105 protein-coding genes, 5 tRNA genes, 3 pseudogenes, 1 riboswitch and 1 other annotated feature (1 of these 115 running past the window's edge) are annotated in these 115,343 nt (G+C 51.7%); of the genes and pseudogenes, 64 read left to right on the plus strand and 49 right to left on the minus strand.

The window, feature by feature from the left end; translation table 11 throughout:
- Window positions 1-520: 520 nt before the first annotated feature.
- Both ompC and QQZ17_RS17040 read left to right on the plus strand, forming a co-directional pair.
- Window positions 521-1,708, plus strand: a complete 1,188-nt coding sequence (gene ompC / locus QQZ17_RS17035) for a porin OmpC (RefSeq protein WP_152403934.1) — start codon at window positions 521-523, stop codon at window positions 1,706-1,708.
- 588 nt (window positions 1,709-2,296) lie between these two features.
- Window positions 2,297-5,140 carry an autotransporter outer membrane beta-barrel domain-containing protein gene (locus tag QQZ17_RS17040; RefSeq protein WP_152403932.1) on the plus strand — a complete coding sequence of 948 codons (2,844 nt, stop codon included), beginning with the start codon at window positions 2,297-2,299 and terminating at the stop codon, window positions 5,138-5,140.
- A 452-nt stretch (window positions 5,141-5,592) separates the two neighbouring features.
- Here QQZ17_RS17040 and QQZ17_RS17045 read toward each other — a convergent pair.
- Window positions 5,593-5,682: transfer RNA gene (locus tag QQZ17_RS17045), tRNA-Ser, on the minus strand.
- A 93-nt stretch (window positions 5,683-5,775) separates the two neighbouring features.
- Between QQZ17_RS17045 and mtfA the strand changes: the two genes are divergently transcribed.
- Window positions 5,776-6,573, plus strand: a complete 798-nt coding sequence (gene mtfA, locus QQZ17_RS17050) for a DgsA anti-repressor MtfA (RefSeq protein WP_152403930.1) — start codon at window positions 5,776-5,778, stop codon at window positions 6,571-6,573.
- Window positions 6,574-6,673: 100 nt separating this feature from the next.
- Window positions 6,674-6,749 (plus strand) — tRNA-Asn (locus QQZ17_RS17055).
- A 36-nt stretch (window positions 6,750-6,785) separates the two neighbouring features.
- On the opposite strand, the gene cbl is transcribed toward QQZ17_RS17055, so the two are convergent.
- Both cbl and nac read right to left on the minus strand, forming a co-directional pair.
- Entirely contained in the window at window positions 6,786-7,736 is a 951-nt protein-coding gene (gene cbl, locus QQZ17_RS17060; protein WP_152403891.1) for an HTH-type transcriptional regulator Cbl, read from the minus strand.
- Between the two features lie 101 nt (window positions 7,737-7,837).
- Window positions 7,838-8,755 (minus strand): nitrogen assimilation transcriptional regulator NAC, encoded by a 918-nt coding sequence (gene nac / locus QQZ17_RS17065; protein ID WP_152403889.1) that lies wholly within the window; start codon window positions 8,753-8,755, stop codon window positions 7,838-7,840.
- 327 nt (window positions 8,756-9,082) lie between these two features.
- On the opposite strand from nac, the gene QQZ17_RS17070 reads away from it, so the two are divergent.
- Window positions 9,083-9,158, plus strand: a tRNA-Asn gene (locus QQZ17_RS17070).
- A gap of 161 nt (window positions 9,159-9,319) precedes the next feature.
- Entirely contained in the window at window positions 9,320-10,573 is a 1,254-nt protein-coding gene (locus QQZ17_RS17075) for a tyrosine-type recombinase/integrase (RefSeq protein ID WP_060617310.1), read from the plus strand.
- A 250-nt stretch (window positions 10,574-10,823) separates the two neighbouring features.
- Here QQZ17_RS17075 and QQZ17_RS17080 read toward each other — a convergent pair whose 3' ends face one another.
- Window positions 10,824-11,672 (minus strand): helix-turn-helix transcriptional regulator, encoded by an 849-nt coding sequence (locus QQZ17_RS17080; protein ID WP_060617309.1) that lies wholly within the window; start codon window positions 11,670-11,672, stop codon window positions 10,824-10,826.
- Window positions 11,673-11,820: 148 nt separating this feature from the next.
- On the opposite strand from QQZ17_RS17080, the gene hemA reads away from it, so the two are divergent.
- The 24 genes from hemA to mobC all read left to right on the plus strand — a co-directional run bounded on the left by hemA (window position 11,821) and on the right by mobC (window position 34,478).
- Complete coding sequence (gene hemA / locus QQZ17_RS17085) at window positions 11,821-13,053, plus strand: 5-aminolevulinate synthase (RefSeq protein WP_060617308.1); 1,233 nt, start codon at window positions 11,821-11,823, stop codon at window positions 13,051-13,053.
- The gene (locus QQZ17_RS17090; RefSeq protein WP_227650175.1) at window positions 13,053-13,562 is read left to right on the plus strand and encodes a GNAT family N-acetyltransferase; all 510 of its coding nucleotides are present in this window, start codon (window positions 13,053-13,055) and stop codon (window positions 13,560-13,562) included. The genes hemA and QQZ17_RS17090 overlap by 1 nt, the downstream gene beginning before the upstream one ends.
- Entirely contained in the window at window positions 13,559-14,629 is a 1,071-nt protein-coding gene (locus QQZ17_RS17095; RefSeq protein ID WP_060617307.1) for a Gfo/Idh/MocA family oxidoreductase, read from the plus strand. Before QQZ17_RS17090 ends, QQZ17_RS17095 begins: the two co-directional genes overlap by 4 nt.
- A 24-nt stretch (window positions 14,630-14,653) precedes the next feature.
- Entirely contained in the window at window positions 14,654-16,507 is a 1,854-nt protein-coding gene (asnB, locus tag QQZ17_RS17100) for an asparagine synthase (glutamine-hydrolyzing) (protein WP_060617306.1), read from the plus strand.
- 55 nt (window positions 16,508-16,562) lie between these two features.
- Complete coding sequence (locus tag QQZ17_RS17105) at window positions 16,563-17,741, plus strand: MFS transporter (protein ID WP_060617305.1); 1,179 nt, start codon at window positions 16,563-16,565, stop codon at window positions 17,739-17,741.
- 405 nt (window positions 17,742-18,146) lie between these two features.
- Window positions 18,147-19,064 (plus strand): hypothetical protein, encoded by a 918-nt coding sequence (locus tag QQZ17_RS17110; protein WP_060617304.1) that lies wholly within the window; start codon window positions 18,147-18,149, stop codon window positions 19,062-19,064.
- 143 nt (window positions 19,065-19,207) lie between these two features.
- Window positions 19,208-19,393, plus strand: a complete 186-nt coding sequence (locus QQZ17_RS17115) for an AlpA family transcriptional regulator (RefSeq protein WP_044173390.1) — start codon at window positions 19,208-19,210, stop codon at window positions 19,391-19,393.
- Window positions 19,394-19,418: 25 nt separating this feature from the next.
- Window positions 19,419-20,006, plus strand: coding sequence for a DUF2857 domain-containing protein (locus QQZ17_RS17120; protein WP_060617303.1), 588 nt, complete (start codon window positions 19,419-19,421; stop codon window positions 20,004-20,006).
- Window positions 19,996-20,205: a TraR/DksA family transcriptional regulator gene (locus tag QQZ17_RS17125; RefSeq protein WP_060617302.1), complete on the plus strand. Its 210-nt coding sequence runs from the start codon at window positions 19,996-19,998 to the stop codon at window positions 20,203-20,205. The genes QQZ17_RS17120 and QQZ17_RS17125 overlap by 11 nt, the downstream gene beginning before the upstream one ends.
- 394 nt (window positions 20,206-20,599) lie before the next feature.
- Window positions 20,600-20,818, plus strand: coding sequence for a hypothetical protein (locus QQZ17_RS17130; protein WP_060617301.1), 219 nt, complete (start codon window positions 20,600-20,602; stop codon window positions 20,816-20,818).
- A 72-nt stretch (window positions 20,819-20,890) separates the two neighbouring features.
- Complete coding sequence (locus QQZ17_RS17135; protein ID WP_060617300.1) at window positions 20,891-21,535, plus strand: lytic transglycosylase domain-containing protein; 645 nt, start codon at window positions 20,891-20,893, stop codon at window positions 21,533-21,535.
- The gene (locus QQZ17_RS17140; RefSeq protein WP_060617299.1) at window positions 21,532-21,810 is read left to right on the plus strand and encodes a TrbC/VirB2 family protein; all 279 of its coding nucleotides are present in this window, start codon (window positions 21,532-21,534) and stop codon (window positions 21,808-21,810) included. The genes QQZ17_RS17135 and QQZ17_RS17140 overlap by 4 nt, the downstream gene beginning before the upstream one ends.
- Window positions 21,811-21,821: 11 nt before the next feature.
- On the plus strand, window positions 21,822-24,569 hold the full coding sequence (locus QQZ17_RS17145; protein ID WP_060617298.1) for a VirB4 family type IV secretion/conjugal transfer ATPase: 2,748 nt from the start codon (window positions 21,822-21,824) through the stop codon (window positions 24,567-24,569).
- A gap of 22 nt (window positions 24,570-24,591) precedes the next feature.
- Complete coding sequence (locus tag QQZ17_RS17150) at window positions 24,592-25,320, plus strand: type IV secretion system protein (RefSeq protein ID WP_060617297.1); 729 nt, start codon at window positions 24,592-24,594, stop codon at window positions 25,318-25,320.
- Between the two features lie 11 nt (window positions 25,321-25,331).
- Entirely contained in the window at window positions 25,332-25,607 is a 276-nt protein-coding gene (locus QQZ17_RS17155) for an EexN family lipoprotein (RefSeq protein WP_060617296.1), read from the plus strand.
- 71 nt (window positions 25,608-25,678) lie between these two features.
- Window positions 25,679-26,710: a type IV secretion system protein gene (locus QQZ17_RS17160; RefSeq protein ID WP_060617295.1), complete on the plus strand. Its 1,032-nt coding sequence runs from the start codon at window positions 25,679-25,681 to the stop codon at window positions 26,708-26,710.
- Window positions 26,711-26,799: 89 nt separating this feature from the next.
- Window positions 26,800-26,940, plus strand: coding sequence for a hypothetical protein (locus tag QQZ17_RS17165; protein ID WP_060617294.1), 141 nt, complete (start codon window positions 26,800-26,802; stop codon window positions 26,938-26,940).
- Entirely contained in the window at window positions 26,933-27,616 is a 684-nt protein-coding gene (locus QQZ17_RS17170) for a virB8 family protein (protein ID WP_112035136.1), read from the plus strand. The genes QQZ17_RS17165 and QQZ17_RS17170 overlap by 8 nt, the downstream gene beginning before the upstream one ends.
- Window positions 27,616-28,503 (plus strand): P-type conjugative transfer protein VirB9, encoded by an 888-nt coding sequence (virB9, locus tag QQZ17_RS17175; protein WP_152403887.1) that lies wholly within the window; start codon window positions 27,616-27,618, stop codon window positions 28,501-28,503. The genes QQZ17_RS17170 and virB9 overlap by 1 nt, the downstream gene beginning before the upstream one ends.
- Window positions 28,500-29,807 (plus strand): VirB10/TraB/TrbI family type IV secretion system protein, encoded by a 1,308-nt coding sequence (gene virB10 / locus QQZ17_RS17180; protein ID WP_152403885.1) that lies wholly within the window; start codon window positions 28,500-28,502, stop codon window positions 29,805-29,807. The genes virB9 and virB10 overlap by 4 nt, the downstream gene beginning before the upstream one ends.
- A complete protein-coding gene (gene virB11 / locus QQZ17_RS17185; protein ID WP_060617201.1) occupies window positions 29,797-30,816 on the plus strand; it encodes a P-type DNA transfer ATPase VirB11 in 1,020 nt (339 codons plus the stop codon). Before virB10 ends, virB11 begins: the two co-directional genes overlap by 11 nt.
- A gap of 44 nt (window positions 30,817-30,860) precedes the next feature.
- The gene (locus tag QQZ17_RS17190) at window positions 30,861-31,163 is read left to right on the plus strand and encodes a TrbM/KikA/MpfK family conjugal transfer protein (protein WP_060617202.1); all 303 of its coding nucleotides are present in this window, start codon (window positions 30,861-30,863) and stop codon (window positions 31,161-31,163) included.
- 699 nt (window positions 31,164-31,862) lie between these two features.
- Window positions 31,863-33,722 (plus strand): type IV secretory system conjugative DNA transfer family protein, encoded by a 1,860-nt coding sequence (locus tag QQZ17_RS17195; protein ID WP_152403883.1) that lies wholly within the window; start codon window positions 31,863-31,865, stop codon window positions 33,720-33,722.
- Window positions 33,723-33,731: 9 nt separating this feature from the next.
- Entirely contained in the window at window positions 33,732-34,478 is a 747-nt protein-coding gene (gene mobC / locus QQZ17_RS17200; RefSeq protein WP_152403881.1) for a MobC family replication-relaxation protein, read from the plus strand.
- Window positions 34,479-34,670: 192 nt separating this feature from the next.
- On the opposite strand, the gene QQZ17_RS17205 is transcribed toward mobC, so the two are convergent.
- The 6 genes from QQZ17_RS17205 to QQZ17_RS17230 all read right to left on the minus strand — a co-directional run bounded on the left by QQZ17_RS17205 (window position 34,671) and on the right by QQZ17_RS17230 (window position 50,379).
- Window positions 34,671-35,618 (minus strand): ArdC family protein, encoded by a 948-nt coding sequence (locus QQZ17_RS17205; protein ID WP_152403879.1) that lies wholly within the window; start codon window positions 35,616-35,618, stop codon window positions 34,671-34,673.
- An 870-nt stretch (window positions 35,619-36,488) separates the two neighbouring features.
- Window positions 36,489-37,652 (minus strand): RecB family exonuclease, encoded by a 1,164-nt coding sequence (locus QQZ17_RS17210; protein ID WP_306464040.1) that lies wholly within the window; start codon window positions 37,650-37,652, stop codon window positions 36,489-36,491.
- Window positions 37,649-43,645 carry a DEAD/DEAH box helicase gene (locus QQZ17_RS17215; RefSeq protein WP_152403875.1) on the minus strand — a complete coding sequence of 1,999 codons (5,997 nt, stop codon included), beginning with the start codon at window positions 43,643-43,645 and terminating at the stop codon, window positions 37,649-37,651. The genes QQZ17_RS17210 and QQZ17_RS17215 overlap by 4 nt, the downstream gene beginning before the upstream one ends.
- A 17-nt stretch (window positions 43,646-43,662) precedes the next feature.
- Window positions 43,663-46,476: a coiled-coil domain-containing protein gene (locus tag QQZ17_RS17220; RefSeq protein WP_214632470.1), complete on the minus strand. Its 2,814-nt coding sequence runs from the start codon at window positions 46,474-46,476 to the stop codon at window positions 43,663-43,665.
- A gap of 34 nt (window positions 46,477-46,510) precedes the next feature.
- Window positions 46,511-49,288 (minus strand): hypothetical protein, encoded by a 2,778-nt coding sequence (locus QQZ17_RS17225; protein WP_152403866.1) that lies wholly within the window; start codon window positions 49,286-49,288, stop codon window positions 46,511-46,513.
- 5 nt (window positions 49,289-49,293) lie between these two features.
- Window positions 49,294-50,379, minus strand: coding sequence for a DNA cytosine methyltransferase (locus QQZ17_RS17230; protein WP_045338337.1), 1,086 nt, complete (start codon window positions 50,377-50,379; stop codon window positions 49,294-49,296).
- A gap of 306 nt (window positions 50,380-50,685) precedes the next feature.
- Between QQZ17_RS17230 and QQZ17_RS17235 the strand changes: the two are divergent.
- A pseudogene (locus tag QQZ17_RS17235) lies at window positions 50,686-51,435 on the plus strand (integrase core domain-containing protein).
- A 404-nt stretch (window positions 51,436-51,839) separates the two neighbouring features.
- Here the strand turns inward: QQZ17_RS17235 and QQZ17_RS17240 are convergent.
- Together QQZ17_RS17240 and QQZ17_RS17245 are read right to left on the minus strand one after the other, a co-directional pair.
- Window positions 51,840-53,003 (minus strand): hypothetical protein, encoded by a 1,164-nt coding sequence (locus QQZ17_RS17240; RefSeq protein ID WP_152403861.1) that lies wholly within the window; start codon window positions 53,001-53,003, stop codon window positions 51,840-51,842.
- A gap of 17 nt (window positions 53,004-53,020) precedes the next feature.
- Complete coding sequence (locus tag QQZ17_RS17245) at window positions 53,021-54,208, minus strand: nucleoid-associated protein (RefSeq protein WP_045338339.1); 1,188 nt, start codon at window positions 54,206-54,208, stop codon at window positions 53,021-53,023.
- Window positions 54,209-54,634: 426 nt separating this feature from the next.
- Between QQZ17_RS17245 and QQZ17_RS17250 the strand changes: the two are divergent.
- Window positions 54,635-54,913 (plus strand): annotated as a pseudogene (locus QQZ17_RS17250) (integrase); the annotation flags it as partial.
- A 1-nt stretch (window position 54,914) separates the two neighbouring features.
- On the opposite strand, the gene QQZ17_RS17255 reads toward QQZ17_RS17250, so the two are convergent.
- The gene (locus QQZ17_RS17255; RefSeq protein ID WP_152403859.1) at window positions 54,915-55,874 is read right to left on the minus strand and encodes a quinone oxidoreductase family protein; all 960 of its coding nucleotides are present in this window, start codon (window positions 55,872-55,874) and stop codon (window positions 54,915-54,917) included.
- Between the two features lie 126 nt (window positions 55,875-56,000).
- The gene (locus QQZ17_RS17260) at window positions 56,001-56,390 is read right to left on the minus strand and encodes a RidA family protein (RefSeq protein WP_152403857.1); all 390 of its coding nucleotides are present in this window, start codon (window positions 56,388-56,390) and stop codon (window positions 56,001-56,003) included.
- Window positions 56,391-56,531: 141 nt separating this feature from the next.
- Here QQZ17_RS17260 and QQZ17_RS17265 point away from each other — a divergent pair, with 141 nt between their 5' ends.
- From QQZ17_RS17265 to QQZ17_RS17275, 3 genes are all read left to right on the plus strand, one after another.
- Complete coding sequence (locus QQZ17_RS17265) at window positions 56,532-57,452, plus strand: LysR substrate-binding domain-containing protein (RefSeq protein WP_284554146.1); 921 nt, start codon at window positions 56,532-56,534, stop codon at window positions 57,450-57,452.
- 345 nt (window positions 57,453-57,797) lie between these two features.
- Window positions 57,798-59,114: a shikimate transporter gene (shiA, locus tag QQZ17_RS17270; RefSeq protein WP_152403854.1), complete on the plus strand. Its 1,317-nt coding sequence runs from the start codon at window positions 57,798-57,800 to the stop codon at window positions 59,112-59,114.
- A gap of 115 nt (window positions 59,115-59,229) precedes the next feature.
- Window positions 59,230-60,684, plus strand: a complete 1,455-nt coding sequence (locus QQZ17_RS17275) for an AMP nucleosidase (protein WP_152403851.1) — start codon at window positions 59,230-59,232, stop codon at window positions 60,682-60,684.
- A 55-nt stretch (window positions 60,685-60,739) separates the two neighbouring features.
- Here QQZ17_RS17275 and QQZ17_RS17280 read toward each other — a convergent pair.
- Both QQZ17_RS17280 and QQZ17_RS17285 read right to left on the minus strand, forming a co-directional pair.
- Window positions 60,740-60,815, minus strand: a tRNA-Asn gene (locus tag QQZ17_RS17280).
- A gap of 99 nt (window positions 60,816-60,914) precedes the next feature.
- Entirely contained in the window at window positions 60,915-62,402 is a 1,488-nt protein-coding gene (locus QQZ17_RS17285; RefSeq protein WP_152403849.1) for an EmmdR/YeeO family multidrug/toxin efflux MATE transporter, read from the minus strand.
- A 160-nt stretch (window positions 62,403-62,562) separates the two neighbouring features.
- Between QQZ17_RS17285 and QQZ17_RS17290 the strand changes: the two genes are divergently transcribed.
- Window positions 62,563-62,638, plus strand: a tRNA-Asn gene (locus QQZ17_RS17290).
- A gap of 60 nt (window positions 62,639-62,698) precedes the next feature.
- Here the strand turns inward: QQZ17_RS17290 and ldtA are convergent.
- The 23 genes from ldtA to pduF all read right to left on the minus strand — a co-directional run bounded on the left by ldtA (window position 62,699) and on the right by pduF (window position 82,759).
- Window positions 62,699-63,631 carry a L,D-transpeptidase gene (gene ldtA, locus QQZ17_RS17295; protein WP_152403847.1) on the minus strand — a complete coding sequence of 311 codons (933 nt, stop codon included), beginning with the start codon at window positions 63,629-63,631 and terminating at the stop codon, window positions 62,699-62,701.
- A 129-nt stretch (window positions 63,632-63,760) separates the two neighbouring features.
- The gene (gene cobT / locus QQZ17_RS17300) at window positions 63,761-64,828 is read right to left on the minus strand and encodes a nicotinate-nucleotide--dimethylbenzimidazole phosphoribosyltransferase (RefSeq protein WP_152403845.1); all 1,068 of its coding nucleotides are present in this window, start codon (window positions 64,826-64,828) and stop codon (window positions 63,761-63,763) included.
- A 25-nt stretch (window positions 64,829-64,853) separates the two neighbouring features.
- The gene (cobS, locus tag QQZ17_RS17305) at window positions 64,854-65,597 is read right to left on the minus strand and encodes an adenosylcobinamide-GDP ribazoletransferase (RefSeq protein ID WP_152403843.1); all 744 of its coding nucleotides are present in this window, start codon (window positions 65,595-65,597) and stop codon (window positions 64,854-64,856) included.
- On the minus strand, window positions 65,594-66,139 hold the full coding sequence (cobU, locus tag QQZ17_RS17310; RefSeq protein WP_152403840.1) for a bifunctional adenosylcobinamide kinase/adenosylcobinamide-phosphate guanylyltransferase: 546 nt from the start codon (window positions 66,137-66,139) through the stop codon (window positions 65,594-65,596). The genes cobS and cobU overlap by 4 nt, the downstream gene beginning before the upstream one ends.
- Window positions 66,136-67,656: a cobyric acid synthase gene (locus QQZ17_RS17315; protein ID WP_152403837.1), complete on the minus strand. Its 1,521-nt coding sequence runs from the start codon at window positions 67,654-67,656 to the stop codon at window positions 66,136-66,138. Before QQZ17_RS17315 ends, cobU begins: the two co-directional genes overlap by 4 nt.
- Entirely contained in the window at window positions 67,653-68,468 is an 816-nt protein-coding gene (locus QQZ17_RS17320; protein ID WP_152403835.1) for an energy-coupling factor ABC transporter ATP-binding protein, read from the minus strand. The genes QQZ17_RS17315 and QQZ17_RS17320 overlap by 4 nt, the downstream gene beginning before the upstream one ends.
- Before the next feature lie 8 nt (window positions 68,469-68,476).
- Complete coding sequence (locus QQZ17_RS17325; RefSeq protein ID WP_152406296.1) at window positions 68,477-69,154, minus strand: energy-coupling factor ABC transporter transmembrane protein; 678 nt, start codon at window positions 69,152-69,154, stop codon at window positions 68,477-68,479.
- Window positions 69,141-69,422 carry an energy-coupling factor ABC transporter substrate-binding protein gene (locus tag QQZ17_RS17330; RefSeq protein ID WP_042318217.1) on the minus strand — a complete coding sequence of 94 codons (282 nt, stop codon included), beginning with the start codon at window positions 69,420-69,422 and terminating at the stop codon, window positions 69,141-69,143. The genes QQZ17_RS17325 and QQZ17_RS17330 overlap by 14 nt, the downstream gene beginning before the upstream one ends.
- A gap of 1 nt (window position 69,423) precedes the next feature.
- Entirely contained in the window at window positions 69,424-70,161 is a 738-nt protein-coding gene (gene cbiM, locus QQZ17_RS17335; RefSeq protein WP_042318216.1) for a cobalt ECF transporter S component CbiM, read from the minus strand.
- Window positions 70,158-70,871: a cobalt-factor II C(20)-methyltransferase gene (locus tag QQZ17_RS17340; RefSeq protein WP_152403833.1), complete on the minus strand. Its 714-nt coding sequence runs from the start codon at window positions 70,869-70,871 to the stop codon at window positions 70,158-70,160. The genes cbiM and QQZ17_RS17340 overlap by 4 nt, the downstream gene beginning before the upstream one ends.
- On the minus strand, window positions 70,868-71,662 hold the full coding sequence (gene cbiK / locus QQZ17_RS17345) for a sirohydrochlorin cobaltochelatase (protein ID WP_152403831.1): 795 nt from the start codon (window positions 71,660-71,662) through the stop codon (window positions 70,868-70,870). Before cbiK ends, QQZ17_RS17340 begins: the two co-directional genes overlap by 4 nt.
- Window positions 71,663-71,673: 11 nt before the next feature.
- On the minus strand, window positions 71,674-72,459 hold the full coding sequence (locus QQZ17_RS17350) for a cobalt-precorrin-6A reductase (protein WP_152403828.1): 786 nt from the start codon (window positions 72,457-72,459) through the stop codon (window positions 71,674-71,676).
- Entirely contained in the window at window positions 72,456-73,181 is a 726-nt protein-coding gene (locus QQZ17_RS17355) for a precorrin-3B C(17)-methyltransferase (protein ID WP_152403827.1), read from the minus strand. The genes QQZ17_RS17350 and QQZ17_RS17355 overlap by 4 nt, the downstream gene beginning before the upstream one ends.
- Window positions 73,181-74,236: a cobalt-precorrin 5A hydrolase gene (gene cbiG, locus QQZ17_RS17360; RefSeq protein WP_152403825.1), complete on the minus strand. Its 1,056-nt coding sequence runs from the start codon at window positions 74,234-74,236 to the stop codon at window positions 73,181-73,183. Before cbiG ends, QQZ17_RS17355 begins: the two co-directional genes overlap by 1 nt.
- Window positions 74,217-74,990 (minus strand): cobalt-precorrin-4 methyltransferase, encoded by a 774-nt coding sequence (locus QQZ17_RS17365; RefSeq protein ID WP_152403823.1) that lies wholly within the window; start codon window positions 74,988-74,990, stop codon window positions 74,217-74,219. The genes cbiG and QQZ17_RS17365 overlap by 20 nt, the downstream gene beginning before the upstream one ends.
- On the minus strand, window positions 74,983-75,552 hold the full coding sequence (locus QQZ17_RS17370; protein ID WP_152403821.1) for a decarboxylating cobalt-precorrin-6B (C(15))-methyltransferase: 570 nt from the start codon (window positions 75,550-75,552) through the stop codon (window positions 74,983-74,985). Before QQZ17_RS17370 ends, QQZ17_RS17365 begins: the two co-directional genes overlap by 8 nt.
- Complete coding sequence (locus QQZ17_RS17375) at window positions 75,542-76,147, minus strand: cobalt-precorrin-7 (C(5))-methyltransferase (protein WP_152403819.1); 606 nt, start codon at window positions 76,145-76,147, stop codon at window positions 75,542-75,544. Before QQZ17_RS17375 ends, QQZ17_RS17370 begins: the two co-directional genes overlap by 11 nt.
- Window positions 76,141-77,280 (minus strand): cobalt-precorrin-5B (C(1))-methyltransferase CbiD, encoded by a 1,140-nt coding sequence (gene cbiD, locus QQZ17_RS17380; protein ID WP_152403817.1) that lies wholly within the window; start codon window positions 77,278-77,280, stop codon window positions 76,141-76,143. Before cbiD ends, QQZ17_RS17375 begins: the two co-directional genes overlap by 7 nt.
- Window positions 77,277-77,909 carry a cobalt-precorrin-8 methylmutase gene (locus QQZ17_RS17385; protein ID WP_152406295.1) on the minus strand — a complete coding sequence of 211 codons (633 nt, stop codon included), beginning with the start codon at window positions 77,907-77,909 and terminating at the stop codon, window positions 77,277-77,279. Before QQZ17_RS17385 ends, cbiD begins: the two co-directional genes overlap by 4 nt.
- A 12-nt stretch (window positions 77,910-77,921) precedes the next feature.
- Window positions 77,922-78,881 carry an adenosylcobinamide-phosphate synthase CbiB gene (cbiB, locus tag QQZ17_RS17390; protein ID WP_152403815.1) on the minus strand — a complete coding sequence of 320 codons (960 nt, stop codon included), beginning with the start codon at window positions 78,879-78,881 and terminating at the stop codon, window positions 77,922-77,924.
- Complete coding sequence (locus QQZ17_RS17395; protein ID WP_152403813.1) at window positions 78,878-80,257, minus strand: cobyrinate a,c-diamide synthase; 1,380 nt, start codon at window positions 80,255-80,257, stop codon at window positions 78,878-78,880. The genes cbiB and QQZ17_RS17395 overlap by 4 nt, the downstream gene beginning before the upstream one ends.
- Window positions 80,258-80,346: 89 nt before the next feature.
- Window positions 80,347-80,521: riboswitch (cobalamin riboswitch) on the minus strand.
- Between the two features lie 303 nt (window positions 80,522-80,824).
- Window positions 80,825-81,742, minus strand: coding sequence for a transcriptional regulator PocR (pocR, locus tag QQZ17_RS17400; protein WP_152403811.1), 918 nt, complete (start codon window positions 81,740-81,742; stop codon window positions 80,825-80,827).
- 207 nt (window positions 81,743-81,949) lie between these two features.
- The gene (pduF, locus tag QQZ17_RS17405; protein WP_044326732.1) at window positions 81,950-82,759 is read right to left on the minus strand and encodes a propanediol diffusion facilitator PduF; all 810 of its coding nucleotides are present in this window, start codon (window positions 82,757-82,759) and stop codon (window positions 81,950-81,952) included.
- Between the two features lie 523 nt (window positions 82,760-83,282).
- On the opposite strand from pduF, the gene pduA reads away from it, so the two are divergent.
- The 21 genes from pduA (at window position 83,283) to QQZ17_RS17510 (ending at window position 100,065) form a co-directional block, all read left to right on the plus strand.
- The gene (gene pduA / locus QQZ17_RS17410) at window positions 83,283-83,567 is read left to right on the plus strand and encodes a propanediol utilization microcompartment protein PduA (RefSeq protein WP_012906330.1); all 285 of its coding nucleotides are present in this window, start codon (window positions 83,283-83,285) and stop codon (window positions 83,565-83,567) included.
- A complete protein-coding gene (pduB, locus tag QQZ17_RS17415) occupies window positions 83,564-84,376 on the plus strand; it encodes a propanediol utilization microcompartment protein PduB (RefSeq protein ID WP_042318194.1) in 813 nt (270 codons plus the stop codon). The genes pduA and pduB overlap by 4 nt, the downstream gene beginning before the upstream one ends.
- An 18-nt stretch (window positions 84,377-84,394) precedes the next feature.
- Window positions 84,395-86,059, plus strand: a complete 1,665-nt coding sequence (pduC, locus tag QQZ17_RS17420; RefSeq protein ID WP_152403809.1) for a propanediol dehydratase large subunit PduC — start codon at window positions 84,395-84,397, stop codon at window positions 86,057-86,059.
- Between the two features lie 10 nt (window positions 86,060-86,069).
- Window positions 86,070-86,738, plus strand: a complete 669-nt coding sequence (gene pduD, locus QQZ17_RS17425) for a propanediol dehydratase medium subunit PduD (protein WP_043000237.1) — start codon at window positions 86,070-86,072, stop codon at window positions 86,736-86,738.
- Window positions 86,739-86,751: 13 nt separating this feature from the next.
- Window positions 86,752-87,273, plus strand: coding sequence for a propanediol dehydratase small subunit PduE (pduE, locus tag QQZ17_RS17430; RefSeq protein WP_152403807.1), 522 nt, complete (start codon window positions 86,752-86,754; stop codon window positions 87,271-87,273).
- Between the two features lie 9 nt (window positions 87,274-87,282).
- Window positions 87,283-89,115 (plus strand): diol dehydratase reactivase subunit alpha, encoded by a 1,833-nt coding sequence (locus QQZ17_RS17435; protein ID WP_152403805.1) that lies wholly within the window; start codon window positions 87,283-87,285, stop codon window positions 89,113-89,115.
- Window positions 89,105-89,455 (plus strand): glycerol dehydratase reactivase beta/small subunit family protein, encoded by a 351-nt coding sequence (locus tag QQZ17_RS17440; RefSeq protein WP_042318189.1) that lies wholly within the window; start codon window positions 89,105-89,107, stop codon window positions 89,453-89,455. The genes QQZ17_RS17435 and QQZ17_RS17440 overlap by 11 nt, the downstream gene beginning before the upstream one ends.
- Before the next feature lie 19 nt (window positions 89,456-89,474).
- Window positions 89,475-89,750, plus strand: coding sequence for a propanediol utilization microcompartment protein PduJ (pduJ, locus tag QQZ17_RS17445; RefSeq protein WP_042318188.1), 276 nt, complete (start codon window positions 89,475-89,477; stop codon window positions 89,748-89,750).
- A 23-nt stretch (window positions 89,751-89,773) separates the two neighbouring features.
- Window positions 89,774-90,265, plus strand: a complete 492-nt coding sequence (locus tag QQZ17_RS17450; RefSeq protein ID WP_152403803.1) for a BMC domain-containing protein — start codon at window positions 89,774-89,776, stop codon at window positions 90,263-90,265.
- 5 nt (window positions 90,266-90,270) lie between these two features.
- Window positions 90,271-90,903: a phosphate propanoyltransferase gene (locus QQZ17_RS17455; protein ID WP_152403801.1), complete on the plus strand. Its 633-nt coding sequence runs from the start codon at window positions 90,271-90,273 to the stop codon at window positions 90,901-90,903.
- On the plus strand, window positions 90,900-91,391 hold the full coding sequence (gene pduM / locus QQZ17_RS17460) for a microcompartment protein PduM (protein ID WP_152403799.1): 492 nt from the start codon (window positions 90,900-90,902) through the stop codon (window positions 91,389-91,391). The genes QQZ17_RS17455 and pduM overlap by 4 nt, the downstream gene beginning before the upstream one ends.
- 3 nt (window positions 91,392-91,394) lie before the next feature.
- Entirely contained in the window at window positions 91,395-91,670 is a 276-nt protein-coding gene (gene pduN, locus QQZ17_RS17465; protein WP_109740351.1) for a propanediol utilization microcompartment protein PduN, read from the plus strand.
- Window positions 91,671-91,679: 9 nt separating this feature from the next.
- Window positions 91,680-92,687, plus strand: coding sequence for a two-domain cob(I)yrinic acid a,c-diamide adenosyltransferase PduO (gene pduO, locus QQZ17_RS17470; protein WP_152403797.1), 1,008 nt, complete (start codon window positions 91,680-91,682; stop codon window positions 92,685-92,687).
- Entirely contained in the window at window positions 92,684-94,069 is a 1,386-nt protein-coding gene (pduP, locus tag QQZ17_RS17475) for a CoA-acylating propionaldehyde dehydrogenase PduP (RefSeq protein WP_152403795.1), read from the plus strand. The genes pduO and pduP overlap by 4 nt, the downstream gene beginning before the upstream one ends.
- A 10-nt stretch (window positions 94,070-94,079) precedes the next feature.
- Window positions 94,080-95,192, plus strand: a complete 1,113-nt coding sequence (locus QQZ17_RS17480) for a 1-propanol dehydrogenase PduQ (protein ID WP_152403792.1) — start codon at window positions 94,080-94,082, stop codon at window positions 95,190-95,192.
- Entirely contained in the window at window positions 95,189-96,544 is a 1,356-nt protein-coding gene (locus QQZ17_RS17485) for a 4Fe-4S dicluster domain-containing protein (protein WP_152403790.1), read from the plus strand. Before QQZ17_RS17480 ends, QQZ17_RS17485 begins: the two co-directional genes overlap by 4 nt.
- A 2-nt stretch (window positions 96,545-96,546) precedes the next feature.
- Entirely contained in the window at window positions 96,547-97,101 is a 555-nt protein-coding gene (pduT, locus tag QQZ17_RS17490) for a propanediol utilization microcompartment protein PduT (RefSeq protein WP_152403788.1), read from the plus strand.
- Window positions 97,101-97,451, plus strand: a complete 351-nt coding sequence (gene pduU / locus QQZ17_RS17495; RefSeq protein WP_042318179.1) for a propanediol utilization microcompartment protein PduU — start codon at window positions 97,101-97,103, stop codon at window positions 97,449-97,451. Before pduT ends, pduU begins: the two co-directional genes overlap by 1 nt.
- Before the next feature lie 4 nt (window positions 97,452-97,455).
- A complete protein-coding gene (pduV, locus tag QQZ17_RS17500; protein ID WP_152403786.1) occupies window positions 97,456-97,908 on the plus strand; it encodes a propanediol utilization protein PduV in 453 nt (150 codons plus the stop codon).
- A complete protein-coding gene (locus QQZ17_RS17505) occupies window positions 97,893-99,107 on the plus strand; it encodes an acetate/propionate family kinase (RefSeq protein WP_152403784.1) in 1,215 nt (404 codons plus the stop codon). Before pduV ends, QQZ17_RS17505 begins: the two co-directional genes overlap by 16 nt.
- A 91-nt stretch (window positions 99,108-99,198) precedes the next feature.
- Window positions 99,199-100,065 carry an L-threonine kinase gene (locus tag QQZ17_RS17510; protein ID WP_152403782.1) on the plus strand — a complete coding sequence of 289 codons (867 nt, stop codon included), beginning with the start codon at window positions 99,199-99,201 and terminating at the stop codon, window positions 100,063-100,065.
- Window positions 100,066-100,099: 34 nt separating this feature from the next.
- Here QQZ17_RS17510 and QQZ17_RS17515 read toward each other — a convergent pair whose 3' ends face one another.
- The 4 genes from QQZ17_RS17515 to dacD all read right to left on the minus strand — a co-directional run bounded on the left by QQZ17_RS17515 (window position 100,100) and on the right by dacD (window position 103,548).
- Window positions 100,100-100,435, minus strand: a complete 336-nt coding sequence (locus QQZ17_RS17515; RefSeq protein WP_042318175.1) for a DUF496 family protein — start codon at window positions 100,433-100,435, stop codon at window positions 100,100-100,102.
- A 160-nt stretch (window positions 100,436-100,595) separates the two neighbouring features.
- Window positions 100,596-101,654: an FUSC family protein gene (locus QQZ17_RS17520; protein WP_152403780.1), complete on the minus strand. Its 1,059-nt coding sequence runs from the start codon at window positions 101,652-101,654 to the stop codon at window positions 100,596-100,598.
- 125 nt (window positions 101,655-101,779) lie between these two features.
- Window positions 101,780-102,253 (minus strand): DNA gyrase inhibitor SbmC, encoded by a 474-nt coding sequence (gene sbmC, locus QQZ17_RS17525; RefSeq protein ID WP_152403778.1) that lies wholly within the window; start codon window positions 102,251-102,253, stop codon window positions 101,780-101,782.
- Between the two features lie 122 nt (window positions 102,254-102,375).
- Window positions 102,376-103,548: a serine-type D-Ala-D-Ala carboxypeptidase DacD gene (dacD, locus tag QQZ17_RS17530; protein WP_152403776.1), complete on the minus strand. Its 1,173-nt coding sequence runs from the start codon at window positions 103,546-103,548 to the stop codon at window positions 102,376-102,378.
- 239 nt (window positions 103,549-103,787) lie between these two features.
- Between dacD and sbcB the strand changes: the two genes are divergently transcribed.
- Window positions 103,788-105,212: an exodeoxyribonuclease I gene (gene sbcB / locus QQZ17_RS17535; RefSeq protein ID WP_152403773.1), complete on the plus strand. Its 1,425-nt coding sequence runs from the start codon at window positions 103,788-103,790 to the stop codon at window positions 105,210-105,212.
- Window positions 105,213-105,247: 35 nt separating this feature from the next.
- Here sbcB and tsuB read toward each other — a convergent pair whose 3' ends face one another.
- The 6 genes and pseudogenes from tsuB to QQZ17_RS17565 all read right to left on the minus strand — a co-directional run bounded on the left by tsuB (window position 105,248) and on the right by QQZ17_RS17565 (window position 110,182).
- The gene (tsuB, locus tag QQZ17_RS17540; RefSeq protein ID WP_000985275.1) at window positions 105,248-105,475 is read right to left on the minus strand and encodes a thiosulfate utilization sulfurtransferase TsuB/YeeD; all 228 of its coding nucleotides are present in this window, start codon (window positions 105,473-105,475) and stop codon (window positions 105,248-105,250) included.
- Window positions 105,476-105,490: 15 nt separating this feature from the next.
- The gene (gene tsuA / locus QQZ17_RS17545) at window positions 105,491-106,549 is read right to left on the minus strand and encodes a thiosulfate utilization transporter TsuA/YeeE (protein WP_152403771.1); all 1,059 of its coding nucleotides are present in this window, start codon (window positions 106,547-106,549) and stop codon (window positions 105,491-105,493) included.
- A gap of 202 nt (window positions 106,550-106,751) precedes the next feature.
- Window positions 106,752-108,113: an APC family permease gene (locus tag QQZ17_RS17550; protein ID WP_042318166.1), complete on the minus strand. Its 1,362-nt coding sequence runs from the start codon at window positions 108,111-108,113 to the stop codon at window positions 106,752-106,754.
- Window positions 108,103-108,165, minus strand: coding sequence for a membrane protein YoeI (gene yoeI / locus QQZ17_RS17555; RefSeq protein WP_099433339.1), 63 nt, complete (start codon window positions 108,163-108,165; stop codon window positions 108,103-108,105). Before yoeI ends, QQZ17_RS17550 begins: the two co-directional genes overlap by 11 nt.
- A gap of 206 nt (window positions 108,166-108,371) precedes the next feature.
- Window positions 108,372-109,311: pseudogene (locus QQZ17_RS17560) on the minus strand (LysR substrate-binding domain-containing protein).
- 46 nt (window positions 109,312-109,357) lie between these two features.
- Window positions 109,358-110,182, minus strand: a complete 825-nt coding sequence (locus tag QQZ17_RS17565; protein ID WP_152403768.1) for an SDR family oxidoreductase — start codon at window positions 110,180-110,182, stop codon at window positions 109,358-109,360.
- Window positions 110,183-110,344: 162 nt separating this feature from the next.
- On the opposite strand from QQZ17_RS17565, the gene hisL reads away from it, so the two are divergent.
- The 6 genes from hisL to hisH all read left to right on the plus strand — a co-directional run.
- On the plus strand, window positions 110,345-110,395 hold the full coding sequence (gene hisL / locus QQZ17_RS17570) for a his operon leader peptide (protein ID WP_001364200.1): 51 nt from the start codon (window positions 110,345-110,347) through the stop codon (window positions 110,393-110,395).
- Window positions 110,371-110,493, plus strand: a sequence feature (His leader region). Its footprint overlaps the gene before it by 25 nt.
- Before the next feature lie 47 nt (window positions 110,494-110,540).
- On the plus strand, window positions 110,541-111,440 hold the full coding sequence (gene hisG / locus QQZ17_RS17575; RefSeq protein WP_152403766.1) for an ATP phosphoribosyltransferase: 900 nt from the start codon (window positions 110,541-110,543) through the stop codon (window positions 111,438-111,440).
- 99 nt (window positions 111,441-111,539) lie between these two features.
- Complete coding sequence (gene hisD / locus QQZ17_RS17580) at window positions 111,540-112,844, plus strand: histidinol dehydrogenase (RefSeq protein WP_152403764.1); 1,305 nt, start codon at window positions 111,540-111,542, stop codon at window positions 112,842-112,844.
- Window positions 112,841-113,920 carry a histidinol-phosphate transaminase gene (gene hisC, locus QQZ17_RS17585; RefSeq protein ID WP_152403762.1) on the plus strand — a complete coding sequence of 360 codons (1,080 nt, stop codon included), beginning with the start codon at window positions 112,841-112,843 and terminating at the stop codon, window positions 113,918-113,920. Before hisD ends, hisC begins: the two co-directional genes overlap by 4 nt.
- Window positions 113,917-114,984 carry a bifunctional histidinol-phosphatase/imidazoleglycerol-phosphate dehydratase HisB gene (gene hisB / locus QQZ17_RS17590; RefSeq protein ID WP_152403760.1) on the plus strand — a complete coding sequence of 356 codons (1,068 nt, stop codon included), beginning with the start codon at window positions 113,917-113,919 and terminating at the stop codon, window positions 114,982-114,984. Before hisC ends, hisB begins: the two co-directional genes overlap by 4 nt.
- Window positions 114,984-115,343 carry the 5' portion of an imidazole glycerol phosphate synthase subunit HisH gene (gene hisH / locus QQZ17_RS17595; RefSeq protein ID WP_152403758.1) on the plus strand. It continues 231 nt past the right edge of the window, so the window shows 360 of its 591 coding nt (coding positions 1-360); its start codon is at window positions 114,984-114,986; its stop codon lies beyond the right edge, outside the window. Before hisB ends, hisH begins: the two co-directional genes overlap by 1 nt.

The following is a 115,343-nucleotide window of genomic DNA, read 5'->3' on the forward strand; positions in this document are numbered from 1 at the left end:
GTATTGATCCAGGGCAATTTTAGTTATGTCACAAAAATCCTCTGCTACTTCCCGCGGTATTAGTAATCGCCCTGTTTTCCGTTTATTTACTCATATTGCAAACAAATAAAACATTCACCCCACCATCCCGTTTTTTTTTATATTATCCATATCATTATGAACGAGTCATTAGCCTTTTTATCGTTAAATTAACTTGTTTTTATAACCAACTCCTATGCCAGTTTCCTTATTATTATCCCAGACTGATTGATACACGCTCACTCAGTAATTATTCAAATGATTAATGCTATCAAATGAAATCATAAACATTTAATATAACACCATAATAAATGTGAATGTTTTTTAAATAAACCATATAAAATTAATTATAAAAAACCAAAATGAAATATTTGGAAATATTTAAAATACAATTGTTACATGTTATTTTTAAAATAAAATGAACTCTATAGAATAGTATCCAACGTGTTCTTCTGGAAAGGGGAATATATTCACGTGAATTATCATCATAAGGGAAAACATAATGAAAAGAAAAGTATTGGCAATGCTTGTTCCTGCATTACTTATTGCTGGCGCGGCACATGCAGCTGAAGTCTATAATAAAAATGGCAATAAAGTAGATCTCTACGGAAAAGTGGATGGTTTACACTATTTTTCAGACGACAGCGGCAGCGATGGCGATCAGACCTACGCCCGTCTTGGCTTCAAAGGCGAAACCCAGATCATGGACCAACTGACCGGCTACGGTCAGTGGGAATACAACATCCAGGCCAATGGTACCGAAGGCGACAAAGGCGATTCCGCAACTCGTCTGGCCTTTGCCGGTTTAGGTTTCGGCCAGAATGGTACCTTTGACTATGGTCGTAACTACGGCGTGATTTACGACGTAGAAGCCTGGACCGATATGCTGCCAGAATTTGGTGGCGACAGCTACACTCAGACCGATGTGTATATGCTGGGTCGTACTAACGGTGTTGCCACCTACCGTAATAAAGATTTCTTCGGTCAGGTTGATGGCCTGAACTTTGCGCTGCAATATCAGGGTAACAATGAAGGTTCAGGCGGATTCGCTGGGCAAGAAGGTTCTGGTAACAGCACCAACCGTAAGCTGGCTCAAGAAAACGGCGACGGTTTCGGTATGTCCACCTCCTACGACTTTGACTTTGGTCTGAGCCTGGGCGCGGCTTACGCCAATTCCGATCGTACCGATAATCAGGTTACTCGTGGTTATGGCGATCGTTCCCATGCCAACAACTATGCTGGCGGTGAAACAGCAGAAGCCTGGACCCTGGGTGCGAAATACGACGCGAACAATATCTATCTGGCCACGATGTATGCTGAAACCCGCAACATGACTTACTACGGCAGTGGCAAAGGTGAAACAACTGGCGGTATCGCTAACCAGACTAAAAACTTTGAAGCGGTCGCGCAATACCAGTTCGATTTCGGTCTGCGCCCATCCATCGCCTACCTGGTATCTAAAGGTAAGGAACTGGGTGGTCAGGATCACGATGGTGATGGTAACCCACGTTACACCGACAAAGATCTGGTGAAATATGTTGATGTAGGTATGACTTACTACTTCAACAAAAACATGTCTACCTACGTTGATTACAAAATTAACCTGCTGGACAATGATGACCACTTCTATGCAGACAACGGCATCGCGACTGATGACGTGGTTGCCCTGGGCTTAGTGTATCAGTTCTAATTTCCAGAATGATGTCAGGCCCGCTTCCGGCGGGCTTTTTTGTACCTCTTATACTCATTCCACGGCAGAATTCCCGCCTTGACCGTACGCGAAACCGCACCTGAGCATGGTTTGGTAAAACTCCCGCGTAGAAATTCACTCACCAAAAGAGACTGCTGATGTTTTTGCATTTTCTTATTATTAAGAATGTAAAAACAGCCAACACTTTATTGCTCCGGTTTAAAATAAAACAATAAATTAGAAAATTCGACAAGCAAATAAGACTTTTACCAAAATATTTATCCAATGATATCGCCGAACTTTTTGACAACATTTTTTGACCTATTTATAGTCACTGCATGGAATAAAGTACGACGGCAGGCATGAGAACAGTTTATTCTTAACGCACTCTCGCAAGAGGGAAGCTAAAAACCCCTTAATTTTCAGCCTTTCTGATAACATCCGGCAATAGAGAACTATTCTCCAGCCTCTCGTCTTAACCGCATCATATAAATAACCCGGTGATGATGGGAGAAAACATTATTGCCCCACGTATGCAAAATGACAGGGTTCATAGTACCCGCAGTCTGGGTACTATACAGGAGTAGTATGAGCATCAAACAACACAATGAAAATACTGGGGCCGATCGCCTCACTGAATTTAAAATACGTTCTGCCTCAATTCAACTGGCGACGATCGGCGCTATTGGTTTGAATGCCATTGTCTTTTCGCCATTAGTGGTTGCTGCTGATTTAGGCAGTCAAAATGGTACCAATATTACAGTTAATGATGGTGACAGAATTACAGGAGATAACGTCGATCCTTACGGGAGCATCTATGGCGTAATGACCCCTACAGGCAATACTCCTGGCAACATCAACCTGGGTAATAATGTTACCGTCAATGTCAACGACCCCTCCGGATATGCAAAGGGGATCATTCTTCAGGGTGACAACAGCACCCTGACAGCTAACCAACTGACAGTAAACGTTGTCGGTCAGACCGCTGCCGTCGGCATTACCTTAAATGGTAACTATACGCATGCTGACTTAGGTACGGGCAGCACCATTAAAAGTAACGGTAACGGCGTCATTGTTGGCCATAGCTCTACGCTATTAGCCAGCCAACTCTCCATTGAAAACGCGAACGGAACAGGCTTAAGCATCAACGACTATGGCAGCAGTGCCGATCTTGGTAGCGGAAGCCAAATCAAAACCGAGGGTGGCTCAGGGGTTTATATCGGTGGTCTCAACGGTAATTCAGCTAACGGTGTTGCACGTTTTACCGCGACAGATCTGACGATCGATGTTCAGGGTAACAGCGCCTTAGGCATAAACGTACAGAGAAACTCTGTTGTCGACCTGGGAACAAACAGCATCATTAAAACCAATGGCAGCTATGCGCACGGCATCTGGAGCTTTGGCCAGGTTAATGCGAGTGGACTCACAGTGGATGTGAATGGTACTGACGCCAATGGAATTGAAGTGCGTGGTGGAACGACCACTATCGGTGAAGGCAGCCACATTTCTTCCGCCCTGGGGGGTGGACTCGTGACCAGCGGCACAGGCGCAACGATCAATTTTTCCGGTTCGACAGCGCAACGGAACAGCATACTCTCTGGCGGTTCTTACGGTGCCTCTGCCCAGAGCGCAACGGCCGTTATCAACTTGCAAAACACCGACATTACGGTGGATCGCAATGGCAGCCTGGCGCTGGGTTTGTGGACACTTGGCGGCGGTAAAATAACCGGTGATAATCTGAGTATCACTGGCACGGCGGGAACCCGGGGGGTTTACGCCATGACTAACAGCCAGATCGATCTGACAAACGATTTGGTCATTGATATGAGCACGCCCGACCAGATGGCCATCGCGACTCAACATAACGATGGCTATGCTGCCAGTCGAATCAACGCCTCGGGACAAATGCTGATCAATGGCAGCGTACTTTCCAGAGGTGGGGTGATCAATCTGGACATGCATTCCGGATCTGTCTGGACGGGTTCCTCCTTCAGCGACAATATCAATGGCGGGACACTGGACGTCGCAATGGATAATAGCGTCTGGAACGTGACGAGCCATTCCAACCTCGATACGCTGGCGCTGACTCATTCAACCGTCGATTTTGCCAGCCACGCCTCAACCGCCAGCGCATTTACCACGTTAAACGTCGCGAACCTGAGCGGTAGCAGCACTTTTGTTATGCGTGCCGATGTCGTTGGCGAGGGGGATGGCGTTAATAACGCAGGAGATTTACTGAATGTCAGCGGAAGCAGTGCCGGTAATCACGTATTGACCATCCGCAACCAGGGCAGCGAGGCGACAACGGGAAATGAAGTCCTGACCGTTGTCCAGACTCCCGACGGTGCGGCCTCATTCACCGCTTCTTCTCAGGTTGAGCTGGGGGGATATCTGTATGATGTGCGTAAAAATGGGACCAACTGGGAACTTTACGCTTCCGGGACAGCTCCGGAGCCGGCTCCTGATCCAACACCAGATCCGGCTCAGCCTCCCGTCGTAAAACCCTCTCCCGCGCCTAAGCCAACCACGACCGCAGATGCTGGCGGCAATTATCTCAACGTCGGTTATCTGATGAACTATGTCGAAAACCGCACGCTGATGCAACGGATGGGCGACCTGAGAAATCAGAGCAAGGAAGGTAATATCTGGCTTCGCGGTTACGGGGGAAGCCTGGACTCTTTCGCCAGTGGCAAACTGAGCGGCTTTGACATGGGTTACAGCGGTATACAGTTTGGCGGAGATAAACGTCTCTCTGATGCAACGCCGTTGTATGTGGGTCTGTTTATTGGTTCAACGCGCGCGTCGCCAGACTATCGCGAAGGCGATGGTACTGCACGTTCAGACTACATGGGGATGTACGCCAGCTACATGGCACAAAGCGGATTTTACAGCGATCTGGTTGTAAAAGCGTCACGCCAGAAAAATAGCTTTCATGTACTGGACAGCCAGAACAACGGCGTTAGCGCCAGCGGTAGCACCAATGGATTCAGCGTCTCTCTGGAAGCCGGGCAGAAATTCAGCCTGAACCAACCTGGTCATGGGTTCTATATTGAACCACAGGCCCAGTTCACTTACAGCGACCAAAATGACATGGATATGAAGGCGAGTAATGGCCTCAATATCCATCTGAGCCACTACGATTCGATGCTGGGGCGTGCCAGCATAGTACTGGGGTATGACGTCACCGCAGGTAACAGCCGGTTGAATATGTATGTGAAGACCGGCGGTATCCGTGAGTTTTCAGGGGATACAGAGTATCGGCTGAACCGCTCCCGGGAGAAACACAGCTTCAAAGGTAATGGCTGGAACAACGGCGTGGGTGTGAGTGCACAGTTCAACAAGCAGCACACGCTCTACCTCGAAGCCGATTACACGCAGGGAAATGCTTTTGATCAGAAGCAAGTCAACGGCGGATATCGCTTCAGCTTTTAAGCGCGATGCGGGGAGTGAAGCCGGGATGGACGGATAAAGCATTGTCCTTAACACGAGCTAAAAAGCGCCAGAAAGTGTCATCATTATTTGAAATATATCAATTTCAAAACAATCAACAGAATGCGAAGGTGCGCCAGCACCTCTGCATCTTCCACCACAATGCAGTTGATGCAACACCCTTTCACAGGCACGTTTAAAAGCGCCCTGGCGGGCACGACTGCGACCAGGTCTCGCCAGTTTGCACATCATGGGTGAAAGCGGACGCAGACCACAAAATGAAACATCAGGTTCATGTTCAGGATCGCAAAGTCAGAATATTCACAGCCCTGTATCTTCCTGTTTTGGGTAAATCGGAAGATGATGATGGCGCGAAAAACACCGGATGGGTATACCAACACGATACCAAGTGTGACGGGCGTCGTTGAAAGGAACGTAGCTAACTGCTTGAATAGTGGCGGAGAGAGGGGGATTTGAACCCCCGGTAGAGTTGCCCCTACTCCGGTTTTCGAGACCGGTCCGTTCAGCCGCTCCGGCATCTCTCCGTTTTGATGGTTGCCATCATGCCAGGTAATTTGGCATTTTAACAGACCCTGTCCCTTCAATTTTGTTCAAGTGACGAGTTTGCGAGCAAAACGATGATTAAGTGGCCCTGGAAAGCACAAGACTCCGCGCAAAATGAATCTGCCCAGTGGGAGGAAGCCCTTGCGATCCCCCTGCTTGTGACCTTGACTGCGCAAGAACAAGCCAGACTCATTGCGCTGGCAGAGCGATTCCTGCAACAAAAAAGGCTGGTCGCCCTTCAGGGTTTCGAACTCGACTCGCTGAAAAGCGCACGCATCGCTCTGCTTTTCTGTCTACCGGTTCTGGAACTGGGTATCGAATGGCTGGATGGCTTTCATGAAGTGCTGATCTACCCTGCTCCCTTTGTTGTCGATGACGAATGGGAAGATGATATTGGCCTGGTCCATAACCAGCGCGTCGTTCAGTCCGGACAAAGCTGGCAGCAAGGGCCGATCATCCTGAACTGGCTGGATATTCAGGACTCTTTTGACGCCTCAGGATTTAACCTGATTATTCATGAAGTTGCCCATAAACTGGACATGCGTAATGGCGATCGCGCCAGCGGCATCCCGCTGATTCCTCTGCGGGAAGTTGCCAGTTGGGAACATGACCTACACGCCGCTATGAACAATATTCAGGATGAAATTGATCTGGTCGGTGAAACCGCGTCGAGTATTGACGCCTATGCGGCAAGCGATCCGGCGGAATGTTTTGCCGTCCTGTCAGAGTATTTCTTCAGTGCCCCGGAGCTCTTTGCGCCACGGTTCCCCGCGCTGTGGCAACGCTTCTGCCAGTTTTATCAGCAGGATCCTCTGCAACGCCTTCGTGATAGCGAAGACGATGACTCGTATAACCCCGCGCAGGTTCACTGATCCCTCGCATTGAGGATTAATTAACCACTTGAAAAGGCGTGCTAATTTTACTGTTGACACGCCGTAGTGAGGTCAGTATCATGCGCCTCGTTCACACGATTCCTCTGTAGTTCAGTCGGTAGAACGGCGGACTGTTAATCCGTATGTCACTGGTTCGAGTCCAGTCAGAGGAGCCAAATTTAAAGAAGCCCGCTTTTTAGCGGGCTTTTTGCTTATATCTGATAATCAATTGCGACGTCATCAGGCTCCATCACCTGTCGCTTTATATCCTCCACGGACAGTCCCGCATTACAGAGTTCGATAAACCGCCAGACATAGTTGCGTTGGAGTTGCCCACGTTTCAGTCCCAGCCAGACGGTGTTAGCGTCAAACAGATGCCGGGTATCCAGACGCGTCAGCGTCCCCTCTTCCTGTTCACCGCTGGATTGCTCCGCCACCAGACCAATCCCCAGTCCTAACGCGACATAGGTTTTAATCACATCAGAATCCTGCGCGCTGAGGACAATATCAGGCAGCAACCCCTTGCGTGCAAAGGCTTCATCAATGCGGGAACGTCCTGTGATCCCTTGTCGATAGGTGATCAACGGCCAGTGGGCTATCGACTCCAGCGTCACCGGCGAAACCTGGCTCAACGGATGATTGTGCGGCACTAACAGGCTATGATGCCAGCGGAACCAGGGGAATGCGACCAACAGAGGATCGTTGCTCAGGCGCTCACTGGCGATACCAATATCCGCCCCGCCATTTTGCAGTAACGTCTCTATTTCCTGCGGCGTCCCCTGGATTAATTCCAGACGGACTTCCGGGAACAATTCGCGGAAGGCTTTAATGACACCCGGCAGGCTGTAGCGTGCCTGCGTGTGCGTCGTGGCGATGGTTAACACGCCAGAGGTGTCATTGGTGAACAAATCCGCCAGTCGCCGTACGTTACTGGCTTCATTGAGAATGCGCTCGGCAATGACCAGCAGCGCCTTACCTGGTTCAGTCATTCCAAGCAGACGTTTACCCCGACGGATAAATATCTCGATCCCAAGCTCATCTTCTAACTCACGAATATGCCGACTTACCCCTGACTGCGAGGTAAAGAGCATATTGGCGACTTCCGTCAGGTTGTAATCCTGACGTGCTGCCTCACGGATAATTTTAAGCTGCTGGAAATTCACTCGTTGCTCCGGATACATCAGACATGCTGCTATTGTTAGAGTCTGATGTCCGGCATAACAAATAATAAAAACCCGTATCTTATTCCATCATGGAATAACGCTTAGCTGACCAACTGCAACTCGCGGTTATCCAACGCTGGGCTGCTGACCAGCGACATCAGGATCTCTTTCACCGCCTGTGCCTGTGGCGACAAACTCCCCCTTGCCGACATATTCAGCGACAGCGACAGACTCATCGACGGCGAGGTAATTCGCGCCATCCAGCCATTCGCCGCGCCACACAGGGAACGCGCGGCGGATTCCGGCAACACCGTCACGCCCATGCCGCTGGCAATCGCCGCGGTCAGCGTGGCTATCGACTCAATTTCGCCAATGACTTTCGCCGTTAAACGACGCAGCGAGAAGGCTTCATCGACCCGCAAACGGACTGCGCTGTAGTCGCGAGGGAGAAAAAGATTCATCTGTGCGACAGCGGTAAGATCCACGCTCTGCCCAGGGCAGTCACGGGTGCCGACAAGGAAGAGGTCTTCTTTTAACAGAGGTTGACTGGTAATACCTGCCAGCGGGGAACGCTCATAGAGCACCGCCATATCCAGTTGACCATTCAGCAGTTTATCGTTCAGTACGGCACCGCTGTTTTCATGCAGATACACCAGCACTTCGGGCAATTCTGCCCGCACCGCCTGCAAGAGCGGCATGGTGACCGACGACGCAGCCGTCCCCGGCGCAAGACCAATCGACACCTGCCCCGTTAAGGTCTGTCCAACGTTATAGACGGCTAACTGTGCCTGTTCGCACTGACGAAGGATCGTCCGCGCATGCGTGTAGAGAATTTTTCCTGCTTCAGTGGGCGTCACACCTCGTTTGGTGCGAATTAACAGTTGCTGATTGAGCTCACCTTCCAGTGTGGCAACCTGCTGACTCAGCGCGGGTTGTGCGATGTGCAATACTTCAGCGGCCTGCGTCAGGCTACCAATATCGACAATTTTCACGAAATATTTCAATCGTCTGAAGTTCATTTTGCCTCCTGTCCGGAATGCCAAAACCTGTGCTGGCAGTGATGTCAGGAGAGAATTGCAAGATGCTTGCCAGTTTCGGATAAGATCAAAAATTCGCGTTAACCACCCGTAAAATAAGCATTTATGATTGTTATCGGTAATATCGATTTCAGTCAACGTTTTCCGATCTGCCCCATCCGGGGTAGGCTCGCACCAGAATGGGGCAAAACCGGCTGGAGATCGAAAGTTCGCCGCTTTGCTGGTTTTGTCAGCAAACAGACGCACAATCGCATTTCCCCCTTTGACAACCCCAATTGTCGTCGCTAATATGCGCCTCGTTCACACGATTCCTCTGTAGTTCAGTCGGTAGAACGGCGGACTGTTAATCCGTATGTCACTGGTTCGAGTCCAGTCAGAGGAGCCAATTTCTTGCTTTTATGCATCCTTGCGAATTCTTATTTTATTTTGATTCAACAGGTTAGCGTGAAAACTCTTCCCGATGTATTTTGATTTTACCCTCCGCATCGGGGAAAATTGGTGGTCAAATCTGGGGTCAGGTTAGTTCGATAATGGAGTGACCCCCATATGTCCCTTACCGACGCGAAAATCCGCAGTCTCAAGCCTTCTGATAAACCCTTTAAAGTCTCCGATTCCCACGGTCTGTATCTGCTGGTCAAGCCGGGTGGCTCCCGTCACTGGTATCTCAAGTATCGTATTAACGGTAAAGAATCCCGAATTGCGTTGGGTGCCTATCCTGCCATCTCCCTGTCTGATGCGCGACAGCAGCGTGAAGGAGTCCGTAAAATGCTGGCGCTGAATATCAATCCGGTACAGCATCGGGCTGCTGAACGTGGCTCACTAACAGCGGAGAAAGTGTTTAAAAACGTGGCGCTGGCGTGGCATAAAAGTAACAGGAGATGGTCGCAGAACACCGCTGACCGTCTGCTTGCCAGCCTGAACAATCACATCTTTCCAGTAATCGGGAACCTGCCTGTATCAGAACTTAAACCTCGTCATTTCATTGACCTGCTGAAAGGGATCGAGGAAAAAGGTCTGCTGGAAGTTGCGTCCCGCACGCGGCAGCACCTCAATAACATCATGCGCCATGCGGTCCATCAGGGTTTAATCGACACCAACCCGGCAGCAAACCTTGGCGGCGTGACCACACCTCCTGTCAGACGGCACTATCCTGCCCTGCCACTGGAGCGGCTGCCTGAACTGCTTGATCGTATTGAGGCATATCATCAGGGCCGTGAGCTGACGCGATTGGCCGTCCTGCTAATGCTGCATGTGTTCATTCGCTCCAGTGAACTGCGTTTCGCCCGCTGGTCAGAGATTGATTTCACAAACAGAGTATGGACGATACCCGCGACGCGAGAACCCATTATTGGCATGCGTTATTCCGGGCGCGGGGCCAAAATGCGAATGCCGCATATCGTCCCCCTCTCAGAACAGTCCATCGCCATTCTGAAACAGATTAAGGATATCACCGGTAATAATGAACTGGTCTTCCCCGGCGACCATAACCCGTATAAGCCAATGTGTGAAAACACGGTCAATAAGGCACTGCGGGTGATGGGCTACGACACGAAAAAGGATATCTGTGGCCACGGCTTTCGGGCGATGGCATGCAGTGCGTTAATGGAATCGGGTTTATGGGCAAAGGACGCAGTAGAACGCCAGATGAGTCATCAGGAGCGCAATACCGTGCGCATGGCTTATATTCACAAGGCAGAACATCTGGAAGCCCGCAAGGCGATGATGCAGTGGTGGTCCGATTATCTAGAAATGAATCGTGAAAGCTATGTCGCACCCTATCTTTATGTTCAACAAAATTAGATAATAACAGGCTGTTAATCGATAAGATATAGCAAGCAATCAAATCCTCGATCGATAAATTTTTTTTGGATTTATAATAGGCCCTGTTGGGCCTATTATTTTATGTTCGATTCTATAGAATTAAATAATGACTGCAGGAAGTTGTTCCTTGCCATCACCTCAAAAAAAATTACTTTAAAAAAATAACTACTACGAGAAGGATTTCTTTATTACAAAATTAACTTTGCTAAGAAAAATTATTTCTAACATTTTAATTAGGGTCTGAGCATATCCATTCCTCAAACTTCAAGCCAGCGTCGCTGCCCTCGGTGATAGCGTAATATACCAGCCTTAAATGTCTATCTTGGTCAATCGTAAGCATCGTATGCTCAAAAGAAACAACTCCTATTTCTTCGACATTCAACTGACGTTTACCATAGTATGGACCATGAATATCCTGCTCGTGCCACCACATCTTGAAGTCCGGATCAATATTTTCAAGATCCCTGATTAGTTCACAAATATCAGGAGCTTGGGTTGCTCTTACAAAGTCCCTTCGAAAATGTGAAATCAGCTGATGGGCTTGTTCTTCCCATGGTTCAAACAACATGCGGGTAGCCTGATCAGCAAAGATCATCCAGAGAAGATTCCTGCGCTCAGGCGCATATTGTGAAAAGTGAAAGACCCGATCAGCAGCTTTATTCCATGCTATTACATCCCAACGTAAATTTATTACGTAGGCTGGACTTGTCTTTAAATTTCCCATTAGTCGATGGATAAGTGGTGGAACAATGCACCAAGTTTTACCTGGCTCAACTGGGGGTCGCTGCTGTGTCAAAAGATAGAGATGGCGGCGTTCAGTTGCATCGAGTTTCAAAACACGTGAAAGATTGTCAAGAAATGCTGCAGAAACGCTAATGTCTCTGCCTTGTTCCAGCCATGTGTACCAAGTCAGCCCTACCCCCGCAAGCGCAGCAACTTCCTCTCTTCGTAAGCCCGGTGTGCGTCTCCTTCCCGTAGATGTCAAACCCACATCGGCAGGCTCCAAACGTTCCCTACGGCTTCGTAAAAACTCAGATAGCTCTTTTCGAGTCCGCTGCATGTTGCGAACTGTTTTCATCGCATCACTCCTAGTAATAGTATAAACAGTTAGATTGTAACCGTAAAAAATCCAGGACACAATGCGCCATAAAGACGCTTAGGCTCCTAATTGTTAAGAGCGTGGCGACTTTGCATCCATGGTGTTTGTAAAATTACAGGGGTGAAAAATGTACCAGAATTTATTGAATGAAAAGCTGAACGACCTTAAATCATCAGGTCAGTATCGTACTTTTGTTACTTTAAATCGTATATGTGGTAGCTACCCCCTGGCTCGTCTTGAAGGAGACGAAACCAGACCTGTCGTAGTATGGTGCAGTAATGATTATCTCGGAATGTCACAACATCCTGTTGTTCGTCAAGCCATGCATGAGGCTATCGATTCCTATGGTGCAGGGTCAGGTGGATCGCGGAATATTGGCGGTACACACGGATTATTTGGAAAACTGGAAAGCAGTCTCGCCGAATGGCATAGTAAAGAAGCAGCTTTAGTTTTTCCTACTGGCTTTAGCTCTAATGACGCAACGTTACAATGCCTGTTGCGACAAATACCTGAGTGCGTTGTGATAAGTGATGAACAGAATCACGCCTCAATAATTAACGGTATACGTTCAACTCAAACAGAACGGCAGATATTTAGACATAATGATGTTGACCATCTAACACAAATTCTTGCTCAGTATCCATTAACACGCCCAAAAGTAGTAATTTTTGAGTCGGTTTACTCAATGGATGGCGACGTCGCGCCTATTGAATCTATTGTCGCAGCAGCTAAAAAATACAATGCTTTAACTTACCTAGATGAAGTACATGCTATAGGCATGTATGGGCCCAATGGTGAGGGTATTGCTGCTGAGGTCGGTGTGGCAGATAAAATCGATATCATACAGGGCACAATGGCCAAAGCAATAGGCGTAATTGGAGGGTATATTACCGGCCGAAAATGGATGATAGATTCTATAAGATCGTTTGCGACAGGATTTATTTTTACTACTTCACTACCACCTGCAATAGCTGCTGGTTGCTTAGCTAGCATTAATTATCTAAAAAAACATCCTAAAGAGCGAGAATTACTCCAGGAACGCACCAAGCTTCTACGTTCAGAACTTGAACGGATGAATATACCGGTTATGTCTTGTTCTACGACTCATATATTACCTGTACTGGTAGGCGATGCGGTCAAATGTAAATCAGCAGCCGAGCGTTTATTGAAAGTACATGGTATTTATTTACAGCCTATAAACTATCCATCTGTTTCTGTTGGAACTGAGCGTTTTAGAGTTAATGCCACACCTAATCATAGCGAAGAGCAGATTAAGGATCTTGCTGAATCATTATCAGAAGTGTTCCAGTATTTTGACATTCCTCTTAAACAGAAAAAATCCTCAGGACAGGCAGCATAATGATGAACATAATTCAAGCTAAAATTAAAGTTCGTGCGGCGCAAGATAAAGATACTAATAACCTTGTAGATCTGCGTTCGATGTTGCTTGATGGGAAGCATAACACAAGCTACACAAGTCGCAACATTCATGAAAGTAATATTTGGAAAAAATCTTATATTAAATGGATAAATGAACAACATGGAAGTAATGGAAACATAAAAATATTCGTCGCTGAGTGTGAGGGTATGCTTGCTGGTTGTGCCACAGGTATCATTGACAACCGCCCTCCTGCTCCAGATTGTATTAATGGAATGTGCGGTTGGGTGCAATCTGTAGTTGTTCTTCCTCAATGGAGAAGACAAGGCGTCGCCTTATGTATTATGAAGAACCTATTAAGTTGGTTTGAAGAAAAAACAGTTTCTAAAGTCGTACTTGAATCAACTTATGAAGCCGAAGGCCTTTATGAAAAGCTAGGGTTCACCGTTAGCCCTGAAAATATCTTCATCTATGAAGGAAACAGATTATGAAAATACTAATTATTGGCCTCGGTTATGCTGGCCAACGTTTTCTTCGCTCTTTCAGTTACTTAGGCAAAGAACTTGGTACCCATATGCACTTCTCATATGTCAGTAGGCATAAGAGAGATGTAGAATTGCCATATTTTGAAAAAGTATCTGAAGCAATGAAAATTATCAGCCCAGATATAATCGTTGTGAGTGTAAATGATCATAGTCATGTTAAAACCCTCAGAGAATTAGAGGGCTTTAATGGGTTCATTATTTGCGAAAAACCTTTAGCTATACCCGATGAAAAGTGGTGCGATTTAACAAAACCGCTTAAAAATATCAAAGGATTTGCACTTAATCTCGTTGAACGTTATTCAGAAACCACTCAGAAACTGCGTGATGAAGTAAAAAATAGAGAATGGGTGCTAGTTAGAGCATCATTCCATTGGGGGAAAGATCGTATTAATGATTATCGACCTACTTGTGGTGTAACCAGTGAAATAATTCATGCACTGGACCTTATAAATCACATATACCCAAAAGACTCCCCTTTAAAATTAGAAACAGCATTGGGTATAAAATCTGATTTCTCAATTTCAGGAGGAGATATACTTGATACTGTCTTACTCACTGCGAAATTGGGTAATGCGCCAGTTGCTGGCTATAGCAGCTTTGTCAATATAGAACGACAACGGAACGTAGACTTTACTTTTATTGACTCTAAGGGAAATTTATATCATTCACGAATCGTTTACGACACTCCTGAATGGGATAGCGACCACCTCAAAATCTGGACACGGGATTCGACTGGTAAAAATATCACTGTGCTGGATTTAAAAACTGAACCACGTATACCCGGCTTGGAGACTGTAGAAAAATTGTCTCAATTCTGCAAAGACGTAGTTTTATACGTTTCAAATAACATTCAACCTCTTCAGCCATTTGCAGATCTTAACACAACATTCGGTTTGCAAGAATTGCTAGATGAAATTAGTCAGAAAGTTTTGGCAACATCACCAGCACGCTATATACGAGGACAAACACGAGTTCTGTTACCACATGATGCTGACTTAGAAAGTCTTGGATAAAAATTTTCTTACTGGAGTGAAATTATGTGTGGAATGACTGGATGGCTTTCCTATAGCCAAAATTTGGAATCTCAGCGGGAAACGCTGCAAAGAATGACAGATACAATGACTCTACGGGGTCCAGATGCAGAGGGTCTATGGATAGACGGACCTGTTGGATTAGGGCATCGTCGGCTATCTGTTATAGATCTTGAAGGAGGACGCCAGCCGATGATGGCCAATTATAGTGGATATCGTGCTGCGGCTGTTATCACATATACTGGTGAAGTATATAATTTTCAAGAATTAAGAGCAGAACTTCAAAGCTTAGGCCACCGTTTTGAAACGCGAAGTGACACGGAAGTAGTCTTACACTCTTACCTTCAGTGGGGTAACGACTTTCCTGAAAAGTTAAATGGTATGTACGCCTTCGCTATATGGGATCGCCTAAAACAGGAACTTTTCCTTGTTCGCGACAGGATGGGTGTAAAGCCTCTTTATTATTTTCAAACAGAAGACGGCATAATTTTTGGCTCGGAGCCAAAGGCTCTTTTAGCTAACTCTCTTGTCCCTCGTAAAGTGGATGCTGATGGTATGAGGGAAATATTAGAGATGGTAAAAACGCCAGGTCAGGCGATATTTTCAGGAATGCGCGAAGTTTTACCTGGGGAGTGTATAAAAGTTTCTCATAGTGGGCTTTCTAAAAGGCGATACTGGAAACTTGAAGCACGTGAACATCGGGATTCCCTTGAGCAGACAATAAAGCATACTCGTGACCTGCTTGAAGACATCGTCGACCGACACATCGTTGCTGATGTGCCATTATGTAGTCTTTTATCAGGTGGGCTTGACTCATCCATAATTACCGCTCTGGCTTCGAAAAAACTCCTTGCTGGTGGAAAGGAAAATATTCGTTCGTTCTCAGTTGATTTTGCCAAACATAGTACAGAATTCGCCGGGGATGGAGTCCGTGGCACTCCAGATGCTCCTTTTGTGCGAGATTTGGTTGAGCAAATTAATTCAAAGCATGGAGAAATTATAATCGATAGTAGTTCTATGGCTGATCCAGAATTGCGTTCAAGGATAGTACATGCTTTGGATTTACCACCCGCGTTTTGGGGCGATATGTGGCCTTCTCTTTATCAACTGTTTCAAAGTATAAGGCAGCATTCAACTGTCGCGCTTTCTGGCGAATCGGCAGATGAAGTATTTGGTGGGTATCGATGGTTCCATGATCCTGAGGCTATAGCGGCTAAAACCTTCCCATGGTTGACCTCCGTCACTGGAAAATATTTTGACGGGAAGACGCTTTTTTCACAGAGCTTATTGAATAAGCTTGAAATGGATGTTTTTTTGCAAGATAGCTATAGACAGGCTCTGACAGAAACTCCAGTGCTGCCAGGAGAAAATGAAACCAACTATCGGATGAGGCAAATGAGCTATGTCAATTTGACCCGATTTGTTCAAACCCTACTGGATCGCAAAGACAGAATGAGTATGGCTGTTGGTCTCGAAGTACGTGTACCTTTTTGCGATCACCGGCTAGTTGAGTATGCTTTTAATATTCCCTGGGAAATGAAGGCGTTTGATGGACGTGAAAAAAGTATTCTAAGGGCTGCGACTAAAGACATCCTGCCGGAAAGTATTTCAAATCGTGTTAAGAGTCCATATCCCTCAACCCAGGATCCTGCTTATGAAAGAGCTTTACGTCAGTCATTAACCACAATTTTAGAGGACTCAAATTCGCCGGTTCTACCCCTATTAGATCATAAACGTATTCAACAGACATTAGAGAAGCCAATCGGCGATCTGTCTCCCATGTATGATCGTATGGGCATTGAGCTTGCCATTGGTTTAAATACATGGCTTAAGGATTATAGCATTTCGCTCTCTTTTTGATTTTCATCGGGGGTAATTATTTACCCCCAATTTAAATACGAAATTAGGAATTTTTATGGCTCTAAATACTCGATCTGCCGTATATCTTATAGCCTTAGGAGCTTTCGCTCTGGGCATGGCTTCATATGTTACTGCCGGGCTGATACCAATGATACAAACATCATTTTCAGTTTCGGCTGCGATAGCAGCCCAACTCGTCACCGCTTTTACTCTTGCTTATGGTCTCGGTTCACCTGTCTTTGTTGCATTATTACCTGCTCATCAACAACGCAGAGGTTTATTATTTGCCCTGGGACTGTTTGTGATAGCTAATGCTGCCAGTGCGTTATCAACTGATTTCACCGTATTGCTTATATTTCGTGCAATTGCGGGAGTAGGGGCTGGTATTTATCTAGCTATGGGTATTGCCGCAGCAGCGGCACTCTCAGAGCCAGACCAAAGAGGAAAGGCCATTTCTGTTATTATGGGAGGTATGGCAAGTGGAACAGTGCTTGGAGTTCCGCTCAGCCTCCTATTAGCAGAACGTTTTGGGTGGGCTATTGCTCTGTGGTTAGTTGCGTTATTAGGAGCCATTTCTTTCATTGGACTAATTACGAAACTCCCGATGCTGCCTAAAGCTCAGACGATATCCCTTAAGCAAAAATTGATGCTTCTTAGTGATATGCATGTTGTCTCAATCCTTTTTGTATCTTTATTAGCCGCAATTGCAAGTCTTGGTATGTATACTTTTATAGCCCCTCTGCTCTCTGATGCAGATTATGGAGCTGTGCATTCCGTAACGCCTTACCTTTGGGTTTGGGGAATTGGGGGGGTGATAGGCAGTTTTTTAATTGGTCCTCTGGTCGATCGCTTTCAGGGGCCCGTGCTGAGTTTTAGTATTATGGTTATTTTAGCTATTTCGTTATTTCTACTATCGCCCTCAGCATCCATGGGCTCATGGTTCGTAATGATACCAATTGCAGTCTGGGGGGCAGTAGGATGGGCATTGCAAGTGCCGCAGAATAACGAATTAATTAAAGCTCGTGAGCTACAGGGCGATGGTAACTTAGCGGTAGCTCTCAATGAGTCAGCCTTATACTTGGGTAGTGCTATTGGTGCCGCAATGGGTGGCATTCTTCTCTTACAGAATTTATCCCCATGGTTGCTTGCCGCCACAGCAGGCGTTGTTGCAGGTCTAGGCGCTTTCATACAGTTTGTAAATATCAAAAAGCATTCAAATCTCAGGCAATCCTGACTTAACGTAATTATACCTATTGATCTTATATAAACACCTGTATGTTATTTTGATCAACACTCATGATATTATATATAAAAGAAAACCGGCCATAGTGCCGGTTTATAATTCCCCGCTGAGCGTCCTATTAAACATTCAACATTTTAGGTCGTTTCAATAAGCGTGATAATTTATATCATTAACCTAGCTCTCGAGGCTAGAATAGATATAGATTTAACAAATCTCTAACTCTGTGATTGAATTGTCAAAATGAGGGCGCTGCTGATAATTGAATAACAAAAGCACAAGGATGTCGATCTTATTAAATTTTATTACTTTCACCGTTTCGATATATACAAGCCCCTACAGATAACACTATCCATTTTGATTATTCCAAAGATATTGTTATATAAAAGGAGCTTCTATATGTCATTGAATAACGCTACTTTAAAATCTCCAAATAAAATGCTGGAATGGGTAACCATACAAGAAGCAGCGACAATAGCTAGTCAAATTATAGATAAAAATTTAACAGTCAGTGATCTTTATCGTCATGCTTTATGTGGTAATATTCACTTATCAATTTATTTCCAATCTCCTATTATTTTAAGAAAAGTTCAAAAAAATAATAATAAAATAAAACTATGCTTAGCCACGGATTCATTTTTAACAAAACTTTGCTTACTAGACGGGATAAACTTCACCAACGGAATAAATTTAATTATTAGCACTAGTGGTAAACATTTTTCCCCAAGGCAAAGAGTTATTGACACAACTTTGATTGGGTACGAATATGTTATTGTCCAATCATTATTAGCCCAATCTCTCAACATACCTTTGCCAATAACAGGAGCTAATAGTATAAACTATGGCTTATCAGTTTCCATATCTGGAGAAATATTTCAGCTATTCGAAAAAACAACATGGGCGACCAGAATGGAAAAGCAAATCAAGAGGTTACCTGATAGTATTAAGTTAAATTCTTATGAATATTTTTTACCACAAAAGGCAGAAAGTCACGGATATTTTCCAATTTATAACTTACCTAAGGATGCCTGTTTAGTAATACGGCACTCAGAACTTGAAAAGCTAATAAAAATATATATTAGAAACAAAAATGTGTCATCATCTTCAACTCGAATATCAACGCCATTATCTCGTATGTTCTGGCTTGCCTGTAAACATAATGAAGCCATAAGCCCCTTAATTCGACATCCCTATAAACTCCTGTCCATTTTTGAGCAGTGGGCCTCAGATGACGGTATTACTGATCGTCTGAGTGGCGATACGCTGAAAAATGCGCTGGAGCGGGGTTCCCCTTCTTCCGCATCCTTGCCTCTCTAACTGGATATTTATCCGTCCCAATACATAACCCGTACTAAGGGGTTACGTGCCCTTAATACGGGTTCATTAGCTTTTCCTCCATCTTCCGCCGTGTTTTTTTATCTACGGGCATACCCGGTTTATTTCCATTACAGGAGAAAACAATGAAAGCACATCAGTTGTTGCGTCTGAAACAGGTTGAAGAAAAAACGGGTCTTAAACGTTCTCAGATTTACCTGTATATGAAAAATGGCGATTTTCCTCGCTCCATTAAAATTGGCCCTGCCAGCGTGGCGTGGCTGGAATCTGAAATTGATGAATGGATCAACCTTAAATTAACCAACCGCTGAAAATATTTAAGGGAGGTACAGAATTATGATCCCGACATTGAATTATGACGTATTAACCGACGTCCTTCATGCTCTGAAAGAAGGCAATATTCGTTACTGTGAGTCCCTCGGATTCACTTTCGACGAAATGAATGCTCTTAATGAGTTATCACTCGATGAACTGTTTGCTGTCAGCCGGGCGGCGGCTCCCTTTGTTTCGGTCAGTGTCCGCCATGATGTTCTGCATCATTTACTGGCGCAGGCCCGACAGGAATACCGGCAACAGCAGCAGATTAACCGGGCTATCCGGCTGGGCGGTTCTATTGCGTTGCTCAACCACTACTTTGGCCTGACGTCTAATGACGTCTGCCTTCGCCGACGGTTGCTGGGTGTCAACGTGCCATATGGACGTACACCTGAGCCGGATGAAGAGACGGATGCCAGGATCTGGCGGCAATGGCAGCAATGCCGGGTGGGCAACCTCGAATCGCCTGACGCACTGATTGCCATGATGCAGGTAACGGAAGCCCTGAAGCCTAAGGTCGAAGGGCTATCACTCACCATGGTCTGGAAACGTATCGCACTGTTCGAACAGGACGCTGCCACTGACAGGAGGACGCCACATGCCGGATGAGATTGACCGCGATCAGGAATTTAATGAACAGCGACTGGATGAGATGATTGCGCAGAATCGATTTAAACCAGGGCCTGCGCCATCATTATTCCACTGTCGTTTATGTGGTAAACCCATTCCAGAAAAGCGACGGCAAGCACTGCCGGGTGTAACCACCTGTACGGAATGTCAGGAAAAACTTGAACGTAGTAGCCGCTGACAGGATAAAAAGGACGTGTAGAGATGTTATATCTCTGCACGTCTTTATTATTCACGGTGAATGTGAATACCACTCTCTCGTGTTTTTTAAATCCTCATTACTCTCACTGCATCTTAAATACTCCGCTATTTTTCTCTCTTCTTTTTGTTTTGAGTTTCTCATTTATATCCCTCGCCAGATATTCGATTCTGAAAACGCCATTACAACATGGTTGCCCTGATGGACGTTAATTCGTCCGGGTCGGGTATTGCTCTTTAACAACATGGATCGGGCTGTCACGTAACCACAATTCAGGGTGCCGCTGAATGTTCTCGCTGACCCGTTAAAACCGGAATGCAGAACCGGAATGTGATTCGTTTATTTCATCCATTGCTGTTTTATTAAAGGAAATTCCATGAGAAAACCCGTTTATCACGTCTTTGTTACCCAGGAAAGCCAGCCCGATGCTCAGGGCGAAAAAAACACGTACTGGACAAAAGTTGGCGTGGCCTTCGCACATAACGGCAAGCCCGGTCTGAATATCGTTTTGATACCCGGTATTGCCGTCTCCGGCAGACTGGTGCTACTTGAACCCAAAGAAGATAGTGACATTTCACAAAATACGGCCGCTTAATCCATTTTCTCTTCTTCTCCCCCGGCGGCGTATTTTTCTATAAGCCGCCGGTCTCTCTGTTACGAGGCCAGCATGCTTTCCACCACTGCCTTTCTGGCACTGGCGGTGCAGTGCGCCGCCAGTATTCACCCGTCCACGTCGCTTGATGTCGCACGGGTCGAATCCGGTTTCCACCCTTACGCCATTGCTGAAATTCTGCCAGGTAGCCGGGGCGTGATTTCACATTTCCCCATGAGCCTGCCGGAGGCGATCCGCCTCACCGGACGGCTGGCTGCACAGGGCAGACGCTATTCGGTCGGCCTGATGCAAATCACCAGCACCAATTTCCGCCATTACGGCGTCACGGCCAGCGACCTGCTTAGCCCTTGCATCAATCTGTCGGTATTTGAGCGCATTCTCGCCGACTGTTACCGGCGCGGTGGCACCCTGAAACGGGCACTCAGTTGTTACTACTCCGGCAACTTTGAAACCGGCCAGCGACCGGAATCCGCCTTTAACCAGACCAGCTACGTGCAGCGCATTGGCTATCCTGTCCCGTCCACGCGGGAAGACCGACAGCGTGACCCTGACCGGAACGCGCAACCGCCTGTCCGTTATCCCGCCGTTGTGCTGCGCGGCGAGCCTGCCGGTGCCACTGCGGCGGTCCTGACTTCCCTGCATTATCCCGATGCCGTCATTCGCGGCGCTATCCCTGTTATCCCTGATGAGGAGAAATGATCATGCGTAAACGCCGTTACTCTGGTGTCGCTCCCGTCCTGCTGTCTGCCCCGGTACTGGCGGCGGACAGCGGATTTAACAAGGCCAATGAGACACTGAGCAATACCTCGACCGGCCTGCTTGGACTGGCCGCCGTCACCATCACACTGGCGACCATGTGGATAGGTTATAAGGTGCTGTTCGACGGCAAGAGCCTGCACGATATGCGTAACGTCATCATCGGCGCGATCCTGATTGTCGGCGCATCCGGCTTCGGTGCCTACTGGGCGTCATAAGGGAGGCAACGATGGCTACGCTGAATAAAGCGCTTACGCGGCCTGCCGCCATTATGGGTATTCCTCTGGTGCCGTTCGTTCTCGTCAGCGGGGCCATCGTCCTGCTGGCGGTCTATGTCAGCTATTACCTGGCGGTTCTGCTCATTCCTGCCTGGGCGGAAATGAAAAATAAAACCCGAAAGGAGATTCATTATTTCAGTCTGCTCTGGCTGGCGTTTAAAACCCGTGGACGACTTTTCACCAATACCCATTTTGGCGCGAATGCCCTTCTGGCAAACCAGTACGATAACGTTGATGTCTCGGAGTTTATTCAGAAGATGAAATTAAACGAGCGCGTTACGCTGGATAAATACATTCCTTATTCCTCCCATATTCACCCTTACGTCATCAGAAATCGTCACCGTGATTTGGTTGCCACCTGGGAGCTGGGCGGCACAGTCTTTGAATGTGAAGACGAACATCACCTGACCCTGATGGCCACGCATCTGAATAACATTATCCGTTCGTATGAAGGTCTGCCGGTAACATTCTATATTCACCGGCTCCGTGAAAAATATCATGATGCCTTTGAGGCGAATTCCGGCATTCCCTTTTCCGATGAGGTAACACGTCGGTATTACCAGTCGGTAAAAGAAAAACCGTTCTGGCGGCACCGGCTGTTTTTTACCGTCTGCTACGCGCCGTTCTCTGCGATTGAGAAGAGAACCATGAAGGCGCAGTCGCCCGGTAAACGCCAGCCAGCACTGGATGAGGCGCTCAAAATCATGCTGGAATACCGCGAAGCACTCGAATCCTCATTATCCCGCTATACGGCAACGCCGCTGGGGATATATGAAGAAAATGGACGGGTGTACTCCTCACAACTGGCGTTCTTCCATCGTCTGCTTACCGGTCGATGGCAGAAGGTTGCCGTAACGCACTCACCATTTTATGAAACGCTCAGTACGCCAGACGTCTTTTTTACCACCGACACCGGCGAATGCCAGACGGTCAGCGGTTCACGCTTCTTTCGCAGTCTGGAGATTAAGGATTATTCCCCGGAAACCCATACCGGTATGCTGGATGCGCTGCTGTACGCTGAAAGCGAGTATATTCTGACGCAGTCCTTTACCTGTATGGCACGGGATGAGGCGCAGAATCATATCCGGCTGGCGGAAAAACGGCTTAACTCCACGGACGATGATGCGATTTCCCAGCGCGAAGAGCTGTTTGTCCTGCGCGACCTGCTCCAGTCCGGACATGTGTCGTGCGGTAAATTCCACTTTTCCCTGCAGATCTCCTCAGACAGTGCCGGACAGGTGGTGAAGGACACTAACGTTCTGGCCCAGCCCTTCGCCGATCTTGGTATTATGACGACGCTCTCCACCCTGTCACTGCCCGCCGCATATCTGGCGCAACTGCCGGGAGTCTATACGCTGCGTCCCCGACTGGTGGCCGTCAGCAGCCAGAATTTTGCCGATATGGCCTGCCTGCATAACTTCCATCCCCACAAACGCAGCGGTAATCCGTGGGGGGAAGCCATCGCCATCCTCACATCTCCCGGCGGTGGCGGGTATTACCTGAACCTGCACGACAGCCAGGCCGGGCGGGATGACACTGGAGAGAAAACGCCGGGGAATACGGCAATTATCGGGAAAACCGGCTCAGGAAAAACCCTGCTGATGACCGTCATGCAACAACTGATGCAGAAGTACCGTAACCCGGCGACGTTTGCCCCTTCTGCCACCATCAAACGGCTGACCACAGTGTATTTCGATAAGGACCGGGCGGCGGAGATGGCGATCCGCCAGGCGGGCGGGCGTTATTTCCGCATCCGTACCGGCGAGCCCACTGGCTTCAACCCGTTTGCGCTGGAGCCAACCCGCCGGAACATCAGTTTCATCAAACGGCTGGTGCGCATGCTGTGCCGCCGCAACGGTAAGCCGCTCGATCCGCGCGATGAGGAGCGGATCAGTGCCGCCGTGGACACCATCATGCTGGACTATCCGCCGGAGTACCGCCGGTTCGGGATCACCCGGCTGCTGGAAGTGCTGCCAGAGCCGCCGACCACAGACGCCCGCACCAACGGGCTGCGTATTCGCCTGAAACAGTGGGCGCAGGGGGGCGAGTTCGGCTGGGTGTTTGATAACGAGGCCGATACATTCACCATCAGCGATGTCGATAACTTTGGTATCGACGGCACCGAATTTCTGGATGATGACGATATTCGCGGCCCCGTGACCTTTTACCTGCTGTACCGTGTGACCAGTCTTCTGGACGGTCGCCGCCTGGTGATGTTTATGGATGAGTTCTGGCGCTGGCTGGCCGATGTCGAATTTTCCCGCTTCTCGCTCAATATGCTGAAAGTCATCCGCAAGCTGAACGGTATCTTCATCCCGGCAACACAGTCACCGGATGAAATCGTCAGACACCCCATCGCCCCGGCGATTATTGAGCAGTGCGGCACCCAGATTTTCCTCGCCAATCCGAAAGCCAGCCATGCGGATTACGTGGAGAAAATGAAAGTGCCGGAAAGTGTTTATGACACGGTCAGGAACCTGGATCCGGGTGAGCATTATATGGTCATCCTGAAAACCCCGCTGCGGGCCGGGGAAACCCGCCCGTTTGTGGCGATGGCAAAAATGGATCTGTCCGGGCTGGGTAAACTCACCCGGCTTCTCAGCGGCAGTGAGGACAACCTGAAAATATTTGATGCCATTTATCAGGACGGTATGCGACCTGATGAATGGAAAGACGCTTTCCTTGAGCGGGCCATCTGACAGTAGACTGGAGGTAATATTAATGCGTACCCGGGATCACCTTCTGGCATTATCGTTATTTATCTCGACGCAGGCGTTCAGCGCCGGAATACCGGTTTTCGACGCCGTGCAGAATACCGAATCCATTAACCAGTGGATGCAGAAATTACAGCAATGGGAAGATACGGTTACCCATTATAAAAGTGAACTTGATGCATATAAGAAGCAACTGGCTACCGCAACCGGCGTGCGGGATATTCAGGGTTTTCTCAGTGATGCCCGAAGCCTGAAAACCGATATTGATAATCTCCGTAAGAGCGGTATTTCACTGGATGATCTGCTGACCACGCAAAACAGTTCATATTCTTCTGAACTGCAAAACCTTTACAATAAATACAAATCGTTCAGCGTATGCAGCGAGGAACAGGAAGGAATAAAATCTCAGGCCCTGGCCGACAGTTGTAAACAGATGATCATCAATCAGGCAATGGCGATTGAGAATACCACTGACGTTGAAAACAGGATTAACAGCACACTCAGCGACATATCAGACTTATCTGACCGTATATCGAATGCGCAGGACTCGAAAGAGTCTCAGGATCTGGCTAACGCCATCGCGGCGAAAAGCGTACAGTTAAATGCGCTGACGAATCAGTGGGAGATGTCTGTCAGACAGGCTGAACAGCGAACGACATTGCTGGAACAGCAAAGACAGAAAGCCTTTGAACAGCAGCAGCTAACGGCACCTGTTGCTGACCTTAATAATTTATAAGGAGGTTATCCGTGCTCAGATCCTTATTCACCTCATGCACACTCTCAGGCATGATATTACTGTCCGGCTGCAGGGAAACCAAATCCGAAGCCTGGTATAAGCAGCATCCTGACGAAACTTATGCAGTTTATACACAATGCCTGGAGGATGGCGAGGCAAGCGATAACTGCGAATTTGCTCAACGGGCTGCCATTATGTTCGCTCAAATTGGCAAGCCCGGAATAAAAGAAAAATTTGAGACACTCTTTCAGCAGGAAGCCGAAAAGAGAAAATCCGTCACCCGGTAATATCTTCTCCAGCAAAACAGGGAATTCTCCCTGTTTTTTATTTCCTTTATTTATATATCAGGTGAGGCACCATGTCCGGAGGTATTTTTGTTGGTATGGACAAAAACATCATGGATGGACTTAATGCCGTTCTGGAAGGTCAGTCTTCCACTTACGGCTCGATGATCAGCGTCATCATCGTCAGCTCTTTTACCTTATTTATACTGTTTCGCGGTTATCAGACACTGGCTAGCAAACTCCGGACCCCGGTTGAAGATGTTGTCTGGGATGTGGGGCGAATGTTGCTGATCACCACCTTTGCGTTAAACAGGGATAGCTGGCTGGATATGGCGGTAGCGGCTATCCAGGCACTCAAAGACGGTGTCAGCGGCGATGATAACGTCTGGGCGCTACTTGATACCGTCTGGGAAAAGGCACAGACACTGGGGCAGACGCTGTTCAGTATGGACACTTCGACTTACGTCAAACTGAATGGTGGCTTTGCCGAAGTGCTGGTATGGGGCGGCGCGATCGTTCTGCTGATGGCAGCCACCTTTGTCAACCTGCTCGCTGAAATTACCATCCTGTTAATGACGACCACCGCGCCGCTCTTTATTTTCTGCCTGCTGTACGGTTTTCTTAAGCCGATGTTTGATAACTGGCTGAAAACGATTTTCGCGGCAATATTAACGATCATGTTTTCCGCCTTATCCATCCGTATCGCCATCAATTACCTGAATAAAATCCTTGATGCAGCGACCCGGACTTCCAATGTCAGCAACATGGTGACGCTGGCGGCACAGTGCCTGCTGGCCGGGATAGCGGCAGGTGTGGTGGTCTGGTTCTCCGCGAAGCTCGCCAGCGCACTCAGCGGGGCCGCCGTACAGGCGGTGCTGCAGGGTGCAGCCATGAGTGGCCTGAGCGGAATGGCGAACAAATCTGCAAGCCTTGCCGGTCCGGGAGTAAAGGGAGGTGCCCGCCTGGCTGCGAAAGGCGGCATGGCCGTCCCCGCGGCGACCGGCAGGCTCACTGGCGCAGGCGCGGGTAAAACCGTGAACGCCTGGCAGAAACGCGCCGCCGCCATCGAAAGCATGAAACGCCTGAACCGGCAACGTCACCGTTAATCCTTCCTGCCGTTAATTTCCTTTCCCCGTCACGCCGTGGCCTGCGCCACCGGTGCGGCATTCCTGCATCCATACGATAAGGGGCTTCCATGAAATTCAGCATCTTCCTTCTGATGCTGTGCGCGCTCACGGGCTGCGCACGGCATCAGGGCGACCTCCCGCCGGTATCCGGCGAACCCGAGCCGGTGAATTCCCCCACCATCATTCAGGAGCTGACTCACCATGTCTGATATTCAGAACATTGTTAATGTTTCCCGCTCTTTTGAATCCATCCTGCTGGAAAAAGAAGAGCGTTCCCGAAAAACCGCCTGGCGGGTGGCCGCTGCCGGACTGATTCTGGCTGCAATGGCGATTGCGGCCATTATTATTCTGCTGCCGCTGAAAACCACCGAAACTGAATTATGGTCAGTGGATAAACAGACCGGTCGCTATGAATATATGACCCGCGTGAAAGAGCGGGATATTTCGTCTGAAAAGGCGCTGGCGCATTCACTGGCAGCACACTATGTCAGACTCCGCGAGGGATATAATTATTTCTCCCTTCAGCGTGATTATGACGACGTGCAGTTATTTAACAGCGACAGCGTGAACCGGGACTATCTGGACGGGTTTAACGGCGACCAGGCACCGGACGTGATTTTTAACAAGGCGGAATATGTTGTTGATATCGCCATTATTTCCAATGTGCATGCGCCTGCCACCGGGCCGGATAATCTGGCAACCATGCGTATCAAGCGCACAATTCGTCGTATTGCTGATAATTCCGTGAAAACGGATGTCTGGAATATCCGCCTCACATACCGCTACGTCCCGCACCGCCAACTTACCGACAGCCAGCGCGAAGTGAACCCACTGGGCTTTATCGTCACCAGCTACCAGCGCGATAAAGAGCTGAGGGGGGAATAATGCTGAAACATACCCTGCTCCTCTCTTGCTTAATGGTGTCATGCGTGGCATGGAGCGCGGCGACACCACGCGGCAGCGCGTATGACAGCCGGATGCAGAACGTCACGTACAACAGCCAGAACGCCACGGTCGTCAGTACCCGCCCCGGTTACGTCACCATGCTGGTGTTTGATGACAATGAAACCGTTATCGATGCGCAGGCGGGTTTTCCCAGAGGCTGGACTGTGACGAAAAGCGACAACCGGGTGGGCGTCAGCCCGAACCCGATTACCCAGCCGGTCACGGACGCCAGCGGCAACAACGTCAGCCAAGTGTTTCTGCCGACGGCAAAAGACTGGAAAACCAACCTGTTCGTGGTGACCTCGAAGCGTGATTACAGCCTGGAGCTGAACGTGCTGGACCGCGACTCGCCCGCTCAGGCATTTGTTATCCGCTACCGCTATCCCGATGAGCAGAGGAAAAAGTCAGCCGCCGCCAGCGCCACCTGCCAGCAACATCAGCAGGAAACACTGGACCGGCAGCGGATGGCGGCGGCATTCGGGCAGACCACCACGCCGCGCAACTGGCGCTATACAAAACGGGTGGCCGCCGGTTCCGCCTCCATCGCCCCTGACTTTGCCTGGGATGACGGCCGTTTTGCGTATATCGGCTTTTCTCCCACGAAAACCCTGCCTTCCGTCTTCCGGGTGGTGAACGGCCAGGAGCAGGCCGTCACGCCCCGGACGTTTCAACAGGGCAATTACACCGTGATGGCGGTTCCGGCATCGCCGCAACTGGTACTGCGCTACGGCACCTCGGTGGTGGGCGTCGAAAACGCCGGATTCGGGCACATCCCGGTAAGCCGCAGCGACACCGTTTCACCGTCCGTTACGCTGGAGGCAAAATGACTGACAGACCTTTCCCGGACGAACCGGAAAAAACCACCGCAGAACGGGAAGCAGAAGCCCGTGAACGCGCCCGCGCGGCAATGGCATATCAGGAGCCGGAGCAGAAAACGCCGTCTGGTCAGCCGGAAGTGACCCGTTTCCGTAAGACGTCCGGTCGCCGCACGCTGATCGTCAGCCTGCTGAGTCTGGTCCTGGTCATCGCGCTGGCATCCGGTGGCGATCGTCTTCTCAGCGCCCTGAAAAGGGGTGATGAGAAAGAATCTGACACCGCGCCGCCGCCCGCCTCCGGGGCGGTGCAGCAGGAGCGTAAGAATCTGGGCATGGACAGTAACCCGTTTGGCCTGTTCGGGCCAGGGAGGCAGGAAAGCGCAGGCCCTGCCAGTCAGAGCGCCCCTGCCACTCCAGCTCTGCCGCCAGGGCCGCCCGCCCTGAACAAGGCGGCAGCGCTGGCAGACGGGCTGAACAGCGGCAGCACAGGGTCAGGCGACGATACACGCACGTCCCGAAGCGGATCGCGCAGCAACGCGGGTACGTCGGGCAGCCCGTCAGCCTCCACGGCGTACACATCCTGTCAGTCTGTACTGGTCAGTGGCGAAGATGGACGTCTGCGCTGCCCGGATACGACAGCACCGGCAGACAGCAATAACAACGACAATCTAGGCGTTGCCCGCATCACCGGTGTCAGGCGGCTGGGCCTTAATCCCGATCTCTATATCCCGGTGGATCGCTATATTCCGTGTTCGATGATGCGGCGCTTCGTATCCGATGTTGGCGGTCATATCTCCTGCCTGATTGGTGAGGATGTCTGGAGCGCCAGTAATCATGTGAAGCTGATCCCGGCAGGAACAGTCGCCCGTGGTATCTACCGCACCGGCGCACTGCAACACGGTCGCAGCCGGATGTTTGTGCTGTGGACGGAGCTGCGCACGCCGGAACCCGGCAGCCTGCAAATCCCGCTCACCGATACGCAGGCCACCGGCCCACTCGGTGAGGCGGGGATCGCGGGCTGGATCGACAGCCATTTCTGGGAGCGTTTCGGCAACGCCCTGATGCTGAGTACGGTGCAGGACGTGGCGGCAGCGGCATCAGATGCCGCGCCGGGTAAAGACCGCAATACCGACTATACCGAAAACACCCGCGCCGCCACGGCGGAAATGGCGAAAACGACGCTGGAAAACAGCATCAGTATCCCGCCCACCATGTACCTGAACCAGGGCGATGTGATCGGCATCATGACCGGCACGGATATTGATTTTTCCTCTGTTTATCAACTACGGCTGAAAAAGAAATGGTATGAGCGCTGAAAACCTGTCACTGGATTTTATGAAAAACCGGCTGTTTGGTGATTTTCTCGCTCAGGATGGCCTGACGGAAATTGCTGTTAACCGGCCGGGTGAACTGCATACGAAAATCCGGGGGAACTGGCAAAAACAGACATCCCCCATCACGTTGCGTCAGTGTCATGCTTTTGCCAGAGCGCTGGCGTCCTGGCATGACGATAATATTGACGATACATCACCCATCCTTTCTGCAACATTAGGATCCGGCGAACGTATTCAGGCGATTATTCCCCCGGCCTGTGAACGTAATACGGTGTCCATTACGCTGCGCAAACCCTCGTTTGAGCAGAAAACACATCAGTCATGGATTGATGCGGGATTTTATCAGCGCGTGGCCGGTCAGGAAAAAAAGGAAAGTCAGGATAATGCACTGATCCGGTTATATCACAGCGGGGATACTCCCCGCTTTATGGAAAAGGCGGTGGAATACGGCAAAACGATATTTATCGTGGGTGAAACCGGCTCCGGCAAAACCACCTATATGAAAACGCTGCTGCATTATATTCCGCTGCATCTCCGGTTGATAACGATTGAGGATAATCCCGAAATCCGTTTTTATCACCACGGCAATTATGTTCATCTTTTTTACCTGGCGGATGCCGGGGATAACGCCATTGTCACACCAGGCAGGCTGATCCGTGCTAATTATCGTATGAACCCTGACCGGATATTACTGGCGGAAATTCGTGGGCGGGAAGCGTGGGACGCGCTGAAAATTATTGGTTCCGGACATGAGGGGTTAATCACCTCCCTGCATGCGGGCAGCCCGGAAGAATGCATCGAAGGGATCATTGACCGCTGCTATGAAAACCCGGACTGCCGGAACATTCCTTTTGATGTACTGTTACGCAAGGTACTTAAAAGCATTGATGTCATCGTCAGTATTGATATATACGGCGATGTGCGCCGGATGCGTAATATTTACTTTAAGCCAGTTCATTTAAATAGCATGAAAGAGGCATTCATAAAATAACCCCCCAAACACGTAACCTTTCATTAATCATAATGGTGAATAAAATGAACAAAGCAATATCCTCCGCATTATTGTTTTGCGTTATGGCGTCATGTTCAACAACTGTACTGGCTGCTGATGCCTGCGAGGTGGTGTTATGTATGTACGGTAAAGCAACCGGGAATGGCGGCAGCAGTGAATGTCACACCGCTGAACGGGCATTCTTTAATATCGTAAAAAAGAACAGGCATGGTTTTCTGCCTGACCATACAGCTGATGCCAGACAATCATTTTTAAGTGAATGTGATTCGGCAGACCCTGCGGCTATCGGTCAGATCATCAGTAAATATGGTCGCGTTCGTGGTTAATACTGGCGAGACGGGCACAGAGCATGACGGTTTTCAGGTTTTTACGGCTTCTGTTTTTCGCAGATAAAGAAGCGAAGAAACAGGGGCCGTAAAAATGAGGCAGCGGACAGAAATATTTTCGCGGGTTAAGGAGCGAAAATAATTCAGGCACCGCGCCTAACCTGCAAACAGCCGCGCCCACGCGGATTTTGCAGGCCGGGGGGAGCCGGATAAATTTCGCCGCCCCAGCGAGCGAAAAGCTGTCGCCCACGACAGCGGTTTACCCGGGGGGCACAGCCCCGCACACCGTCGCTGCTAAGTCTCCGGCCAAAAGCCGGTAGCGTGGCGCGACCAACCCCTTTAAAGGTCAGCTTCCCTTTTATTCACTCTGCGAGGAACGAGCAAAGGGAATAAAAAGGCGAAAGCGACCGTCTTAAAGGGGTTGGTCGCGCGTAGCGGGCGACGGTGTGCCGCCTTTGACGTTGGGGGTTTTGGTGCGGCGTCCAGCCGCGACATTACCCCCATGCAACAGGCAATAAGGGCGTCCAGCCCGCATGAACTGGCGCACGCCGTTTCGTACCGGGAAGCATGCTTTCCGGCACATGGCCGCACAGCGGCCACCTTCTTTACCCCATACGCTCGCCCCGCCTTTTCGCCCGACACCGTGGGGCGAATTGACGGGGCGATGTCATGGGGCGAATCGCTGACGAAGGAGGCACGATGATTTTAAATAAGCTTGCCGCTTCACTGTCGCCGATAGTGAACGGGATGCTGGCGCTGCTGGCTTTTGTGCAACAGCAACAACTGATGCTGGCGTTATTAGCGGGGCTGACGATGCCGTTTTTTACATCAATGAAAAGCGATGAACGGCAGAAAGCGCCGCTCTGGAAAAAGCTGATTATTGCTTTTTCCCTGCTGTGTTTTCTCTCCGGCACACTGGCTCCGGTCGTTATCGGATCCTTTCAGTGGCTGTATAAGATCAGACCCACCAGTGATAATACGGTACTGGCGTGGTCAGTACGGATTGCTTTCACTGTAACCGGGATTATTTTTCATATTATGCTTCGCCGGATATTCACACCGGAACTGGACAAAATAAAGAAACGCCTTGTTAAAAAGACCACCCTTGAACGGGAATTGCGCACCGATGTCCGCACCGTAAAGTCCCTGCTGCCGGAAACACTGCATTATAACCCGCTGGATTATATCGACCTGAAGAAAGGCATTTTTACCGGCATGGGCAGGGAAAATGAACCAATGTATCTCCCGTTAAAAGACTGGCAGAAACAACACGCGGATATTATCGGCACCACAGGGGCCGGTAAAGGGGTAGCCGCCGGCATATTACTTTATCAAAGTATTCTGGCCGGTGAAGGTGTTTTTGTTATGGACCCCAAAGACGATGAATGGGCACCGCATCTTTACCGCAAAGCCTGCGAGGATGCAGGCAAGCCTTTTGCCTTAATTGACCTGCGAAAACAGCAATACCAGTTAAATCTGATTGAAGATATCACGCCCGATGAGCTGGAAGAATTGTTTGTTGCAGGTTTCAGCCTGGCAGAAAAAGGGCAGGAATCTGATTTTTATCGCATTGATGACCGAAAAGCCGCCCGTATAGCCGCACAATTAGTCAGCGATAATCCATCGACAACAATCCGGGATGTTTATAACGGTGATTACGTTCAGAGTATTGCCGAAAAGATCAAAGCCTTTTTCGGAAAAATTGAGGAACTGGCATTACTCAATGCCATTAACTCACCAGAAGGCTTTTCGCTTAAGCACATATTTGATGAGGGCGGCTGCTGTTATGTTCTCGGCTCCATGCGAAACAGCAAAATTATTACCGCCCAGCGCATGCTACTGGTTCGCCTTTACCAACTGGCAGAAAAGCGCGATCGAGTAATAGACGTCCCCCGCCCCATTGCTGTTTATCTTTCCGAACTGAAATACCATTTATCCAGGTCAGCACTGGAGGGATTAGGAGCAGCGCGTGATAAAGGCGTGCATATTATTATGGACCACCAGTCCATTGCCGATTTAAAAGACTGCCCGGCAGATTTGAAAGGTGACGCCGTTGTCGGTGCGGTCGTTGAAAATGCCAAATTCAAACTGGTTTACCGGGTTATGGACCCGGATACAGCGGAATGGGTAGCGAGAATGTCAGGCACTATTCTGGTGGATGACGAACTCCGTAAGGCTAAAACAGATAATATGCTCACGGAGACCATCGACAGTGAGCGCACAATCCGCCAGGCTGAACGTTTCTTTATTGACAGCAATATGATCCTGAACCTACCCGATTTTGTCAGCTTTATCTTTACGACAAAAACGCTACCTTCTGCTTCACTGATCTCGCCGATAAAGGTCAGAAAGCGCCAGCTAAAAACTTTTTCGGTTTCCCCTGATATTGCCGCAACGGTAGCCCCCGTGAAGATCATGCTGGATTTTTGCGAGGATGATAAACCCGCCATGTCGGATGTGATGACAACACACCCGGCTCTTTTCTTCGACGAAAGCGAAGTCAAACCGGTAAAGCCGAAACCTGATGATGAAGAACACCTGTCCCCGCTGGATTTTTAAGGAGCGCTTATGCTGATTTCATCATTTCACGAGCGCCAGACGCGTAACAACGAAAAAATAAAACAACTGCTGAACTTCCTGAAAGAAGAAACTTACAGTGATTTTAAAACTCTGATGCTGTTATTTGGTTTCCGGGACCACAAATCGCTTTATTCGCTGCTGGCAAAAACGGAGCGAATGGGGTTAATCCAGAAGTATGTGCTTGAATCACGGACAATGAAGATTTCATTATGGGGGATCACCAGCGACGGGCTGGCGGTAGTGTTAACCCCGGATGATGAAATCTTTCCTGCGCGGTTTGAACCATCAAAAATCACCGGCTGGACGCTGGAGCACCATCTTGATAATCAGGCCGCCAGGCTTATTCTGGAGAAGAAAGGCGCTTCGGGATGGATTAACGGCGACCGGGCCAGTTTTCTCAGCCAGTATCAGGTAAAACATCGCCCGGACGGGTTACTGACCCTGCCTGACGGTAACGTTATTGCCATTGAAACCGAGCGCCGCCTGAAAACCCGGGCCCGTTATCAGTCGATCATGGCAAGCCACCTGCTGGCCCGTACCCGCAAGCAGTGGATTTACGTTTTTTATGTTGTGCCCGATCCACAGAAGAAGCGTGCGCTTGAACTGCTGTTTGACAGCACCAGGCATGTCATCATCAACCATCAGCACGTCCCGCTGGAAGAACGCCACCGTCGGGTGTTTTGCATTTATACCCTTGATGAACTGAAACACCTTTCATTAGGCAGCTATACGTAAGTTTTACTCAGACCATCACTATGGTCTCACCGGCCTGGCGGCGATACCGCCAGGCCGGAAATTTTTTATTCCACTGCAAGGCGCAGACTGTCCGGTACTCGCTGTGCTGCGTTCCGCCTCAGTCTGTGCCTTGCAGCGTTGCCGGTTAAATACCATGTAACCGCATTTCCTTGCGGTTGTCTGGTTCCGGTCTCAGAGTTTATCCATCAGGTAACGATGTGCTTTAGAGGCGGCGCTGGCCGCTTTGAAAATATAACGCTTGTCGTTTTTCAGCGCTTTCAGCCAGGACGCAATATAACTTTCATGCTGTACCTCTCCCTCAATCCCCAGATCCGCCATCAGAAAGGCACTTCCCAGCTCCGCCACCAGTTCTTCCTCTGCATAACCCGCACTGCCAAACTTCCCTTTCATTTCACGGTTAAGGCGTTTTTTACCCCCACTCCAGTGAACCAGCTCATGCAGGCCGGTAGCGTAGAAGTTGGCCGCATCAGCGAAAAGATGGCGCTCCGGTAGCCAGACCTCATCAGTTGATGGACTGAAAAAGGCGTTTTGTCCTTTCTCGATGATGTTTGCGCCGCTCTTCCTGAACAGGTTCTCAGCCTGCGGCAACGGGTCAAAGGTTGCTTCCGGGCTGACGGTTTCCGTTGCCAGAGTCAAACCGTCGATTTGCTGAACGTTAAATACGGTGAAAGTTTTCAGCATCGGGATATGTTCAACGTCACCGGCGTCGTTTTCCTTTTCCAGGGTCGTATAGAAAATGGCTGTTGTTCCATGCTCACCCTTGCGAACCTGTCCACCTGCCGCCTGTGCCTGTTTGTAGGTCATCCAGCGGGAATCGCTGAACCCCTGTTTAGATGCGCTACACCACAGCAACATGATATTCATGCCACTATAAGCCGCACCAGTGGCGTAACTGGAAGGCAGACCAGACATGCCATCTACACGCTGCCACGGGCAGGACCACGGTTTTACACCGGCTTCCAGCGCTGCAATGATGTTGTCAGTAACAGTCTGGTAAATGTCGGTTCTGGTTTTAGAAAATTTCGTTTTTGAGGAGCCTGACGGGTCCAGCGGGGATACGCTGGTCGCCGCTGCGGTGTTAGGGGCGCTTGTCCGGGTGGTATGCAGGGAAATCGTCATGATTTTTTCTCCGTCAGTGTGTGATTTTCGTCTTCGTATCGCCTGACGGTTCGCTTTCCCGGCATCGTTCTGCCCTGCAAGGGCGCAGCATGCGTGCCATTTACCCTTGCAGGGCGGGTTGTGTTGGGAACGATTAACCGGAAGCAGATATGAAGAACGGAAAGCGCACGGGAGAAAAAACCTGCTCCTGCATAGCCGGGCATAGCGCCCCTTACTCCGCAGCGGTGAAAATAGATTGGTGGTAATGAGTCGGGAATTGGCATTAACAGGAGGTTCTTGTTGATGCTAGCATGTTTTCCTGCCGGGCGAGGCGATCCTGCTAACCGGGGGCGGTTTGTTCTTAAATTGTCTCGTTCCGGCATCAATCACAGCCAAGTATGTGCTGTCTCCTTATTGAGCGCCGCGTACAGTCTATCTACCATCACACGGATTCGTGGTGAGAGATTTCTTGAAACAGGCCACAGCGCCGTAACCGTCGCACCCTACTTGGGGTCTCAACGGGTATTATCCTCAATTACCCGCGCCGGATCGTCGGTTTCTATCAGAGTTTCGGCGAAGAGCGCCATACTAGGTCAGGACGGTGAAATTCGTAGCGGCGTTGAAGGGAATGGACTTTAGCCGTGCGTGCGCGACACAAAAAAAGCGATAACGCCTTGTGTCGTCGATGGAGTTAGTCAGGAGGCCAATCCCGACGCCTGATTTTGCAGGCGCGGGGTAAGGAAACAGCGATTGATGATGAGCGGCAAGAAAATTACTGGAAAGTGGATCGCAGAAAATAAAAAAACCATCCATAGAGTATATAATTATTCTGTCTGTTAAGCATTCTTAATAAACCTCTCTGCTTTCCTCTATTATTTTTCGAGAAAATATTTAGTGGTTTTTCTTCCATTGCAGGAAAAACTGAAATGCCGATCTTCTGGGTTCCTGAGTATCCACAACATAAAAATTTCGAGGGATTTTTTTCTCCGAACTAACGCCAAAGACCTTCAATCCATACAGAGTAACGTCGCAACCTATCATCTCATTAGACTCAGGAATAAATCGAGTCGGAATATGAAATACTTTTGCCATATAACCATCAGGAAGTAGGAGTCGTAGAGTCGTAAAATTATCATCCATCTCAACCTCCAGTAATCGCCCATGAATATCGATGCTAAAATGACGATCGTCAGGGTAGAATTGTTGCCTGAAATGACATGAATTTTTTGAGTAAATCGGGCACGAGCAACGGCCAGCACACTGAATACAATGTCTACCCGGCCGAGCTATATTAAGCGCAGAAAAAGAAGTATTACGAGGTAATATTTCATTAAATGAAACAAGAACACGATTGACGCATTCTTGCAGGCTGTTATCCAATACACCGGTCCAGCTCCCCCCTACTCCGGCTAGTTCCAGTTCAATATTGATTTCAGGAGCTAACTCTTTTACCATCATGCCATATGCCGCTATTTGTAACAAATATTCTTCTTTCGGCTGATTTTTTTCGTCTCTCACTTCGCCGGTTTTAAAGTCAACAACCCGTATCTGCCCGGTTTCTTTTCGGTAAATGAGATCGGCACGTCCCTGCATATCGAAACAAGTACTTTTCAGCAGTTTTTCCCGACCTATCGGAATAACACTTTCCCGCATTTTTATCATATCTGGCAAATGTCCAACCCGTTCAGCAACCGGAGTAACAAGAGATTTGGTGTAACGAATGTATTTGATCAACGCCTGACGCGATACTAATCCAGCAATGCCATAGCGTTCCCAGACCCATAGCGCCAGTGCTCCTTGCTGAGTCTTTATCAAGGTCGCCACAAAGTCGTTTTCAAGCCTCTGTATGATTGATTCAGGATTATTCTCGCCACTTTTTTGCAACGTGTCAGCCAGTCTGTGCACGGCACTCCCCAGAGCAGCCTGAGGAGGCAAAGGCAAACACCGGAAAGAATGCTGCTCGCTTTCCAGCAAGTACCTCATTGGGCAGGCAAGAAATACGCCCAGCTTTGAGGGGAGCGCCGGGCGGGTTCGCTCCAACGTCATTATATTCATTTTTCGCTCGAACGAGGTGTTGTGCACAGTTTTGCCATCACAGTTCCCATACGGCGAGAAAGCTCAAAGGTATTTGTAAATACTATATCTTCCTCAAGCGAGAGCACCTCAAGTTCAGGATTAGCTTTAAAAACCCCGTCATAACTCCAGAAAGGATGCAGTACTGCCGCCCAGCGTTGTGGGCTAATACCTATCAGCGGGATATTTCCCACGATTTTTACTTCACTCCCCTTAAATAAAGACGATGCTTCTTCGGCCAGTCGTTTGGCATTAACCGTCCAGTCAATGATGCCGGGGGATGAAAAATCTCCACGTAGTCCGGCATCATAGGTTTTATCCAAAAGCAGTTGAATGACATCCAGTCCCAGACGCCAGTCGAGCAAGCCATGATAAGCCTGATTACCGTACCGATGCAGGCAGTAATAACATGCCTGAAAACATACGTCGCGATGCTGTGGTTCTAAAAACTCTTTCAGTGGATAGGATCCTTCGTCATTGATAATCTCATTCATCACTTCAAGAACAATCGGAGAGCCAGAGCTCCCGATCTGCTGTAGTCGCTCGCATAATCCAGAACCATTAACCAGACGATCGGCCATTTGTAATATCGGTGCAGAAATACCGTTTTTTAAAATTTGTACGCGAGGCTCCAGAATTTCAATTTCTTCCGGATCAGTATCAAGTAGCTCTTTCGAAGCATAGTTGACGATGATAAAAGAAGCAGATAGCGCGGCCGCCCGAAATGCAGGAGTCAGTGCGCCTTGCAAGTACTGTAACTGGAGGTCCGCCGGAGTATCCACCAACATCAACGCCAGTAAATCGGTTACTTTAGGTGCCGAGAGATAAAACGATTTTCGGCTTTCCTGCATAGGGGTAAAGCGGTTTTTAAGTGATAAATCAGCCTCAAGAAGGTTATTGTCTATCCATACGTGGTTTGCCCATAGCGGCTGATATACTCCCGCCTTTCTGAATGGAACCCGTAAATTTCCTTGTATCGCATTGAAACCACTCCATTTTTTGTCCGCATAAACACCACGATTTAACCTGTTAAGGCAGGTTTGGGATTTTAGCTGGATGGCAACATTAGAGTCAGGTACAGATACTGCATTCTCAATTGAGTAAGCTTCAGCAATAGATACTCTGCTGGCCACCGTCAGGGTTTGGTCAAAGTCTTCTTTTGCAGATTTATCTTCAAGAGTGGTAATAAATCCGTTGGGTACGTAACACGAATATTGCTCGGCACCATCCATGACCCCACCGCAGGCGCTGCATACAGCGGTCATCGAGCCCACCAGTACCCAGACTTTGCACACCGGGCAAACGGTCATCGCCCTGCACTCTCCCGGTTCGTCAGCTTCAGTGAAAAATTCGGCTGGGTTTTTGTAGCTTTGCTTCAGCATTCCGGCATAGCCTGCGGTAAAGTAACGGCGTTTGTCCTGTACCAGATATTTTCCCGGCGCAAATTCCTGAATCGCAATATCCAGATCGCGATCCATGCTGGCGAACTGTACATCATGTTCGTCCGTACTAACCGGCCTTGTCAGCAGAAGTCGTGTTCGGGTTGGCATACCGTACATAGGGAATTTTCCCTGTTCGGCCAACGCTTCCGCCAATCCCTTTCCTGCCATAGCATCGTCGTCCAGTACTGATTTAATATCTTGTATTAGACATTCCGGCGTCAGAGGGTGGATTATTGTACGGTAGAATATTTCATCCTGTTGCATACACGCTTGAGCAAACTCATCACGCGCGTTGATGGTTTCTTTCAGCGCGTTACGAATGCGCGGCAACCAGTTTGCCTGATTTTCTTTTAGCCAATGAACCTGAAAAAACTCTCCGTGATTGTCGGGTTTATGTTTGTCACCATCAACAGGCCACGACTGCCCCGAATCCACTACATGCTCTCTGAGCCACTTAAAAGCGGCCACCAGCCATATTTTGCGCACTAAGCGCTGGCAGATCATTTCCAGTTTAGTAGTTAAGAAAGGTGGCGGAGGGAGATCGCCGGTGATCTTTTCCGGGTTACGGAAGTAAAATAAATCATGGCTCTTGCTGCGACATGCCGTTAATACAAATGCAAAAGCCTGCCCACGTCGTCCCGCTCGCCCTACGCGTTGCTGGTAATTAAAACGTTGCGGCGGCATGTTGGCCTGAAAAACTGCGCGTAGATCGCCAATATCAACCCCCACTTCCATCGTGGTGGTAACAGAGAGTACATCCACCTCTCTGGCGGCTCTATCCAACTCAGGATGAGGTTCGAAGTCCTCCAGCCCTTTTGGCAATATGTCATCATCATCAGCAATCAGGATACTTTTAAAACGGCGTAATCTCGCTGCCGGATTCCCCGTCATGCCCGTGAGTTCTTCAGAACGCATTCTACTGATACGGGAAGCATACGATATACGTTTACCGAGATAGTTTTGGGTTTGTAATTCCCCCGCGTTACCAGAAGATGTTTCAGGTAGTGGCGCATAACAGCGGGTGCAAAGTTTTGCCCCCTTGTGCAAATGCACGCGACCACAGTGACTACAGCGCCAGAAAGGAGCGGTAGCCTCTACTAAACGAAAGTGCACTTTTCCAATGTCAATAATGCCGCCCTGATGACCAGAGCGTTTGAGGTGTACAAGAAAGTCCCCAATCAGCAATAATGTCTTGGCTCTGGAGTGGTTACAAAGCTCATCGCTAAAACGGCGCAACCGATTTTTAGGCTTCACATCGTCTGCAACATGCCAGCGCGTTTCTGTTGTTGTGTACTGGGACGGTGCGACTCGATAGGCATCCGCCAATACGCGAAGCATAGCGTCATAGACAGCCAACTGTTCACGCGTGCAGCTGTTAGCCAGAGGAAGGCAGGGATAACCCCATCCTGCTTCTTCCAGCGCAAAATAGGTTTTACTGAACACGCTTTCCCCGACCAGTTGTTTTAGGTCGCGGGAGATTTCCTTCCGGGCAACGTCCAGATTACCCTCATAGGAAGGATGTTTCTTCCAACACCATTTGGTCTGTTTGTTTTTTTCAAATAATTGCTGCCATGCAAAAGTGATAGTTTCTTCATCATGTTTTTGTTTTGAAGGCTCAGGAACAGGAGATATCCCCGTTCGATCGGTAGGATGAATACCCGCTTCAACTAATGTTGCCAACAGAGGATTAAGGACGTTGCCTGCGATTGGTGCTTCAGGCTCCAGTATACTGCTCAGCGATACGCTGTCTGCCTGTGGCAGTAGCAATAAGTCACTCAGCCGCTGTTTTTCGCCAAAAAGCTGTCCTAATTCTTTGTCTTCATCCGCAGAGAGCTGCCCCTCTTTAATCTCTTTGCTAATTAGTTCTTTTCTGCGTTTATTAAGTTGTTCTAACTGTATGGTCACTTCTTTATGGGAGCACTGACTCGCTGACAGTTCCTTCAGCGAGCGCACAACAATCTCACGGCGAACATCATCATGGTGACCTGACTCCAAATCGAGCGCCGCATTGGCAGCATCCTGCCGACTGTCAGAAAATGTGACCAGCCGTTCCCGATCGCCAGAGCGTTGTAATTCCGCCATCAACGTACTGGCCAGGAGCTGCGTGGTTTTCGCAAAGCCGACTCGAAAACTGCGAATAGGTGATAGTTTACCTTTACCGTATTTATATGATGTACCACATGCCGGACACTGGAAAGGCAGCGCACTCCCCGGTGACTGGCTGGACGACTGGCCTCTTTTCCTAGAGGAAAAATCACCCGATGGGACATAATAGAACCAGCCTGCAATATGTGTTTGTTCAATCGATCTTATAGGCGATAACGTGTGTTGAATCGCCGCAGTAAACGGATCGTAACCAGCCTTAATCCACTTCCCAAAAGAGTCCTCATCGGCTGGAGTTCCTTCTCCTCTAGGCCAGAATCGATCGACGGTCGGCATAAACAACGCATATTCTTCGGCGGAACGTCGTTCAACCATAACCGATTTAGCATGTTCAGGTAGTTGATCAATATCGGGATCGTTGGGTAAAAGCTCTACGCGGCTATCCGTTGCCGAGAAAGAAGAGGGTTTGCCGCCAAAAAATAGTGTGGCGCAACACTCACAGTAGAGTAATTCTACGCGTCGTGATTTTTTGTTGTCATAGTGACGCTCGCCATAACGCAGGCCAGACTCAACCGTCAGATCGGCAAAAAAGTGCTGCTCTCTTTCTTCTGTTGATGCACTTGACGGGGAAGGTAGCGGTGCTGCATATAATCCTTCCAGCGCCCGTAAAAAAGCATGGGCGCGAAAACGTGGCAATGGAATATCGTCGGGAAAGGGATGTGAAAACCACTCAGGCCAGCTATCTGTAGCAGCACGTAACCATATTAATGCACGAATCCCCTCACGTCCTGTGGAATGGGAGGGAAATATACGCGCTGCCAGAGCATTTATTGATGTAGCACGCAGAGACTTTTCACATGTATAGCAACCTTTTTCAAGCATACAGGCGGCCTGCACAACAACCCATTGAGCCAGTTTTTCCATACACTGCTCGTCATGATAGCCCCCCATACTTCGGGCAACGTTTGACCAGTGTTGCAAAGATGGCAGTGAGGATCCCTGTAGCTGTTTTACCGTATTGCAGAAGTGGTTGAGGTCACCGTGGAAATGCAACGTATTATCCTGTGCTGGAGCAACCATGGCACCATTCACCACGCAATCTGCCCAGTCTTTGGCTGCTGCACTCACAGGCAGTCCTCGCTGACCGAACATCCCCCATAAGTACTCAACGCTTTTCTTACCTTCAGGGCCATCAACGGGCAGTGAGGCACTGGATGCCAGAATACGCAGCTTATGTCGGTGCTGTTCTTGATCCAGCCCCAGACGGTTTATGAGATGTTTGAGCAAATAACTGACTTCGGTCCCTGCTGTACCGCGCTGAAGATGCAGTTCGTCAAGGACAAGATAAAAATAGGCATCAGGATCGTGTTCAATCCATTCTCGGGTTTGGTCAAAAATAGGATCGTCAATCTCTCGTACCAACATCGTGGAAAGCATACTGGTGTTAGTAATCAGTATATCCGGAGGTGATTTTTGCATTTCCCAGCGGCTAAGCATTTCTCCGCCTGATACACCAGGGAAATTGAATTGCAGGTTATCATCATGATCCCGAATCCCCTGCCGCACAGCTTCCCGATGCGTGTCTTCCACGGATTGAAGATATTCGCGCAATTCAGTGATTTTACCAGCGACCCGTTTTTTCTCTTTTTTCTCTTTTTCCTCGCTCCCCGGTCGGGGATGGTTTAACCAGCCAGTGACTTTCGTTGCGCCAGTATAACGACCAAAAAAGATACGGTTGCCACCCAAGTGTAAATCCATCGCTTCATGTGCTTCTCGGGAATCAAGCGCCCGACGCATACGCACCATTTGATCTTCAACCAGTGCGTTCATTGGATACAAAATTAGCGCTCGCACGGCTTTTGGCCGTGCTGATGCTTCTGCCTCACGCATAAACGTAGGCTGAGTATTTACTCCATTATGCCACCACGGCTGCCAGCATTTAAGCGAGGGACTTTTCGGCCAACCACTCGCTTCTTTCACAATTTGAGCCAGAACTGGCAGCAGAAAAGATTCTGTTTTACCTGACCCTGTTCCTGATGTAACGATGCCCGGCATTGCGGGCTGTACACCTCTTTTCAGCATGTCTAGCTGGTGGGTATAAAGTTTAAAACGTCCTTTGGTGGAGTCGGATTTATCGCGAGGCAAAAGCCCTCCCAGACAAAGATCGATAAATGCGTCCCTTTGTTGCTCGGTAAACCCTGGCAACCATTCCTCACCTTCAGCCACATTACGTAAATCACTGATGGTTAAACCATAATCCTGATATCTTGGCATTGGTTCCAGAAAAAGATCTGCACATAATGTACCTTGCTGTTCCAGTAAGCTACGTCGGTATGCCTGAATATCGGGCGAACCTATACGAAAAGCAGTTTCAAGATAGGTGATGTAAAAATCCCTTATTGATTCAAATGATTCCAGTGGGTTATTCATAAAATGCCCTTGTTTATTTATAGCTGGAACAGATGATCAAGCACGGTTACAGATGCACCGTGAGTGATTTCCTGAACATAAGGTATCAATGCAGGAGCCAATGGCTCAATTTCTGCGGTTATTTTTTCTGTGGTACTGCGCCCAATAGTGAAAGCCAGCATTGCCAGCGCCTGAGATTTTTCGTCGGAATAACCCAATGCGTTTAACACCGCCCGCATAGTTTGCTGCTGATTATCTTTAGGGTGAGCATCGGCGTATAACGAAGACCATAATTTGGAGGCCACGCACGCGGGAGCAATATCTGAAGTATATTCGGCTGGTGAGTATTCAGTCTGCTCAACCTGTGTACTGCTATATTCGGCCATAAATACGGGCAACTGGTGGGCAACCGGCCCCTGTAATGGGAACGTACTTTTACCAACGGCAAACGTCAATACAAACAATACAGGGTAACTTAACGAAAGGTGCCGCAAGGTATGATTTTGATCCTTCCAGCATAATCCCGCAGAATATTCACTGCTAAACAGGCATTCGTTAAGTTCGGGAAGTAATGTTTCCGGCGGCATCCGGTTAAACCCGCGTAGTTTTACTATAGTCATTAACCCGCTTGATTGTTGGTGCTCCAAGAAGTCACCTAGCGTCATAGAGCTCGTGCTATTTGTACTCCTGATTAGCACAGGTGATTTCATTAAGTCGCTGATACTAAAAAGATCACCATGAATAGAGACCTCCCCCCATATGCTTCCCGACAGAATATTGGCTAAAGAAACGACCGTTTTCTGGGCGTATTTTCCTGTTAATCCGACAACTGATACAACATTTGCGGCAGCAATCAAACTGAACAACAGATTTTCGCTTAGTCCGGTAATCGCTGCCTGTTCTTCGATCGCAGCCTGTAGCACTCTTTTGCTGTTTATTTCATTTACTTCCGGCGGTAGTAAAGACTGAGGTAACGGAAGGCTCGAGGCGGGTTCGGTGATTCGTTCTGATGGTATAACGGGTGTGGGTGTGGCCGAACCAGCGATCATCGTTCGCAACAACGCCGTCTGTGCCAACGTTTCTATACCCGCCTGAGACGCTTGCTCAAAGGTTTGCCTGATTCGTGAATCCAGCTCAGCTTCCTGCTGGCGTAGCGCTTTTTTTATACGGTTTGTTTCGCTTTTTAGCGTCTTTTCCTGTCGGTTAATTTCTGCATCCAACTGCGCCTTCTTATCCATCAGTGATGCAATCGTCTGTCTGAGTTGTTCCTGCTCACTTTCATACTGAGCCAGTATTACTTGCTTCTCTGCGCAGATTTGCGTCTTTATTGTCGGCAACGTCAACAGTTGTTGAATGCTACCGTCCAGAAATTCTCTTGAAACCGCAACCTTCTCAAGTTGCGTCAATGCACGTAAATACGCACTTCGATTATCTGACTCATATTCAGCCATAAAGTGAGCTAAACGCTGTAAGTGTGATTTGCTGAAAACAGGAAAATCTGTCGATGAATAGTCTAACTTTAACAGCCGTTTTATCCATGTAATGGCAGGCGCACAATCATATTTTTCGCTCAATCCGGGGAGTTGAGGCACTATAGTGATTGACTGAGAGCGCAGTTCCACACAACTTAGTTCCCGATAAGAATCCAGAGGTACGTCAAAATCATATTTTTTAGGATCAAGAATGTCTCCAGGTAATCTTAGCGCCAGACCATCGGTTAAGAAGAAGATAGTAGGAGATTTATCTTGCGGTTGGTAACAGGTTAATAGCCATTCACGAATCGCATCCGGTTCGCCGGAATCATAGGGGATTTTGACAACGGAATATACGCGAGACTGGTAGTCAGTCAATGCACACTGGGCCGTTTTATCGGATGGTTTGTGTCTCGCTTGCCATATGCCTAATTCCCCATGGGTCACATTATTTGTAAAATGATTTAAAAATCCTATAACTTCGCCACGATCGGGATAGAGCATATGGCTGTGAGCATCTGAAAGATCCCGCAGTTCATCGTCAATAAACACGCCAACGGGCGAAACAAAGAATACGCCAGAGGGAAGCACTTTCGTCACTTTACCGACAAAGGACACTCCATCGATATCGCCATTGATCTCGTCTGGCGCAACAGGCTCTGCCAATAATACTATTCCGTTGTCAGCCTCTTCCTGAGGACGAACGACGCCAAACGTTGAGATGAGCCTACCAAATTTTTGCCCCAAAGGCAGTGGGTGATTGGATAACTGTGACACCCACTGACCTGCAACTTCCGTTTCCCCCTTCAACATAGCAACAAGCCCAGCAACGAACGCCGGAATTATTCGATCTGAAGGCGATATGTCACGTCCCTGACTTACGAATAGACACTGCTCGATATCTTCATCAGTAACACTAATCGTTGACTGCTCAGGTAAACTATCGCTGGACCCATCAGGGTCATCATTATGGAGTAGTGTAATTTCTTCACCGCGAAGAAATTGTGCGACGATGTCAGGGCAAGGCTGAGTGACGTAGAACCCAAGGATTGCGCGCCATAGCGGTTTTGGTGATGAGATATCTTTATCGTTATTTTCTGCGAGCAGAATCTCATGAATGATTTTTTGGGGATCGCCTTGTTCTGGAAATTGTACGTGAGTACGAAACCACGTTAGCACAATGGAATGGGCCTTAGGTGGTAATGCACTCAAAAAATGTAAAATCTTGTTCGGAACCTTTGGCAAATTGTCCGCTTTAGCACCAGCCATAATCAGCTTTTGCTGCGATTCTTTCAGGCAGTTCATCAACTCAAAAGGCTCTGCACCAAAGAGATACATCTGCCTCAATCTTTCTTTAATGATATGTTGTTTTTTAGACACCCTGAGTGAGCTCCTTAGTGATTGATTTAAGAGATTAATTTATGCTGCTTATCCTGCGTAGCGCCAAAGCTCTCGCCCGCCGAGTGACCGCTCGGTTAACCGGGAAAACAGCATTATCATCACACTCAACGCCTCCCCACAATTCATCCCCTCTACCAGCAAATATTATCCTTCCGTCATCACTGACGGTACAACAACCACCGGCGAAATGTAACCACCACTGAGTGACAGAAATCGGTAAAGTAATTAGTGATTTAGACCAGAAGAGATCGCCATAGTGACTTTGAGTGCCAAGCGTTTTTTCCGACCTCATGATGTGAGCCATTAACGCCCAGGCAAAGCTATCAGTTTGCCAGTACCCCGTATCCGCCCGAATAAAATAACGATTACGTTGTTTTTCCCGACAGCGCATTAACAGGTCGCTATTTGTTGGCTGGATTTCCTCTGACCATTGGTTCTTTTTTGTCTGCCAGAACGCCACATAAATATCAGGTGGCAAAGCTGGAACTTGCTTTATTTGAGTCATGGATAACAGCACGCCACTTAATGGGCCAACAGAAAAATCTTTTCTGACTAGAAGCTGCCAATTGAATCGCTCAAGCAAATCTTTTACGCGATCGGCTCCTGACAAAATCAATTCAATACTGCCAAGTGCAAAATTATTATCCACTGTTGACCAACGTCTTACCCGTTCACTTTCTTTCAACAAACCTTGCAGATGATGACGCTCGCTTTTCGTCAACATACCGCTTACTCGGGCAGTGAGTCCTTGTACCGTCTCACAAACAGATAATGTACGTTTTGCCAGTGATACCACCGGATACGGCGCATGTCGTCTTTCTATTACGCAAAGCCAGCCTGAGGCAAAAAGCAACCGGCGCAACCGCCATGCAGGAATACCTGTCGCTAGTGATACGGGCGTTATATGTGTATTAAGCTCATCAAATGGTAGCGTACTGCGTTTTTGAAAACGCAGTGCCAGTGCTTCAGCTAACCAGTCAAATGCGGCAGGAAGCATGTGCAAATCAAACTGTTTACTCTCTACAGGCACACGTTCATCACGTCGCCATAGCGACCATGATCCGCCTAGTGAGGTAGTTTTTTGGTTTTTCAGACACTCCATTGACTCAACATTGTTTAATGGCACTAATGTTCCCCGTTGACCATCAATAAGCCAGTCATGCTGTTCGGCAACTTTACGATACGGAGCATCCGGCGCATGATCGAGGACGTGAATGTCAAAAACCAACGGTTCAACATGTTTCTCAAGCGTTAACCGATAGCGACAAAACGCCTGTCCTGATAATGAAGTGAGTTTTTCCGGAGAAATAAATAGTCCTTCACCGCCTTGTGTTGGTGTTAGTATGCCGCTGACCAGTTCTATATGATTGGAATCGCTGATTACATATTCCCCGCCAATGGCACCCACCATATGAATAACCGGCGTACTGGCTGGGTTAAGTAATATTGACTGTCCAAAACGGGCTGCACCTGTGATATAAGGTCGAGCAGGTATCCAACTCTGAACCATAAATCTACGAGCAGCACCAGGAAGTAATTTGGCAAGTTCGGTTAATTCCTGCCTACTCATCGTGTCAAAGACTAGAACTTCCCAATCTTCAGAATCTGTATTTTTTCCTAGCGTCATAACAGTCAGGCCAGTATGTTCAAACCTAGTGCGGATATGTACAGCATATTCACGACGAATAATCAAACAAACCAGGCCATCGTCAAAATAATGACCATCCGAACTGATAAACCCAGAATCATCCCTGAAAAGGGGTAAACACCCAGCATGTAGCGCCATGCCAACCCGCGATCCAATTAAGCCTTTTTTTCTTTTTTGTAGAAATGAAAGTAAACTCGTTAATGTAGCATTAGCGTTGGTCTGATAATAAATGCTACTGTAACTCTCCAATTTTTCTGGTAACGATTCAGTTTTAACGGTATCCAAAGTCTGAGCACCAACATCATCCATTAACAGATAAATTTCTGGAAGTTGCGGATCGGTAGCGTCTAAGTGAATGCAGAAAAGCCCATTCTCTCTGGCTTGTTGATTTTCTTCATGCCGCGTAATATCCCTCACAGCCCCCCAGAACGGGCTACTATATGCCTGCTGCATGGCTGCAGTTGATAATAGCGTATAAAATTCATTGAATTCACTGACGAATACTTCACTAAAACCATCAATTCTCTGGTGTATTACTTTATTAACAGACTCAAATGTTGAATGGCTGTCCAGATTATTACGAACCAATATGGCTCGCAAACGAACTTCATCTCTATAACAAGGAAAAGAAAGCCTTTTAGAATACCCAATCAACTTTTCATTTTGGGGATCGGGTAAAAATAACCGAGAACAACCCTGTTTACTCTGACTCCATTGTTCAACTCTCCGCCATAAGCTAGGCAAATCTCTAAAAATAAATTTCTTATTCCTATTCAGTCCCAATAATACAGAAAACCTAACCCTAAAGTCTCCTTCATCATGAGTTTCATTATCAGCACTGGCGGCAAGTAACGTTAAATATAGAATAGAAAAATGAGGTGGGATGCCTTTTATTCGAGTCAGACTATCAAGCGTTGAATCATCTCTGAGATAACGTTGTATTTTTCTTTCATCCTTACCAAATGAATCAAGAAAGCTTTGCTTAGCTTCTTCTTTACTACGAGAACCAGCCAATTGCTCAAAAATTCTTCCAGTAGTATCGATTCGACTCAAAAATACATCTGCACGGGAAGGCTCAAAAAAAACGGCGTTAACTAGTGCTGCATTCCACTCTTCTAAAGAAATAGGGAAAGATATACTCATGATTTTTATTCGCCCTTCCTCAAATTCATTTTCAACCCATCACCAGAAAATAGATGTTGAAAAATGATTTCGGCCAGTAACGGAGGAACTGCATTGCCTATCTGAGTAAATCGAGATTCAATATCACCAATAGGCTCAAAATCATGACGAAACGTCTGTATTCTGGCACATTCCCGCCATGACAAACGCCTAGCCTGTTCCAGCTTAGGCCGGGTTGAATCAATAGCAACATGTTCATATTCTTCAGAAAAATCCCAGCGCTGCTTCCAGCCGTCCTCAAGATTTGACCATGTTAACTTCATCATTGGGCTGGCTGGATGCAACGTCACATGTCGCCAGTTCGCTACGACGGTATAAGCAGGACTATCCCATTTGGCCTTACGATTTCTGGACATAAAGTACCATGAGAAGTGCCCCTCGGGATCGTGAGGTCGTTCGTAAAACTCACCCTCTGGCCATAATGGCAAATCGCGGATAGCCTCACCATGGGAAACATAAGGTTTTAAGTGCGGGTTCTTTAAGGTCGCTTTACCATGCGTTGCTGCCGGAAATTCAAAATATTGCCCCAGATCGTTTCTGACACCAATAATAAACAGGCGCTTGCGTGACTGTGGAACACCGTAAGATTTTGCATTAACAAGATGGTGACTAACTTGATATCCTGCATCCCGATAGGCGTTAACTTGTTGTTCTAAAAAGCTACCTGCGCCCAACTGCTGTAATCCTGAAACGTTTTCAGCCACAAAATACTTAGGTCGAACGATATTCAATACCCGAAGAAATTGCTTATAAAGATTGGTCCGCGCATCGTCGCTGGGCTTTCTGTTACCAGCCATCGAAAATGACTGGCATGGGTAGCCACCAACGACAACATCCACAGATGGAAAAGTTTGAATTTGAGAGATATCGCCATGCTTAACATCAGTATCAGGAAAATACTTCGCTAATGTTTTACACGCGTTTTCAACGATATCGTTAGCAAAAACAATCTTTCCTCCGGCAGATTCAATACCAAAGTCCATCCCTCCACAGCCAGAAAACAGTGAAAGAACCCGGATTTCATCTCCTTCTCTTGCAAAAATACTATTCATATCACCATACCAGATGTCATCATTTTACTTGACCACACATATGATTTGCCTGAAATGGCAACTATTTTGTTCGAAAAATCATAGAATAAGATTATACTCCTGCATAATGGCATCGATCACTAACTATGTTATTTTTTTGAAAGTGTTTTTACCAGCTAAAGCCCCACCCACAGTCCAGCATCGAGTACCAGTACTCGGCTTACACCCCAATTTTGAAGCGGCTTATCTGTAAGCAACCCGGTAAACCGGACCATTCACTTTTAGAGATCTTCCGGCATACTGACTATGTCCCTAGATGAGATCGCCATGCGCAAAGCCGGATTACTCGAACACCAGATCATCGCTGTTATGAAGTCCGTCGAAGCCGAACGTACCGTTAAGGATGTCTGCCGCGATGCCGGGATCTCTGAGGCCTTGTACTATAACTGGAAAGCGAAGTTCGGCGGTATGGAAGCCTCTGATATCAAAAAGATGAAAGACCTTGAGGATGGAAACCGCCGACTGAAACAGATGCTTGCGGACCTGAGTCTCGAGTGCCGCGGACTGAAAGACGTTATTGAAAAAAGCTTTAAAACCAGCGATAAAGCGTGAGCTGGTCCATCGATTTTATGCATGGTGTGCGGCAGGCGCTTCCGGACCTTCAACGTGGTGGATGATTTTAACCGCGAAGCGCTGGCGATCGAAATTGACCTGAATATCCCGGCGCAGCGGGTCATGAGAGTGCTGGACAGGAACGTGGCAAACCGCGGATATCCGCTGAAAATGCGGATGGATAACGGCCTAGAGCTGGTCTTGCGTATTCTGGCACAATGGGCAGAAGAGCATGGCGTGATGCTGGAATTTATCAGGCCCGGCAAGCCCACGCAGAATGCCTTTATCGAACGGTCCAACCGGACGTACTGGACAGAAATGCTGAATTTTTATCTATTCAGAACCCTGAATGAAGCACGGGAAATTACAGAGCGCTGGCTGGCTGAATATAACGGCGAGCGCCCTTACGAGTCCATGAATAACCTGACACCGGAAGAGTACCGGCTGATGGCTGAAATCCCATAAAGTGCGTGGAACTAAAACCGGTGCACTTACAGTCATTTTTGAAACATTGGCCAAACTTCTAGGTGTATCTCCCAATATTAATTTTTCCGATTATTTTAAAAACATGATGGATAAATGGCAGTTCAATAGAGAGGATAAGAAATCCGCCCGTAATTCACTTGCAAAAATTCATGAAGAGGGAAACCTCAATAAATACAAAAGTATAAATTTTAATACCAGTGCAGCCCAATTAATTATACACTTTCGAGTTCTCGAAAAACCAATAATTCGATTATAGATGAAATTATAAAAAAGCATGAAAATCAAACTAAATAACCATCGCATAGTGATATAAAAAGCGAAAAACTCTCACTTGTCATTCTCTTGATAATTGAAAAACAATATTAGATTAACAATTTTTCCATTTATTTACCATCAATAAATATCATTTTTAAGACTAGATACCCCCCACCTATCCAAAGCATCCATTTTGCAATACTATTAACTTTTTCCAACCGTTCTTTTGCATTATCTATTTTATGATAAAGCTCTAATGAGATTTTTTTGGCTGCATCCCTAACTTCTACCCCTTCATCAAATTTAGAATACCTTGAAAAAGAGTCATTAAGACTATTTTTTAAAGTTATATAGGATTCATATAAAACTTGATTGGACATAGAAGTTATGTAATACACAAGAAATAGACCTATAAAAATCAATAAAGAATCCCAGAAGCCACTGGCTTTAGCTAATCCACCGACCGCAATCAGGGCCCCAGGAATTGCAAAAGCTTTTGTCTGGCTAGATGAAACAAAATCATTTATTTTGGTTGTATACTCAAGGTTTTTTTGTTCCAATTCAGACAATAATTTGTTAACGGAGAATCTATTTGTATATAACTCCAAAAGATCGTTATACCGGTTAAAAACCCTCTCGCTTATTGTAATTAGCGCTGAAATATCTTTACTCTCAATGTTATTAATCAAATCATATATAGCAGTACGAATAATAGATTTTCTTTCGGGAGACTGAGCATCCTCGACACCAAGTACCTTTATTATTTTATCAACTGAGTCTATAACTACCTTGCTATAGGGAGCTTTTATAATATAGTCCAATCTTTCGTAAGAATTAATAACTAACTCCTTACCACCATTATCACTTGGTATATAGAGTATAAACTTACCTCCAATTTGATGATTAGCAACACTGGATAATACTGAAATCCATTTTAAGTAAACATCAATACTACCAATTTTATCATCAACTAATAGTGAAGAAATCTTCTCAGTGAGAATAATGTATTTATTAGGAATATAACCTAAAGAAATACATGTTCTTAAAAAGGAATCTAGCGTACTATATATATTTGAATCATCTCGAAATGCCCCAGAAGACAACGGAAAAATAATCTCTTTACTTTCAACTTCAGGTTCTACGGCTAAACCATAATCTTTGATTAAATTAGATATTATGTTAATATCAATTGATTGGTCTTCAAATTCGAGCAACATATAGCCGCTATCGACTTCAATTTTAGCCGATAAGATAGCATTTACTAATGTTTCAAAATCATTCATGTCGCTCATCACTACTCCTTGTAAATTTAACCAACTATTTTCTCGATTTCAGTTACTGCATTATGCGACAATCGTATTATTAATTGACCATTAGCTCTATCATATATAACTTTTGCATTTGATGTATCATCCTCGCTAATTGCATCAACAGATATTTTACATTCATATTCCTGTTCCGCATCAGAAATCTTTATTTCCCCAAAGCTACTTCCAGAAAATCTGCTTGGTTCGAAAAAATCATCAATAACATATTCATTAACATCCGCGAACTGTACAAACTTCCCTTTTAATTCTTTATTCTCAGGAAGGGTTTTCTCTATACAATTCCCTATATCTTCAATCGTTAACTTTCTATCAGTGGGATCTTTTGCTTTTGATTTCATCAAAGCTTCGACTGCTTTCTTTACTTTAACTCTATCGATGTGCTTTAACTTCATTACCTTAACAAAATCATCAACAGCTCTATTTGTTTCATCAATACTTCTATTATTATCAATTTTTGGGTTACAACCCAATGCTCGCTTAAAGAATTCGCTACTAGATCGACCAGATATAAAGTGCAGATAAGGGTCGCCATTATTTTCTGGGTAGCTTGCTTTGAATAAAGTCAAATCAACAAGGACAGCTTGTCGCAAGGAATCTATATCTATAGATGGTAATTTCTCTGGAATAAGATTCTTATCAAAATTAAAGACTCCTTTTCTATCCACCATGATAATAAAAAGACGACCACTACTTTCTTTATCATTATCTACATTGTAATGAATAAATATTATAGCCCCACCAGAAAGCCTTGATTTATCATTATTCGCTTCACCTCTCATTCTATCCATCATTGACTGAACAAATGATTTAAAATCTATATTTTGATTTAGATATTTACTGAAAGAAATAGGTGCACTTAATGGCATTTTATTTTCATCGATTACACCATGAAGTTTTCTTTTAAGTTTAAATTTTTTCTCGATTTGTTTAATGAAAAGCTGAACGTCTTCTGTATCTAATGTCCAAACTTCACCTAAAGACTCTTTAAAAATAGGGCCGGAATCCCCTGACACTTTATCCAGAGTTGCTGTCAATGCAAACTGAGGGACATAACTTTCCTCCTGCACATCCAAGCTTGGGTCATAGCCACAAGCACATACTTCATCAGAATCAAGCTTGCTACCGCATGAGGGGCAATTATTATTTAAATTTTCATTACTATCAGCCATGTATGGTCCTTATTCAAAATCATTCCAACCAAGAACATATAAAAACTACATAATATATTATATTCTTATTTTTACTTGCTAGTAATCATTGAAGTATACAACCATGTATATAAAGACAGTATATTCCAATGACACTAAACAGCCAAAAGGTTTTACCTATTAATATATATAATTCTACGATTTTTTCTCTGTGAGGAAGAAGACATCCAAGAGATATCCCCCTTAATCTATAGTATCTAACTTTGCAGATGCAGATAAGATCTATTGGTGGTCATTCTGGTGGTCTTGACAGAACGGCAATTCAGGTTTAGCTTACATATTAGCCAGTTACTGGCAAAGGCGATCCCAGTCAGAGGAGCCAAATTCTTGTTTTCATGCCGCTTTGCGAATACCTATGTGATTCAGATTCAATAGGTTAGCGTGAAAAATCTGGACGATATAATCTCCCCTCTCGTTAAACGCCACTACCCTGCGCTTTCACTCGAACGACTACCCGAATTATTGACCCGTATTCAGGACGACCAGCAAGGACGAGAATTAACCCGCCTGGCAGTCTCACTCACCCTGCACCTGTTTATCCGTTCCAGCGAACTACGTTTCGCCCGTTGGTCTGAGATCGATTCCAGAAACAAACTCTGGGAGATTCCTGCTACCCGAGAAGCCATACCCGATGTCCGCTATTCAGAGCGTGGTGCGAAAATGCGCCTCATGGCTTCATAACGATGCGGCCAAGCGGTTTCGCTGTCTCAGCGAATTCGTGGGCCGCGGCAGCGTTAGCCAGAGGGAAGATGCGGTCAATGACAACCCTGATGCGCCCTGCTGCTACAGCCTGCAACATGTCGTCCACACTTGTCCGAACGCCGGGCCTTTCAAAAAGGGGGCCCATGAACACCCCCATGAGCGTCTGGTTAGACTGCATTGGCGGCCACAAATCGACAGTCAGACTGCCACCGCCCGCATTACCGACGAAGACGAGACGTCCTTGCGGAGCGAGTGCAGAAAGCGAAGCAGGCAACGTCGTCCCCACCGGATCGATGACGAGGTCAACACCGGTGCCATGGGTGTACTGTCGGACACTGTCCACGACGTTATTCTCTGCGCGATCCACGACATGAGCGGCACCAAGTTCAAGCAGCCGGTTTCTTCGCTGCGTTCCGCTTGTCACAGCGATGACTGTTGCGCCTGCTTGTGAGGCAAGCTGAACGGCCGCGATCCCTACGCCACCAGCAGCGGCCTGAATAAGGACGGTTTCTCCATGCCGGAGCATGCCTCGTGTGAAAAGGCAATGATGCGCGGTTCCAAAAGAAATCGGCAACACCGCCGCTTCTGCCATATCCACCCCATCTGGTATAAGCCAGGTTCGTTCCGCGGGTACAGCCCAACGTTCCGCATGTGATCCCTGCATGTGAAAAGCAGCGACTCTGTCCCCAACCGCACGGCTACGGACTTTCGATCCGACGGCAACAACGGTGCCCGCAGCCGCGTAGCCGACAATCCATGAAGGTAAAGGCGGCGGAGTTGAACGGCGATTGATCAGATCTCCACCTTCAATCGAGATAGCCTCGACAGAAATCAGGATGTCATCAGGCCCTGTGACTGGTTCCGGAATATCGACATATTTCAGGACGCCTGGAGCGCCTTCCACGTCATAAACCGCTGCTTTCATAAATTTTCCTCAGTCTCATCAGTAAATCCAGACCAATCTGGCAAACTATCCCGATCCGGCATATACCTCTACAGGCAGCGCGGGCTGCCTTCTTGAATTATCGATTGGCGGAAAGACCCGTAACGGTTAGGGCAGCCTGGCAATCACCTTAATCTCAAACTTGAAGCCGTAAAGCCACGTCACGCCGATCCCAGTCAACGTAGGGTAAGGCGCTTCCCCCCAATATTCTGGCAGGATACTCCAGATAGCGTCGAGGTTTGACTCGGGATCAACGACAAAGAGGGTAACGTCAACCACGTCACCGAACGTGCAGCCCGCAGCTGCGAGAACAGCATTAAGATTATTGAATGCCAGCCTGACCTGCGCTTTTAGATCGTGCTCAGGCGAACCATCCTCGCGGCTACCAACCTGCCCCGAAACGAACAAGAAACCGTTGGATTTGATGGCTGGTGAATAACGATTGCGCTCATAGAGCGCCTGCCGACCGAAGGGAAAAACTGCTTCACGTGCTGTCATGTTTATACCTTTGCAATGGGGCGAAATCAGCCCGGTGAACATAAAGACACTTTACAGGTGCTGGATCGGGTGGATAAACAAGCGACTTTGTCCATCATTGTTTGTAAAATCCAAACAATCGGTGAAAAGAGAGGATAAGGAATGGATCGTTTCGATGCGATGCGCGCCTTTGCTCGCGTGGTGGAGGCAGGTAGCTTCACAAAGGCTGCCCAAACGCTTCATATGAGCAAAACCACGGTGACGCAACTCATTCAGCAGCTGGAAGCGCGCCTGCGCGTCAAGTTGCTCCATCGCACCACCCGCAAGCTCGGCGTGACTCCCGATGGCGCGATCTACTACGAACGCGTCATCCGCCTGCTGGCAGACATGGAGGATGCTGAAAACAGCCTGTCCAGTGCGGCGATTACGCCCAGGGGTCGGCTACGGGTGGATGTGCCCAGTCCACTGGCCCGCTTCATTTTGATACCGGCTCTACCGGCTTTTCACGCACGCTACCCAGATATCCAGTTCGACATGGGCGTGAGTGACAGGATAGTGGATCTGATCGGCGACAACGTGGATTGCGTCCTGCGCGGTGGCGAAATCAACGACCAGTCCCTAATCGCACGCCATGTCGGAGATTTGCAAATCGGCGTCTACGTCGCCCCCGGTTATGTGGAACGCCTTGGCGTCCCTGCGCACCCGCGAGAGCTGGAAAATACCGACCATCGCATCGTGGGATTCTTGTCCTCACGCACGGGTAAGATTGATCCTCTGATACTGCGCAATGAGAGTGAACATATTGAAATCACGGGCAGCTATGTACTTGCCGTGGATGATGGCAATGCTTACCTGGAAGCTGGGTTAGCCGGGTTAGGAGTGATTGTGCTGCCAGTCTATATGGCGGCACCACATCAGGCTGTTGGCTCTTTGATTCCGTTATTTGCGCAGTGGCGTATCAGTCCAATGCCCCTGCACCTGGCGTTTCCGCCGAACCGCCATGTCAACGCTAAACTACGCGTTTTTATTGATTGGATCGTTGAATTGATGCAGCAGCATGTCCCCAATTCCAACAATAAGTAACGACATCCCAGCCCCCTGATTCGCTCATCAGCGTCGATTGGTAGTCATCCTGGTGGTCTTGCAGGATGAGAATTGAGAGTTAGTGAGCTTGCTTATTAGCCAGTCACTGGCTAAGGCGATCCCTGTCAGAGGAGCCAAATTTTGAAAAGCCCGCTTTTTAGCGGGTTTTTTGCTTTTCCGAACACCATACTCGCTTAATTTCCCTGTTCTGCTCTCGTCGGATTAAAAATCGTTTTCTCTTCCTGTCTGCCGCGGTAGTCTCATAGCAGCCGCTTATAGGTTGGCCGCAATGTGTGTGACTCTCATTCCCATACTAATAATAAAATCAGTACAGACAGGATTACTATGGATTCCACCCTCATCTCCACGCCCTCCTCAGAGGAAACCCCATCGATTAATCGCGCTCGACGCGCCGCGCTGGGCAGCTTTGCCGGAGCCGTCGTCGACTGGTACGATTTTCTGCTTTATGGCATTACCGCAGCCCTGGTATTCAACCGCGAGTTTTTCCCACAGGTTAGTCCGGCAATGGGCACGCTTGCCGCATTTGCAACCTTTGGTGTGGGTTTCTTATTCCGTCCGCTGGGCGGCGTGATCTTCGGCCACTTCGGCGATCGCTTAGGCCGTAAGCGGATGCTGATGCTCACCGTCTGGATGATGGGGATTGCCACAGCATTGATCGGCATTCTTCCTTCATTCGCCGCTATCGGCTGGTGGGCGCCGGTGCTGTTGGTACTGCTGCGCGCCATTCAGGGATTTGCCGTCGGCGGTGAGTGGGGCGGTGCCGCGTTACTCTCCGTAGAAAGTGCGCCAGAAAACAAAAAAGCGTTCTATAGCAGCGGAGTACAGGTGGGTTACGGCGTCGGTTTGCTTCTTTCCACCGGCCTTGTGTCAGTGATCAGTTATTTGACCACCGACGAACAGTTTCTGAGCTGGGGCTGGCGCATTCCGTTCCTGTTCAGCATCGTCCTGGTGCTTGGCGCGCTGTGGGTGAGAAACGGGATGGAAGAGTCCATTGAATTTGAACAGCAAAAGCAGCAACCCTCTGAAGAGAAAAAACGCCTGCCGGTGATGGAAGCGCTCGCCCGCCATCCGGGGGCATTTTTAAAGATTATTGCGCTTCGCCTGTGCGAACTGCTGACCATGTATATCGTTACCGCTTTCGCCCTGAACTACTCGACGCAAAATCTTGGTCTGCCGCGTGAGCTCTTTTTGAATATTGGCCTGCTGGTTGGTGGGCTGAGCTGTCTGACTATCCCCTGCTTTGCCTGGTTAGCAGATCGTTTTGGCCGCCGACGCGTTTATATTACCGGCGCGTTGATTGGCACGCTGAGCGCATTTCCGTTCTTTATGGCGCTCGAATCACAGTCGATCTTCTGGATTGTCTTCTTCTCGATAATGCTCGCCAATATCGCCCATGACATGGTGGTCTGCGTACAGCAACCCATGTTCACCGGCATGTTTGGTGCGGGATATCGCTACAGCGGGGCTGGCGTGGGTTATCAGGTCGCCAGCGTGGTGGGCGGCGGATTTACCCCCTTCATCGCTGCGGCGTTGGTCACCTTCTCTGGCGGCGACTGGCACAGTGTGGCTATCTATCTACTGGCCGGCTGCCTGATCTCGGCCGCTACCGCATTGTTGATGAAAGATAAGCAACACGCCTGAGTACTCTGCGAGGGCCATTCGGCTCTCGCCTCTTCTCTAAAACTCTGCCTTTTGTTTCACATTCTGGTGACATACTATCAGGTGAGCAGTACACCTGTAGAACAAGGAGACACAGATGAAGAGTAAGGGCTCCAGCCTGACACCTGCACAAGCGCTGGAAAAACTTGACGCACTCTACGAGCAGTCAGTTCAGGCGCTACGCAGTGCCATTGGCAAGTACATTGAAACGGGGGAACTTCCCGATATCATCGCCCGGAGTAAAGGTCTTTTTGTTTACCCATCGCTTTCTGTTACCTGGGATGGCAATGCCACCAACCCCCCCAAAACCCGCGCGTATGGACGCTTTACCCATGCGGGTTGCTATACCACCACCATCACCCGGCCAGGACTGTTTCGTCCCTATCTGGAAGAGCAGCTCACGCTGCTGTATCAGGATTACGACGCCCAGATAACCGTGGAGCCTTCGCAGCATGAAATCCCCTATCCCTACGTGATTGATGGTTCCGAACTCACACTTGATCGCTCCATGAGTGCCGGGTTAACCCGCCATTTCCCAACCACCGAGCTGGCGCAAATTGGCGATGAAACCGCAGATGGCATCTATCATCCGGTCGAGTATTCTCCCCTGTCGCACTTTGACGCGCGCCGGGTCGATTTCTCTCTTGCACGTTTGCGCCACTATACCGGGACGCCAGTGGAACATTTTCAGCCGTTCGTGTTGTTCACCAACTACACCCGCTATGTGGATGAGTTTGTACGCTGGGGATGCAGCCAGATTCTGGATCCGGACAGCCCGTATATTGCCCTCTCCTGCGCCGGAGGGATCTGGATCACGGCTGAAACGGAAGCACCCGAAGAAGCGATTTCCGATCTGGCATGGAAGAAACATCAGATGCCAGCATGGCATCTGATCACTTCCGACGGTCAGGGGATCACGCTGGTGAATATTGGTGTAGGCCCGTCCAACGCCAAAACGATCTGCGACCACCTGGCGGTACTGCGCCCGGATGTCTGGTTGATGATTGGTCACTGCGGCGGTCTGCGTGAAAGCCAGGCGATTGGCGACTACGTGCTTGCTCATGCCTACCTGCGTGACGATCAGGTGCTCGATGCGGTACTGCCGCCAGATATCCCGATTCCAAGTATCGCTGAGGTACAGCGCGCCCTGTATGACGCAACGAAGATGGTCAGCGGCATGCCCGGTGAAGAGGTCAAACAGCGTCTGCGCACCGGAACCGTGGTGACCACTTCCGATCGCAATTGGGAACTGCGCTACTCCGCCTCAGCGCTACGCTTTAACCTGAGCCGTGCCGTGGCGATTGACATGGAAAGCGCCACTATTGCCGCGCAGGGTTACCGTTTCCGTGTGCCATATGGCACCTTGCTGTGCGTCTCTGATAAGCCACTGCATGGCGAGATCAAACTGCCCGGTCAGGCAAACCGTTTCTACGAGGGGGCAATTTCCGAACACCTGCAGATTGGTATTCGCGCTATTGATCTGCTGCGTGCTGAAGGCGACCGTCTGCACTCCCGTAAACTGCGTACCTTCAACGAGCCGCCGTTCCGTTAAGCTGGTCTGAAGATGGAAAAGCAAAAAGCCCGCTAAAAAGCGGGCTTTTTTAATCTGGCTCCTCTGACTGGACTCGAACCAGTGACATACGGATTAACAGTCCGCCGTTCTACCGACTGAACTACAGAGGAATTGTGTGAACGGGGCGCATATTAGCGACGCCCACTGCCAATGTCAAAGCCTGAATGCGCTATCGCGACTGTTTGCCGAAATATTCTCCACTTCGTCGTTTATTCAGACACAACGGGGGATTTTGTCACCTTTTCATGTTTCGGACGCGGATACTTCCAGAGCCAACGACCGCTAACCATACGCCAGTAAAACAGCACTGCACGTACTGCCCAGTCGAAGAACATCCCCATCCAGACCCCCACGACACCCCAGCCTAGTACAATCCCCAGCGTATAGCCAGCAACCACACGGCAGCCCCACATCCCCAGCATCGATACCCACATGGCGAAGCGAGCATCGCGCGCGCCTTTAAACCCTGAAGGTAAAACCCAGGAAGCGGCCCAGATCGGCATAAATGCCGCGTTGAGCCAAATCAGGATGACAACAACGTCTTTTACCTCCTGATCGCGGGTGTAAAACGATGCCATCAGCCCGGCAAACGGTGCACTCAACCAGGCGATAGCGGTCAGGCCAATAGTGGAAAGCCAGAACACATGACGCAGTTGAATCTCTGCCTGGGCAATTTGTCCGTTTCCCAGACGCCTTCCGGTAATGATGGTGGATGCAGACCCCAGCGCGTTCCCCGGTAGGTTAATCAGCGCGGCAATGGAGAAAGCAATGAAATTACCGGCAATGACGCTGGTCCCCATCCCCGCGACGAACATCTGCGTTAACAACTTACCGCCGTTGAACAGTACGGATTCAATACTGGCTGGGATACCAATCCCCATCACTTCCCAGATGATGGCGAAGTTCAACGGTTTAAAATAACTTTTCAGCGATATGCGCAGCGCCGGATTAAACCCAATCATCAGTACCCAGATAATGGCGATCGCGCCGATATAGCGCGAAATGGTCAGGCCCAGTCCAGCGCCGACAAAACCGACCCCTTGCCAGGAAAAAACCCCGTAAATCAGGATGCTACTGATGATGATGTTGAGGATATTCATCCCACCATTAATCAGCAGTGGGATTTTCGTATTGCCCGCACCGCGCAACGCACCGCTGCCAATCAGGGCGATCGCCGCAGCAGGATAGCTAATGACCGTTAATTCCAGATAGGTCAGCGCCAGCGCCTTCACTTCCGCCGTTGCTTCTCCCGCAACAACATTGATAATCTGCGCACCAAAGTAGTGAATCACCGCCGCCAGAATCACGGCAAACAGCGTCATAATCACCAGAGATTGTCGGGCCGCCGCACGGGCGCGTCTGCGATCGCGCTTACCGAGGCTAAAGGCCACCACGACCGTCGTTCCCAGATCGATAGCAGCAAAAAAGGCCATAATCACCATATTGAAACTGTCGGCCAGACCGACGCCCGCCATCGCCTCCTTCCCCAACCAACTGACCAGAAACGTACTGAGTACGCCCATCAGCAAAACACAGGTATTCTCCAGAAATATAGGCACGGCAAGCGGGGTAATTTCACGCCAGAAAAGGACCTTATAACTCTTGCGTTTGGCATACCAGGGCGTGCGGGCGACGGCCTGGCGTAGGGCTGCGGAGACGTTCAAAATGGACCTTAGAGAAGAAAGTTGAAACCTCATTTCAAATGATGAGGGAGAAACGGAAAAGCTGCAAAGTTTTTTCCCGATAAAATCACTGCAATTGCAACAAATTGTTGAGAGAAGCGCCAATTAATCGCCAATGTCGGAAATGGGGTTTGACAAAAGATTTTTCGCCGCTAAGATAAGCCTCCACAACGATTCCTCTGTAGTTCAGTCGGTAGAACGGCGGACTGTTAATCCGTATGTCACTGGTTCGAGTCCAGTCAGAGGAGCCATATTAAAAAAGCCCGCTTTTTAGCGGGCTTTTTGCTTTTCTGACAGCAGCCTCAGCGCCATCAAATTCCGGTTTGCCCATGGCTAATGTTGACGGGCATCCCCGAGCGGCGTTCGAGCGCTTCGCTGACGCGGTGAACATCCACACCCTCACCGCTCATAAAGCTACGCATCACAGGCGTGATCGGCAGTGGGACTTTTTTGTCAGATTCATATTCTGAGCGGTTACGGGACAGTGGTTCGTGCACTTCCACCCAGCGACTGCCATCCGGTTCTGCGGTGGTTTTCACCGGCTGATCGATGATCTGCACGCGGGTTCCCACAGGTACATTCTGGAACAGATGCTCGATATCATCGTTGCGTAAACGAATGCAGCCCTGGCTCACGCGCAGACCAATGCCGAAATTAGCATTGGTGCCATGAATAGCGTACAGCTTGCCGATATAGATAGCGTACAGCCCCATGGGGTTATCCGGCCCGGCAGGAACGAAGGCGGGCAGGCTTTCTCCCCTTCTCGCGTATTCACGACGGGTATTCGCCGTTGGCGTCCAACTCGGTGCCTCCTGCTTACGCTCAACTTTCGTCACCCAGTTACGCGGCGTTTCTCGCCCTGCCTGACCAATACCGATAGGGAAAACCTCAACGGTATTACTGCCGTTCGGATAGTAGTAGAGACGCATCTCCGCCACGTTCACGACAATGCCCTGACGAACGGTAGCCGGCAGAATGATTTGCTGCGGCACAACCAGCGTTGAACCCGACTTCGGCAGGAACACATCCACATCCGGATTGGCTTCCAGCATATTGCTCAGCCCTTGTCCGTACTGCGCGGCAAAAGCTTCAAGCGGTTGAGTATTCTTGTCAGGGACAGTAATCGTCAGCGGATTTCCGACCAGACGACTTCCTTCAGGTGGTAGTGGATAGCTGACAGCCAGCGCGCTCTGGCTTGCAAACAGCATAAATAATGAACAGAACAATTTTACACGAGGCAACATTTCCCTTTCCTCAGTCGCGGCAGATGTAGGGAAATTATAGCTTTTTTAACGTGCGTAAACCTATACCCTCTGCCGTCTTCTGAAACTGGCCGGCGAACAGCACAGTGCGCAGGCCAGAAAACAGACGTATCAGACGGTTTCTTTACCATCCGGCAGAACGATATTGCTGGCAGCCAGTTGCCCCATGTTGCTGTACATCGCGCAAGCGGCCTCCACGATCGGCATAGCCAGTGCGGCACCGCTGCCCTCGCCCAGACGCATTCCCATATTGAGATAGGGATCGAGCTCCAGATGCTCCAGCGCAATCCGCGCCCCTTTTTCGGCGGAGAAGTGCGAAGGAATCAGATACGGCTTGATCTCAGGCGCAATCTGGCAGGCTGCCAACGCAGCGGAATAGGACAAGAAGCCATCCAGCAACACCGGTAAGCCGCAGGAAGCGGCCCCCAGAATGACCCCCGCCATGCCCACCAGATCAAAACCACCGACTTTCGCCAGCACGTCCAGCCCATCATGCGGATTGGGTTGGTTGACGGCAATCGCGCGACGAACCACCTCTACTTTATTTCCCACGCGGGAAAGCGGCAGATTGGCGCCAATCCCTACCACTGCTTCAGCCTCGCTGCCTGTCAGCACGCTGACAATCGCCGCGGCAGGCGTGGTATTCGCCATCCCCAATTCACCCACGCCAAACAGCGTCACGCCGCGCTGTGCCTGTTCGCGCGTGTAGCGAATAACTTCCAGCAGCAGCTCTTCCGCCTGCGTACGGCTCATTGCCGGACCGGTGGCAATATTCCCGCACCCTCGCGCCACGCGCATGTTCACCACGCCGGGGATGAGTTCCGCATCAATCCCCACGTCGATCACATGAACCTTTGCACCGGCATGGGCCGCAAGCACGCAGACGCCCGTCGTGCCGCGCGTCATATTGGCCGCCTGAATAGCGGTCACCACTTTAGGTGAAACGGCAACCCCTTCATCCCAGACTCCGTGATCGGCACACATCACCAGTATCGCTTTCTCGCCGACACGCGGTACCCCGTTCAAACCCGGCATACCCGCCAGTTGTACCGCCAGCGCCTCCAGTCGTCCAAGACTACCCGGCGGCTTAAGCAGGCCGTCAATATGCTGCTGCGCTCGCGTCATGGCGTCACGGTTCATCGGCGGAATTTCGCGGAGTAAAGAGGTTAACGTTTGCATAAGGGTTCTCATTGTGTTGGCTGACTCACAGCAGAGCCAGCAGGAATATCAACTCACCAAGTTCTATTGCCGCACCCAGCGTATCGCCGGTTTGTCCACCCAACGTACGTTTTAACAGTTGTCCCAGCAAGAAGATCGCCACCATCGTCACGACCAGAGCCGCTATGCCCTGCATTCCGGGCAGGAGGACCGCCGCCAGAATCGCCGCAAGGCCAAGAGTAAAGCAGGTTTGCGTTCCGGTGACATGGCCGATAAACACATTGCCTAGTCCCTCTTCACGGGCGTAGCGATGGCGGTACATCAACAGCACGGCCGTCCCGCGCCCTACCGCACAGGCGGCCGCCAGCGCCGCCAGCACAGGAGTACCGCGTAGCGCCAGTTCGCTGACCACCAGAACTTTCGCCAGCAGAACAAAAATGAGCGCCAGGCCGCCATGCGTTCCCAGGCGGCTGTCGCGCATAATCTCCAGCATGCGTTCCCGACTACGGGCAGAGAAAACACCGTCACAGGTATCGGCCAGACCATCGAGGTGAAAGCCTCCCGTCATCAGCGCCAGCGCTAACACGGTGAAAAGCGCTGCCAGCGGTGCGCCGCACCAGGGCTGAAAGAGCATAAACACCAGCCCACTCAAGGCACCAAGCAGCAGGCCAATGAGTGGGAAAGTCACAATACCGCGTGAATACTGATCGAACTCCAGTCCTTGTGACCAGCGGCCAGGAACAGGCAAACGCGTAATAAAAGAGAGCATTGCCCAGAACAACTTACTCATTTAATTTTGACTCCAATACCGGATACCACCAGCCAGACCTCATCCGCCGCAGCCGCCAGACGCTGATTCACGCGCCCGGCGATATCCCGAAAGTGACGTGCCAGACGGTTTTCCGGCACAATCCCCATCCCGACTTCGTTGGTTACCAAGACCACCTTCGCCGGACATCGCTGGCAGGCCGCGATCAGCGTCTGGATCTCCGCCTCAATCGCCGTTTCCAGGGCCGCGTAGTCCCAGCTATCCGGATCGCTGTCACCGCCAAAGGCAAACAGCAGGTTAGTGACCATCGTCGTGATACATTCCAGCAGAATGGCCTCATCCGGCGCGTTATCCGCAGCGATCAGCGCATCAAGATGTTGCCAGCGCTCGGCGGTACGCCAGTGCGCTGGGCGACCCTCGCGATGATGCTGAATACGCGCTGCCATCTCGTCATCAAAAATCTGCGATGTCGCGATGTACAGCACCTGCGGGGAATCCGCGATTAGCGCTTCGGCATGACGACTCTTACCGCTGCGCGCGCCGCCAGTGACCAGAATCATCATACGGACTCCCGGTGTTGCTGCATGATGGTATAAATTTTCTCAATATCGATGTGTTGCCGCATCGCATCCGCCAGCAGATCGAACTGCTGCGATTTATATTGCGCGTATTGGAAGGCGGGATCCAGGGGAGCCAGGCCTTTACGCTCGCGCAGGCCGTTAATCAGCGCCCGCGTAAAGCCATCACTGTCGAACAGACCGTGCAGATAGGTGCCAAACACCCGTCCATCTGCCGTGACGGCACCATCCGCGACGTTTTCGCCGTGCTTCTGGAGTTGCATCACCGACCGACAGCCACCGTTCAGCGTCGTTTCACCCATATGAATTTCATAGCCGCGTACCGGCAACCCGGACGCCGCAGACAGCCAGTCAGGCAGAGCCGACGACATCGTCGCCGTTACCTGAGTGGTAGTTTTCCGCTGGGCAAAGTGGGTGACAGTATCAAGCAACCCCAGTCCCGGCAGCGTTCCCAGTCCCGATTCAACCTCATCAATGATGGTCTCACCGAGCATCTGATAGCCACCGCAGATCCCAACGATGGGGATGTTTTGCTGGTGCGCCTGCAACACCGCGTGAGCCATACCGCTTTCACGTAGCCATACCAGATCGCCGAGCGTATTTTTGCTGCCCGGCAGGAGAACCAGATCAACATCCGCCAACTCTTGCGGATGGCGTACATAGCGCACGCGCACATCAGGTTGCGCTGCCAGCGCGTTAAAATCGGTGAAATTGGAGATATGCGGGATTTGCACCACCGCAATGTTGATATCGCGTTTTTCCGTACGCAGGTATTTCCCTTTTTGCAGCGCCACGCCGTCTTCATCCTCGAGATCGACATCCAGCCACGGCATCACCCCCAGCACGGGAACGCCGGTCAGGCTTTCAATCTGTTCGATGCCGGGATTAAGCAGCGCCACATCACCGCGAAATTTATTGATGATCACCCCTTTCACCCGCGCACGCTCGTGTTCATGCAGCAGCGCCAGCGTACCGTAAATAGAGGCGAACACCCCGCCGCGATCGATATCGGCGACCAGAATCACCGGGCACTGCGCCATCTCGGCCATCCCCATGTTAACGATGTCGCGGTCGCGCAGGTTGATCTCCGCCGGACTGCCCGCGCCTTCCAGCACCAGTACATCAAACTCCTGCGCCAGACTGGTATAAACGGAGAGGATTTGCTCGCGCAGACGCGGTTTGTATTCGTGATAGCTGACCGCGTCCATATCGGTCGCCACCTGCCCCATTAGTACCACCTGCGCCTTGCGATCGCTGGTCGGTTTCAACAGCACTGGATTCATACGGACATCCGGCACAATACCCGCCGCTTCGGCCTGGAATATCTGCGCGCGGCCCATCTCTTTCCCCTCCGGCGTAATGCCGGAGTTAAGCGCCATATTCTGCGACTTGAACGGTGCGGTCCGCCGACCATCCTGATAAAATATGCGGCACAAACCCGCCACCAGAACGCTCTTGCCGACGTCAGACGCCGTTCCCTGCAACATAATGGCCTGCGTCATGACGCCTCCTTGATTGCGCGTTGTCGCATACAACTGAAAAATTCATCTTCGGTTTTGCACAGCGGCATGCCTAACTGCGCGTGCAGTTTCACCAGCCAGGGTTGCGTTAACCCGGCCTCTTCAATCAGCGCCGTGCGAGCAAAGACTTCGCCCGGTTCACCGTGCGCGAGCACTTCGCCATGACGTAAGACGTAGACGGCGTTGCTGACTTCATAAATCAGATCAATATCATGGCTGGAGATCACCACGTGGTTTCCCTGCGCCACAATCCGTTTGATGATGTCAATCATCTGGCTGCGCCCCGAAGGATCAAGACCCGCCGTGGGTTCATCGAGTAACAGATATTTCGCCCGTAACACCAGCGCGCCGGCGATGGCCACTCGTTTCTTCTGACCGTGACTTAAGCACTGAATCGGCTGCTGGCGAAAATGCTGAGCATCTACCAGCGTTAACGCCTCGTCGACTCGTCGGGCAATTTCCGCTTCCTCCACGCCAAGATTGCGCAGGCTGAAAGCGATATCGCTGTCGATATCGGTGTAGAAAATTTGCTGATCGGGATCCTGAAACACTGTCGCCACCTGCTGACGCAGCGCCAGTAAACCACGCTTACTGTAGTCCAGCGGTTTTCCCTGCCACAGTACCGCGCCCTGCTGCGGTCGCAGTAAGCCGCTCAGATTCATAAATAGGGTGGATTTCCCGCAACCGTTAGCCCCCACCAGTCCGGTGACGGCGTGCTGCGAAAAATCCAGCGTCAACCCTTTAAGTACCTGCGCATCCTGATAACGAAACCAGAGTTCGGTGGTGGCAAGCATGTTTTTCCTTACAGGTGAAAATCACCCTGATACAATTTGATATCTAACGTCGCCGCCATTTGCTGATAGCGAATCAGCACCCGGGTGAACAGAACGCCCACCAGCATCGCCAGCGAGCGATAGCCAATCGGCAGACTACGATAGCCAAAACGCAGCGTCTGCGCGCGATGAATTGCCATCGCTTCATCTAACAGAATAAAAATAAAGCGCCAGGTTAGCAGGATCTGTTCCGTCAGCAGGCGCGGCACCCGCGCCCGTTTGAGCAGGACGATCAACTGCGGAAACGGCAGATTAAGCACCAGCCAGAACGTGGCGGCCAGCGCAGCCAGACTTCGCCAGAACGTCTCGTTAGCGGTGTGAAGTCCTGACGCCGTCACGCCCAGCCAGTAACTGCCCACGGGGAAACTTACCAGCAGCGTTTGCGGGTCGCGGCTGACGCTGAACAGGATCGTCACCACGCCGACCAGCAAAAAACCAAACGGCAACGCCATCCAGCGACACCAGCGACGCAGGGAGATCCGCAGCAGCCAACAGGTCAGCCCGGCTATCAGCGCCAGTTCGATCCCCTGCCCCCACGCGGGCAAGGTAAAAGCCAGAATCATCAACAGCAGCCAGAACAGAAACTTACGTTCAGGAGCGATGTGAAACCAGCGGCTCTGATAACTCAGCCGATCAAGCCCGGTCATCACGGCGTTGTCTGCCTTTGGTGTAACCCAGAATATAGAAAATTACCGCCGCGCCAATCGACCCCTGTAAGGTAAACAGCAGGCTTTCAATTTCCCCACTCGCCGGTTCGTACAGCGGTTGGAACCACGGCTCATAATGCGGGGCGACCACCTGAATCTGGCTTTCCGCCTCGCCGTCTGAACCACCAAACTCTCCGCCATGGTCAATAAAAAACGGCAGAATGACCAGGGCAATCACCATGGCTAACAATATCAGCGTCTTTTTCATCTTAATGTCCTTGCGCGGTAATCAGTTGCCGTTTCGTCAACTGGTCGTAGATCATCACGGTCAGCAATCCTTCGGCGATAGCAATCGGGATCTGCGTCAGGCAGAAAATCCCCATAAACTTGACGACAGACCCTGTCGCACCCGCTTCGGGATCCGGGAAGGCCACGCCCAACTGCACCGACGTGACAAAGTAGGTCACCAGATCCGCCAGCATCGCGCAGAGGAAGACACCAACATCCCGGCGAATCCCGGCGCGGCAGGCCATTTTCCACACCATGTAGCCGACAACCGGACCAATCACCGCCATCGACATGCCGTTTGCGCCCAGGGTGGTTAAGCCGCCGTGCGCCAGCAGCAGCGCCTGGAACAGCAGGACGATAGCGCCGAGAACCGCCACCACGCCCGGCCCAAACAGGATAACCGCCAGCCCAACGCCCGTCGGATGCGAGCAGCTACCGGTGACCGACGGGATCTTCAGTGCAGACAGCACAAAGATAAACGCCCCACATAGCGCCAGCAGCACCTTCTGATGACTGTCGTCCATCACGATATGACGCAGACGCACCAGTCCATACCACAGGCACGGTAAAAACAGCAGCCACCAGGCCAGCGCCCACATCGGCGGTAAAAACCCTTCCATAATGTGCATGGCGAACGCCTGCTCCGGCACAATCATCAGCAATAGCGCCGCAGCCAGCCCACTGAATGACAGCTGTTTCAGCTGTTGTTCGAGTTTCATTCTGCATACTCCCACTGTTTGTTGACCAGGATGGTCGAGAAATAAGGCAACGGCTGATCGTCGCTGACCTCGTTGAGATGCCGCCAGCACTGCTCTCCCGGGAGCGTGGCCTCGGACATCATCAGTGCACAGTCCAGTAATCCAGCCTGTTCCAGCAACGCTTTAATCCGCGCGAATCGACCATACACTTTCATTAAAACCAGACTGTCGTGTTGACGGAGCGCCTGGGCGATTTCCGCTTCCGGCGCGGTACAAGAGATCACCGCCAGCGACTGTTGTTCCATCGCCAGCGGCGTTTTGGATCGTGCGGCAATGGCGGCAAACGACGTCACGCCAGGGACAATTTCCAGCCAGTCAGGACAACCAATACGCTGTAGCAAAAAGACCCAGGTACTGAACAACATGGCGTCGCCCAGGGTGATAAATCCCACCTGTTTACCCGCCTTCACGTCTTTAACCAGCGCGGCGGCCACTTCATCCCAGACCGCCTCTTTTTCCGCGCTGTCTGCGCTCATGGGAAAATGGCAACAGCGCACTTCGGTGTTTTTGCCGATGTATTCCCGCACGATGGAAAGCGCGAGGCTGTCGCCGCCCTTACGTCCCGCTGGTGCATAGAGAATGTCCAGCGCCCCCAGAATGCGTGAAGCGCGAACGGTGATCAGATCGGCCGCTCCCGGACCGGTGCTCAGGGCGTACAGTTTGCCGCTCATGCCGCTTCCTCCATCGCCACGCTCAGCGCCTGTTGCAAATGCGCAACGAACATCGCTCGTACCGCCGGGTTTTCGCCAAGACCGCTCAGCCACGGCGTTGCCGTGATCCCTGCCGCAGTAAACAAAGTTTTCCACGAATCATCTTCGTCAGAGGCCATATCGTTGATGGCATGATCCCCCGCCACCAGCATCAGCGGCATCAGATGGACGGCTTTGACGCCCTCTTTGCTCAGGCTCTCGATCAGAATGTCGACTTCCGGATAGCTCTCCACCGCGCCGACGCGCGCCGGGAAACCCTGCGCCATCATCATGTGATCGAGGCAGGCATAGGCGGCAAACGCGTGGTGACTGGCACCGTGGCCCATGAACACCACTTTTTCATTGTCGGCAGGCACAGGCATCTGCTGTCGCAGGGCCAGCATTAACTGCGCGTAATCGTCATGGCTACTCAGCAGCGGCACGCCCAGCGTCAGGCGGACAAACAGCGGACGCAGACTCTGCACTTCACGGACAATTTTTTCGTATTCGTCGCCGTTAATAATGTGCAGTGACTGAATCGCCACATCCTGATATCCCTGCTCAGCAAGCTTTTGCAGCGCCTGCAGCGGGGTGTCTATCTCAATACCATCACGCTGTTTAAGCTTGCGAATAATCATTCCTGAGGTAAAGGCACGGAACAAATCGCGATCGGGACAGCTGGCGGCCAGATCGCGCTCGCAGGCCACAATGTTCTTCTCGCAGGTGTCGTGATAGCTGGTGCCAAAGCTTATCACCAGAAGCGCTTTTTTCATTTTCTGACTCCTTAAGCAGCGGCCAGCCAGCGCGCCAAACGCTGCGCAAATGCGGCCTGACTTTCCAGTAACTCATCTCCCGTCACCAGCGGCGCCGGGCGGGTAATCACGATGCAGGGAATGCCTGCATCCAGACAGGGTTGAACCTTTTCCTGATAACCACCTTCTGCACCAGAAGCCTTGGTTATCACGACGTCAGCCTGACACTGACGATAAAACGCGGCGTTGAACTCGGCGCTAAACGGTCCGCACAGCGCGAACGTCTCACCAACGCCAAAGCCAAGATCGGCGCATTGTTGAATCACTTCGGGTACGGGCAACACGCGAGCGAGCAGCGTTTTTTCTGGTAAACCCGCACGCCACGTTGCCAGATCTTTACTCCCGGTGGTCAGCAGTACTCGCTCGCCGAAACGTCGCGCAACGTCACACGCCTCATCAATGCTCTGTACGGCAAAGAGCAGCGGATGCGTCAGATTGCTGAGCTGCTCCGGGCGCTGATAGCGACTGAGCAGCACTCCTGCCCGTTCGCAGGCGCGCAGAATGTTGCGGCTCACCACTTCGGCATACGGGTGCGAAGCGTCGATCACCCAACGCGTGCCGTTTTCCTTCAGCCAGTTCACCATCTGATCCTGCTCCAGCCGACCGCAGCGCACCTGGCCCTTGATGTCGCCGGCCAGTTGTTTCCCGGTCGGCGTCGCCACCGACAGGGTGTACGCCACGTTGGCGGCGTCCAGTTGCTGGCACAGCGCGCGGGCATCGCTGGTGCCGCCCATGACCAGAACCTCGCCAAAACTCACAACACATAACCTCGTGGCGTGATCATCAGACCCTCCTGCACATAGGTCGCTTTGTTGCCGACGATCACCAGACTGGTCATGTCCACCGGTTCAAAATCCATTTCACCCAGCGTGGTCAGCCATTTCTCTTGCTTTTTACGCCCGGCAGATTTCACCACCCCTACCGGCGTTTGCCCGCTCTTGCTGGCGGAAAGCAGTTCAAATGCGCGAGCCAGATGTCCTTCACGGCCCCGGCTGCGCGGGTTGTAGAAGCAAATCACGAAGTCTGCTTCCCCGGCGGCAATAATGCGTTTTTCGATAACCGGCCACGGCGTCAGTAGATCGCTCAGGCTGATGTGGCAAAAATCGTGCATCAACGGCGCACCGAGCAGCGACGCGGCAGCGATGCTGGCAGTCATCCCTGGGATCAGGCGCACTTCAACATCCAGTTTCTGTTTGCTGACCAACTCCAGCACCAGTCCCGCCATGCCGTAAATACCGGCGTCACCGCTGCTGATCAGCGCCACGTTATGTCCGGCCTGCGCCAGTTCAATCGCCGCATGGCAGCGCTCGATCTCTTTACACATACCGGTTTTGATCACCTGCTTGTCACCGGTAAACGCTTTGACGAGGTGGGTGTAGGTTTTGTAACCCACAATGATTTCTGCCGCCTGCAGTGCTTCAACGGCTTCCATGGTCATCATGGCCTGTGAGCCGGGGCCGATTCCGATTACGGTTAACATCAGTGTGAAACTCCCAAAGTGATAGTGACGCCCTGCTCGCGCAGGGTTTCGCCGGTCAATTGCCCATGACTCAGCAGCCACGCTGCCGGACCCGAGACGCTTCCGACGCCAACCGTCTGGCGAACAAACGGCGAGGTCGGAAAGTGATGTTCATGCTCACGCAGCGCGTCAGCGGTAAAGGTTTCAAAAGGCACGCGCCAGCAGGAGGCAAGCTGAATCAGCCCCTCTTCATCTTTCTTGAGCGACACGCTGCCGATAGCTTTCAACGCCAGCGGGTCAAAGCGCTGCGCTTCAAGCTGACGAGCCAGCAGTGCCGCCAGTAGCGGGAACGGGGTATCGCGGCGACAACCAATTCCGGCGACGACTCGCTGTGGCACCAGTTTCCAGTGCTGAACCGGGATAGCCGGCAGTTCGTTACGTAACGTGACGCACACCAGCGCATCCAGTTCCGGTAGTTGCTGGAGATCGGTGACGGTAATGAACCCACGGCGATCGCAGTGGCGGACGTCTTCATCCAGTTCTTCATCCCACCACAGTCCCACTCGCTGGTTGCTCACCAGCATCTGATTCACCACTTTCACCGCCGTACGGAAGTCAGTCATGCGGGCATTGAGCTGAAACGCGAGGGTATCCAGCGCCGCCATTTCATTGACGTCAGTGGCGGTCGTAATCACCGGATCGGCCCCCAGCATGCCGGCGAGATAACGGGTCAGCGCGTTCGCGCCGCCCGCGTGACCGGAAAGCAGGCTGATCACATGCTGCCCGCGCTCGTCGATCACCACCACCGCCGGATCGCTGAACTTGTCATTCACCAGCGGGGCCAGCACACGCACCGCAATGCCGGTCGCCCCGATGAAAATCAGCGCGGAATAGTTCGAGAACGCGTCGCGCGCGGCGTGGGCGAACCCGCCGTCGAAAGGCAGAAAACCGTCCTCCAGCAGTTTTTCACTGGTAAAACAGGTCAGCGGCAGCATCGCTGCCAGCCGTTTTGCCAACTGAACGCCACCGGGCGTCAGGCAAAACAGCGCGATAGATTCAGGCTTTACGGTATTCATGGCTAAAGTCCGCGGCATAGAGTCTGGAGTAGTGATACTCATCTCCGAGGAAATTCCCGACCAGGATGAGCGCCGTTTTGCGGATCCCGGCATCGCGCACTTTATCCGCGATGTCCGCCAGCGTGCCGCGCACGGTCTGGCTTTCCGGCCAGGTCGCTTTATAGATAACCGCCACGGGCGTGGTCGCCGGATAACCGCCCTCGATCAACCGTTCCGCCACCCGATTGATGCGCTGGACGGAGAGATAGATAGCCATTGAGGTCTGGTGGCTGGCGAAGGATTCCAGTTGTTCGCGTTCCGGTACTGGCGTGCGGCCTTCGAGCCGCGTGATAATCAGGCTCTGCGAGACTTCCGGCACGGTGTATTCAACGCCCAACTCCGCCGCTGCGCCGAGGAAAGCGCTGACGCCCGGCACCACCTGCCAGTTGATGCCGCGTTTGGTCAGTTCTTCGCCCTGTTCGCGCACCGAGCCATACAGCGACACGTCGCCGGTTTGCAGGCGCACCACTGTTTTCCCGGCCTTCACGCCCTCTTCCATCAGGGAGAGGATTTGCTCCAGGTGCAGTTCCGCACTGTCGTGACACTCCGCGCCCTCCGGGCAATACTCCAGCAGTTCAGTGTTGATAAGCGATCCGGCATAAATCACCACCTGCGCCTGTTGCAGCAGCCGGTAACCCTTAAGGGTAATCAGTTCCCGGTCACCTGGACCTGCGCCGACAAACCACACACAACGGGGATCAAATGACTCAGACATGGTGTTCTTCCTTCTGACAGGCGATAACAAAAACGGGATTATTCGGTTTGAAATAGTGACCCGCGCCCAGCGTGGTCAGTGACGAAATTTGCATTTGCAGGCAGTCCACCTCCTGCATGCCAAGTTGTTGCAGATGAGCCAGCGCGGTGTTGAGGTTTTCCTGCAGGATAAAGGTCATCACCAGACGCCCGCCAACGTGCAACTGGCGCATGGACCAGTCGATCAGTTCCGTGAGATGCCCCCCGCTGCCGCCCATAAAGACGGCATCGGCTTTCTCGGTCATCATCATCGGCGCTTCGCCCGGCAGAATATCGATATTCGCGCAGGCGAAATGCTGACGGTTTTCGTCGAGCAAACGCAGCGCTGCCGGATTGCGCTCGATAGCCGTGATGTGCAGCGACGGAAACTGCAGCGCGGCTTCGATGGATACGCTGCCGGTCCCCGCCCCGATATCAATCAGGTGACTGGCCCGATGCAGCTCAAGTTTTGCGAGAGCAAGTGCACGTACCGCTTCTTTGGTCATCGGCACCTTCTCACCGCGCAGGAAAAGCTCATCTTTCATCAAGGATCACCACTGCATTCATCTCGTATTCGGCATGGACCTCGCTGACGCGCAGCCAGTGGATCCGTTCGTTTTCCATCGCCAGGTTTTCGCCAATCACCATCCAGCGATCGCCCTTTCCTCGTGCAACCAGTTGCGCGGCAATTTCACGCGGTCCGCACTGACCGTCGGTGACCATTGCCACTTTGTTATGTTCGGCCAGCGTATCGAAACAGACGCTGCGCCCATGGCTACTGGTGAGCCACATGTCATTCATGTCGATTCCCGACTGCGCGCACAGATACTGCACCGCGCTAATACCAGGAATGATACGTACCTGCTCAATGCCAAAATGCGCCACCATCCGCGTACCGATGCCGTAAAACAGCGGATCGCCGGAGGCCAGAACCACCACCTGCTTATCCTGATGCGTGTCAATCCACGTCAGCAGCTCGGGAATGTTGGCGCCCAGCGCAAACTGCTCGCCGCGAAAGTCCGGAAACTGCTGCAAATGGCGCTGACCGCCAACCAGCACATCAGCCTCGTCAACCGCCGCGCGCGCTGCTGGCGTCATCAGTAGCAGACCAGCGGGCCCCATCCCAACCACCGTCAGCATTGCATCTCCCGGGCGATAGCCTCGACGGGCCGGTTGCTGCCGAGTACCTGGTTATCAAACGAAAACATGACAGCGTCGCAGGTCGGCGGGGTTTTGGTAAAGCGCAGCATCTGCATCACGCGCAGGCAGATGCGTTCGGCAAGGTGGTTATAAATGTGCTGAAAACCGTACGCGTCAATGTGCTCCATTGCCGCTTCGGTGGTGTCGCAGTCGCTCACCAGCGTTAGCAACTCCAGCGGTGCCCCGAGCAGCGCCAGATGCGCCACCAGCGTTTCCATCCGCGCATCGGCAATGTGGCTGTGGGTATGAAAAATCCCGGCGGCAATTTTGATAAGCTTTCCAGGATGGCCAACGAGCACAACCTGGCGAAATCCCAGTCGTACCGCCTCTTCAATCATGTAGCCGACAAAGTTGCTCATAGTGACCACCACGTTGGTGTCGATGCCCATCTGTTCGCGGACAAAACGCTCACCGTGGTTACCCGGCACCAGAACCACTCGCTCCAGCCCGGCGGCGCGTTTAATTTCCAGTTCCAACGATAGCGACCGCTTCCAGCTCTCTTCGGACATTGGGGTCACGATGCCGGTGGTGCCAATGATGGAAATGCCGCCAAGAATACCGAGTCGCGAGTTGTAGGTTTTTTGCGCCCGTTCTTCGCCTTCCGGAGCAAAAATTTCGATCTCCGCCCCGCGCGCTGGGCCTATCGCCTCACGCACGGCGGATTCAATGGTGTGACGTGGGGTGCGATTAATTGCCGCACTGCCAACGGGTAAACCAATCCCCTTGCGGGTGACGGTGCCAACCCCTTCGCCGCCGAGCAGGACAATTTCGCCGCTATCGTTCAGCGTGACGCGGGCGAAAATCAACATGCCGTGGGTGGCGTCCACATCGTCGCCACCGTCTTTGCGGATGGCGGCAATGGCCTGCTGTCCTTCAATGTGCGGCGATTCTACGTTCAGACACAGCGTGACGCCGGACGGCGTAACAATCGACACCTGGTGGATCAAATGCTGGCGCAGGACCATCAGCGCGGCGACTTTTGCCGCCGCCGTGGCGCACGATCCGGTGGTGTAACCTTTGCGCAGCGCTTTGCCGTTATGCCAGACGGGCGCGTCGAAAGTCTGATCGCTCATCGCGCCCCCTGCATGTGATACAGCATGGCGTTGACGATCGCCGCCGCAACGTTGCTGCCGCCTTTACGTCCAAGGGCAGCAATGGCGGGCAGTTGACTGTGCGTCAACGCCTCTTTAGACTCCGCCGCGCCGACAAACCCCACCGGTACGCCCACCACGCCACTTACCGCCACATCATGCTCCAGCAGGCGAAACAGTGCGGTGGGTGCGTTGCCAAAGACAAACACCTTTTCACTCTCTTCCATCACGGCCACATCTACCGCCGCCATTGAACGGGTGATCCCCTGCGCTTTCGCTTGTGCTACCACGCGCGGATCGCTGATGTAGCAGCGGCACTCGCCCCCCGTCTTCGCCAGCAGGGTTTTGTTAATCCCCGAAAGTGCCATGGTGGTGTCGGTATAAATAACCGTCGGGCGACTCAGCGCCGCGCAAAGTTTTTCCAGCGCATCGCCCGAAAACCAGAGAATATCCAGCCAGTCAAAGTCAGCGGTGGTATGAATCACCCGCTTGATGATCGCTTCATGCAGCGGACTGGCAAACTGGTACTCCGGGCGCGTTTCATTAATGATCTCGCCAATGATGTCAAAACTTTTGGCTTCAATCGCCTGGGGTTGCTGGATGTATTGCATTGTCATTTATCCTCAGGCCACCCCAACCACCAACCAGCGCGTTACGAGGAACAGCGCCAAAGCCAGCGTTGAGGCGACCCACATCAGTCGAATCGTTTGGGAAATGTCATCTACGGAAATGGTGCGCTGCGCGTCGCCGATCCACGGTTTTTCAACACGCTCACCAAAGTAATCGTTCGGGCCGCCCAGGCGAATGCCCAGCGCACCGGCAACGGATGCCTCCGCCCACGCGCAGTTTGGACTGCTGTGGTTATAGCGGTCTCGCCACCCCACGCAGAGCGCCCGGGAGCCATTACGCCGACACAAAACCGCCGCCGCGCTCAGTAACAGCCAACTCAGCCGCGCAGGAATATAGTTCGCGACGTCGTCAAGCCGCGCGCTTACCATGCCAATCGCCCGGTATTTTTCGTGCTTATAGCCCACCATGGAATCCAGGGTGTTCACCGCTTTGTAGGCCATCGCCAGCGGCGCGCCGCCGAGTAACAGGAAGAACAGCGGCGCGATGATGCCGTCAACCGTATTCTCCGCAACGGTTTCCACCACTGCCCGGTTGATCTGTTCCGGTTGAAGTTGCGACGTGTCGCGACCGACAATCCACGAGAGTTTTTCACGGCTTTGCGCAAGGTTACCTTCACGTAGCGGGCGCTCAACCTCCTGCGCGGCCGTCGCCAGACAGCGCCCCGCCAGCACGGTGAAGATCATCCAGACTTCAACGACCCAACCGAGCCACGGATGAATCAGCGCCGCCAGCCGTAACACGCCCCAGGCGACCGCCCACGTCAGCCCCACAACCACCAGCCACATTACCCCGCCGCCGATACGTAACGCCCGATCGCTGTGGCAGAAGCGGCGAATAATCCGTTGCACGACATTGATCAGATTGCCTATCCAGCGCACCGGATGCGGCCAGTCTGGCGGGTCGCCAATCACGACATCCAGAAGCCAGGCCACGCACCATGCCAGTAGCGTCATAACGCCTCCCGTGCGGCGTTCAGCCAGTGATTAAGCATTAATGGACGCTGAGCAAAGTGAACGTGTAGATAGCTGGCAAAGGTATTGCCGATTCGCCAGCCGCCAGACCACGCTTGCACCGTCTGACCGTCACGGACTTTGCGACATGCCAGCACGGCGGGCGTTTCAGGGGAAAAGTCGGAGTAATGAAATTCATGACCGCGCAGCACGTCACCTTCCGCAGCCAGCAACGTGGGCTGTAGAGCCTGCGCTTCACAATAACCGAAGCGGGTCAGTCGTTTACCCATTTTGCTGCGACCGGGAATGATATCGGCCATGCGATGCTCGACCCCGTCAGCATCTTCCAGCAGGCTGCCGAGGTACATTAATCCGCCGCACTCGGCGTAGATCGCGACGCCGCGCTGGTGCGCCTCGCGCAGGCTTGCCAGCATGGTGCTGTTGGCCGCCAGCGTGGCCGCATGCAGTTCCGGATAGCCACCGCCCAGCCAGACCATCTGGCAATCGGGCAACGCGCGATCGTGGAGCGGACTGAAGCGCACAATGTTGACACCGGTACGCGCCAGCAACTTCACGTTGTCGGGGTAATAAAAGTTAAAGGCTTCATCATCGGCCATCGCCAGCGTCAGACCGTCCCCGGCGTTCGCCGCAGGAAGTTCAGGCCACTCCCCCTGTGGTAACGCCTCAAGATGGCTTAACGCCAGTAACTGGTCGATATTCAGCGTGTTTTCCAGTCGGGCAGCGAAATCCTGCCACAACGGTTGATTCACGACGGACTCGCGCGCGGTCACCAGCCCCAGATGCCGTTCGGGTAACGCAACGCCCTCAACGCGCGGAACGTAACCCAGCACCGGCACGGCGCAGTAGTGTTCGATGGCGGTTTTCAGCAACTGGAAATGGGACTCGCTATTGACGCGATTAACAATAACGCCGGCAATGTTCAGCGTCGGGTCAAAATGCTGGAAGCCCATCACCGTGGCGGCAATGGAGGTAGAAACGGCTTTCCCATCAACCAGCAGAATCACCGGGCAGCCCAACTGTTTTGCCATCGCAGCGGTGCTACAGTAGTTAGGGTCAGTGCCGTAGCCGTCGTACAGCCCCATCACCCCTTCGATCACCGCAATATCCATGTCCTGCATCTGTTCGCGGAACAGCGCATTAAGAATCGATTCGGGAAGCATGAAGCTGTCGAGATTACGGGAAGCGGTGCCGCTGATGGCCGTATGCCAGGCGGTATCCAGGTAGTCAGGGCCGACTTTGCAGGGTTGGACGCGTAAACCACGTTGTTTCAATGCGTTCAGCAAGCCCAGCGTCACCGTGGTTTTACCACAGCCGCTACCGGTGCCTGCCAGAACAAACGCGTACTGCTTTGCCGCCATGACCCTGATCCTGTTCAGGGTGGTAGGGATGTACTGACACCCAGTCTTCCGACTGTACGCATCTGAGCAACCCACTTCCCACCGAAGTTGTTGGTAGTATCCGACAGGCTGGTCTTCTGGCTTAGCGTCGTCCTCGCCCGTCCTTCCCAATCTTGCGATCAGTGGTCTTCACGGGGTTGTCAGCATCACAGCAGCGGGGGCTGCGGGGGATTTTCACCCCCTTCCCAGACACAATTGTGTCAAACCTGTCGGCTTAAATGATGAGCAGAATGAATTCTCCTCATCACAACAATACTTTTTCGTTACTTATTCGTTGCGCATTTTTTATCAACATAAAATGCCGCAATAAAACGATTCTGAATGAAATGTCATGCAAGAGAATAATGAAACCTCTTAACAATGACACTGTATCTCATCACAGAAATAAAAACTGGTGAAGTTTATTCCGTAAAGAGCGATATTTTATTGCGCTATGACAATTTATTGCTGTACTAAAAACACTTAACCATTATAAATGACCGGATTACACGGGAATATCAAAAATCGGCAATAGCAAAATATTGCTATTTATGCCGACTCAGCAGGCAAGTTTTCATTTATTTTTTGTCGATAGGCCTGCGGCGTAACCTGATAAGTCTGACGGAACACTTTGCAAAAATAGCTGGTTTGCGAAAAACCTAAATTGCGGGCAATACTGGCAATGCTCCAGTCACTGTGGCAAAGCAGCTCTCTGGCACTGGCCATGCGCTGTTGATTGACCCACGCATTAAAACCAATGCCCTGATATTTTTTGAACAGTTTGCTGAAATAGTACGGGCTCAGATAGACGTGCGATGCCACATCTTCAAGACGAAGATCGTCAGACAGATGCGCATCAATATAGCGCAACGCTTTTTTCATCTTACTGTCATGAGGGCTGGCGGCGCGGGCCGGACGTGCAGGTTCCGTAGGCTGTGCGCTGTCTTTGATCACCACGAAATTGAGCTGCTTTTTGAGGCAGTTTTCAACAATGAGTTTGAGCAGATCCGCCGAGGCCATCACACGTGAATAGTCCATTTCCGGGACATTACTGAACTCATTGAGCAGTTCTGGATCGGCCTGCCAGCGATCGTCAACCTTCATGATGTTAAGCAGATCGATACCGTCATCGTTACGTAAACGCACCTGGCCGCACAAGACAAACCCGACAAGATGGCCTGAGATCACGAGAGGAATAGAAAAATCGGTTAGCCCGGCATGACAGCGATAGATACAGGGTTGATCCGATTTTGACGCTTCCAGTCCTCCACAGCGATCGCTCATACGACACCGGGTACTGTGTTGTGGATGCTGACGCATCAGTTGACAAAAAGGCGTGAAATTAAACAGTTCAGAAATCTCATCACCGTGAATATTGACAACCACAACAGCCAGGCTGGTCGCTTGCGCAAAATCCTGTGCGATTTTATTAATGAGTTCTGAGTTCAGGGTACTCGCAGAAATCATGATAAAATCCCTCAGTTAATCCATTGTTATAATGAAAACATAAATTTTACATTCACTTTTTATCATCCCCTATCCTTGTATGTAATGACAGAAAGTATAAGGGACAATAACAAAAGTCTCCCCGGGTGGGGAGACTTTTTAGTCAGTTCGTGAAAGCAGATCACGAAATAGAAATTAAAGACGTGATAATAGCCGTATGTGTCCGAATTACGCGTCTGTCTCTTCAATTTTACAGGTATTACAGGGCAAATTTTTACCAATGAGGTACTTGTAGATAGCCGCTCCCGCGCACGCACCAATCAGTGGCGCGATAATCGGTACTATAAAGTACGGAATATCACGTCCGCCAGTCATCGCAATATCCCCCCAGCCCGCCATCCAGGCGAACAGTTTAGGACCAAAATCACGCGCCGGGTTCATGGCAAACCCTGTCAACGGGCCTGTGGATGCGCCAATCACCGCCACCAGAATGCCGATCAGCAGCGGCGCCAGTGGTCCCTTAGGCACGCCGTTGCCATCATCCGTCAGCGCCATAATCAGCCCCATCAGAATAGAGGTGATGACGATTTCGACCCCTGCCGCCTGCCACACGCTAAGTGCGGCAGCTGGATATGTACTGAAAATACTGGCCAGATAGAGGCTATCGGCGCTGCCGCGAACCATATTGTGGGCAGTTTCGTACTCGGTGAATAAATTGCCGTAAAGCAGATAGGCCAGCACCGCGCCGCCAAACGCACCCGCAACCTGCGCAATGGTGTAAGGCAGAACTTTGCGTCCCGGGAAGCAGGCAAACAGCCAGAGTGCGACGGTGATCGCCGGGTTCAGATGCGCCCCGGAAATTCCCGCTGTCAGATAAACCGCAAGCGAAATTCCCAGACCCCAAATAATACAAATTTCCCAGAGACCCAGACTGGCACCTGCAACTTTCAGTGCGCTAAGGCAGCCGATACCAAAAAACAAAAACAATCCGGTACCCAAAAACTCGGCAATGCATTGCGCTTTCAGTGAATCATTCATTGTGACACCTTCTTAGAAGCGTTCGTGTCCTTACCAGCGGACCCTTGCTGGTCGTAGAGTACAACAACACCTACTATAGAAAGAGGTCGCTGAAAATTGTTGGCAAACTGAGCACTCTGAGACCTGGAAAAATCGTGTTGTTATAGCAATTTCTTGTCATTCATTTATTCAGAGGCAGCGTGTAGAGAGCCTGAATGTAATTAACCAAGACGATTCAGAATAATAAAAATTGGTTATTTGAAGATTCGTCTTTTCCAATCAACGTCACAAATCGGTTTTCCCGCATAGCAAATTAAATTAATACTGTCATCCCTTAAAATGTAAATATGGAATAGCAAAAACCAAAATATCACATCCATAAAAATTAACAAAACCCGCAAAAACAACAGGATAAAATACAATAAAGCAAGTTTATCACATTCATACCCCACTAATTTTTCTCCCTTACTTTCAAGTCAGCCATTCTTTTTCCTCGCTTCTTTTTATAGTCATGATTATCGGGACAAACCCAGGCGAGGTCTTTATGCAACAAGAAGCATTAGGAATGGTAGAAACCAAAGGCTTAACTGCAGCCATAGAGGCCGCAGATGCAATGGTGAAGTCAGCCAATGTCATGTTGGTCGGCTACGAAAAAATTGGCTCAGGGCTGGTAACCGTCATCGTTCGCGGTGATGTCGGTGCCGTAAAAGCGGCGACCGATGCGGGTGCTGCCGCTGCGCGCAACGTGGGAGAAGTGAAAGCCGTACACGTCATTCCACGCCCTCATACCGATGTTGAAAAAATCTTACCGAAGGGAATTAACCCATGAGCAGCAATGAACTGGTTGAACAGATCATGGCGCAGGTCATTGCCCGTGTGGCAACGCCTGATCAAGCGGGCATCCCTGATAAAACCCATCCAAAACGAGAGACGGCTATGGCAGAGAAGAGCTGCAGTTTAACGGAATTTGTTGGCACTGCGATTGGCGACACCGTAGGTCTGGTGATTGCAAACGTAGACAGTGCCCTGTTGGAAGCAATGAAGCTTGAGAAGCGCTATCGCTCCATTGGCATCCTGGGCGCGCGTACCGGCGCGGGTCCACACATCATGGCGGCTGACGAAGCGGTCAAAGCCACCAATACCGAAGTGGTGAGCATTGAACTCCCACGCGATACCAAAGGCGGTGCAGGCCACGGTTCGTTAATCATTATCGGCGGCAACGACGTTTCCGACGTTAAGCGCGGGATTGAAGTGGCGCTGAAAGAACTCGACCGGACCTTCGGTGATGTTTATGGCAATGAGGCCGGACACATCGAACTGCAGTACACCGCGCGTGCCAGTTACGCACTGGAAAAAGCCTTCGGCGCGCCGGTTGGCCGTGCCTGTGGCGTGATTGTCGGTGCCCCGGCCTCCGTCGGCGTGCTGATGGCGGATACCGCGCTGAAAGCAGCGAATGTTGAAGTCGTGGCTTACAGCTCTCCGGCGCATGGCACCAGCTTCAGTAACGAAGCGATCCTGGTTATCTCCGGCGATTCTGGCGCAGTGCGTCAGGCGGTTATCTCGGCGCGAGAAATCGGTAAAACCGTCCTTGCGACCCTCGGTTCAGAACCGAAAAACGATCGCCCGTCCTACATCTGATATCCGTGAGGCTCATTCATGAGATCGAAAAGATTTGAAGCACTGGCGAAACGCCCTGTAAATCAGGACGGATTCGTTAAGGAGTGGATCGAAGAAGGCTTCATTGCGATGGAAAGCCCGAACGATCCTAAGCCGTCGATTAAAATCGTTAACGGCGCAGTCACCGAACTCGATGGCAAATCGGTCAGCCAGTTCGACCTGATTGACCACTTCATTGCCCGCTACGGCATCAACCTGACGCGCGCAGAAGAAGTCATGGCAATGGACTCCGTTAAGCTCGCCAACATGCTGTGCGATCCTAACGTGAAACGTCGCGACATTGTGCCGCTGACTACGGCGATGACCCCGGCGAAAATTGTCGAAGTGGTTTCGCACATGAACGTGGTTGAGATGATGATGGCGATGCAAAAAATGCGCGCACGTCGTACTCCATCCCAGCAGGCACACGTCACCAACGTCAAAGATAATCCGGTGCAGATAGCTGCCGACGCAGCAGAAGGTGCATGGCGCGGTTTTGATGAGCAAGAGACGACCGTGGCCGTGGCGCGTTATGCCCCGTTCAACGCCATTGCTCTGCTCGTCGGTTCTCAGGTCGGTCGTCCGGGCGTGTTGACGCAATGTTCGCTGGAAGAAGCCACTGAACTGAAACTCGGCATGCTGGGCCATACCTGCTACGCCGAAACCATTTCCGTCTACGGTACCGAACCGGTCTTTACCGATGGCGATGATACGCCGTGGTCAAAAGGCTTCCTCGCCTCTTCTTACGCCTCCCGTGGTTTGAAAATGCGTTTCACCTCCGGTTCAGGTTCCGAAGTGCAGATGGGCTATGCCGAAGGTAAATCCATGCTGTATCTGGAAGCGCGCTGCATATACATCACCAAAGCGGCGGGTGTTCAAGGTCTGCAAAACGGCTCCGTGAGCTGCATCGGCGTTCCGTCCGCCGTTCCATCAGGGATCCGCGCGGTACTGGCAGAAAACCTGATCTGTTCATCACTGGATCTGGAATGCGCCTCCAGTAACGACCAGACCTTTACCCACTCCGATATGCGTCGTACCGCGCGTCTGCTGATGCAGTTCCTGCCGGGTACCGACTTTATCTCTTCCGGTTATTCCGCCGTGCCGAACTACGACAACATGTTCGCGGGCTCCAACGAAGATGCGGAAGACTTCGATGACTACAACGTTATCCAGCGTGACCTGAAAGTGGACGGTGGTCTGCGTCCGGTGCGTGAAGAGGACGTTATCGCCATTCGTAACAAAGCAGCACGTGCTCTGCAGGCGGTTTTCGCCGGCATGGGTCTGCCGCCGATTACGGATGAAGAAGTCGAAGCCGCCACCTACGCACACGGTTCAAAAGATATGCCTGAACGTAACATCGTTGAGGACATCAAGTTTGCGCAGGAAATCATCAACAAAAACCGCAACGGTCTGGAAGTGGTGAAAGCGCTGGCTCAGGGTGGCTTTACCGATGTCGCGCAGGACATGCTCAACATCCAGAAAGCCAAGTTAACCGGGGACTATCTGCATACCTCCGCCATTATCGTCGGCGACGGACAAGTGCTCTCTGCAGTCAATGACGTCAACGATTATGCCGGTCCGGCAACAGGTTATCGCCTGCAAGGCGAACGCTGGGAAGAAATTAAGAACATCCCTGGCGCACTTGATCCCAACGAGCTTGGCTAAGGGGTGAACAATGGAAATTAATGAAAAATTGCTGCGCCAGATTATTGAAGACGTTCTGTCCGAAATGCAGACCAGCGATAAGCCCGTCTCGTTTCGCGCACCGGGAACGTCAACCGCACCTGCTGCACCGGCCGGTGACAGTTTTCTGACGGAAATTGGCGAGGCAAAACAGGGCACGCAACAGGATGAAGTCATCATCGCTGTCGGCCCGGCGTTTGGCCTTTCTCAGACCGTTAATATCGTCGGTTTGCCGCACAAGAACATTCTGCGTGAAGTGATTGCCGGTATTGAAGAAGAGGGCATCAAAGCGCGTGTGATTCGCTGCTTTAAATCGTCCGACGTGGCCTTTGTTGCCGTGGAGGGTAACCGTCTGAGCGGCTCTGGCATCTCTATCGGCATCCAGTCAAAAGGCACGACGGTCATCCACCAACAGGGACTGCCGCCGCTGTCCAACCTGGAGCTGTTCCCGCAGGCACCGCTGCTGACGCTGGAAACCTATCGCCAGATTGGTAAAAACGCCGCGCGTTATGCCAAGCGTGAATCACCGCAGCCGGTTCCGACGCTAAACGATCAGATGGCACGCCCGAAATATCAGGCTAAATCCGCCATTTTGCACATTAAAGAGACGAAGTACGTCGTGACGGGCAAAAACCCGCAGGAACTGCGCGTGGCGCTTTAATAAGGATCCCTTTATGAATACCGATGCAATTGAATCGATGGTACGGGATGTGTTGAGCCGCATGAACAGCCTGCAGGGCGACACATCTGCCCCGGCAGCCGGTTCGAGCAGTACGACCCAGACCGCAAAAGTGACCGACTATCCACTCGCCAGTAAGCATCCTGAGTGGGTCAAAACGGCCACCAACAAAACGCTGGATGAGTTCACTCTCGAAAACGTTCTGAGCAACAAAGTGACCGCGCAGGATATGCGTATCACACCGGAAACGCTGCGCATTCAGGCGGCTATCGCCAAAGATGCTGGACGTGACCGCCTGGCGATGAACTTTGAGCGTGCCGCAGAACTGACGGCTGTACCGGACGATCGCATTCTTGAGATCTATAACGCTCTGCGTCCTTACCGTTCAACGAAAGAAGAACTGCTCGCGATCGCGGACGATCTTGAAAATCGCTATCAGGCCAAAATCTGCGCCGCGTTTGTTCGTGAAGCTGCGGTGTTGTACGTCGAGCGTAAGAAACTGAAAGGCGACGACTAAGGAAAGGTCATGAGATATATAGCTGGCATTGATATCGGCAACTCATCCACAGAAGTCGCGCTGGCGACAGTGGATGGCACTGGCGCGCTCACCATTACCGGTAGCGCGCTGGCGGAAACCACCGGGATAAAAGGCACATTGCGTAATGTGTTTGGGATTCAGGAGGCGCTTACGCTTGCGGCTAACAATGCAGGCATCAATGTCAGCGATATCTCGCTTATCCGTATCAACGAAGCCACCCCGGTGATTGGTGATGTCGCGATGGAAACCATCACGGAAACTATCATCACCGAATCCACCATGATCGGTCATAACCCGAAAACACCGGGCGGTGTCGGTCTGGGTGTGGGGATCACTATCACGCCGGAAGAGTTACTCACCCGCCCGGCGGATACCCCGTTAATTCTGGTGGTGTCATCCGCTTTCGATTTCGCTGATGTCGCCACCATGATTAACGCCTCAGTCCGTGCTGGTTATCAGTTAACGGGTGTCATTTTGCAACAGGACGATGGCGTTCTGGTCAGTAACAGACTGGAAAAACCGCTGCCTATCGTTGATGAAGTGCTGTACATCGACCGTATACCGCTCGGAATGCTGGCCGCCATCGAGGTCGCCGTACCCGGTAAGGTTATCGAAACGCTGTCAAACCCTTATGGCATCGCGACGGTGTTTAATCTCAACGCGGACGAGACCAAAAACATTGTTCCGATGGCGCGAGCGCTGATTGGCAACCGCTCCGCTGTGGTGGTGAAAACCCCTTCAGGTGATGTTAAAGCGCGCGCCATTCCTGCTGGAAACATTGAACTGCAGTCACAGGGACGTACGCTACGCGTTGATGTCGCCGCGGGTGCCGACGCCATTATGAAAGCGGTCGGCGAATGCCCGAAACTGGACAACGTTACCGGTGAAGCGGGCACCAATATTGGCGGCATGCTGGAACACGTTCGCCAGACGATGGCGGAACTGACCAACAAACCAAGCAACGAAATTTTTATCCAGGATTTGCTGGCCGTCGACACCTCCGTCCCCGTCAGCGTCACCGGCGGACTGGCCGGTGAGTTTTCTCTGGAACAGGCCGTCGGTATCGCATCGATGGTGAAATCAGACCGTCTGCAGATGGCGATGATCGCCAGCGAAATCAAAGAAAAGCTGAACGTGGACGTTCAGGTTGGCGGCGCAGAAGCTGAAGCGGCGATTCTGGGCGCGCTCACCACGCCCGGCACCACGCGTCCTCTGGCGATTCTGGATTTAGGCGCTGGCTCGACCGACGCCTCCATCATTAATCCCAAAGGCGAAATTATCGCCACGCACCTCGCCGGGGCTGGCGACATGGTGACCATGATCATCGCCCGGGAACTGGGGCTTGATGACCGCTACCTGGCAGAAGAGATCAAAAAGTATCCGTTAGCCAAGGTCGAAAGCCTGTTCCATCTGCGCCACGAAGACGGCAGCGTTCAGTTTTTCCCGACGCCGCTTCCCCCTGCGGTATTTGCCCGGGTCTGCGTGGTCAAACCGGATGAACTGGTGCCTCTGCCCGGCGATCTCGCACTGGAAAAAGTTCGCGCCATTCGTCGCAGCGCCAAAGAGCGCGTATTTGTCACCAATGCCCTGCGCGCGCTACGACAGGTTAGCCCGACGGGCAATATCCGCGACATTCCGTTCGTCGTTCTGGTGGGCGGCTCCTCGCTGGACTTTGAAGTGCCGCAGCTGGTGACGGACGCCCTGGCGCATTATCGACTGGTTGCCGGACGCGGAAATATTCGCGGCACCGAAGGACCGCGAAACGCAGTGGCGACGGGCCTCATCCTTTCCTGGCATAAGGAGTTTGCCCATGGACAGTAGTGTCACTACGCCTGCCATTGTGATTTCGACTATCGGCGACTGTCTTTCCGTCTGGAAAGAGGTGCTGCTCGGCATTGAAGAAGAAGGCATCCCGTTTGTGATTCAACACCAGGCGGCGGGAGAAGTCGTTCAGAGCGCATGGCAGGCAGCCCGCATGTCGCCGCTGCTGGTTGGCATCGCCTGCAACGAAGAAACCCTGGTCGTGCACTACAAAAATTTACCCACTTCAGCGCCGCTTTTTACGCTGACGTATCGCCAAAACAGCCTTGACCGGCGAAGTACTGGAAACAACGCGGCAAGGTTAGTCAAAGGGATCCCCTTCCGGGATCTCAATGCTTAATCCACAGGAGAATCGCAGTATGAATAACGCACTGGGACTGGTTGAAACAAAAGGGTTGGTCGGCGCGATTGAAGCCGCAGATGCCATGGTGAAATCTGCCAACGTGCAACTGGTCGGTTACGAAAAAATCGGCTCCGGTCTGGTGACCGTCATGGTTCGCGGTGACGTCGGCGCCGTTAAAGCCGCCGTTGATGCAGGCTGCGCGGCAGCAAGCGTCGTGGGCGAGGTGAAATCCAGCCACGTTATCCCGCGTCCGCACAGCGACGTTGAGGCTATTTTACCGAAATCGGCCTGAGTACTATCGAAAAGGAGCACAGCGTGAAGCAATCACTGGGATTACTCGAAGTTAGTGGTCTGGCATTAGCCATCTGTTGCGCAGATGCCATGGCGAAAGCGGCTTCCATCACGCTGGTTGGCCTTGAAAAAACCAACGGTTCAGGCTGGACGGTGATCAAGATAACCGGTGATGTGGCGTCAGTACAATCTGCCATCATCACCGGTACTCATCTCGCCGAACAGCAAGATGGCCTGGTCGCGCATAAAGTGATCGCCAGACCCGGCGAGGGTATTCTCTCCCGCGCGATGGCTGCCACCCCGGCGCCTGTATCAGCACCCGCAGCGGTGTCTGTACCTGAGCCCGTGCCAGCCCCCATTGAAGAACCTGAAACTGAAGTCGTTGTAGAAGAGTCAGCACCGGAAGCGGCGCCTGAAGACGGGATTATCAGCTGCAATTTGTGTCTGGACCCGGCCTGTAAGCGCCAGAAAGGCGAACCCCGGTCGCTCTGCCTGCATTCAGGTAAACGAGGTTAAGCGTAATGGATAAGCAACTTCTGGAAACGACGGTCAGCAAAGTGCTGAATGAATTGCGGGATCGCCCTATTCCACTGGGCGTTTCCAACCGTCATATCCACCTTAACGCTGAGGATTATGCCCGTCTTTTTCCGGGACATCCGATTAGTGAGAAAAAAGGACTCCTGCAACCGGGACAGTACGCGGCTGAGCAGACCGTCACGTTAGTGGGTCCAAAAGGTCAACTGAAAAATGTTCGCCTGCTGGGGCCACTACGTAGCACCAGCCAGGTGGAGATTTCGCGCACGGATGCCAGAACGTTGGGCATCGCCGCACCGTTACGGATGTCCGGTAATCTTAATGGTACGCCGGGTATTCGCCTCGTGAGCCCCTTTGGCGAAGTCGAACTCCCCTCTGGCGTGATCGTCGCCCAGCGCCACATTCACATGTCACCGCTGGATGCGCTGATCCTGCGCGTTGCTCATGGCGATAGCGTCAGTGTCGCCATTGAGGGAACCGATCGTCGGCTGATCTTCGACAACGTTGCGGTACGTGTTTCCCCCGATATGCGCCTGGAGATGCATATTGATACCGACGAGGCCAATGCCGCTGGGGCAGATGACGCCAATGCTTTCGTCACGCTGGTGACGCCGCGATGAACGGCGATATGTTGCAGCGAATCGTCGAGGAGGTGGTCTCCCGCCTGCAGCGTCGAGCACAAAGCTCCGTCACGCTGAGCGTCGCGCAACTGCGGGAAACACAGTCCCACACCCTGTTTTGTCAGTACGCCTCCCTGCATATTTTGCAGGTCGATCTGCCCCTGCTGGAGCAGATCGCCGACAACGATTCGTCGCATGCTGCCGCCGTCATGATTCATGAGGCGCTGGCATTGGGTCTCCGGGTGCAACTCTCACTGCAACGTCGGCTATTGCCCGCATTGCCAGTGAAGAAGCTGGCCCGATTGCCGCTGGTTTTCTGCGATGAGCAGGGGCAGTCAATCACACTGCACCCCACTCGACTGTTAAGTTACGCCGATGTTGCCCGCTTACCCGCAGGGTTACTGGTGCTGCATCGCACATGTGTTGTTACCGCGCTGGCTCGCGAGACCGCGAGTTCACGCCACATCCATTTAATTAAGCAGGAGTGAACCATGCATCTGGCACGTGTTACAGGCGCGGTGGTATCCACGCAAAAATCGCCCTCGTTGGTCGGTAAAAAACTTCTGCTGGTACGCCGGGTCAGTGCCGACGGCGAACTGCCGACGAATCCGACGGCAGGCGATGAAGTCGCCGTTGACTCCGTCGGCGCAGGCGTTGGCGAACTGGTGCTCCTGAGCAGCGGTTCCAGCGCCAGGCATGTTTTTTCCGGGCCGAATGAGGCCATCGATCTGGCCGTTGTCGGCATTGTCGACACGCTTTCTCGTTAAGGGGGAGTTATGGCGATTTATACCCGCACAGGCGACGCAGGCACAACGGCGCTTTTTACCGGACAGCGCGTCAGTAAAACGCACCCCCGAGTGGAAGCGTACGGCACGCTTGATGAGCTTAACGCCGCGCTGAGCCTGTGCGTCTGCGCCACCCGCAACGCGCAGCATCGCGCGCTGCTGGAAGCCATTCAACTGCAAATTTTCTGGTTCAGCGCTGAACTTGCCAGCGAAAGCGAACAACCCTCAGCGGACCAGCGCTACATCAGCTCTGAGGAAATTGCCGCGCTGGAAGCGGCCATCGATACCGCAATGGGACGCGTCGCGCCCTTGCACAGTTTTATTCTGCCAGGCCGCTGTGAAGCCGCAAGCCGCCTGCATTTTGCCCGCACGCTGGCGCGCCGGGCCGAACGCCGGCTGGTTGAACTCGCTGCCGATGTCAGCGTCAGGCATGTGCTAATGCGCTATATCAATCGCCTGTCAGACTGCTTGTATGCGCTGGCGCGAGCGGAAGATCACGACGCCCATCAGGACACGATTATCCTGGAAGTGACGAAACGCTATCTGGCAACCGGTCACGCCCCTGTCAAAAAGGAATCTGCGATGTCGCTCTCTTTTGGCGATCTCCATCAGTTAACCCGCGCCGCCGTCGAGCGGGCGCAAGCCTTAAACGTCCCGGTGGTCGTCAGTATTGTTGACGCCCACGGTACAGAAGCCGTTACCTGGCGGATGCCGGACGCTCTGCTGGTCAGCAGCGAACTGGCACCGAAAAAAGCCTGGACCGCCGTGGCGATGAAAACCGCGACTCATGAACTCGCGTCGGTGGTTCAGCCCGGCGCACCGCTGTACGGGCTGGAAAGTCATATGCAGGGAAAAGTCGTCACGTTTGGCGGCGGCTACGCGCTATGGCGTGATGGATTGCTTATTGGGGGTCTTGGTATCAGCGGGGGAAGCGTTGAACAGGACATGGACATTGCACAGACTGCCATTGCGGCAATAAACGTGAGAACACATCAATGAATACTACTGAACTGGAAACCCTCATCCGCACCATTTTGAGCGAGCAACTGGCTCCCGCAAAAACTGAAATCAAAGGGAACGGAATCTTTCAGTCTGTTGGTGAAGCAGTCGATGCAGCCCACCAGGCGTTCTTGCGTTATCAGCAGTCACCGCTGAAAACGCGCAGCGCCATTATCAGCGCTATCCGGGAAGAGCTGGCACCACAGTTGGCAGCCCTGGCAGCAGAAAGCGCAGCGGAAACCGGAATGGGTAACAAAGAGGACAAATTCCTCAAAAACAAAGCGGCGCTGGACAACACTCCTGGCATCGAAGACCTGACCACTACCGCGCTCACCGGCGACGGCGGCATGGTACTGTTTGAATATTCACCGTTTGGCGTGATTGGTTCAGTCGCTCCCAGCACCAACCCGACAGAAACCATTATCAACAACAGCATTAGCATGCTGGCGGCAGGCAACAGCGTCTATTTCAGCCCGCATCCGGGTGCCAAAACGGTGTCGCTGAAGCTTATCGCCATGATTGAGGATATCGCGTTTCGCAGCTGTGGCATTCGCAATCTGGTGGTGACCGTTGCCGAGCCGACATTTGAAGCCACCCAACAAATGATGGCGCATCCGAAAATTGCCGTACTGGCCATTACCGGCGGTCCAGGCATTGTGGCAATGGGCATGAAGAGTGGGAAGAAAGTGATTGGCGCAGGCGCGGGCAATCCCCCCTGCATCGTCGATGAGACAGCGGACCTGGTGAAGGCCGCAGAAGATATCATCAACGGCGCGGCATTTGACTACAACCTGCCCTGTATCTCAGAGAAAAGCCTGATTGTGGTGGAGTCAGTTGCGGAACAGCTAATCCAGCAAATGCAAAGTTTCGGCGCACTGTTGCTCAGTCCGGCCGATATCGAGAAGCTGCGCGCGACCTGCCTGCCTGAAGGCATTGCCAATAAAAAACTGGTCGGTAAAAGCCCTTCCGCCATGCTCGACGCCGCCGGTATTCCGGTCCCGGCAAAAGCGTCGCGCCTGTTGATTGGCGTCGTCAGCGCGGACGACAGCTGGGTAACCAGTGAGCAGTTGATGCCGATGCTGCCGGTGGTGAAGGTTAACGATTTTGACGCCGCGCTGTCGCTGGCGCTGAAAGTGGAAGATGGGCTGCATCATACCGCCATCATGCACTCGCAGAATGTGTCCCGCCTGAACCTCGCTGCGCGGACCCTGCAAACCTCCATTTTCGTTAAAAATGGCCCCTCCTATGCGGGAATTGGCGTCGGCGGCGAAGGTTTTACCACCTTCACCATCGCCACGCCGACCGGTGAAGGGACAACGTCGGCGCGCACGTTTGCCCGCTCCCGTCGCTGTGTGCTGACTAACGGTTTCTCAATCCGCTAATGAGGTTGTGATGAATACCTTTTCACTGCAAACCCGTTTGTACAGCGGCCCTGGAAGTCTGAAGGTGCTTGGCCGCTTTACGAACAAGCACATCTGGATTATCTGCGATAGTTTTCTCGCTCGTTCGCCGCTGATTAATACGCTGCGCGAGGCGATACCGGCGGATAACCGGATCAGCGTATTCAGTGAGATCACGCCAGACCCGACCATCGGAACCGTCGTTCAGGGGATTGCGCAAATGCAGTCCCTGCGCCCCGATGTGGTGATCGGTTTCGGCGGCGGCTCCGCGCTGGATGCGGCGAAGGCCATTGTCTGGTTCAGCCGTCAGTTTGATATTGATATTGAAACCTGCGTGGCGATCCCGACCACCAGCGGAACCGGGTCGGAAGTCACCAGCGCCTGCGTGATTAGCGATCCGGAGAAAGGCATTAAGTATCCGCTGTTTAACAACGCGCTCTATCCGGACATGGCGATCCTTGATCCGATGCTGGTCGTCAGCGTCCCGCCCGCCATCACCGCCAATACCGGGATGGATGTTCTGACGCACGCGCTGGAAGCCTATGTGTCCACGCACGCCAGTGACTTTACCGATGCACTCGCTGAAAAAGCAGCTCAGATCGTCTTTCAGTATCTACCTGTCGCCGTTCGTAAAGGCGACTGTCTTGCCACTCGAGGCAAAATGCACAACGCCTCTACGCTGGCAGGAATGGCATTCAGCCAGGCTGGACTGGGACTGAACCATGCCATCGCCCACCAGTTAGGCGGCCAGTTCCATCTGCCTCACGGCCTGGCAAATGCCCTGCTGCTGGTGTCGGTGATCCGCTTCAACGCGCACGATCCACGGGCGGCTAAACGCTACGCCCGATTCGCCAAAGCCTGTCATTTATGTCCTGACAGCGCCAATGAAACGGCGAGTGTGAATGCGTTGGTACAGCACATTGAACAACTGAAAAAAGCGTGCGCTATCCCTACCCTCGCCGCCACGCTTAAAGAACAAAAGCAGGACTGGTCACAGCGTATTCCGGCAATGGTTCAGGCCGCGCTGGCGGACGTAACGCTGAAGACCAACCCCAGAGCTGCGGATGCCGGAGCCATTCAGGAACTGCTTGAGGAGTTGCTATGAATGCCGCCCTGAATGATGAACTGGCCACACTGAATGCGCAGACCCTCGTTGAGCGCGTTCGCGCGGCAGGCATTGTGGGGGCTGGCGGTGCTGGCTTTCCGACGCATGTCAAACTCCAGGCTCAGGTGGAGATTTTCCTGGTCAATGCTGCCGAATGCGAGCCGATGCTGAAAGTCGATCAGCAACTCATGGCGCAGCAGGCGGCGCGTCTGATTCGCGGCGTACAGTATGCGATGAAGGCCACCGGAGCTCGTGAAGGGATTATCGCCCTGAAAGAAAAGTACCAGCCAGCGATTGCCGCCCTGACGCCGCTGTTGCCTCCGGCGATCAGGCTTCACATTCTGCCCGATGTCTATCCGGCGGGAGATGAAGTTCTGACGATCTGGATGGCAACAGGTCGTCGCGTTCCCCCCGCCGCCCTGCCGGTCAGCGTGGGGGTGGTGGTCAACAACGTACAAACCGTACTGAATATCGCCCGCGCGGTCGAGCAGCAGTATCCCGTGACGCGCCGTACGCTCACGATTAACGGTGCCGTTGTCCGCCCACAGACCGTAACCGTCCCCATCGGCATGTCCTTACGCGACGTGCTGGAGATGGCTGGCGGCGCAACCATCGACGATCCGGGATTTATCAACGGCGGACCAATGATGGGAAGCCTGGTGACGTCGCTGGACGCGCCGGTCACGAAAACTACCGGCGGACTGCTGGTGCTGCCGAAATCACATCCGCTGATTCAGCGGCGTATGCAGGATGAGCGTACCGTGCTGTCAGTGGCGAGAACCGTTTGTGAACAATGTCGCCTGTGTACCGATCTCTGCCCGAGGCATCTCATCGGTCACGAACTCTCTCCGCATCTGCTGGTGCGCGCAGTCAATTTCCATCAGGCCGCCACACCACAACTGCTGCTCAGCGCCCTCACCTGTTCCGAATGCAACGTCTGTGAAAGTGTGGCCTGTCCGGTAGGTATTTCACCCATGCGGATTAACCGCATGCTGAAACGCGAACTGCGCGCCCAAAATCAGCGCTACGAGGGCCCGCTCAATCCGGCTGATGAGATGGCGAAATACCGTCTGGTGCCGGTTAAACGACTCATCGCCAAACTGGGGCTAACGCCATGGTATCGGGAAGCGCCGTTAGTCGACAGCGAGCCCGTTGTTGAGAAGACGACGCTGTTGCTGCGCCAGCACATCGGCGCCAGCGCGGTGCCCTGCGTTCAGAAAGGCGAGCGCGTCGCGCGTGGTCAGTGCGTTGCTGAAACTCCGCAAGGCGCACTCGGTGCGCCTGTTCACGCCAGTATTGACGGCATTGTCTGTGAGGTAACAGATCAGGCCATTATCGTTGTAAGAGGTTAACCATGTCTCAGGCCATAGGTATTTTAGAACTCACCAGCATTGCCAAAGGGATGGAAGCGGGCGATGCCATGCTGAAAAGCGCCAATGTGGATCTGCTGGTCAGCAAAACCATTTGTCCGGGTAAATTTTTACTCATGCTGGGCGGCGACGTTGGCGCGGTACAACAGGCGATCGAAACCGGAAACGCGCTCGCTGGCGAAATGCTGGTCGACAGTCTGGTGTTGCCCAACATTCATGCCAGCGTGCTTCCCGCAATCAGCGGCCTGAACAGCGTGGATAAACGTCAGGCGGTAGGGATTGTCGAAACCTGGAGCGTAGCGGCCTGTATCAGTGCGGCTGACCGGGCGGTGAAGGCGTCCAACGTGACGCTCGTGCGCGTTCATATGGCGTTCGGTATCGGCGGCAAATGCTACATGGTGGTCGCAGGCGACGTCTCCGATGTCAACAACGCGGTCACGGTTGCCAGTGAGAGCGCGGGTGAAAAAGGTCTGCTGGTTTATCGTTCGGTGATCCCACGCCCGCACGACGCGATGTGGCGTCAGATGGTGGAGGGATGATGGAAAGACAACCGACCACGGATCGCATGATCCAGGAGTACGTACCAGGCAAACAGGTCACGCTGGCGCATCTGATTGCGAACCCCGGCAAAGATCTGTTCAAGAAACTGGGATTGCAGGACAGCGTCTCGGCGATTGGCATTCTCACCATCACGCCAAGTGAAGCTTCCATTATTGCCTGTGACATTGCGACGAAATCCGGCGCAGTAGAGATAGGTTTTCTCGACCGTTTCACCGGTGCGGTGGTGTTAACCGGCGACGTGTCGGCGGTGGAATACGCCCTGAAGCAGGTAACGCGCACGCTTGGTGAAATGATGCGTTTTACAACCTGTTCCATCACGCGGACGTAGCGTTATGCAGCGCATGATGTTGATTGGCCCCAGCCAGTGCGGTAAGACCTCGCTGACGCAGTGTCTGCGCGGCGAGGCTCTCGAGTATCAGAAAACGCAGGCGATTGTCTGGTCTGCCGAAACTATCGACACCCCTGGCGAATATCTGGAAAACCGTTGTCTGTACAGCGCACTGCTGGCAAGCGCCTGCGAGGCGGATGTCATTGCGCTGGTGCTTAATAGCGATGCGCAGTGGTCACCTTTCTCCCCCGGCTTTACTGCACCGATGAACAGACCGGCATTCGGCGTGGTGACCAAATCAGATTTAGCGAACCCGCAGAAAATTGCGCAGGTCACCGGGTGGCTGGAGCAGGCCGGCGCACGGCGCGTCTTCGTGACCAGCGCCGTCAACCATTCCGGTCTTGATGAACTGTTTGCCTTTCTGAACCAAAAGGAATCTTCATGTCTCACAAAATAATGGCGATCAACGCGGGCAGCTCGTCCCTTAAATTTCAGTTGCTGGACATGCCGCAGGGCGATTTGCTGTGTCAGGGGCTCATTGAGCGTATCGGTCTGCCGGATGCCCGGATCACCCTGAAAGCGCAGGATCAAAAATGGCAGCAAACCACGCCGGTTGCCGATCATCGTGAGGCGGTGACCCTACTTCTCGAAATGCTGATTAGCCACGGTATTATCACCAGCCTGCAGGATATCGAGGGTGTCGGTCATCGCGTGGCGCATGGCGGGGAATCGTTTAAGGATTCCGTGCGCGTGACCGATGAATCGCTGGCGGAAATTGAACGCCTTGCCGAACTGGCGCCCTTGCATAACCCGGTTAACCTGCTTGGCATCAACGTGTTTCACCAGTTGCTGCCCGACGTACCTTCAGTTGCCGTTTTTGATACCGCGTTTCATCAAACGCTGGAAGAACCTGCCTATATCTATCCGCTTCCGTGGCGGTATTACGCGGAGTTTGGTATCCGCCGCTACGGTTTCCACGGGACCAGCCATAAGTATGTCAGTACGACACTCGCCGAAAGGCTTGGTGTACCGCTTAGCGCACTGCGCGTCGTGTGTTGTCATCTGGGCAACGGCAGCAGTATTTGCGCGATTAAGGGCGGAAAGTCGGTTAATACATCGATGGGCTTCACCCCGCAGTCTGGCGTAATGATGGGAACCCGCAGCGGGGATATCGACCCGTCCATCTTACCCTGGGTTGCCCAGCGTGAAGGCAAGACGCCACAGCAGCTCAATCACCTGCTGAACAATGAATCCGGGCTGCTTGGCGTTTCGGGCGTCTCGCATGACTATCGTGACGTTGAGCAGGCTGCTGACGCCGGGAATCCCCGCGCGGCTCTCGCACTGTCGCTGTTTGCGGAGCGTATTCGCGCCACGATTGGCAGCTATATCATGCAAATGGGTGGACTGGATGCGCTGGTGTTTACCGGTGGTATCGGGGAAAACTCGGCGCGCGCCAGAGCGGCAATCTGTCAGAATCTGCACTTCCTGGGTCTTGCCATAGACGAAGAGAAGAACCAACGGAATGCAACCTTTATTCAGGCGGAAAACGCGATCGTCAAAGTGGCGGTCATCAACACCAATGAAGAGCTGATGATAGCCCAGGACGTGATGCGGATTGCTCTCGCAGAATCAGAAACTTTCGCCGTGTCGGCCTGAGTTCGCGCCGCACAAATTGCGGCAAATCATGGTAATAGCGAAATCGCCATGACACTATGCGCCGAGGATTGTCGAGCAGAAAGGTGATAACGTGGCTGTTGCGCAGTGCCCCGCGTCATGCGGAGAGCTTATTCAGGGCTGGATTATGGGCAGCGAGAAACTGGTCTCCTGCCCGGTTGACTGGTACAGCACCGTCGAGGTCTGTACCGGTTCTCCTTTAGCGGACGAGCGCCCTCTTTCCCGGGCGATGGTCAACCGACTCCTTGAACACTGGAACTACCCCGCGCACCTGAGCCAGGATATTCGTGTTTCGATCCATTCAACTATCCCGATAGCAAAAGGTATGGCCAGCAGTACGGCGGATATCGCCGCAACAGCCGTCGCTACTGCGCAGCATCTCGGTCATCAACTGGATGAATCCACGCTCGCGCAACTTTGCGTCTCGCTGGAACCGACTGACAGCACCGTTTTTCAACAGCTAACGCTGTTTGACCACAACGATGCTTCGACGCAAATCCCCTGCGATTCTCAACCCGCGCTGGACCTCCTCGTGCTGGAAAGCCCGCAAACTTTACGCACCGCCGACTATCACCGCATTCCGCGGCAGGCCGGTTTGCATGCTGGCGCGCCTGCGCTGAAGCGGGCGTGGGAAAAAGTACAGGAAGCTTGTGCGGAGCAAAATCCGTATCGCATGGGAGAGGCGGCGACACTGAGCGCCATCGCCAGCCAGATGCTGTTGCCGAAACCCGATTTCGATGCGCTATTGTCGCTGGTTGAAGAGTGCGATTTATACGGCGTGAACGTGGCGCACAGCGGCAGCGTCGTCGGACTGATGCTCGACAGACAGCGACACGATGTGGACTATGTTAAGTGGCTACTGGCAAAAAACAGACTGACCGAACACTGGCCAGAACAGCACCTGTTACGGATGGTCAGCGGCGGCGTAAAACTTCAGTGAGGATCGCATTGCGGATCCTCACTGCACACAAGCGTTACTCCGCTTTCGCGTCGCCGTTTTTCATTTCGCCCATTGCTTTCAGCTTTTTGGAGATGTCGCGGCGTTCTTTGGAGATCTCTGCATTTTTGATGATGTAGTCATCAACGCGATCTTCATAGTCGCTTTTCATGCTGGCGATAATGCCCTGAATAGCTTCAACGCTCATACCCGGCTTGATGTAATCGCTCAGGTTGTCCAGCAGCAGAACACGTTTCTGGTTGTCACGGATCTTTTTCTCAACGTCCTGGATTTCACGCTGCAGTTTGTTTTTACGACGGAACAGACGGACAAATTCCAGCACGTCCTGGAAAGATGGCTTGGTAGTTTCCATTTTTACACCCCTGATAATGTGAGAGTCGGATTCGTTTAAACGATAGGGCTAACATTACTTTTCGCAGCCACAAATGACAATGGCTTCATTCTGGTTTCCATCATACCCTTATTCCTTGCTGAATCGAAGCAGCAGCGGCAGCATTCCCCTTACCTGCTTTTTATTTGCGCAGTGCGCGGCAGATAAGATGCGACAGCAGCTCCAGTTGACGGGCGGTTTCCAGACTGAGCCAGACATAGCCATGAATCGGCGTTTCGGCCACATTATGTTCATCATGCTGGCGTATCAGCGTGCGCAGTTCGTTAACGGTCTCATTCAGTTTTTCACTGTTCGCGAGAATCGGTTGCGGATTGCCTTCAAACAACGCATGCGCAATCGTCAGTAGCGCCTGCTGGGTCATTTTCTGCGTTTCCCGCAGCGTATGGGCGTTAAGCATGACGAAATGGCTCTCACGGGTCGCCCACAGGGCATTGATCTGCAATTCGAGCATGCAGACCAGGTTACGGTTGACGGTCTGAATGGCTTCAAAAATAGATTTCTGGATGCGCGTTTCTTTGCTCGCGGGAGTGATAAGCCCGCGCATTTTTACCACGTCAGCCAGGAGCTGTTGCAGATGTTTATCCAACCGAGGACGTTCTAACAGATTGGGCGACAGTGCAGCCTGATACACCCGGTTATAGGCCGTTACGCAATGTGCCAGTTGGATTCGCCAGTGGATAAAGGCGCGCTGCGGCCAGATTCCGGTGAACAGCATGGCGAGAAGCGACCCGAGAATGACATCGCCGCCGCGCCAGAGCGCGGTCTCCATATCGCCTGCAGGAGCGCCCACCACCACGGCCAGCGTGATGCCAATTAAAAGCGCCTGATACGGTTTTTTACCTAACGCGAGCCATCCACACAGAAACATGGCCGCCGCACACCAGAGCAGCATCAGCGGCAATGAGAAAAGCTCGAGGCGCAGCGCCACCAGACCCAGCGCCGACCCGAGGATCGTGCCACCGATCCGTTCATACGCTCGGGGAACCACGTTTCCCCAGAACGAGATTGGCCCCATGATCACCACCAGCGTAATCAGAGGCCACGTCCCTTCAGGAATGTTAAACAGGCGAACAAGTAAAAAGGTCAGGATGAAGGCCAACGCGATGCGAATACCATGCACAATGCGGTAATGGCGATACAGGCGGATTTCAAATGGACTCAGTGACTTATCGGCACGCACTCACGCACTCCGTCAGGCAAAGACAAAAACAGATTGTACCTGTTTTTACGCGCAGAGGATCACCGCAGCGGACAGGACATCTCGCTAAGCGTAGTCGCTCAGCGCCGGTCCGCCTGGTTTTATGCTTACTTCGTGACAGATTGTACCGATATATACATCTCGATATCCCAGTAACCGTCTTCGCAACCGTTGTTCAGATAGACTTCAAAGCAGGGTTTGCACGTCATTTCATACTTTTGATCCTGCATCAGGCTATTAAATAACTGATGCCATGGCGTCGCAAAATCATTATTGTCGACGCGCGCAACCGCCGTCGCATATTGACCGCCATCGATTTCACTGAGCGTCACGCCTTCGCTGTTTTCCGGTATGACAAAATCAGCGGGCACCGAAACGACTGTACTACAGCGCAGTTTCTCGGCAGGCACTTCATCTGGATTGTCGAAGTAAACGGCGATCCATTCTTGCGTCACAACCTGCTTGTCATCCACCCACATCATCAACTGGTCAAAGCCTTGTTTCACCGTTTGTTCCCACGGTCCCACCAGGTGGAAACCTGCAACGGTGCGCTTGTCAGCGTGTCTGATCTCGTAGTTCATGTTGCCTCCATTGTTACACTGTATTTATATACAGTGTAACTAAGCCTGAATAACAGCCACAAGAGATTTGTGATTATTATGTGAGCAGAGCCGAACTCCTGCCAGTCTCCTGCCAGAGATCGTCAGGCTTTATGATGAAAATAATCACTCAGACGCGAAAGGACGTCCCCCTTGCCTACCGCTTCCAGCGTCACCAGAGGCCAGTGGGCGACCAGTTTGTCACGGTCGTAGAGCTCAATTTCTCCGACCCGCTGATGCGCGGCGAGCGGTGCTTCCAGTTCCTTCTTATCCAGGATGTACTTCGCTTTGATGTTCGGGATTTCCGCCTTCGGCAGCGCCATCCAGAAATCTTGTTCGGTGCCTAACGCGATGTTCTCTTTATCGCCGTACCAGATACGCTCCGTCCCAACCTGCTTACCGCTGCGCAGGATCTGCACCGTGTCGAAATGTTGTTGCCCCCAGAGGAGCAGTTTGCGGGCCTGCTCCTCACGCCCTTTCGGGCTATTCGCCCCCATCACTACGGCAATCAGTCGGCGCTGGCCATCCACCGCAGAGGCAATCAGATTGAAGCCCGCGCCCGAGGTGTGGCCGGTTTTGAGCCCATCAACGTTCAGGGTTTTGTCCCACAGCAGCCCATTACGGTTCTGTTGCGTAATGCCGTTCCAGGTGAGACTTTTCTCACTGTACATATGATAGAACTCAGGCTCGCCATGAATGATGGCCCGGGACAATACCGCCAGATCGTAAGCCGAGCTGTGCTGACCGGGGGCATCCAGCCCGTGAACCGTCTCAAAATGAGTATCATGTAAATTGAGCTTATTGACGTAATTATTCATCATGGCGACAAACTGCGGCTGTCCACCGGCAATATAGTCAGCCAGCGCAACGCAGGCGTCGTTACCGGAATCGACAATCAATCCACGGCTTAAGTCGCGCACGGATACCCGATCACCTTCTTTGAGGAACATGAGCGAGGAGCCGACGAAAACCGGATTGTCTTTTGCCCACGCGTCGTGTCCCACCGTGACCATGTCATCCGGCGTAATGCGCTGGCTGTCAATGGCGCGGTCGACAACATAACCGGTCATCAGCTTGGTCAGGCTGGCAGGATTGCGCTGCTGATGTTCATTACCCGCAGTGAGAATTTGCCCCGTGGTGTAATCCATAAGCACCCACGAACCGGCCTCAATGCTGGGCGGAGGGGGCGCAAAACTGGCCGAACTCGCGGCAAAAGCAGAAGAGAGATTAATCGCGAGTAAAGAAGCGGCAATAAACAGACGGGGTTTCAACAGCATGTCCTCAGGTGTTCCAAAAGAGCCGTCCTTTTTACGGAAAACTGGCAAAACAAACAGGGATTAATTGCAAGGAAATGTGACTTATCGCATAGTTTTCTCTCTTTCGTTGTTATGAACGCGTTTCCGGTCGCGAGTTTCTTTATTGCTTCACGGCGAGTCAGGCTGATTACCGCGTCGAACTTTGGTACTCTGTGCAGTCCAGGCAGCGCGCAACCAGAAGTCACGGAACCCACTTATTTATGAATGACGGCAAGCAGCAACCCACCTTTCTCTTCCACGATTACGAAACCTTTGGCATTCACCCGGCGCTCGACAGACCAGCGCAATTTGCCGCCCTGCGTACCGATAGCGAATTCAACGTTATCGGCGAACCAGAGGTGTTTTACTGCAAACCGGCGGATGACTATTTGCCTCAACCAGGTGCTGTGATGGTCACCGGAATCACCCCACAGGAAGCGCGGGAGAAAGGTGATAATGAAGCTGCGTTTGCCGCGCGGATCCACGCACTGTTTACGGTGCCGAAAACCTGCATTATTGGCTACAACAACGTGCGTTTCGACGACGAAGTCACGCGTAACGTGCTGTACCGCAACTTCTACGATCCTTACGCGTGGAGCTGGCAGCATGATAATTCACGCTGGGATCTGCTGGACGTTATGCGCGCCTGCTATGCCCTGCGCCCGGAAGGCATCAACTGGCCGGAAAATGACGACGGGCTCCCCAGTTTTCGCCTGGAGCATCTGACGAAAGCGAATGGTATCGAACACAGCAATGCGCACGATGCGATGGCGGACGTCTATGCCACCATTGCCATGGCACAACTGGTGAAGTCACGTCAGCCGCGTCTGTTTGAGTATCTCTATACGCACCGCAACAAGCACAAGCTGGCCGCGCTGATAGATGTGCCGCAAATGAAGCCACTGGTGCATGTTTCCGGTATGTTTGGCGCATGGCGCGGCAATACCAGTTGGGTTGCGCCTCTGGCCTGGCATCCGGATAACCGCAATGCGGTGATTATGGTTGACCTGGCCGGTGATATTTCGCCGCTGCTGGAACTGGACAGCGACACCCTGCGCGAGCGTCTGTACACCGCCAAAGCCAGTCTGGGCGATAACGCCGCCGTTCCCCTGAAACTGGTACACATCAACAAATGTCCGGTGCTGGCGCAGGCGAACACGTTGCGCCCGGAAGATGCTGACCGTCTGGGCATTAATCGCCAGCACTGCCTCGATAATTTGAAAGTACTGCGTGAAAATCCGCAGGTGCGTGACAAAGTGGTCGCCGTCTTTGCTGAAGCGGAACCATTCACGCCGTCTGACAACGTCGATGCCCAGCTCTATAACGGCTTCTTCAGCGATGCTGACCGGGCGGCCATGAAGATTGTGCTGGAAACCGACCCGCAGAATCTGCCGGCACTGGATATCACCTTTGTCGATCCGCGTATTGAAAAACTGTTGTTCAACTATCGGGCGCGTAACTTCCCCGGAACGCTGGATGAAGCGGAACAGCAGCGCTGGCTGGAACACCGTCGCCAGGTCTTTACGCCGGAATATTTACAGCACTACGCCGATGAGTTGCAGGTGTTATATCAGGAATATGCGGATGATAAAGAGAAGCAGGCGCTACTGAAGGCGCTGTGGCAGTACGCGGAAGAGATTGTCTGAGATTCGCCCTCCGCGCCACGGCGGAGGGCCTGTTATCACGCTTTCTGTACGGTGATGCTCCAGGCGGCATCGCCAACCTGCTGATAATCTGTAATCGCATGCCCTTCCTCTGCAGCCCATTGAGGGATCGCTTCGGTCGCCTGGGTGCAGTCAAACTCAATCACCAGTTCGTCACCGCTCGCCATCTCGGCCAGCGCGGCTTTTGCTTCAATCAGTGGAAACGGACAAACCTGCGTGACCACGTCCAGTTTTTTAATTGCCATCATTAATCCTTACGCTTAATTTGCCGCAGCGGTTGCCAGACGGGCTTTACGCTGCGGTCGTACAAACACAATCCACGACGCGGTCCAGACGCCAAGGATCATAAATACCAGGCCAATCCAGCCCTGCCAGGTCATCATCGCCGTCATCACCAGACCATTGCCGATAGAACAGCCGCCGGCGATGCTGGCGCCAAAGCCCATCAGGATCCCGCCGAAACCACTGCGCAGCGTCGTTGGCGCATCGGCTGCCCGTACGCGGAATTCACGACTGGCTTTTGCCGCAATGAACGAACCGAGGAAAATCCCCAGCACCAGGAAAACGCCCCAGTTGAGGAATTTGCTGTCTCCCGCCACCAAAAACTGCAGGATGTTAGCCGTCGGCGAGGTGATCCCAAGCCCAAACATACGCCCGGTGGCTTCGCTCAGCGGCCATGCCAGCAGCGCGATAAGACCGATCAGCACCGCCGTCACGAACGGGTGCCAGCGTTTTTCAAACAGAATATGGGCAAGCCCGGTACGGCGCGGCGGTAAAGAGGTCACCTTCAGCTTTGGCTTTTTCAGCTCTTTGCTGACCACCCAGAGCGTCACGACCAGCAGAACCGCAATCAGCGGCCAGACGGAGAGGTTCATCGTGTCGGCAATAGAGTTGTGCTCCGTGCTGTACGCCTTCAGCGTCTGGTTTAAACCGCTGGCATGAGGCGAACGCATTACCGCGCTCATCACCATGTAGGTCGCCAGCGCAATCCAGCTGCCGATTAGCCCCTCACCCGCACGATACCAGGTTCCGGTGGCACATCCCCCCGCATAGACAATCCCAATCCCGAAGATGTAGCCACCGACAACGGTGCCGAGCCACGGGAACGCGCCAGCATCATAGCGGATTACTCCCGCCTGAATCAGCGCAAAGGCACCGACGCTCTGTACGGAAATCGCGATCAGCAGCGCATAGAACATGCGATTGTTTTTGGCGATAACCATATCGCGGAAACCACCGGTCAGACAGAATCGACCGCGTTGCATCACAAAACCCAGCAGCGCGCCGCAGATAACCCCGCTCAAAATCATTGAAAACATAAATTAGTTAGCCTGAAGAATATCAATCAGGAAATTATTCCTGACCACGCGACGGGGAACCAATAACCAAATTCTCTAATTTAGAACGAATGGTTATGAATAATGACTGGAAATAAACCAACGACATAAAAAAAGCCGGAGTGGTTAACTCCGGCTTCCTGCCCGGTGGCGCTTCGCTTACCGGACCTACAGACGTTATGAATTACTGTGCGATATCTTCGTACTGCGGAACCGGGTTGCGGAAGCTTTTGGTCACGCAAGCCAGATACACCAGACCGATACCGGCCCAGATCAGCCCCAGAACCATGGAACTCTCTTCCAGGTTGATCCACAGAGCGCCAACGGTCAGCGCGCCACATACCGGCAGCACCAGATAGTTGAAATGGTCTTTCAGCGTCTTGTTGCGTTTTTCGCGGATCCAGAACTGTGAAATCACAGACAGGTTCACGAAGGTAAATGCCACCAGCGCACCGAAGTTGATCAGCGCCGTCGCCGTTACCAGGTCAAACTTAATCGCCATCAGGGCAATCGCCCCCACCAGCAGCACGTTCCATGCCGGGGTGCGCCACTTCGGATGAATGTAGCCGAAGAAACGCGTCGGGAATACACCGTCACGGCCCATTACGTACATCAGACGAGAGACGCCTGCATGTGCTGCCATACCGGAAGCCAGAACGGTCACGCTGGAGAAAATCAGCACGCCCCACTGGAAAGTTTTACCCGCCACGTACAGCATGATTTCCGGCTGAGACGCATCCGGATCCTTAAAGCGAGAGATATCCGGGAAGTACAGTTGCAGGAAGTATGAAGCGCCGATGAACACCAGACCACCAATCAGCGCCGTCAGGAAGATAGCTTTCGGGATCACGCGTTCTGCATCTTTGGTCTCTTCAGACAGCGAAGAGATACCGTCGAAGCCCAGGAATGAGAAGCACAGAATCGTTGCCCCGGTAATCATCGGCACAACATGCGCGCCTTCCGACCAGAACGGACGGGTACTGGTCAGCGTACCGGCACCTTCGCCGTTCGAAACACCGTAGATGATCAGGCCAACAATCACCGCCACAATGCCCATCTGCAGGATCACAATCAGGGTATTGAAGTTCGCCACGGTCTTGATGCTGCGCAGGTTAGAGATGGTCATAAAGGCCACCAGCGCGACAACAAAGATCCACGACGGCACGGACGGCACCAGCGCTTCAAAGTAAATTTTAGCCAGCAGGATGTTGATCATCGGCATGAACAGGTAGTCCAGCAGGGATGACCAACCCACCATGAAGCCAACGGTCGGGCTAATGGATTTCTGGGCATAGGTATACGCCGAGCCAGCAGACGGGAAACGGCGAACCAGTTTACCGTAGCTCAACGCAGTAAAAAGAATAGCGATCAGCGCAAAGGCGTACGCCGTTGCAACATGACCGTCAGTGAGGCCCGAAACGATACCAAACGTATCGAACAGCGTCATCGGCTGCATATAGGCAAGACCCATCATGACAACCGGAATCAGCGTAAGCGTTTTACGCAATTCCACGCGAGAGGTTTTTGGAGTAGCGTTATGCGACATGGTCATTCCCCTTTACGGCGAATGCCGTCGCGTAAGCAAAAAATTGCCCCATTTTCTGGATTCCTCAGCGACAACAACTGTCGGTTTTTAGTAAATATCTATCCGGTACGAAGCCCGGCCTCTTTGTATGAATGATTGGTTTGATGCAAAAAAATAACCGACGCGTATGAAAACGTCGGTTAATGTCATTTTTTGCAAGCGGCGCATTGTGCACTAAAATGAGGCGAAAAGACAAGAGAATGAGAGGCTTGTCGTGAACTATTTTTTCTTAACTGTTTGATTTGTTTGTCTCGTCTTTTGTGTAGACGCCGGCAATAGCACTATTTGCTAAAATTGCATCCCGCCACCAGGCGCTGGCAAGCCCCGCCGTCTGCTCATTCCATCCCATCCACACCGGTTCAAAGAGCATTTGTGCTACCACTTTTTTCTCGATCAGCGCCCCACTTTCCAGGAAGCGCTGTGCCAGATAGCGTGGAAGATAACCGCAACCCAGACCGCTGATTTGCAGTTCCAGTTTGGTTTTAAAATCGAAGACGGTGATCGCCTCCTGGTCATCAAGCAGTTGCGTCGCGGATGCAGAAGAGAGAGACGAACTGTCACCGACCACAATTGCGCGATAGCGTTTGATGGTACTGCGGCTCAACGGCTCTGCCTCCTGAGCCAAAGGATGGTGCGGCGCGACAGCGAAGACCTGTTCCAGTTCGCCCAGACGCGCAACGCTAAAGTCGCTGGATGAGGGCGGTTCATGCATCGCACCGACAATAATGTCCGCCCTGCCCTGGGTCAGCGCATCCCACGATCCTCCCAGCACGCCGTTAATGAACTTCAGACGCGTGACGCTGTGATGTTGATAAAAAGATTCAATCAGTGGGGCAAGCAGAGAAAAGGGGAACGTATCGTCTACGCCAATCACCAGCTCATTTTCCCAACCTTCGTGGAGTTTAATTGCCTGCTTTTCCAGTTCCCGCACGGTATGCAGGACTTCGCGCCCTTTTTCCAGCAGCATTTGCCCGGTACGCGTGAACCGGGCGCGATGGCCGCTGCGATCGAGGATCTGAATGTTGAGGTCGCTTTCCAGGCGGTGGACGGTATAGCTGAGTGCAGACGGCGTCTTATACAGTTTGGCCGACGCGGCCGCAAAGCTGCCCTCTTTTTCAAGGGCATCGAGAATGATGAGCACATCCAGCAGTGGTTTCATACACGCCCCCTTGCGGTGTATGGCGACTAACTGCTGGAGGTAAGCATTACTCCAACGGCATCACCAGCGGATCGGGATACTGGTATTCAAACCCAAGCTCATTACAGATCCGGCTGCCATCTATAATTTTACCTTTACCGTTATCCATGGAATCACGGAACTGCGGCGGTTCCATTCCCAGCAGACGCGCCATCTGCGGATAGAATACATTGCGGGCAGGATGCGAAGGCGCACATATATTATAGATGTGTCCCCCTTTTGGTGCCTGTAACAACAGGGTAATGGCGGCAATGACATCTTCCAGATGAACCAGATTGACGCCGTGCTCGCCGTCAGGAGCTGTTTTACCGGCGAAAAAGCGCCCCGGATGACGTCCAGGCCCTACCAGTCCGGCCAGACGCAGAATATCGACCGACGTACCCGGTAAATTATGCAACCAGTCTTCCAGTTCTTTTAACACGCGACCGCTGGCGGTGACCGGATTACGCACCGTTCCCTCTTTCACTGTCCCTTGCACGTCACCATAGACGGAGGTCGAACTGGTAAAGATAATGCGCGGAATACGGTAAGCCAGCGCGCTGTCCACCAGCTCCTGCATGGCCTGCAGATAGAACTCTTCGCCAGGACCACTGCGACGGGCTGGTAAAGTAATCACCAGCGCATCAACATCCATCAGCGCATCCAGGTCATCTGTTTCGCACACCAGTTCAGGCTCGAGCCGTAGCGGATACCCTTCTATCCCGCTCATTCTGGCCGCTTCCACGCCATCCTGGGTGGTTTTGCTCCCCGTCACCCGCCAGCCCCTGGCAGTGAGCGACATCGCCAGCGGCATGCCTAACCATCCTAAACCGACAACTGCGACCTTTTTCATCCGTTTTCTCCTGACTCCAGCACTATGTCTATAAGGCTACGCCAGCGTTTTAAGACTGACAATTCATACTATAAATAGGAATTAAAAAAAGCGCTTGCTTTAAAGCGTTAAAGTGGTTTAGGTTAAAAGGCATCAAATGAATAAGCATTCATCGAGAATTTTATGACACGCGTTCAATTTAAACACCACCATCATCACCATCACCCTGACTAGTCTTTCAGGCGATGTGTGCTGGGAGACATTCAGATCTTCCAGTGGTGCATGAACGTATGAGAAAGCCCCCGGAAGATTTCTTCCGGGGGCTTTTTTTTTGGTGCGCAATTCAGACAGGTTCAGACAGGATAAAGAGGAAAAGAGAATGTTAGATAACACCCGTTTACGCATAGCTATTCAGAAATCAGGTCGTTTGAGCGATGACTCACGCGAATTACTCGCTCGCTGCGGGATTAAAATTAACTTACACACCCAGCGCCTGATTGCGATGGCAGAGAATATGCCGATTGATATTCTGCGTGTGCGTGACGACGATATCCCCGGTCTGGTGATGGACGGCGTCGTTGACCTGGGCATCATCGGTGAGAACGTTCTGGAAGAGGAATTGCTGAACCGCCGCGCCCAGGGCGAAGATCCGCGTTACTTTACCCTGCGTCGTCTCGACTTCGGCGGTTGTCGTCTTTCTCTGGCCACGCCAGTTGATGAAACCTGGGATGGTCCCGCCGCACTTGATGGCAAACGTATCGCCACCTCTTATCCCCACCTGCTCAAACGTTATCTCGACCAGAAAGGTGTCTCCTTTAAATCCTGTCTCCTGAACGGTTCTGTGGAAGTGGCCCCACGCGCTGGTCTGGCCGATGCCATCTGCGATCTGGTCTCGACCGGTGCAACGCTGGAAGCCAACGGTCTTCGCGAAGTGGAAGTGATTTATCGCTCTAAAGCCTGCCTGATCCAGCGTGACGGCGAGATGACCGACGCCAAGCAGCAACTGGTCGATAAGCTGCTGACCCGAATTCAGGGCGTTATCCAGGCGCGCGAATCGAAGTACATCATGATGCACGCGCCAAGCGAGCGTCTGGAAGAGGTGATCGCCCTGCTGCCGGGCGCGGAACGCCCAACCATTCTGCCGCTGGCCGGCGATCAGCAGCGTGTGGCAATGCACATGGTCAGCAGCGAAACCCTGTTCTGGGAGACCATGGAGAAACTGAAAGCGCTCGGTGCCAGCTCGATTCTGGTGCTGCCGATCGAGAAGATGATGGAATAATTGCACGCGACGGCGCCCGGTGGCGCATTCGTTTACCGGGCCTACGGGTTCAGTAGGCCGGATAAGCAAGGCGTCATCCGGCATAAAAAGGAAAGTGACATGAGCTTTAGCACAATCATTAACTGGAACACCTCTTCCCCAGAGCAGCAGCGTGAATTACTGATGCGCCCGGCGATTTCCGCGTCTGACAGCATCACTCGTACCGTGAGCGAGATTCTGGATAACGTCAAAGCCCGTGGCGATGACGCCCTGCGCGAATACAGCGCAAAGTTTGATAAAACTGAGGTTGCGGCGCTGAAGGTGACCGCAGAAGAGATAACCGCCGCCAGCGCACGACTGAGCGACGATCTCAAGCACGCCATGGCCGTCGCGGTGCAAAACATTGAGACCTTCCACAACGCGCAAAAATTACCGCCCGTCGATGTGGAAACCCTGCCAGGAGTACGCTGCCAGCAGGTGACGCGCCCGGTGGCGTCCGTCGGTTTATATATTCCAGGAGGCTCCGCCCCGCTCTTTTCTACCGTACTGATGCTTGCCACACCGGCACGCATTGCGGGCTGTAAAAAGGTGGTGTTGTGTTCCCCTCCGCCGATTGCCGATGAAATTCTCTACGCGGCACAACTGTGCGGCGTGCAGGAAGTCTTTAACGTCGGCGGCGCGCAGGCCATTGCCGCGCTGGCATTTGGCAGCGAATCCGTGCCGAAGGTGGACAAAATTTTTGGCCCAGGAAACGCGTTTGTGACCGAAGCGAAGCGCCAGGTCAGCCAGCGCCTCGACGGTGCAGCGATTGATATGCCAGCCGGTCCTTCCGAAGTGCTGGTGATTGCTGACAGTGGCGCAACGCCAGATTTCGTCGCCTCCGATCTGCTTTCACAGGCGGAGCACGGCCCGGACTCACAGGTGATTCTGCTGACCCCGGATGCCGATATCGCCCGTCGCGTTGCCGAAGCCGTTGAACGTCAACTGGCTGAACTCCCGCGTGCAGAAACGGCGCGTCAGGCGCTCAGCGCCAGTCGGCTGATAGTGACGAAGGATTTGGCGCAATGTATTGCCATCTCTAATTTGTATGGCCCTGAGCACTTAATTATCCAGACCCGCAATGCCCGTGAAATGGTTGATGAGGTTACCAGCGCCGGTTCAGTGTTCCTTGGCGACTGGTCGCCGGAATCGGCGGGCGATTACGCCTCCGGAACGAACCATGTGCTGCCGACCTACGGCTATACGTCCACCTGTTCCAGCCTCGGACTGGCGGATTTCCAGAAGCGCATGACGGTTCAGGAACTGTCTAAAGCGGGATTCTCCGCGCTGGCTTCAACCATTGAGACACTGGCGGCGGCTGAGCGCCTGACCGCTCACAAAAACGCCGTCACCCTGCGCGTCAACGCCCTGAAGGAGCAAGCATGAGCACTGAAAACACGTTCAGCGTCACCGACTTAGCCCGTGAAAACGTCCGCAATCTGACGCCGTATCAATCTGCTCGTCGTCTGGGCGGCAACGGCGACGTCTGGCTCAATGCCAACGAATTCCCGACGGCGGTTGACTATCAACTCACCCGGCAAACGCTGAACCGTTACCCGGAATGCCAGCCGAAAGCGGTGATTGAAAATTATGCGCAGTACGCCGGGGTCAAACCGGAGCAGGTGTTGGTCAGTCGTGGCGCAGATGAAGGTATTGAGCTGCTTATCCGCGCTTTCTGCGAACCGGGGAAAGACGCCATTCTCTTCTGTCCGCCCACCTATGGGATGTATAGCGTCAGCGCCGAGACCATTGGCGTCGAGTGCCGCACCGTCTCCACGCTCGCCGACTGGCAGCTGGATATGCAGGGCATTTCTGACAATCTGGATGGCGTGAAGGTTGTTTACGTGTGCAGCCCCAATAACCCCACCGGACAACTGATTAATCCGCAGGATCTGCGCACGCTGCTGGAACTGACGCGCGGCAAAGCCATTGTGGTCGCCGACGAGGCCTATATCGAGTTCTGCCCGCAGGCAACGCTGGCGGGTTGGCTTTCCGAATACCCTAACCTGGTCATTCTGCGCACATTGTCCAAAGCGTTTGCCCTCGCCGGTCTGCGCTGTGGCTTTACGCTGGCCAACGAAGAGGTGATTAACCTGCTGCTGAAGGTGATCGCCCCTTATCCGCTATCCACGCCCGTCGCTGACATCGCCGAACAGGCGCTCAGCCCACAGGGCATCAACGCGATGCGCGAACGCGTGGCGCAGATCCTGCTTGAGCGTCAGTACCTGGTGAATGCGCTTAAAGAGATTGCCTGTGTTGAACAGGTTTTCGACTCCGAGACCAACTACATTCTGGCGCGCTTCACCGCCTCCAGCAGCGTATTTAAATCTTTGTGGGATCAGGGCATTATCTTACGAGACCAGAACAAACAACCTTCTTTAAGCGGCTGTCTGCGTATTACTGTTGGTACCCGTGAAGAAAGCCAGCGCGTCATTGACGCTTTACGTGCGGAGCAAGTATGAGCCAGAAGTATCTCTTTATCGATCGTGATGGAACTCTGATTTCCGAACCGCCGAGCGATTTCCAGGTGGATCGCTTTGACAAGCTCGCCTTCGAGCCAGACGTTGTGCCGGTGCTGCTGAAGCTGCAAAAAGCGGGCTTTAAGCTGGTGATGATCACCAATCAGGACGGTCTGGGAACGCCGAGTTTTCCACAGACGGATTTCGACGGCCCGCACAATCTGATGATGCAAATCCTGACCTCTCAGGGCGTGCTGTTTGATGAAGTGCTGATCTGCCCGCATCTGCCCGCAGACGAGTGCGACTGCCGTAAGCCAAAAGTGAAGCTGGTCGAACGTTACCTCGCTGAGCAGGCAATGGACAGCGCCAACAGCTACGTCATTGGCGATCGCGCTACCGATATCCAACTGGCTGAAAACATGGGCATTACCGGGCTCCGTTACCATCGCGAGACGCTGAACTGGACGGCAATTGGCGAGCAACTGACGAAACGCGATCGCTACGCCCACGTTGAGCGCGTAACCAAAGAGACGCAGATTGATGTCAAAGTGTGGCTGGACCGTGAAGGCGGCAGCAAAATTAACACCGGCGTCGGCTTCTTTGACCATATGCTCGATCAAATTGCGACACACGGCGGGTTCCGCATGGAGATTACCGTCAAAGGCGATCTCTATATCGACGATCACCACACCGTGGAAGACACCGGTCTGGCGCTGGGTGAAGCGTTAAAACTGGCGCTCGGCGATAAACGTGGCATCAACCGTTTTGGCTTTGTGCTGCCAATGGACGAATGCCTGGCGCGCTGCGCGCTGGATATCTCCGGACGTCCGCACCTCGAATACCGTGCCGAGTTCGCCTATCAGCGCGTCGGCGATCTGAGTACCGAGATGATCGAACACTTCTTCCGCTCACTCTCCTACACCATGGGTGTGACGCTGCATCTGAAGACCAAGGGCAAAAACGACCATCACCGTGTGGAAAGCCTGTTCAAAGCCTTCGGTCGTACTCTGCGCCAGGCCATCCGTGTTGAAGGTGATACCCTTCCCTCCTCCAAAGGAGTGCTGTGATGAACGTGGTGATCCTCGACACCGGCTGCGCCAACCTGAACTCGGTGAAATCCGCCGTCGCGCGTCATGGTTATTCCCCAGTGGTCAGTCGCGACCCGGATGTGGTCTTACGCGCAGATAAACTGTTTCTGCCCGGCGTCGGTACGGCGCAGGCGGCAATGGATCAGTTACGCGAACGCGAACTGATCGATCTGATTAAAGCCTGTACCCAGCCGGTGCTGGGCATCTGTCTCGGCATGCAGATCCTCGGACGGCGTAGTGAAGAGACACGGGGCGTCGATATGCTCGGCATCATCGAGCAGGATGTACCTAAGATGACTGACGTCGGTCTGCCGCTGCCGCATATGGGTTGGAACCGC

Source organism: Citrobacter sp. T1.2D-1, from assembly GCF_950098555.1.
GTDB classification, from domain to species: domain Bacteria; phylum Pseudomonadota; class Gammaproteobacteria; order Enterobacterales; family Enterobacteriaceae; genus Citrobacter_A; species Citrobacter_A telavivensis.

Coding starts and splice junctions, on each gene's coding strand:
- QQZ17_RS17230 (WP_045338337.1), bottom strand. CDS start 50,379: ATGAATAGTATTTTTGCAAGAGAAGGAGATGAAATCCGGGTTCTTTCA.
- QQZ17_RS17145 (WP_060617298.1), top strand. CDS start 21,822: ATGGCTACGCTGAATAAAGCGCTTACGCGGCCTGCCGCCATTATGGGT.
- QQZ17_RS17480 (WP_152403792.1), top strand. CDS start 94,080: ATGAATACCTTTTCACTGCAAACCCGTTTGTACAGCGGCCCTGGAAGT.
- pduM (WP_152403799.1), top strand. CDS start 90,900: ATGAACGGCGATATGTTGCAGCGAATCGTCGAGGAGGTGGTCTCCCGC.
- virB9 (WP_152403887.1), top strand. CDS start 27,616: ATGCTGAAACATACCCTGCTCCTCTCTTGCTTAATGGTGTCATGCGTG.
- cobS (WP_152403843.1), bottom strand. CDS start 65,597: ATGAGTAAGTTGTTCTGGGCAATGCTCTCTTTTATTACGCGTTTGCCT.
- cbiD (WP_152403817.1), bottom strand. CDS start 77,280: ATGAGCGATCAGACTTTCGACGCGCCCGTCTGGCATAACGGCAAAGCG.
- QQZ17_RS17150 (WP_060617297.1), top strand. CDS start 24,592: ATGCGTACCCGGGATCACCTTCTGGCATTATCGTTATTTATCTCGACG.
- QQZ17_RS17240 (WP_152403861.1), bottom strand. CDS start 53,003: ATGAGCGACATGAATGATTTTGAAACATTAGTAAATGCTATCTTATCG.
- QQZ17_RS17435 (WP_152403805.1), top strand. CDS start 87,283: ATGAGATATATAGCTGGCATTGATATCGGCAACTCATCCACAGAAGTC.
- pduD (WP_043000237.1), top strand. CDS start 86,070: ATGGAAATTAATGAAAAATTGCTGCGCCAGATTATTGAAGACGTTCTG.
- QQZ17_RS17165 (WP_060617294.1), top strand. CDS start 26,800: ATGAAATTCAGCATCTTCCTTCTGATGCTGTGCGCGCTCACGGGCTGC.
- pduU (WP_042318179.1), top strand. CDS start 97,101: ATGGAAAGACAACCGACCACGGATCGCATGATCCAGGAGTACGTACCA.
- mobC (WP_152403881.1), top strand. CDS start 33,732: ATGCTGATTTCATCATTTCACGAGCGCCAGACGCGTAACAACGAAAAA.
- QQZ17_RS17110 (WP_060617304.1), top strand. CDS start 18,147: ATGTCATTGAATAACGCTACTTTAAAATCTCCAAATAAAATGCTGGAA.
- pduB (WP_042318194.1), top strand. CDS start 83,564: ATGAGCAGCAATGAACTGGTTGAACAGATCATGGCGCAGGTCATTGCC.
- QQZ17_RS17440 (WP_042318189.1), top strand. CDS start 89,105: ATGGACAGTAGTGTCACTACGCCTGCCATTGTGATTTCGACTATCGGC.
- QQZ17_RS17505 (WP_152403784.1), top strand. CDS start 97,893: ATGTCTCACAAAATAATGGCGATCAACGCGGGCAGCTCGTCCCTTAAA.
- QQZ17_RS17140 (WP_060617299.1), top strand. CDS start 21,532: ATGATCATGCGTAAACGCCGTTACTCTGGTGTCGCTCCCGTCCTGCTG.
- QQZ17_RS17385 (WP_152406295.1), bottom strand. CDS start 77,909: ATGCAATACATCCAGCAACCCCAGGCGATTGAAGCCAAAAGTTTTGAC.
- QQZ17_RS17115 (WP_044173390.1), top strand. CDS start 19,208: ATGAAAGCACATCAGTTGTTGCGTCTGAAACAGGTTGAAGAAAAAACG.
- QQZ17_RS17275 (WP_152403851.1), top strand. CDS start 59,230: ATGAAGAGTAAGGGCTCCAGCCTGACACCTGCACAAGCGCTGGAAAAA.
- hisC (WP_152403762.1), top strand. CDS start 112,841: ATGAGCACTGAAAACACGTTCAGCGTCACCGACTTAGCCCGTGAAAAC.
- pduP (WP_152403795.1), top strand. CDS start 92,684: ATGAATACTACTGAACTGGAAACCCTCATCCGCACCATTTTGAGCGAG.
- QQZ17_RS17210 (WP_306464040.1), bottom strand. CDS start 37,652: ATGAATATAATGACGTTGGAGCGAACCCGCCCGGCGCTCCCCTCAAAG.
- pocR (WP_152403811.1), bottom strand. CDS start 81,742: ATGATTTCTGCGAGTACCCTGAACTCAGAACTCATTAATAAAATCGCA.
- QQZ17_RS17170 (WP_112035136.1), top strand. CDS start 26,933: ATGTCTGATATTCAGAACATTGTTAATGTTTCCCGCTCTTTTGAATCC.
- cbiB (WP_152403815.1), bottom strand. CDS start 78,881: ATGACGCTACTGGCATGGTGCGTGGCCTGGCTTCTGGATGTCGTGATT.
- QQZ17_RS17080 (WP_060617309.1), bottom strand. CDS start 11,672: ATGAAAACAGTTCGCAACATGCAGCGGACTCGAAAAGAGCTATCTGAG.
- dacD (WP_152403776.1), bottom strand. CDS start 103,548: ATGCTGTTGAAACCCCGTCTGTTTATTGCCGCTTCTTTACTCGCGATT.
- QQZ17_RS17550 (WP_042318166.1), bottom strand. CDS start 108,113: ATGTCGCATAACGCTACTCCAAAAACCTCTCGCGTGGAATTGCGTAAA.
- QQZ17_RS17485 (WP_152403790.1), top strand. CDS start 95,189: ATGAATGCCGCCCTGAATGATGAACTGGCCACACTGAATGCGCAGACC.
- QQZ17_RS17125 (WP_060617302.1), top strand. CDS start 19,996: ATGCCGGATGAGATTGACCGCGATCAGGAATTTAATGAACAGCGACTG.
- asnB (WP_060617306.1), top strand. CDS start 14,654: ATGTGTGGAATGACTGGATGGCTTTCCTATAGCCAAAATTTGGAATCT.
- QQZ17_RS17325 (WP_152406296.1), bottom strand. CDS start 69,154: ATGACCGGGCTTGATCGGCTGAGTTATCAGAGCCGCTGGTTTCACATC.
- QQZ17_RS17375 (WP_152403819.1), bottom strand. CDS start 76,147: ATGCTGACGGTGGTTGGGATGGGGCCCGCTGGTCTGCTACTGATGACG.
- QQZ17_RS17040 (WP_152403932.1), top strand. CDS start 2,297: ATGAGCATCAAACAACACAATGAAAATACTGGGGCCGATCGCCTCACT.
- QQZ17_RS17330 (WP_042318217.1), bottom strand. CDS start 69,422: ATGAAAAAGACGCTGATATTGTTAGCCATGGTGATTGCCCTGGTCATT.
- pduJ (WP_042318188.1), top strand. CDS start 89,475: ATGAATAACGCACTGGGACTGGTTGAAACAAAAGGGTTGGTCGGCGCG.
- QQZ17_RS17255 (WP_152403859.1), bottom strand. CDS start 55,874: ATGAAAGCAGCGGTTTATGACGTGGAAGGCGCTCCAGGCGTCCTGAAA.
- cobT (WP_152403845.1), bottom strand. CDS start 64,828: ATGCAAACGTTAACCTCTTTACTCCGCGAAATTCCGCCGATGAACCGT.
- QQZ17_RS17515 (WP_042318175.1), bottom strand. CDS start 100,435: ATGGAAACTACCAAGCCATCTTTCCAGGACGTGCTGGAATTTGTCCGT.
- hisG (WP_152403766.1), top strand. CDS start 110,541: ATGTTAGATAACACCCGTTTACGCATAGCTATTCAGAAATCAGGTCGT.
- sbcB (WP_152403773.1), top strand. CDS start 103,788: ATGAATGACGGCAAGCAGCAACCCACCTTTCTCTTCCACGATTACGAA.
- QQZ17_RS17160 (WP_060617295.1), top strand. CDS start 25,679: ATGTCCGGAGGTATTTTTGTTGGTATGGACAAAAACATCATGGATGGA.
- QQZ17_RS17285 (WP_152403849.1), bottom strand. CDS start 62,402: ATGAGGTTTCAACTTTCTTCTCTAAGGTCCATTTTGAACGTCTCCGCA.
- QQZ17_RS17265 (WP_284554146.1), top strand. CDS start 56,532: ATGGATCGTTTCGATGCGATGCGCGCCTTTGCTCGCGTGGTGGAGGCA.
- cbiK (WP_152403831.1), bottom strand. CDS start 71,662: ATGAAAAAAGCGCTTCTGGTGATAAGCTTTGGCACCAGCTATCACGAC.
- hemA (WP_060617308.1), top strand. CDS start 11,821: ATGTACCAGAATTTATTGAATGAAAAGCTGAACGACCTTAAATCATCA.
- cbiG (WP_152403825.1), bottom strand. CDS start 74,236: ATGAATACCGTAAAGCCTGAATCTATCGCGCTGTTTTGCCTGACGCCC.
- QQZ17_RS17205 (WP_152403879.1), bottom strand. CDS start 35,618: ATGACGATTTCCCTGCATACCACCCGGACAAGCGCCCCTAACACCGCA.
- QQZ17_RS17075 (WP_060617310.1), top strand. CDS start 9,320: ATGTCCCTTACCGACGCGAAAATCCGCAGTCTCAAGCCTTCTGATAAA.
- ldtA (WP_152403847.1), bottom strand. CDS start 63,631: ATGTTGCCTCGTGTAAAATTGTTCTGTTCATTATTTATGCTGTTTGCA.
- nac (WP_152403889.1), bottom strand. CDS start 8,755: ATGAACTTCAGACGATTGAAATATTTCGTGAAAATTGTCGATATTGGT.
- pduO (WP_152403797.1), top strand. CDS start 91,680: ATGGCGATTTATACCCGCACAGGCGACGCAGGCACAACGGCGCTTTTT.
- QQZ17_RS17245 (WP_045338339.1), bottom strand. CDS start 54,208: ATGGCTGATAGTAATGAAAATTTAAATAATAATTGCCCCTCATGCGGT.
- virB10 (WP_152403885.1), top strand. CDS start 28,500: ATGACTGACAGACCTTTCCCGGACGAACCGGAAAAAACCACCGCAGAA.
- ompC (WP_152403934.1), top strand. CDS start 521: ATGAAAAGAAAAGTATTGGCAATGCTTGTTCCTGCATTACTTATTGCT.
- QQZ17_RS17195 (WP_152403883.1), top strand. CDS start 31,863: ATGATTTTAAATAAGCTTGCCGCTTCACTGTCGCCGATAGTGAACGGG.
- pduF (WP_044326732.1), bottom strand. CDS start 82,759: ATGAATGATTCACTGAAAGCGCAATGCATTGCCGAGTTTTTGGGTACC.
- hisD (WP_152403764.1), top strand. CDS start 111,540: ATGAGCTTTAGCACAATCATTAACTGGAACACCTCTTCCCCAGAGCAG.
- QQZ17_RS17565 (WP_152403768.1), bottom strand. CDS start 110,182: ATGAAAAAGGTCGCAGTTGTCGGTTTAGGATGGTTAGGCATGCCGCTG.
- cobU (WP_152403840.1), bottom strand. CDS start 66,139: ATGATGATTCTGGTCACTGGCGGCGCGCGCAGCGGTAAGAGTCGTCAT.
- mtfA (WP_152403930.1), top strand. CDS start 5,776: ATGATTAAGTGGCCCTGGAAAGCACAAGACTCCGCGCAAAATGAATCT.
- QQZ17_RS17365 (WP_152403823.1), bottom strand. CDS start 74,990: ATGTCTGAGTCATTTGATCCCCGTTGTGTGTGGTTTGTCGGCGCAGGT.
- QQZ17_RS17190 (WP_060617202.1), top strand. CDS start 30,861: ATGAACAAAGCAATATCCTCCGCATTATTGTTTTGCGTTATGGCGTCA.
- QQZ17_RS17355 (WP_152403827.1), bottom strand. CDS start 73,181: ATGTTAACCGTAATCGGAATCGGCCCCGGCTCACAGGCCATGATGACC.
- pduV (WP_152403786.1), top strand. CDS start 97,456: ATGCAGCGCATGATGTTGATTGGCCCCAGCCAGTGCGGTAAGACCTCG.
- QQZ17_RS17315 (WP_152403837.1), bottom strand. CDS start 67,656: ATGACGCAGGCCATTATGTTGCAGGGAACGGCGTCTGACGTCGGCAAG.
- pduE (WP_152403807.1), top strand. CDS start 86,752: ATGAATACCGATGCAATTGAATCGATGGTACGGGATGTGTTGAGCCGC.
- QQZ17_RS17095 (WP_060617307.1), top strand. CDS start 13,559: ATGAAAATACTAATTATTGGCCTCGGTTATGCTGGCCAACGTTTTCTT.
- hisB (WP_152403760.1), top strand. CDS start 113,917: ATGAGCCAGAAGTATCTCTTTATCGATCGTGATGGAACTCTGATTTCC.
- pduC (WP_152403809.1), top strand. CDS start 84,395: ATGAGATCGAAAAGATTTGAAGCACTGGCGAAACGCCCTGTAAATCAG.
- QQZ17_RS17370 (WP_152403821.1), bottom strand. CDS start 75,552: ATGAAAGATGAGCTTTTCCTGCGCGGTGAGAAGGTGCCGATGACCAAA.
- pduA (WP_012906330.1), top strand. CDS start 83,283: ATGCAACAAGAAGCATTAGGAATGGTAGAAACCAAAGGCTTAACTGCA.
- QQZ17_RS17260 (WP_152403857.1), bottom strand. CDS start 56,390: ATGACAGCACGTGAAGCAGTTTTTCCCTTCGGTCGGCAGGCGCTCTAT.
- QQZ17_RS17215 (WP_152403875.1), bottom strand. CDS start 43,645: ATGAATAACCCACTGGAATCATTTGAATCAATAAGGGATTTTTACATC.
- QQZ17_RS17120 (WP_060617303.1), top strand. CDS start 19,419: ATGATCCCGACATTGAATTATGACGTATTAACCGACGTCCTTCATGCT.
- QQZ17_RS17135 (WP_060617300.1), top strand. CDS start 20,891: ATGCTTTCCACCACTGCCTTTCTGGCACTGGCGGTGCAGTGCGCCGCC.
- QQZ17_RS17105 (WP_060617305.1), top strand. CDS start 16,563: ATGGCTCTAAATACTCGATCTGCCGTATATCTTATAGCCTTAGGAGCT.
- tsuB (WP_000985275.1), bottom strand. CDS start 105,475: ATGGCAATTAAAAAACTGGACGTGGTCACGCAGGTTTGTCCGTTTCCA.
- QQZ17_RS17320 (WP_152403835.1), bottom strand. CDS start 68,468: ATGCTTGCCACCACCGAACTCTGGTTTCGTTATCAGGATGCGCAGGTA.
- QQZ17_RS17455 (WP_152403801.1), top strand. CDS start 90,271: ATGGATAAGCAACTTCTGGAAACGACGGTCAGCAAAGTGCTGAATGAA.
- tsuA (WP_152403771.1), bottom strand. CDS start 106,549: ATGTTTTCAATGATTTTGAGCGGGGTTATCTGCGGCGCGCTGCTGGGT.
- QQZ17_RS17225 (WP_152403866.1), bottom strand. CDS start 49,288: ATGAGTATATCTTTCCCTATTTCTTTAGAAGAGTGGAATGCAGCACTA.
- QQZ17_RS17130 (WP_060617301.1), top strand. CDS start 20,600: ATGAGAAAACCCGTTTATCACGTCTTTGTTACCCAGGAAAGCCAGCCC.
- virB11 (WP_060617201.1), top strand. CDS start 29,797: ATGAGCGCTGAAAACCTGTCACTGGATTTTATGAAAAACCGGCTGTTT.
- sbmC (WP_152403778.1), bottom strand. CDS start 102,253: ATGAACTACGAGATCAGACACGCTGACAAGCGCACCGTTGCAGGTTTC.
- shiA (WP_152403854.1), top strand. CDS start 57,798: ATGGATTCCACCCTCATCTCCACGCCCTCCTCAGAGGAAACCCCATCG.
- pduT (WP_152403788.1), top strand. CDS start 96,547: ATGTCTCAGGCCATAGGTATTTTAGAACTCACCAGCATTGCCAAAGGG.
- cbiM (WP_042318216.1), bottom strand. CDS start 70,161: ATGAAACTCGAACAACAGCTGAAACAGCTGTCATTCAGTGGGCTGGCT.
- QQZ17_RS17090 (WP_227650175.1), top strand. CDS start 13,053: ATGATGAACATAATTCAAGCTAAAATTAAAGTTCGTGCGGCGCAAGAT.
- pduN (WP_109740351.1), top strand. CDS start 91,395: ATGCATCTGGCACGTGTTACAGGCGCGGTGGTATCCACGCAAAAATCG.
- QQZ17_RS17340 (WP_152403833.1), bottom strand. CDS start 70,871: ATGAGCGGCAAACTGTACGCCCTGAGCACCGGTCCGGGAGCGGCCGAT.
- QQZ17_RS17395 (WP_152403813.1), bottom strand. CDS start 80,257: ATGGCGGCAAAGCAGTACGCGTTTGTTCTGGCAGGCACCGGTAGCGGC.